Raw genomic sequence first — 115,343 nt, forward strand, 5'->3', positions numbered from 1 at the left:
GCATACGAGAAAGCGTATCATTGGCTCGCCGAAATCGTACCGATTAACGATTCGCGTTTCGTACTGACAAAAGTTCGTTTTAAGCGAAGACGTGGAAATGCCGAATCCGCCTACGATGTGCTTCGTGATCACGGCTATGAAGGTCCGGCAATTGCCTGGTACTTCAAGAAGGAAAGAGACCTTTGGAGTGAAGCAGGAGACGAGGCTCTTCGCCGATTAGGGCATGCGAGATGGTTTCTTCGCCAAGCTCAACTGCCGGTACAGTTTTGATAAAACCTTGCTGATCATTATTGATCGTCATCCACAAAGAGTTTCACCGTGAGTCGTTTTCAAGTTTTTGTTATCCCGTTGCTGTTGGCGATTGTCGTTCAACGAACTTTCGCTGATGAACAACAAACTGTCGGTAGTGAGATTGAGCGTTGGGACCGTGTTGTCGCCATTCGATCGCCCGACGAAAAAGACGGTTCGTCAAGCAAGTTGTGCAGCGCGATCTTGGTTGAGGCAGCGGACCAGCTATTCGTTGTCACTGCGGGACATGCAGCCGAAGAGACTCATCGAAAGAGCAAGCTGATCTATCGTGATGCCGATGGTAAATCGCAATGGGTGCTTCTCTCGTTGTTGCTTTCGGAGAACGGGGATCCGTGGAGCCACGACAAGGTGTCAGACTTTGCGATCGCGAAAGTCGCATCAAACGAGAAAGCTTCTCCATATGTCGATCAATTGAAGAAACTCTCTATTTCCATCGATCAATTGAGCTTAACCGCGCCGGGGCGGACGACACGTCTTGAGATTGTTGGTTTCCCCTTGGCTCTCGGAGCGACGCCGCCGGTTTCGCCACTTGTGGTGGTTAGTTACGTCGCTTCAAAAGAGATCGAGAGTTCAAATAAGTGGGGGAAGGAGCCGATTCTCTACACCGCTCCGCCGATAGCGCAAGGGTGCAGCGGTGGACCGGCAATGGTGATTGATGACGGTGCAAACACATTCCAAGTCGTCGGAATCGTCATCGGTATGATGGCGGATTCGACAGGCGCGAAACTCTCAAAAGTCGTTCCGGCACGCTTGATCCGGCAGTCAGTCGAACAAGCGATCCGGTAGTCGTGTCTCCTCGGGACCGGATTCTGGCAGGGCGATCTTCAAGCCATCTGGGCTACCACCAGGAATTGGCGTAAAACTGACGTGAAAGCTTGCCGTTTGCAGTATTCATGACATTCCGTAAAGCGAATCGTCGCATGGCCTCCGCAGCTTCTTTCCACACAATTGCAGATCAATCGATTATATTTCGGCACTGCAATTTGCCCCTCCCCTCCTCCCTCCAGGTCTCTCTTTTCGATGTCCGATCGTTCGACGCAGTCATCCGACGCCACACCAGTCGATTCCGGCGCAGGTGATGCAAAAGTACAAGCCAATCGACAGATTCTTTTGGATGCGCAAGCTTCCGGGAAACCTCTGGGGGCCTACATCAAGCTTTCCGGTCCTGGTTGGCTGCAGGCAGCGATCACACTGGGCGGCGGATCACTTGCCGGCGCACTGTTCCTCGGTGTGCTTGGCGGTACAAGTATGCTTTGGCTTCAGCTGATCGCGATCATCATGGGTGTGGTCATGCTTTCGGCGATCAGCTACGTCACATTGTCGACGGGGCGTCGTCCGTTCGAAGCCATCAATAGTGAAATCAACCCTGCGCTCGGCTGGGGCTGGGTGATTGCAACTGCAATGGCAAACATCATCTGGTGCATGCCGCAATTCAGTCTTTGTTATGACGCCGTCGATAAGAACTTAGCCACACTTGGTGGTGGTGGCGGCCTGGGTGATGGGCAAAGCACCAAAATCGTTTTCTCGATCATTCTGTTGCTGGCCGCCGGCTTCGTTGTTCTACTTAATACGAAGCAAGGCAAAGCAGCGAAGGCATTCGACATTGTGTTGAAGTCACTGGTCGGAATGGTCGTGATCTGCTTCTTTGGCGTCGTTATCATGCTGGCGATCAAGGGGCAATTGGATTTCGCGACCATCTTTACTGGCTTCATCCCCGATCTATCACAGTGGTCACATCCTGCCGGACAAATGCGTTCGGTTGTTGAGTCGCTGGATTCCACCGGAGCCGACTTTTGGACCGGCAAACTTGTCGATCAACAGCGCACGGTCATGATCGCAGCTGCGGCGACAGCGGTCGGAATCAATATGACGTTCCTGCTGCCCTATTCCATGCTGGCACGGGGCTGGGACAAGCCATTCCGTGGCCTGGCCCGGTTCGATCTATCGACCGGCATGGCAATCCCTTATGTCCTGGTGACAAGCTGCGTCGTCATCGCAGCGGCGGCATCGCTACACAATAAGATTGACGACCAGTTGGCCAGCTCCGAGTTGGCGACGATGCAAACCAGCCCTTACTACGGCGGTGTCGAAGGTTCGCTTATCGCACGAGTCGGTTACGACGCCAAGGAAGACGGCACCGATCTATCCCAAATTGCGTCAGTGTTAAATGATGCAAGAACCGCTCTGGGAGAATCGCTATCCGAATCAGAGGCGACAGCTTTGTCCGACGCGATCGCATCAACCGAAGCCACTGAAGATGCACCGAGTAGCCTTTCGGTGATTAGCAGTCTTGGAAAGATCGAACCGATCATCGATTATCCTGCGGTCAGTGCTTTGCCCGAAACCAAAGCGTTGCAACAGGTCGCTGAGATTTCCAATGATGAAAAGCGAGTTGCCTTGTCACTCGTTAAGCGTGATGCCTTTCAGCTCTCGACAACTCTTGAGCCTCTGCTGGGGGCATCGTTGGCCAACCTTGTTTTCGGACTTGGCGTGTTCGGGATGGGCTTTTCCACGATTGTGATTCTGATGCTGATCAACGGTTTTGCGTTCCGCGAAATGTTCAACCGTCCGGACGGCACAGCGCCGTTCGTGATCGGCTGTTTGGTCGCCGGAATCAGCGGTGCGATGTGGTGGAAGTTCTGGGCCGACGCGGATACAAAGTTTTGGCTTGCGATTTTTGCCAGTAACTTCGGGATGATGTTGTTGCCGATCGCTTACATCACATTCTTTTTGATGATGAATAACAAGCGGATCTTGGGCGACGAAAAGCCAACGGGCGGTCGCATGATTATTTGGAATGTCTTGATGATCGTCTCTGTTGCCGGTGCGATCGTGGCCGCGTCCTCAGCGATCTATAACAAGATTAACGACCCGGTCGCCTTCCCAGCCGTGATGGGGATGTTGGTGGTCTACGCGATCGCCTTGGTGATCGGATATTTCTACCGAAAGAATTCCCCTCCCAAGGCGGTATAGACAGTCAACCGGGAATCGTTGCGACTGATTCAATCGGATTATTTGTTTCGTGACTGCGAGGACGAGCCTCGCAGTCATTGCGGCAGGTGCTAGTGGCCGGAAAATGCGCTCCTAGGTTTTGGGGACTGCATCGCAAACCCGCTACCGGTAAACCATGTCTGCCCCGCCTATTCCTTGGAAGCACATCCGCAACGTTTTGGTGCTTTTCGCACCGATCTGGATCGGAGCCGTCTTGATTTTTGGTTTCCTTGGCGGCGTCTATGCGCTTTTGTCTGAGGACATCTTTGCTGCTCGACAGCCGCTGGTTGTGCGTGATGAGGCGACGCGTGCCGTAGACCGTTTAGGCCGATTTGCCAGCCAAACCGAACTAAAAGCTGCACAGGAAACCATTCTGGAGATGGCGCAGAACCGGGAAGTGGTCGCCGCAGCGCTCCGGCAAATCGGCCCTCCCGAAGGTGCAGACGAATCAACCTGGCCAACCATTTCTGATGTCGACGGTGCCATCAAAAAGTCCGTCAATATTTTGGCTCCCCAGGGTGCCGAATTTGGCAATACCGAAGTGGTTTACTTGGCCGTGAAAGCCGATTCGCCGGAGCGTGCGATCGGATTTTGCCGAGCCATGTTTGACAATCTAACCAAACACCTTCGTGATGTTCGTCGCGTTCGCGCTGACAGCGTGATTATCGAACTGAGCCATGCTCGTGACCTGGCGAAAGCCAATCTCGACCGAGTTGCGCAACAGATGCATGAAATCGAAGTCCAGTTTGGTGCCGATCTGGGCGAGTTGCGGAAGTTGAACGACACCTATGGTGGCGATAGTAACTTGCGCAGGATTCTGGAAAACACCAAAGAGCAACAAAGGATCGCGGATCTTGAACTGAAAAAGATGGAAGCGTTGTACGAGCTTCTGGTGGCTAGTTCGACCGATCCACAACGTCTGCTGATCAGTGGCGGAGACTTGCTGACAAGCCAGCCTTCGCTTTTGAGATTGAAAGACGGCTTGATCGATGCACAGCTTAAATCGAGTCAACTGTCAGGCATCTACACGATGCTCAACCCTAAGCGACGCGCCGCATTGGCAACCGAACGCGAAATTCGTGAGCGGATCGTTCAAGAAACGTTGTCGGTGATCGCTGCGATGGAACCGTCATTAAAGCTGCAAAAGGTAGAGCTCGAGAAGCTGAACACCAAGGTTGTCGACTTGTCGCGCAAGTTAGAAATGCTGGCAACCGCGCGAACGTCCTACGCGGAAATCGATGCAGAATTGAAACAGCGGACCGAGCAGCTGTCTGCCGCAGAACAACGTCTAGCGGACGCGCGTGCAAACCGTTCGGCGGCACTTGCGACCAATCTTGTCGCCGAACTCGGTCCTCCTCAGGTTTCTGAAAATCCGATCGGGCCAGGGACGGTGACCACAACCTTTGGTGCCATGATGGCAGGGCTGATCTTTGGCTTGGGAACGGTGTTCCTTGTCGCACCAGGCCCCGCGCAGTCACACGGGCGTCGTCGCTGGTCAGATCATGTGCAAACGCAAAACCGACGGGCGGGTGATCAAAGTCCGATGAATCGGCGAGCATCCGATCGCGGCCCAGAGCAGCAGTTGACTCGACGTGGCGACGATCCAAGCAATCAGGTCATCGTTGAACCGACGAAGGCACAGGCCGAGATCGCGATCAAAGATAATGGTGATCAATCGAAACCGTCATCTGGCTGGTCTTGATTGGAAGAAACGCAGCGATCAATTCGGAGACTCGCTATACAAGCGGGCCAACAATATAGTCGCGATCTGGCTTCGTGAATGTTGTCGGATACCACTGCTGAATCAGTTCAAACTGATCCGCCGTGAACCAGCGACGCGGGACCATCATCCGCAAATTTCCGTTCCGCAGACGGCATTCCAACCCCTTGCCATTTACGACGAAATGCTGCAGAGCGTGGTTCCGGTATCCGTAGCAGTTCTGGTAGCTGGCACGTGAAATGACTACCAAGTCGCTCGTGACCAGAACGTGAAATTCGCCCAGTTCGGCATTCAGGATCGAGTAAAAACAGGCGAAAATCAGCAGGACTCCGATTCCATAAACGACCAACCAGGTCGCCGGATACGCTAGCCAAGAATACGCGCCGTTGGGATTGACGAATCCGATGGGCATGAATTGGCTGAAGATTAGAAGCGCCCAGATCAACTGGAAAAACGCGACCGCAGTCCACCGCTTGAGCTGTCGTTGCCGGTCATGCAAATCGTTATCAAACAGTTGTCCTGTAACTTCGATTGTTTGCGAGTTCCCCAGCAACGACTTCATCAGTTCTATGGGGACTTCAGATTGCTGCAATTCCTCTTCGGTGAGTGGCCGCTGGATGTCACTGCGACTCAGCCGCGTTGATTCGGTTGCGAACGGTAACAGCACTTTGATCATGCCGTTGATCGGATGAATCTTGACCTGCGACTGGTTCATCATCGCAGTCAGAACGCAGTTTTCAGATCGAACCGCAATAGAATGTCGCGTTAGGCGGCCTTCGACGCGAGTTGCAAATCCGGGATACCGACCCCAGAACCGTCTGTCATCAAAGATTCCAACATTGGCAATCCAAGTGACGGCGATCGCGAATGCAGCCGGTAGCACCACGACGAACAGAGACGGTAAATAGAGAGTCGCCATTGCGGCCGCGATGCACGCGATGATCATCAAACCGACGAAGTACTTCTGTCGTGAATCGAGCTGATTGCGCGAAGCCAACCCGTCTCGTGACCAATCACTCACGAACCAGATCCCTTGTTCAAGCTGGTCGACAGCCTCCTCGGCAACAACGGAACCCGATTCGGAGACCACCTGAGGCGGAGCTTGAAATGGATTGATCGATTCAGACATGTTTGGGTGAATCCGATCTGCGACGTTTGGTGCAATGTTGAGTTGCCGATCGGCATCCTGAAGACTTCACGTTTGCCCCCAAGCAAAGCTGCATCGAAATTCTCGATTAACCTCCGGCGATCACATAGTAGAACGCGACCAGCGTCAACGCTACTGCGACAAAGTGCTGGAACGTCGAAGTTGTCAGACGCTTACTGGCAATCACTCCCAACTGAATGCCGATCATCGCTGCAGGGGCTACCACTGCGGCTTGCGTTAGGGCGTTCATGTCAACCAGTTGCCGCACCAACAGTCCGCCAAATTTGTAGACCGAAACGACAAATAAGAATTGGTTCATGAACGCTTTGAATTGCCGTTGATCCCAAGGCTGCGACAACGCGAATGCCGCCACGGGAGGCCCCGCGATAGAAACGGCACCGGCGAGAAATCCACCTATTCCGCCGGCAATCAACGCGGAACCGTCGCCAGATTTGATGCCAGTTCTTGCTTTCGCGCGGTTGCGTAGGTTCAGCCCGACCATTAGCAAGATGGCAACACCGGTGCCACGAACCAGCCAGTCTGCCGTGACAACTTCAAACGCATACAAACCGATCGGCAATGCAATCGCCGCCCCGATAAGGGCTCGCAATAGATGCCGAAATTCTGCACCGTTGCGGTAATTCCAAACCGCCGCCAGCATCACGGGAACACTTGCTGTGGAGATGACAATCTGGGCTTGTTTGACGTCGATCGCCCATGGCAACAGTGTTACCGCGACGATTCCGAAACCGAACCCAACCGCACTGTGAACGAAGCCTGCGATCAACGCAAACGCCAGGATAGCAACCAAGGTAGCTGGATCGCTCATGTGGATTCGACTAAATCACGATTCTTTGTTTCCGGCAGCGTCAACATGACAGCGATCCCAATCAGGAAGATCAGCGACAACCATGTCACAGCGGACTCCAATTGCATGCCTTCACGTGCTTTCAGCCAGCCCGAAAACAGCAAGACCGGCACGGCCAACATTCGACCGCCATTGAAACAAAAACTGGCACCTGTGGCTCGAATGTGCGTCGGAAAGAGTTCGGGAAAATAGATGGCATACCCAGAGTGCATTCCCAAGGTCAGGAAACCGAAAACCGGCAATAGAAAAAGCATCTGGTTGTAGGTCTGCGGAACGAAGCAGATCACTGGAACGATTAACATTCCGCAGATGTGAAAGAAAACAAAAGTTGGCTTTCGACCAAATCTGGCAGCCAGGGGGCCGAACGACAGTAACCCCAAACCACCGCCGATCGCTTGTACGATTGCATAAGCGAATTTACTTTTCTCGCTCGCGATTTGTGCATCGGCTCCATTGCGGATTAGCATTTCGCGGACCAAATCCTGTCCCGCGACGGTGACGGACCAGAATGTTCCTAGCCCGACTGCCGCCAATAGCATTCCACGTAGTGCAAGGCTGCCCCATCGAGGGTTCAGCAGCAATTCAGAAAAGCTGCCAGCCTTTTTGTTCATACCGCTGGATTGGCTCGCCTGCCAACGCTCCGGTTCTTTGACATAAATGCGCACGACAACGATTAACAGAGCCGGCAAGACACCAATCAAATAAGCATAGCGCCAGTGTGATCCGACGAGCATTCCGGATAGCCCTGCCAATAACGTTCCCAAGATGCTCGACGCATGAAAGATTCCAGTAGCATGGGCTCGAGCCCGCTTTGGAAAAACCTCTGCGACCAAACTTGCGGCGACGGCCCATTCACCACCGATACCGATGGCGACTAGCAGGCGAAGGCTTCCGACGACGTAGATGTCGTTCGCAAAGTATGTCAGTCCCGAGAACAGCGAGTACATCAGGATCGTTGCGATCATGATTGGACGACGCCCAAACTTATCGGCTAAAGACCCGAATAGTAATCCTCCGATCGTTCCACCAACGAGGAAGATTGCCAAAAAGTTATCGCCCCATTGCTTGATCTGTGATTCGTCTTGCAGAATCTCTTTCAACATGTCGTTGCGAGTGATGTTGAAGATCTGGCTCTCGTAGACGTCAAACACCCATCCTGCACACGCAATGACCAGGATCAACCACTGATAGCCGGTGACGCCTTGATACCATGGGCCCTGTGAGTGGTCCAAAATTGGCTTGCCAGATGCTGCGTCACTAAAGTCTTCGTTGCTTGAGTCTGTTTCTTGCATCGCGACTAGACTCCGGCACGACTGAATGACTGCGTTTGCATTTCGGCCAACGAAGCGACGACTTTGCGGGTCCCTTCGAAAGGACGGCGAGCGTGCATCGCAACGGTATTATCAAGCAGGACGATGTCACCTTTCTGCCATTGATGATCGTAAGCGTAGTGCTCAGCTAGTTCGATCGCGACTGCGACAGCATCACCATCAAGTTTGCTACCGTCGCCGTGGCGTATTGCGTCCGACGGATCGTTGCGTTCGTCTTTCCAGCCGCAGTAAGCGGCAATCAACTGATTGAAGAATGTCTTTCGCCCAGGGCCAACTTCCATGACAGCTGGCAACTGTGGCGTTGTCGCCTTGAGGCATCCGTCTTCCAGCCAGTCAAAGGAATACCCCAGTTCACCGAGTCGTGCTTCAGCCTGTTCCTTTGTTTCGACGCCGAGCGTACTTTGCCAGCTGCGTCCCATTCCTGAATTTGGGTCGTCGATCCCCGGCATCACGTTGGTGTATTGCAGCCCTACGTCTTCGCATTTTTGAGCAAATGCTGGGCAGCGTTTTTGCAGTTCGGCGTACAGGACGTCACTTCGGCACAACGGCGTGGCGCCACCTGATTGCGGTGCAATTTCACAGAAGAAAAGAATGTATCGCGGGTACAGTGGCGTTTGCGCCATCTCATGGTGAAAGAAGATCTTTACGTCAGGTGGCGCCTCATTTGCCGAAAAGACGCGGGGAGTGCGGTTGATCCGAACGGCATTGGAAAGAGATTTCTTGTACGGAAAGTTCTCGACACCCAATGATTGGATTACCTGATCAAAGTCATCAACTTCCGGTGTTGCAAACCCGCGGAATGCGATCGCACCATGTTCGGTCGCTTGTTGCAGCAGCACGTCGCGGTTTTGCGATACCCAATCCAGGAACTCAGGTAACTGTAACTTGGAATCCGCGGCCCCGTAGGCAAACGGAAAGACACTGCCGCCGTCTTGGCGTTGGCCTTCGACTGCGACTTGGACGATGGATGGGTGGGGAGTCATCGATGGATGGATCGCGGATTGGAGGAGGGAACGGGGCGAAGTTGATGGAGAATTCATTGACGACGAACAAGTCACCACAATGCGTCGCATCGTTGTCTCAATTCGTGGCGGTAAATCGATACTTCGCCAATCGATCAGGGATTGCGACTCTCGATGGCAAGTTATCGGATAACCGGCTCGCAAACAGCTTAACGAAAGTCTGCACCCCCGTGTGTGCCGATAGTGTTAGACTATGCCTTCGTCGTCGTCACGGCGGCAGATTTAAAAACGGTGACACTCTCTCCCCAAGAGCCGCGATGTCCAAATCACAAAACCGACGTGTCTTTATCGCACGGTGTGCGGCGACAGCGACAGCATCAACCCTTGCTTATAACAGCGGTGCTTTCGGCGCCGCGAAAAACGATAGACCGATCCTGGGCCTTATTGGTGCTGGCTACCAACCGGAGACGAAACGGCGCGGACGCGGCATTGCGATCGGCTTAGCTGCGGCGAAGCTGGGCGACATTTCGATGCTATGCGAAGTCGACTCGGTCGCTGCCTCATATGCAAACGAAAATGTTTGTGGTGGAAAGGCCAAAATCGTTGACGACTACAAGCGAGTCTTGGATGAACCTTCTATCGAAGCAGTTTTGATAGGAACGCCAGATCACTGGCACGCGAAGATCGCAATCGAGGCGATGAAAGCTGGTAAAGATGTTTATTGTGAAAAGCCCGTTGCGGTAACAATCGAAGAAGGGAAGTGGCTGCGTGATGTCGCAGCCGAAACCGGCAGAGTATTTCAAGTCGGGACTCAACAACGGACCGAATACAACCAACGTTTTTTGAAGGCGATCGCCATGGTCCGTGGCGGCCGACTTGGCAAGATCGACAACATACGGATCGGCCTAAACGAAGGCTGGAAAGGTGGCCCGTTTGAATCGGCCGCCGCGCCGCCGTCACTGAATTGGGAACGATGGCTCGGACCGGCACCAATGACTGAATACATCCCACAACGTACGCATCGAACTTTCCGTTGGTGGTTCGAATACGCTGGTGGCCAGCTTTGCGATTGGGGAGCGCACCATGTGGATATTGCACAGTGGGCGATCGGGCAGCACCACAGTGGCCCAACGACGATTGAAACCAGCGCCGAATTGAACCAGCCGTACTCCGATGGGATGCCGACGCGCAAAGACAGCTACAATACGCCGGTTAAATTCACGGCAAAATGCGGTTTCGACAACGACATTACGATGCTGATCGATTCGTCACGCAACGGTATCACATTCGAGGGGAGCCGCGGTCGGATCTTTGTCAATCGCGGAACTCTGGAAGGTAAGCCTGTCGATGAACTTGCCGATAACCCGTTGCCGGCAAACGCGATTGAAGATGTTTATGGCAGTACACCGGCCAGTTCGCATATGCAGAACTTTGTCGACTGCTTGCGTTCACGCAAACAGCCGATTTCCGATATAGCGTCTCATCATCGGACACTGACGACCTGCCACCTTGCAAACATTTCAATTCGCGTCGGCAGGTCACTACGCTGGGATCCAAAAGCAGAACAGATTGTCGGCGATGATGTCGCAAATGCACTTCTTTCGCGAGAGTATCGCCATGGATACGAAATACAGCGTTGACCGTCATTGCGATAACGTGAACGCGACAATCTGACCAATGGTGTTTGGGGCAGCGTTCTAGCGGTAACGTTGCAAATCCGAAGACAGCAATTCAATCAGCGGCAACGCGAATTGTGCGACAACTACACATAACGATTTTTTAAGCGATGGAAAAGGTTCGATACGGTTTGGTTGGGTTTGGCGCATGGGGACAGCATCATGCCGACGCAATTGCAAAAGCTCCCAATGCGGAATTGATTGGCATCGCGGCTGCAAGTGAAAAGACAGCTGAAGCAGCAAGGTCGGCGTACCCAGACGCATTTGTAACGACCGATTTTCATCAACTGATTGGGAGGGATGACATCGAAGTTGTTGATGTCGTTGTTCCGAGTCACCTTCACCACGATGTCACCACTGCGGTGCTAGGCAGTGGCAAGCACTGTTTGCTTGAAAAGCCAATGGGCATTAACCTGCAAGAGTGCAACGATATGATCGAAGCGTCCCAAGCCGCGAATAAGCTGCTGTGTGTGGGGCACGAACTTCGTTTGTCGTCGATGTGGGGTAAGGCAAAGGAACTGGTTGACGAAGGTTTCATTGGCAAACCCCAGTACTGCCTGGTCGAACTGTCGAGGAATCCTTATCGACTCGGATCAGACGGCTGGCGATACGATATCAATCGTGTCGGAAATTGGATCTTGGAAGAGCCGATTCATTTTTTCGATCTCGCGCGATGGTACCTGGAATCCGCTGGTAACCCAACGACCATCTATGCGACGGCCAACAGTCGCGATGAGAGTCGTCCTGAACTGCAAGACAACTTCAGTGCAATCATGCATTTTGACGGTAAGGCGTACGCGGTTGTTTCGCAAACCTTGAGCGCTTTTGAGCATCACCAAACGATAAAAATCACCGGCAGCCGCGGCGCACTTTGGGCATCTTGGAGCGGCGCCATGGATCGCACACGGCATCCGTCATATCGTTTACGCGCTTTTGATGGCGAACAGATCACGGACATTCCGATTGAAAAGCCCACCGGTGAACTGTTTGAACTCGAAGACCAAATCATTCGTGTTGCAGACGCAGTGCGTGATGGAAAACCACTTCACTGCACAGCCGAAGACGGATGCTGGTCGGTTGCAATGTGTCTAGCTGCGACGGAGTCCGTTCAATCCGGGCGTCCACATCCAATTGTCACTCGAGCTTGAGTTTGAATCGATTGCCAAAGAAACGTTTCGATCTTGTTGGCATTGGCGTTTCGGTTTGGGACCGAATCTGTTTGGTGGCATCGCTACCTGCTCGCGGTTCCGTGGTCAGAGCACAGCGAGTCGTCGAAGGTATCGGTGGGGGAGTAACCGTTGCCGTCGCGATGGCCTCGAGGTTAGGCAGTCGAACCGCGATGATTGATCATCTCGGAGACGATTTTGCAGGACAACAGATCCTGCAGCGTCTCCGTGACGAAGGCGTTGATGTTGATGGAACGGAAATCCTGCATTCTGGTACGTCATCTGTCGCTTCGATTTGGTCAGAGATTGAGAGCGCCGAACGCACCATCGTTTTTTCACCGGGTACCGCTAGCGATCAATTTTCGGTGCCTTCAGACTTAGCTGACTACGTATCAAATGCCAAGCTTCTGCATCTAAATGGTCGCCACTTGCAGGTGTGTAACAAAGCGATCGAACTGGCCAAGCAAACTGGAACACTGGTTTCGTTCGATGGTGGTGCTTTTCGCTATCGCGATGAAGTGATACCACTGATGCGGGCTGCGGACCTTGTGATCGTGGCAAGACAATTCGCTGAATGTCATGCCGAAGCCAACGGATGCTCAATCGCGGCGGACATGACCGGGCTTGAACTAGCGGAAAGTCTTCAATGTGAACTGAAGTGCCGTCTTGTCGGTGTGACCAGCGGTGCTGGGGGAAGCTACTTCGTTACCCAGGACGGCCACAGTCATTTTCAACCGGCTATGGATGCAGAAAAAGCTATCGACACAACAGGTTGTGGTGACACGTTTCACGGTGCGTTTCTGCACCGATACCTGAGCAGCGAAGCCGTGGCAGAAAGCGCGGCGTTTGCCGCGTTCGTGGCCGGTAAGAATGCCCAAGACGTTGGCGGTCTGGTCTACCGTCCAGAAAGCTAGTGCTTCGTTCGATATGAACATACGGGTTCAGGTCATCAGCCGACGCGCGTTAGCCCCGGTTATTGCACTGGAACCGTGGCTAATCCTAAAATCGCGTTGGGACGAAGCACTAGAAGGTCAGATACTTTTACGCCATCTCGCGTGGTCTTAGCCTGACAGCTGCTTATCGAAACACACCTTCAGACTGTGAATTCAAGACTGTGAATTCAAGACGGTGAATTCAAGACGGTGAATTCAAGACGGTGAATTTCAGACAGCGAATGTAGAGATCTGGTGAATGTGGGCGACTACCAACCCATCACCATGTTGGATTCAATTACCTTTCGAGCCTGTTCCAAGTCGCTACCGGTTTCCATTCGATACAAGCGGATAGCGTTGACCTTATCGCCCGCGGAACGGTTCAGGCATTCCCTCGCGACCAAGCATGGATCGAGAGTGGTGTTTGTTAGTCCCAGCGCACCTTTGCTGATCACCCAGGTATCGCGTGGGCGTTTGGTCAATCGAACAACCGCATCATTGGGATATGCGTCAAAGACCACGTCTCGTGCCGCTTGTTCGTCTTCGGCCCAAGTAATGATGATGTGCGAACTGGTTTCGATTTCGAACAGAGGCATCGGATCACCTGCTGACTACTGGCAAGAATACGAAGGGATGCGGACACAGTTTTGGGAACAGAGCAACGACACCACACCAAGCACTTTAATCAGTCACAACTGACCAAGCGTGTTTGAAAGGCATGTTTTATGTACGTACCTAGTCGTGTTATCGGTTCACATTCGTGCCTTTCAGGCACAAAAAACCGAATGCGACGGCGGATCCCGCAACAATCCCCCAGTGAGTCGTATTCATTTGGCTAGCGTAGGAAGTCAGTTCGTTGCTAACGTCCCGGAACAGCGAACTTACAGATGCTACCAGCAGAGGGAGGCCAGACATTGGATGGTCAAATGGTTGGAGACGATGGCGTTCATCAGCGAAAGAATTTCTTGCGACAAAATGTAGGTTTGAAATTGAACCTCTCGAATCGAAATGCTGTCTTTCCCGGGGTTTCCCACTTCGTGTCCAATGAACGTGATCGACAAATCTCGCACAGCCGAAAAAATCTGTCGGGGAACATTCAAGAAACATTTACAATACGCCGAAGCTTGGTCTTGCAGCGGTATTCGTCAGCGATATAATCCCGCACCTACGAAGTTGAGAGCGGCATCTGTCCACCTCACACTTCGGCGCGGTAGCTCAATTGGTTAGAGCCCCGGACTGTCGATCCGGAGGTTGCGGGTTCGAGTCCCGTCCGCGTCGCTGGCTGATTAAAGCCCCAAACAAACTCTCGGGGCTTTTTTATTGCGCAGCTTTGCAGCGCAGGGTGTGATCACCCGAGGCGACTCAGTTTGCTGCGTAGCCTGAAAGAAACACAACTGAATACAAAGTTGAATCTGGAATCGGATTCATACTTTGGCGCGGTAGCTCAATTGGTTAGAGCCCCGGACTGTCGATCCGGAGGTTGCGGGTTCGAGTCCCGTCCGCGTCGCTCAAAAAGCCTTGGAATCTCCAAGGCTTTTTTTGTGCGCACATTCAACGCAGCGGCTAGAAGAGCGATGGTTATCCAACGTTGTCCGTCGCTCCGTGAAGGTAGCGTTCGGTTCTCCTTGGTTTGCAAGTGTCGCTCATCTGTCCGAAGCGATAGCCTTCCTTTCCCGTTGGTTTGCGAGTGTGGCCCGTCACTTCTTGGCGGTAGCGCTCTTTTCCACTGGTTTGACGCATCAAGGTTCCAATTCGCTCGACTACTGGCAACCACCGCTTCTTGAAGGCATAAAAAAAACGCCGGAGTTCGAATCGCTTCGATGACTCCGGCGTCCTTTACATACGCAGGTTTGTGCCAATTGGCATGATGAAGTCTTAGGTGTCGATCAAGTCATCGGGAGACAGGATCGGAGTTGCGTTTTCTTTGACTTCTTGCTTCTCTCGCCAAGGCTTTCCGGTCTTGTACTGATCGAGTTCTTCTTGCAGTTGATCAACCTGTTCGTGATCTTGCTCCTTGCCGGTTTCGACAGCTTTTGTACTCCACTCGATAGCTTTTTCAAATTCACCATTCTCGGCGTAAGCTGCCGCAAGAGTACTTAAGATGTGTGGCATGGAGCTGTCGGTCAGTTCGACGGCTTTGGTCGCAAGTTCAACGGCTTTAGCACCATTGCGGATGCTGTCTTCAGGGCTGGTTGCTAAGACCCACGCATAGTTATTGAGGATCCCTGGCAGCTCACGTGATTCCTTGCTGTCGCCCAAAATATCGATAGCGGTTTCGTAATCATCGATTGCCTTCTGATGCATTCCAGTATTCAGATAGGCGTCTGCACGTGTACGAAGTGCACCAATATTGTCGGGATCGCGTTCCAAGATCGCCGTCATCAGGTCGGCCGCCTGACGTGGTCGATCGTCTTGGATGTAAAGGCCAGCAAGTTGAAGTTGCCATGCGGTGTTTTCGGGATTTCGTTCGATCAATGTCTTCAGTTCATTGATCGCGTCACTCATACGTCCCTCTTCCATCGCGATCATGCAGCGAACGGCGATTGCCTGTTCGATCAAGGCGACTCGCGGATCGATACGCTCTGCTGCGCGAAGATCGTCTTTCGCACCCTGTAGGTTCTTGTTACCGATAGCGATTTCGGCGCGTTGTAGCAGCGAAATAGGATCGCGAGGTTGAATCGCGAGGGCTTTGTTTAGGTCCGCAAGTGCTTCGTCTTCTTTCGACTGCATGCGGTACAAGATGGCTCGCATGCGATAGAGTGCTTCGGAAGGGTTCGCTTCCAAAGCCTGGGTCAGCAATTTCAGCGCTTCATCAAGGCGATTCAATTCTGCAAGCTTTTGGACGACCGGTTCGACAAGCCGATTGTTCGGATCTTGCGCCATCACGCGTTCCATATCCTCAATCGCCCCCGCAACGTCTTCGTCCTGCAGCTTCAATGCAGCACGTGCTTGTAGCGCTTCCAAATTTTTGGGGTCGTCGTTGATTGCGGAATTGAGATCTTCCAATCGTTTTTCTTCGTTGCCTGGACCCCAATTGAGCGCCCTGAGGACATAAGCAGCGGAACGCTCGACGGGACGATCTTTCAAGATTTCGATCGCGCGAGTTGTCGACTCGGTCACAGCTTTTTTGTCACCGCCGGGAAGCAAGTTCAATTGAGCGATTAGCAGGTGGGCGTCGACCAGTTCCGGTTCGTTTTCGAGCGCCTCTTGCAGTGTTCGTAGCGCTTCGTCACGAAGCTGAATGATTTGAGTCCGCTGCTGAGCTGAACGCATCGCAACAAGCATCTGCTGAGCTTTCTTCAGCAATACTGAACCGAGCATCTTCTTCGCAAAAGAAGCATTCTCGCCCGTGAGGCCTTTTTTCATGGCCGACTGCAGTAGCAGTTCTACGCGCCGGAGTTCCGCCGGTTGCTTTGCATCGATCCCCAGGATCGCAGCTTCGTCCAGATCGTCTTGCCCGGCATCCGGCGTCGCTGCCTCGGTTGCGTTCTCGGAATCGCCTTCCGCAGAGTTGGCTGATTCACTGCCGGCTGCGGCAGCCGCAGTGTCGTCGGCGACTTCCTGCGCAGAAGCGGTTATCGGCGAAAGACTGGCAATCAGCAGGCTAGTGGTCAAAACGCTGGCCGAAATCGGCACGACCAACTGAGGGGCATTTTTTAGAAGTCGAAGCATCGGCGCTGGTCTCGTTCAAGGATATTCTCGGAACACCTTCATTATGACGCGCTGGCGAATCGGTGCGTAGACCGGTTTAGCACTTGCCGGGCTCGTTGCAGCAAAATGCGCAATTGTTGGCCCAATCGTCTGGAAAAGCGGCTGCCCAGCTGGAGGCTATCGCTGCCTCAGAACGTTTCGCAGCTGTATCGCCGCAGCATCGGCCTGGAAAAGACAAGCTCGCAATGAATCGCAACGACGGGCCCAACGTCAGTTAACGGCGTACAAAAGTCAGCGTTCGCAAGACAGAGCCCAGGGTGTGATCGATAAACGCGGCTGAGGCAGTTGCTGCTCAGTGAATGTGATTCCGGGTTTGCAATTCCGGATCAGGATCGAGTCCCAAAACACTGACCCGAACGATACCGACCGGAATGATTCAGTTATAGATACTGGTGATGAGGCACCCAGATGGTGGCGATTATTGAGCCGTCTCGGCTTCGACCGACTCTTCTTTGTGCTCTGTCGCTTGGTATCGTTCTAATAGCGATTCGAGTTCTTCGCAGCGTTTCTTTAACGCCATGTGAGTCTCATAGAAGCGATTGAAGTCCGCCGCAGTTTCGTGCCAAAAGTCGCCTGGACGAAAACGCAGTGTACTGGCGGTACCACCATCAGCCAGTTCGCTGAGGATGCCGCGCAGTCGCAACATGGGGCCTGCGAAACGATGACTTAGCTTGACCACATCCCACGCGTAGACAGGCATGAGGACGAATAGCAATGCCAACAGCGGCGCCTGTGCCGCGTAAGATTTCGAAATCGCTTCGGAGATAGAAACTGTTTCAGTTGCGTACATCATCTGGACCAACACGCCGATCGACATCAGTGCGAGGACGGCGAGACACCAGTGCATCAGCATTCGGCGGATGATGGCGAGCTGAACAGGTGGGTCGACTAGAAATCGGCGGCGATTTGGCATGATTTGATCAGTTTGACGAGCCTGAGACGCTTGATGTATCAACGATTGCCGCACAAGTCGGCGTGAAACGGTAGCTTTCAAGCGGATGTAGTGCCAAGCAATTCGAGGTTCATTCTTCACCCAACTGAGCCCGTAAGGCAGCAAACAATCGTCAAAGTCGCACTAAGCAGCATGACCGTGTTGTTTTTTCCGGTGACAACGCCTTTCCGCCCCCCACCGATTTGACCAGAAGCGACTGAAATGCCGATTTTACCGATCAGCGGCATCAGCCAGCCGAACGAGCCATTGCTTCAAGAGACGTGAAATGGACGCACGCCACAATTCAATGAAACTTCCAAGCCCAATGCACCCACTCCGGCGCGGTGATGTCGGACGTCTGGCAAAGCTCTTATTTGTCGGCTTTGTTTGCGTTTCAGGAAGTAGCGTCGTTGCGGACACGCCGGAAACGATTCAGCGAGTCGGACGGTTGATCGGAGTCGGCTGGGGCGACGGTTACCACACATGTCGTGACGGGGGATGCCGCCCTGGTGCTGACCTTCCACCGGCCTCATTCAACGCCCAATTCAATACGCCGCCGGCATGCCAGGCATCTAACCAGATTTATCCGTCGGGTACAGCGTTACCGAAGAAAGCAAATGTCTGCCAGGATTGCGATGATTGTTCGAGGGGCCAGTGTTCGAGGGGCCTGTGCAGGCCAGCGCCTCCCATGCCCTATAACGCTCGAACCCAGGTGGTCATGCCACCACCGTCGATCTTCGCCAACCTAAATGCTGGCGGCCAGCCAAGTGTGCAGCATCGTGCGTCAACGCATTATCACTACAGGCCATCGACAACGCACCAAACAGTGACAACTCACCAGTCACAGATGCCGGTTCCCCCGCCGGTGATGCAGTTGCCACAATCGGGGCACCCGGTTCACTCGGGTTCAACTGCGATTCAGTCCGCTCCACCTCAACAAAGTGCTGGACCGAAGCCGGGTGTGGAGCCTGAACCACACTTCGATGATCAGCCACTGATCTCGCCAAGTGATCTTGATACGCCAGAGACTTTGCCACCTACTCCAGGATCGCGAGTGCTGGAGTCGCCGCCCGAACGCGCCATCGAAAATCTTCCTGCTCCAAGTCAGCGAGAGGAAATTTTATTGGACGACAAAGCTTGGTTCGAAGACGTGCTAAATACGGATGAAGAAACGCTAGAGGGAGCCGAGGAACGTTCGTTGCTTCAACCGAATGAAGACAGTGTTTATCAACACGATCCTGGGAACCAGCAAATTGGCGTCCAAGTCAATCCGTACTTCGGCAACCGAGCACGGCATCAACAGGGTGTGAACCACTCGCTTGGGAAATCGGTCCTGCAAAATGCGACGCTCGAAGCTTCAAATACTGGTCATCCCGAACGCCTTCGTCCGACCCGCCTGGCGCATCGGCCGAAGTCTACCGATGACTGGAATCCGATCCGACAGCCGCAATAGGTCGTGGTTTCCCAGTTCATCCACCAAGGATCAATGAGGTTGGTGGATGATTCCGCTTTGCCGGTTTAGCAGTTAGTGCCGGTTGCCCATGCAAGAACCGCCGCTAACGCGGTGCGGCTGATAGGCTTTCGGATCAGCCGAATGGACGTTAGCCCCGGTTGTCCATGCGTGAACCGCCGCTAACGCGGTGCGGCTCATGGGACTGCAGTTTGATTTTCGGATTAGCCGAATGGGCGTTAGCCCCGGTTGTCCGCACGAGAACCGCCGCTAACGCGGCTCAGCCTTTGATGTCCGAAAATCCGCGAAGGTCATAGGGAATTCGCACGTAGTCGAGGACGCGGCAAAGTCCTCGAAGGGCAACGCCAAATCCGTCAGGACCGCTGAATCCGCCGAACTGCCCACCACCTTTGACATGTGGTTCGAGGTCAAGAAAGACTCCGTCGGCACCACGATCGGTCATTCGACGATGAAGCTCTGGCAGGAAGTCTTTCAGGTCCCGAAGGATCGCTTCGTGACCGCTGTCGCCACAGTCGGCTGGAACAAAGTTCGCCAAGCTGGCTTCATCAACATGCTCGATGCGTCCGGTTGGTGACGGATCGTGATAGTCTTTGATATGCAACCAGCCCATGCTGGGTTTCATCGCCAAGTACTGCGCGTACGTTTCGTCAGCGGTGAAGCCTTGAGTGACAATGTTCGCACCGTCAAAGATCGTGAGCATCGCCGGATGGTTCACCTTCTTTGCGATGGCCGCGAGGGTCTCACCTGTTTGCCCGACCAAATTGGCTTCGACTTCCAGGCCGAAGGTCAGCCCCCGTTTATCACACGCTTCGGCGATCTGGCCTAGTTGGTCTGCGACCTGATCGATGTGCTCGGTCGGGTCGCTGCCTTTGGGATGATAGAACGAAAAGCCGCGAATCAGTTTGGCACCAAAAGCCTCGGCTCGATCACACGCGGTTTTGACGTCTTCTGCCAAATACTGTTCGAACGGAATGAACTTATTCGAAGTTCCGTCATCGACGTCGCAGAGTTTTACTTTGCCGATCGGCGAACCAATGCTGCTAACTTTTAGTCCGTAATCGGACTGCATCTTTTTGACATGCTCGATCTCCGAATCGGAGAGCATCATGACGTTCTTGATGCCTTCACCGGCGTCGATAAACCGAATCGAGTAGTAGCGTAGTCCGAGTGCCGCGAAAGCGGAAAACTGCTGCACAGCCAATTTTTCGTTGGCGGCTTCATCTGCAAAGCCACTCAACAGGACAGGAATCTGGTCAGACATCTTAGGTGGGAATTAGGAGGCTTCGGGGGTGGGGTATTCAACGACGATGTTGCTGTGGAGACCACCGCGAGGGGTCCACTGGCTTTCCACTGTCGCAGTTTTCGGCTGTACAACGGCGAGAAAGTCGTCCATGATCCGGTTGGTGATGGCCTCGTAAAAGATCCCTTCATTTCGAAAGGCTTGGAGGTACATTTTTAGGCTTTTCAGCTCCACACAGACCTTGTCCGGAACGTAGGTGAAAATAATCTTGCCGTAGTCCGGTTGGCCGGTTTTCGGGCACACCGACGTGAATTCGGGGCAGTGGTGGACGATTTTAAAATCACGCGATTGGCTGGGGTTCTCGAACACCTCCAGGATTTCGCGAAAATTCTTTGACTCACTCAACGATCAAGATCTCCATTGGGTAAAACACAAGTGTCGCACGCCCCGGCTAACTCGACCAGGGGACGCCCAACTGGCGATGTCGATCCAAACGAGCACTCGACTGGATCGGTCTCAACCGGTCGGCAAAACCAACGTGCGCCACGGCTAAATGAGCAGAATCCGCTCGAAGACAACACGACGAAATCGTTGTTCGTCAGCGAGACTTTTTTTAGCCGTCAAGGGGAAGGAAAGCTTACCGGAACGCCAAGTTTTTTCATCCGCACCAGTGGGTGTAATCTTCGTTGCTGGTTCTGTGATACCCCCTATGCGTCTTGGAGCCCCAGCGGAGAAACGCAGTCCATCGGACAGATCCTCGAAGCGGCACATGCGAGTGGTGCCAAGCACGTCGTCTTGACTGGCGGGGAGCCTCTGCTGCCGTCGGCCATCGGAGACCTTTGCGATGCGCTGCAGCAGAGTGGATTTCACTTGACAATCGAAACCGCAGGAACCATCGATAAGCCGATCCGTTGCGACCTGCTTTCGTTAAGTCCTAAGCTGGCCAGCAGCACTCCGAATCCGGTCGATCATCCGCGTTGGAGCCAGTTGCACGAATCACGACGAATGCCGATCGGCGTCATGAAACGTTTGATTGAGGCGGCGAAAGACTATCAGCTGAAGTTCGTCGTCGCTTCGGCAGAACAGTTTGACGAAGTCGAAACGATCGTGTCGCAATTGTGCTCTCGTCCAAACCATGTCTACATCATGCCGCAAGGCGTAACGACAAAGGAAATGGACGACGCGCTCGAGTGGCTCAAACCGATCGCCGAATCGCATGGCTACGTTTATTGCGATCGCATGCAGATTCGATGGTTCGGAAACCGACGCGGCACCTAATGCAATGAAGGGTCGGAACACTATCAGCCGCACCGCACGAGCGGCAGTTCTTTTACAGTCAACCGGGGCTAACGCCCATTCGGCTGATCCAAAACCCTATGAGCCGCACCGCGTTAGCGGCGGTTCCCACGGGAACAACCGAGGCTAACGCCCAATCGGCTGATCTCAAAACCCTATCAGCCGAACCGCGTTAGCGGCGGTTCTCGCATGGACAACCGGGGCTAACGCCTCATCCGAAAATCAAGCTGAACCAAATCACTGGGCGGCTGTTTGGTCTGTCTATAGTCCAGATAGCTGAATCGTTTGGACCTCGGTGAATTTTCCGATTTCCATATTTGCCCCGCCGATCATCAACATCTGGTCCTTTGCGATTGGGATCATGCGGTGAAAAAATCGAGCCGGATCGGTCGTCGTCAGCGTTTCCCAGGCGTCGCCATCAGCACTGAGCATGTGCAGCCCACCATCCATTGATGTGACGAAAAGATGGCCCGAGCAAGCGAAAGAAGAACTGCCAAAGCCTGACATTCCGCCGCCGGGGATCGACGGCCCTTCGGACCACTTGTCGTTTGCAGCGTCATACACGGAGACTTCTGTGGTTGGTCCGCGTTCTGAACGCATGCCGCCAACCGCATAGATCTTTCCATCGAACGCAGCAACGCTGAGGGCACGACGCTGAAATGGCGGTTGTTGAAGTGCTTGCCACTGAGCATTCGAGTCGGACAGGTCCAAACTGTATGCCGACTGGTGCCACTGTTGGCCTTCTTCGGTGCCGTCAAGTTTCCATCCGCCGATGACATAGACCTTGTCTCCCATTACGGCGGCATCAAACGAAGACCGTGGCTCGGGAAGAGCCGGCAGATCGGACCATTTGCCCGAAGCCGGATCAAACTTGGCAACGCTGGTTTGCGAGACAAGCTTGTGCTCGTCTCCGGTTTTGTTCATTGCGGTGAAACCGCCGATTCGAATCAACGAGTCTTTGTAAGGAACCAACGCGAGGCCCTGCAAACGTGGACCGGAAGCAAGTTTGGTCCACTGAGCATCGTTGTCGGTTAGATCCAAGCTCCAGAGGCGATCGGATTGTTCATCGATCGAGTAAGAGTGGGCTTCTCCGGTGTGACCGCCGTAGACATAGATTTTGCCATCGCAATAGGCCGCTCCAAAACTGGTCAACTCTTCTGGCAAGTCAGCAAGCCCTGAAGACTTCAATTCCGCTTTCACGGAAGACTCTTCGGTAGGACGATCCATGACGCGTTCGGTTTTGGGGCCGGCGTCGGTGCCTTCGAAATAGAATGTCGATGTCAGATAGTCGGCAGTGCTTTGGTAACTCTCGCCATCGAGTTCACCTTCGATGTTTTTTGTGGTCACACCGACCAACACCGCATTGAGACCTTGTGTCATCTTATCGGCGCTGAACTTTACCTGGCCCTTGCCATCGGTATCCGCAGTCGCCTTCACTTCGCCGTGGGCGCCATAAAGGCTTACTTTTGTGTTTTCCAGTGGCTTACCATCTGCAAGCACCGTGACTGAAATTGAATCAGCAGTTTCACCACGAATCACCGTTTGCAACTTAGCGTCGTCGCGAACTACGGTCGGCCAGTCTGCAGGACTTGATTGCGGTAGATGTTCGACGTGATAGGTTAGCTTCATGCCATGATAAAGTCCGTAGGTTGCCGTCCCGAAATACTCGTCGGCCTTTCCAATCGCTTTATCGCTTTTCAAACCGTGCAGGTCATCTGTCTCAACCGTCGACATCGCGATTGGTGACGACGAACTGCTTTTTCGGATCGCGATCTTTGCAATTCGCTCGGGCAGATGGTACGTGCGGTCCTCGGTTGATTCGCCAAACCAAAAGATCACCTCGCCTTCGGGAGTCGAACCGAGCCACGCCATATGAGCATCGGCGGCGCGGCCGATCAGCAACGCGACGGTCAGAGCCATCAGCGAAGTCAGGCCGTATCGCGAGGAAAAACAACGTCGAATCATGTCACTACCAGTTTCTTAAGGCTCTAAAGAAAACTAACGTCAAACTCTAATGTATTGTCTTGGTCAGGAAGCAGCGTCCATTCGAGTTTGCTTTTCCCGTCGTACTCCGGTGCGATTACCGAGTCAGATGGGGGCAAACCGACTTGCTGTTCCTTTGGGATCGATCGCAAAATTCCCGCAGGAATCATCGAGATTCGAATCCGATATTTTCCACCGTGCAGCCCGTTGTCATCGGTCAAACGAAATGAACCGCCAAAGATTGGTGCCGAGGCGCTGGGGCCGGTGGTCGATCCCATCGGCTCGAAAGTCATGACGGCACCCGACAGAGGTTTACCGTCAACGGTGACAGTGCCACCGGCTTGAATGCCGACCGATAGCTCCTTGGTGCAACCAGCCAACGCAATGCAAAGGGATAGGCTGCACAGAGCGAAACTGGTCCGCAAAAAGTTGCCTTGATCACTGCGTCGAACTTTGAATGTTCGATCATTCATCACCAAGGGTCTCCATTTAGAACCTTGCCATCGTTGCGCGAAGCAAGATTGCCGAGTACCGTCGCATCAACAAATTCCGTCAGGAAGCGAACACTGCCGTCGGCCAAAACGAATTGGACACCGCCAGCGTGTTGACTGCGAAAGGATTCGTAGGAAGGGATGTCCAAGATGGAGATGTGATAGGCATTGAATTTGCCAAATACCGAAGCAGTCGAATGATACGGGTAGCTGACCGCCCACTGTCCGAAAGACTCTCCACCACCGCCTGGGTAAGGAAATGGCAGATTGCTGGTGTCACGGACCTGGCGGCCATACTCACCCGCCAGCAACGTCATTGAGGTCCCATCTGACGCGCTGATATCAGCGATATTGATCCAGTGCATCCAAGAACGATTCGGATCAATTCCCGCGTTCACACGTTCGCCTCGAAACACGTTCATCGCATCAACGATCGCACCGTTGTGCAGCTCGTTGCGGTACTTTTTCGTTCCGGTGGAAAGTGCGTAGCTGGAATAGCCTTCCAGCGCGCCGCTTCCATCGGGATAGGGGACTGAAGGACAGCGATAGACTTCGGGTGTCTTCTTTGCCGGTTCCGCATTGATCGGGTCCCATGCGCTGTACTCGAAATCGAACTCGTCATACAACGCTTGATTCTCGACATAAGGCAAAATCGAAACCCATCCCGTCAGCCCTGCCGCCTGTACCGGTTCACGTTCCGTCCCACCGATTCGCACACCAAGAGCACTCGGTGGCAATTTGCGATGCACGTCGTTGTAGTTATGCATTGCCAATCCGATTTGCTTCATGTTGTTCGAACAGGACATGCGTCGGGCCGCTTCACGAGCCGCCTGGACAGCTGGCATCAGTAGTCCGACTAGCATCCCGATGATCGCGATGACGACCAACAGTTCGACCAATGTGAATCCGTGCCGATGGTGGAATGTTTCAGCACGCTGCGAAGTTTTCAATCCGATCATTGCAGCCCCCGCGTGGGCAATGGAGTGAACGTGTTGCTGTAGAAATACGTGCGTTTAGCGATCGGCCGTTTTCCGGCGACGACGACGCAGGGTCAGTAGCCCACCGATCATGCCGATCGCGGCAAACGAACTGGGCTCAGGAATAGCGGTTGGCGAGACAAACGCAGTGTTCGATGTGAACGAATCGACGTGGAATTGATCCAGTGACACGTGGGGAGCCGGTGTCGCGAAATCGATTCGGTACTCTGCTTGGCTATCAGAAATGTCCCAAAGCGCCAGGTAGTCGACGCTCTCGCCAGAGAAGCCGCCACCGCCACCGACTCCACGCCCGGTTTCCTTCATCATGGTCGGTGCGATCGTGCCCGCAGTTCCAGTGCTGGCGGAAAGCAAAATCGAGTCATAGTCGAGTTCGCCAATCGAACGGAACTGCGCAACGATTCGTGTATTCGATCCGGCCGTTCCCGTTGGCACGATGCTGTAGAACGACAGTGCCGCGAAAGGTGAATAGATGTTTCCGCTTCCGGTCGCGATCGATCCGGGGCTAACCGTAAACGAAGCGACATCGCCGAATTGTCCAGGGGCATCGGGCGTGACGTCGGTGTATCCAGCAATTGGATCGTTCGGGCTCGTGTTGTTTTCAAAAAGATCCCAGCCGCTGTAGGTGCTGCCCGCGTCTCCACGCAGCCATCCGAAGACTTCGCTGCTGGTATCGGGAACCGAATCACCGGGTGCGTAAATGTCCGCTTTTACGGCGGTTGAAACCAAGAAGGCTCCGATCAAGCCAAGGATCGGACGTACAGATAGACGCAGGCTAAGGCCCATAGGGAGGTTCCCAGTTGAAAGTCGAGTGGTCAGTCGGCCAACCGCACTTGCGGTCGCCGCGCCTTTAACTCGCTTGCTGGGTTGGTGCCGGGCCATCAGCGGTTTCGCTGTGGCCGGTCTGCCTGCCTTGCTTGCTACACGTAAAAGCTAGTTGAGAATGATTCGCATTAAAATAATGGTGCGGGTTGTCAATGTCAATCACACTCGTGAAATCTTTCGCGAAGCAGATTTGGAACTGAAAACCCCTGTTTCCCACTGTTCGAACACTGATCGATCACAACTGGGACGTTTCGAAATCAGTGTTCGGCCTTGAGTATGCCTGCCGTGCTAGCCGGTGGTTCGTAAACCGCCGGCGATACCTTGAATTGACAAACGCAACAAGCTTGTCAGCTCCTCGCTGTCCTCTCCGGACCGCATCTGACTGAGCAGCTGAATTTGCGACAGGTTCAAAGGATCGACGTAAGGATTTCGCATTGAGACCGACGTCTGCAGCCACTCGATGTCCGTCAGCAGCTCGTGGTTTTCCTTGATCAACAAGATCGCACCTCGACTCTTTTCGAATTCCGAGGAAATCAGCTGCCAGATTTCGTTGCTCGATTCGTCACTGATCAGGGAGGCGTACGTTTTTGCGATTTGCATGTCCGCCTTGGCCAGCGCGAGTTCGGCATTGTCGATCAAGGCACGGAACATCGGCCACTTTGAAAACATCGATCGCAAAATGGACCAATCGGGGTCCTTACTGTCGACAAACTTCCGGACCGCGCTCCCGATACCAAACCACGCGGGCAGGATGTGCCGTGACTGAGTCCATGCGAACGTCCAAGGGATCGCTCTCAAGTCGGCGAGCGAGGTACGTTGACCACGCCGTGCCGGACGCGAACCGATCGGTAGGTTTTCGATTCCACTAATCGGGGTCGCACAATCGAAGTATTTAAGGAAGCCTGGATGTTCGACAAGTGATCGATAGATGCGAAGCGACTCGGCAGACAGAATTTCCATGCCCTCAACCCAGCTTGGCTCAGGTGCAACACTGGGTGTCGCGCTGACCAACAGGGTCGCGTTGATAATCTGCTCCAAATGCCGGTGCGCGATCACGGGATCATCGTACCTTTCCGACAGCACCTCTCCCTGTTCGGTTACACGCAATCGTCCGTCCACGGCTTCTTTGGGGAGCGATCGGATCGCACGGGCAGCGGGTCCGCCGCCTCGCCCCAGTGCCCCGCCTCGACCGTGAAAGACGGTCAGATCCACATGGTTCTCGCCGGCGACGGCAGCGAGCTTTTCCTGAGCCTGGTGCAATTCCCAGCAAGCGGTCAAATAGCCACCGTCTTTGGTGCTATCGGAGTATCCGACCATGACGATTTGGCTGGGCTGATCGAGCTTTGCCAAGTATCGCTTATAAGCTTTGTCCGCCAACAATCGATCCAGCATTCCTGACGCGTTGCGCAGGTCATCGATCGTTTCAAAGAGCGGCATAATCGGTAGGTGAGGCAATTCATCGACGCTTTCGTGACGCTGAATCCAAGCCGTTTTCCAAAGCGACAACACCGTCAGCACGTCTGCTTCGGAGTGGGTCATGCTGATGATGTAGCCACCGATAGGCTGCATTCCCCAACGTGTGTACTCGTCAACCAGCAAAAGAAACGTGTCGAACACCTCCTTGGATGTCGACGAAAGCTTTGAAACATCGATCGTGGTAGGTGCGTGATCGTCAGCTAGATAATCCAGCAGATCTTGGTCACTCGGCGGAGACTGCAGCCCAAGCTGCAGCGCAGTGACTTCTCGCAAACATTCACGGTGGACTTCGGAGTTTTGCCGGATGTCTAGCGATGCGTAGTGAAATCCGAATGTGTCGACGAGATCGATCCAAGGCTGCAAGTATTGGTCCACCACGCGGCGTCCACGATGGTCAAACATGCTTTGCCGAAGCATCTCCAAATCACCGCGAAATTCTGCAAGCGATTTGAATGCCGCTTCATCTTGGTTGCCGGCTTCGAGTGAATTGAGCGTATGCTCCAAGCGATATTGCAACATCCGCATGAAACGTCGATACGTTTCGGACTTCGAAACCGGTTCGATTCGTTCGCCAAGTTCCGGCATTTTTGCGATGCAACTTTCGATGCGTTCTTGCAGCTCGCCATCCGATGCGACTTGTTGATCCGACATCACGACTTGATTGTGCAAACGCTTGCACTCCGCCAAATGTCCTTCGAGTGCCGCGCGACGAAGACGGGCAAACGTATTGCGTGATACTTCAGCCGTCACGAAGGGGTGCCCATCGCGGTCGCCACCGATCCAAGTCCCGAAAGACATGAAACGGGGGATTTCGAAATGGTGATCCGGGTAGGTTTTCTGAAGCGCCGATCGGAGCTCGCGATAAGTCTTCGGCACGACATCCCAAAGCGTCGACGCGAAATAAACACCCCGACTTACTTCGCTCATCACTGGTGGTCGGTCAGGGCGAACCAAATCGCTTTGCCACAATACCGTTAGATTGGCAAGCAGCTCGGCCTCGGCGGATTCGGAGTTTTCCGCAGCGATTTGGGCCAACAGTTCTCGAACACGTCGCAGTAATTGTCGCGTGGTTCGGCGTTTGGCTTCCGAAGGGTGCGCGGTGAATACCGGTTCGATTTGCAATCGGTCAAGCCAACGCTGCATTTCCGAAGCTGGCATCCCCTGCTTCTTGATCGTATCAATCGCATGGGCGATTGACTCGCTCCGAGGAATGCCGTTGACTCGGGCCGCATCGTCGCGTTGTTTCAAGACTTCGATCCGCTGTTGTTCTTCGGCGACGTTTGCCAAGTCAAAGAACAGGCTTAGCCAGCGAATGACCGACCGCATTTCGATCGGCGTCAATCGCTTTAGCTCATCCACGAGGCGAGATTCGGCCTCCGGAAACCCGGCTCGGCGTTCGAAAGCGAGTCGTCGGATTCGATGCATCGTATCGGCCAGAGATTCGCCGACTTGTTCGCGCACAACTAAGTCAAGTTGCTCAACTAGATGATCGAGAGTTTCGTCGTTCGCTTTCGAATTCATTTCACGTTTACCAGAGGCTATCGAAATCAGTTTCTTGCTGAAGGCCAGTATTTGTACAGGTCAACCTGGGCGGCATATGAACCTACCTCAGACGTGCATTCAATCCGCCATGCAACGGATCAGGTCAGAATGTAAGTTGATCGTTGGTGAGACGTTGATGCACAGTTTTTCCCAGTCGGCTTTCAGTGCAATCCTAACGGAACCTTGGCTAATCAGCCTCCACGGTTTGGGGGGAGGCGGCCTAAGGCGATAGCGTTTCCCTTACCGCGACCTAATGAAGCATTCGTGGTGTGGAGGGGGCATACACGCGGCAACAGCTGAAACGCCAAGTCAAACCTTTCGCTGCCAAATTCGTGTCTGCGAAAAGGGTTTCAAGCCAGTTGCGTCGTTAGCACGTACGCCGGGTTGCAGGTGAGCAGGAGGTTTATGCGGGTTTTGCTACCCCGAGCAATTTGCATCTCGAAATTCGCCGATATACAGAATCAGACGCGCATTTTTCGACCAGGCATGGGGCTCTTTCCTGGTCCGTCTAGCTGGATGTCATGCGACGGGTTGGCCGCGATCACTTTTCAATTGACGGCGGCCAGTCATTTTTGATATTCCGGCGCTTTGAAATTCGATCCTCCTGCATTCGATCAGGGACCAGTCTGATGAAACCTTGTGTACGGTTCGGCTTTGCCGCGGTTCTGTGCCTTTCCACCATCCAAACAGCGATGGGACAGGCGAACAAGCAACGTGGTGTCGCGTTGGGTGGGCTTGCCGGCGCGATCGCAGGTGGCATCATTGGCGACCATAATGATGAAGCAGGTGCGGGAGCTGCCATCGGTGGTGTCGTCGGCGCGGTTGCCGGTGGCATCCTGGGAAACGCGGCTGACAAAGAAGCTCAGATCCAACAACAGCGTTCCGCCTACTACCACGCTCAGCAGCAACAAGCCGCGGCTCAGCAGCAGGCGATCGCAATGCAATCCGCGGTTACTCTGCAAGACGTCATCAGCATGAGCCGTTCAGGTCTAAGCGACCAAGTGATCATGAACCAAGTCCGCCAACGCGGCTTCATTGGCAAGATCAGCGTCAGTGACATCATCGCATTGCATCAACAAGGTGTCAGCGAGAACGTGATCACAGCATTGCAATCAGCGAACACGTCACCTGCGCCCGTTCAGGTTTCGCGTCCGGCTCCAGTGCAGCCATCGCCAGTTGTGATTGAGCGCCATTATCAACAGCCTTCGCCGGTCATCATCGAAGAGCACGTATTGCGGTCCTATCCTCGCCCACACTACTACCATCATCATCGTGGTGGTCGAGGTTCGTTCTACATCTATCACTGATCATCAATCAACTGACAGACAAACAGCGAAACGCTGCAGCCTCCATACTGAGGGTTGCAGCGTTTTTTTTATGGACTGATCCGTGGCTAAATATGATCCAATGGCCACTACGCATTGCCCATGCTGGACCATTCAATTGTCGGCCTGCGGGATTGATCGCTTACAAAGTGGCATTGGACGCCAAAGTGCCAGCGGGGAAGAATGCTGCATACAGGCAGTGTAGGGCAACAATCGAGAGACACAGCTGCTAGCCGTCTGATAGGCCTTTTCTTCCCCGCAGTCGAACCAGCATTGCTGCTGAGGCGGCTAGCACGAGGATTGCGCTGAAAACGAAGTAACCGATGACACCGCTAACGAAACCATCGTTTACAAGCTTGTTATCGGGGACAAGGTCTTCGTTCAATGGAAGCCAAAACAACGTCGAAAATGGACTCGTGACCCCAGTCCAGTCGATGTTCGTGATCGTTTCGTCCGGCATGTTCAGCATCCGAGTGACGATGGACAGGGATGGCGGGACAACGTACAGCAGTAACAAGACAGCATAAGTCGTCAACAATGCGATCGAAGTCTTGCGGGCGAACATTGAACATGTCAGCGCCACGACACAATTGACCAAACAAACCACTCCGACAATCAAGAACATCAGTCCGACCGAAATCAGGTTCGACCAAAACGCAGTGTTCAGTGCCGCGCCCAACAGCAGCGGCCAAAGCAGGAAACCTGTCAGAACAAGCGAGATACGGAATCGGACGATGAACTTGCCCCACAGAATCTGGACCGGCGACAACGGAGTGGTCAGAAGCAAATCCAGGGTCTGACGCTCTCGTTCGCTGGTAATACTACCGGCTAAAAACGACGGACCGACCAGCATGTTGAAAACGATGACGTAAACGCAAAACCAGGGTGCTTGATGCTGTTGGAAGAACAAGAAATAACCCATCATCGGGATCGCTAGCAGGATGCTGATCTGGATGACCAGACGCAACATCAACGTCCCTTGGCTAAAGATCTCGCTGTGGAGTTCCTTGTCGTAGACCGGGTTGGCACCATCGGCCATCATCTCGTCTTTCTTTGGCGGCGCAAACAAACGATCGGGAAATTGGTCAGGCTGAATCACAAGTCCGACTGCTTCTTCGGCCTCCTTCTCCAGGTCGATCACTTCTTTGCCTTCGCTGCCGACATCAGGTGGATAAAGCATCCGGCCTGCCGCAGCGGAACCCATCAAAATCACAGCGGTCAGTCCAAAAGCAGGGAAGACCACGGTGGCAATTCGAAGACGCAAGTATCCGTCGTCACCCAGGGATGCCCAAAACACACAGGCACCGATGACCAGCGGCAAAATTGCGAGATAGCTGACGACAAGGGCGCTACTTGTTCGAGGAAAGTAACTGCTGCACAACACGCCGATCGCTCCGAACAAGACCACCGAAACGATCAGGCCGAAGTAGGCCGCAAGCACCTCATACACGTGGACGCCACCCAAAGGCAGGCATAGCACAATGATCGGCAGCGACCCGATAATCAACATGCCCAGGTGGGTTAACGAAGCCACCATTTTCCCCAGCACAACGGCGCCCGGACGCAGGGGACTGGCAAGCAGCATCTCGTACGTTTTGCGTTCCTTCTCCCCCGCGATCGTTCCGGCAGCAAAGCTTGGCGCCATCAACGATGCGATCACATATTGGCCCAGAAAGAACAGGTTCACCAACTTGGTTGCCGAAGGCGGAGTACTGGTCAGGTCCAGACGCTGATCGTTGGGCCAAGCGGCGATCACGACCGTCGCGAGAAGCAATTGGTACAATCCCAATAACACAAAGGCTCGCTTGGTGCGAAGGTTGACAAGCAACTCTCGCTGCAGCACAGGATTCTCAAGGATGTACATCAGCCGCTACGATTATTTCCACTGGTTTCCCTACGGACAGCCGAGTAATCGACTGCTTCCGTCTTAGCATGACGCCATTGTAGCAATCTGCAACCGAGACACCGGCAGCCGTATCGTTGTTGAATAGACAAAATTACTTTAACGTAGCCACTACTTCGCCCCGACTTGGTGCCTACTCGCCTAGAATAACTTTTGCGATCGGGACGCATGCGTTGCCGATTGACCGAATGACTACTCGATTTACTCTTCGCGACTGATCTCTCGAATGCCGCGATTCGCGTTTTATCTCTACATCCTGCTGACCGTTCCCCTAATCGTTGGATGCGAGGGATGTCGCCAGGTTTCGACGTCCGGCGGACCGTCCGAAAACGACAAGGCACCTAAAGAGGCATATTCGGTCGGAGCGACACTCGGTTATCCGGCTGATCAGAATGCTACTTTTGGAGCTTTGAAGCCCGGGCACTGGATGAGCGCCGAACAATCGTTGCGCAGTAATCAAGGTGACCAACGTGGCGAGCTTCATACGCAAGCGACGGCTATCCTGCGTGACCGTGACTTAAATCAAATCGGCACCGTCAATTCGATCAAGACGGTGCGTCCGGTTGTGTTGCCCGAAGGCCAGATGCGAGGGTTCGATTTCCGCTTTCACGTTCCCTTACCGTCTTCTGAATCGTCACGCCGAATCAGCTTGTCAAGCCGTATGGTCCCGAGCAGTGGTGGGATCCTTGATACCGGTGGCCAACCCTTCGTCGCACTCGATGCAAGCGAATACTTCTTCGTCGTTTTGACAACTCGTCCCGATCGTTTCACCCGTTTTCAGACGGCAAACTGGGCCAGCTTTCAGTCCGGCAATGTCGATCGTGAAGTTCGCTACAACAATTACCGCGTCGTCGTTCCGAAAGTTGACGGGAGCATTCTGCCATTGCCCGACACGATGTTGGATATGAGCAGCTTCGCGGTGATTTTCTGGGACGACGTTTCCGCCGACGCGTTGACCCCGATGCAACAGTCTGCGATCGCTGATTGGGTTCGGTTTGGCGGCCGTTTTATTATCAACGGTGCCGATGGCAGCGACGCGGTGGCAAACACATCGCTGCTGGAACTGATGCCGCTCGAACCGACCAGCAATATTGAGTTGGATGGAAAATCCGCAGCCGAGATGATGGAGAACCACTCTGTCGAATCTGACCGCTCCCTGGCCAAGCAAAGAAACTTGGTGCTTTCTGAATCGAGCCGCATCGCAGTCGATGGGCGTCTGAACTCTGGTGCTGAACCCCTCGAAGGCACGGCATCACTGGTTCTGAGAAAGCCGTTCGGCAGAGGCGCCGTCATTCAGCCACGATTTGATCTACTCGACAGCTGGATTCAAGATTGGGAATCCTATGACAGCTTCGTCAACAATGTCATCCTGAACCGGCCGGCTCGAAACTTTGTTGTTTCGCAGTCCGCACCATCGTTCTCTGACGGTGTTGGTAGCTTGGACGAAAATGAAGTCTTTCCGGAGGATCTGGAACTGACATTCACCGGAACGCGAATCGGTTCTGACGCCGCGGCAAACACACAGTTTCGCTTGTCCAGTCGAGACGCGATCCTTTCGCAGCTTGACAATCAACAGGGTGAATCAAAAGAAGCGGGAAGCATCTTCGACCGGACATATCGAGTTGACGGGGTCGGGGGCCTGGCAAGCTGGAACGATAACAGCGATATCATGCAACAAATGACGGACACATTGACCAGTGAAGCGGGGATCGAGATTCCTGATTCGGCGTTGGTTATTCGATCATTGTTGATCTACTTGATTGTCTTGGTGCCGATCAACTACATCGTTTTTCGACTGATGAATCGACTCGAATACGCCTGGTTTGCAGTGCCGGTCATCGCGGTGATTGGTGCGGCTTTGGCAGCCCGACAAGCGCGATTGGATATCGGGTTTGCACGCAGTAATACCGAAATCGCATTTGCCGAGGTTTACGCCGGATATCCAAGAGCCCACCTGACTCGATTGATGGGGATCTATAATTCGTTGAGCAGTCGATACGAGTTGCAATTCCCAACGGCTGACGGGATAGCGATGCCCTTGATTGATGAAGTTGATCCAGGTACTGGCATTCAACCTGCGTTTCATGTTTCCTTCGCCGAGGGTCCCGCACTTGTCGATTTTGCCGTCGCCAGTAACCGAATGCGTTTTGTGCACTGCGAAGAGATGGTTGATTTGGGTGGCAAGGTCACGTTCAGCAATGATGAACTGGTCAACGATTCCGATCACGAACTGATGGACGGAGTCGTCGTGCGACGCGGACCTGACGGACGCACCGAGGCTGCGGTGATCGGATCACTTTCGCAAGGTGAATCAACTGCCGTCAACTACGTGCCGATTAATCAGATCAGCCCGACGGTCGATTTGCCCTTGAAAATCGACGCATTGATGCAGCGGTTGATCGCAAAGGACTCTCTTCCGTTGGATTCGACACGATTGGTTTGCCGAATCGAAGGTCGCATTGATGGGCTAAATATCAGTCCCAGTGCTAGCCAAAGCATCACGCAAACAGTCATGCTGGTTCATTTGGAACAGCCCCCGTTCCCCACGCTCGAAACCGATCGCAACCTCGCTTCATCTTTCGCCAGATCGGTTAAAGCCAAAGACGTTGCCGAAACGCCATCCGGCACTGACGACACGAAAAACTAGCCACGACGATAATCGATGATCACACTGACCGGATTCGGAAAAGACTACGGCGATTTCACCGCGGTTCAGTCACTTGATCTGCACATCGATGCAGGCGAAACGTTTGGCTTCATCGGTCCCAACGGAGCCGGAAAGAGCACAACGATTCGATTTCTGGCGACCTTGTTGCGGGCAACGCGTGGATGCGGCGAAGTCGCTGGCTGCGACGTGATGGCGGATCCAGTTGGCGTCCGTCAGGCGGTTGGGTACATGCCGGATAACTTCGGCGTTTATGACGGAATGCGGGTTTGGGAGTTTCTCGATTTCTTTGCCGTGGCCTATCGCATCGGTCGAAAGGATCGCAAACAAATCATCGACAATGTTTTGGAATTGCTGGACCTGACACATAAGCGTGATGACTTTGTCAACGGTTTATCACGTGGTATGAAACAACGCCTTTGTCTGGCCAAAACGCTTGTTCATGACCCGCCGGTTTTGATTCTTGACGAACCGGCTAGCGGTCTCGATCCACGTGCCCGCGTCGAAGTCAAAGAGCTGCTCAAAGAACTGCGGCGAATGGGAAAAACGATCCTAATCAGCAGCCACATCCTGACGGAGTTGGCAGACTGCTGCACCTCGATCGGAATCATCGAGCGCGGTCAGCTGTTGATGCACGGGCCGATCGATCAGGTCTACCGTCAAATTCGCCGGAATCGCCACGTCGAGATTCAATTTGTAAAAGGCAAAGAGGCTGGGCTGTCGATCTTGCGAAGTTCACCACACTTGCGTTCGATCGAGGAAGCGCCAAGCTATGTGTTGGCAGAGTTGGAAACCGATGACGAAGGCTTAGCTGAACTGATGGAGGCGATGATCGCCGAAGGGGTCCGGATGCGAAGCTTCAATGATCGGGCTCCAACTTTGGAAGATGTGTTTATGACGGTAACCAAAGGTCTTGTGACGTGAAGCCCCGGATCTCGGGAATCCAGATCGCGGGAGTTGCGTTCGTTGTTGGGGTTATCCTGGCAACGGTTTCTCCGCTTCTGTCCGGCAAGCGAATCGCGTTTCGCGATTCCAGTCATTTCTACCTGCCGCTCTATGAGTACGTCGCAAAACGGACGCAGCATGAATGGATGCCGCTTTGGAATCCCCTAGATCAAACAGGGATCCCATTAATCGGCGAGTCCTCCACTGCAGTTCTATACCCGGTACGACATTTGGCATATTCGCTGCCAATTTCGCCGGAAGCAGCTCTGAATGCGTACCTGATCTTTCATCTATTGTTGGCAAGTGCCGGCGCCGGATGGCTGGCCCGCAGATGGTCGATGACGTCCCTCGGGGTTGCGGCTGCAAGCTTGGTTTACCCCTTGTCTGGAAGCGTACTCGGGTTGATGTCTAACCCGCCATTCTTGGTCGGGGCCGCGTACCTGCCGTGGGCATTGTCATGGTTGCTGGGGCCGGCACCTTGCTCTCAGATGCAAAAACGAAAACGCACGGCAGCTTGGTTGCGGAGCATTTGCTTTGGCGGGGCTTCGCTGGCGATGATGGTACTTGGCGGAGACCCACAAACCGCATTACATGTTGTCCTGGTATGTGGCTTCCTGTCGTTTGTGCAGAGTTTCAAAAAGCAGTGCCGCAAAACGATATCGGATGATGCCAACAGTCAGGCTATTACTAAGCAATCAAAGGGCGGCTATTGGCAACGGCTTTTTCGGCAACAAACGCAGTTAGTTTCTGCATGTTGTTTGGCTGCCCTGATAGCCGCACCGCAGATCGCCGCGTCATGGCATTGGAGCCGCCAAAGTGATCGAGCGAGTTCGGCAACTGAACGAGTCGATTTGTATGACTTTTCGGTACCACCGTGGCACTTGGCGGAACTCATTTCACCACGTCCATTTGGACATCCATTTCCAATCAACCTGCGAATTTCGAAGCTGATTCCTGGTGACGGAAGGATGTGGACCCCCAGCCTATACGCCGGGTTCATCGTCGGCTTCGCTTTGATCTGTCGCCTGCTGTTTCGCCGGTCCGAAGCGACGGACCCGTTTGCGATGTTGGCGGTCATCGCGATGCTGTTGTCGTTTGGACATTTCGGACTCGTTTGGCTGTTGCAACAACTGCCTGGAACGCTACAGGATACAAACAGCGCTGCCGGAGGTCTCTACTGGGCGCTCTGTCAAATCGTGCCGGGCTACGAGAGCTTTCGATATCCGGCAAAGTGGTTGCCTGTGTTTGCGATCGCGGCATCGATGGTAACGGGACGATGGTTGTCAACTTTCCAAATGAGCCACTTTAGAATCAAACGTGAACGGTCATTGTTGCTAGCTCTGGCAGGCCTATTACTAGTTTCCGTTGGTGCGATTCAATTCGCCAGCTGGTATTGGACTCAGCAAGCTCTAGCACACAAAGTTCCTGTTCCACGTGACGAGTACTGGGGGCCGCTCAACATTGCGTTGGCAATTCAACTCATTCGCACATCATTGCTTTGGTCGCTGTTGATGCTTCTTGGCGTTCTGTGGCTTACAAAACCAAAGTCCGCAACGAGCCAAAGTGGTTCAAGCCGTGCCCGTCCATATTTTGTATCGGCGGCTTGGTTGACTTTGATCGCAGTCGATTGCGCCTTTAGCGGCTACAACTTAATTCCCATGGTGTCGATCGAGCGTGAAAGGCAAGTTGCCAATCAAATTACGCCACCAAAGGTGCCATCAACTCGAGCGTTACGGACTCAAAAGGACAATGACGCAGGCGTTTGGCCTGAGGGTTGGCGCGGTTCAGATTCGCCAAATCGTGCACTTCAAGTTGCCGCAAGTGAACGCGTCGCGTGGTTCGGACGGTGGCATCTTGCGGACAACCAAGCGGTGCTAAACAGCATGGTTTCGATCAAGAGCAAACACTGGTCGGACTTTTGGAAAGAGGCCAATGAGGTGTTGCCCGCGTTAACTGCAAGCGAACGTGATCGATTTTGGCGATCGCTACAGCAATGGCTTGCCGTCGATGCGATATCCCAAGTGGATGGTCGAAAGTCGATGGCAGCGGACGGTTTGGCATATGTCTTCGTCACGCGACGCAAAATCAACAGTCAACCAATGGCACGATTGGCAACGAATTGGCAACAGGCCACAACGATGAACGCTCTGGTTCACGATTTGGCTCTCGGCGATGTCACGACCGTACCTAGGCTGAACGATCCAGCTCCTGAGCCTGAAAAGCGATCGGCGGGAAATGGGCAGCTTCAAGGTGGCAATGTTAACTCACAGTCGGACGGCGAACCCGATCGCCCAAAGGATTGTCAACTGACGCAGATCAACAATCACCATTTCCGCGTCACCAACGATGTTACGTGTTTGCTGGTGCGAAGCATATTCCAAGACGGAAACTGGACGGCCACAATTAGGTCGCTGGGTGGATCCGAAGCTGAGGACAGGGGTGAAGAACGCTTTGTTGAAGTCCTGCAAAGTAGCTTTCTAAACCAGGCCGTCCAGGTTCCACCGGGAGATTGGGAAGTCGAATTCACTTACCGGCCTTTTTGGAAAGGACCTTCGTTGGTAGCCAGCTGTCTAGGCGTGGCAATTTTCTCGATCGGGATGCTTAGCTCCGTTGCCATCTCGCGATCGGCCAAAAAAATGTCGCCTTAGCGAGTCATCGAAGGTTCGCTGGACGGTGCGTCGTAAAAATTCGGCGGATTGTCGCGCGAATTGTGGCGTTGGGAGAAGGTCTTTTCCGAATGCTGAAAACTCGGTGATTGTTGATTTTGCCGATGCCCGTTACGCTACGGCAATTGAATCGCGAACTCAATTTCGACCAACTCAAGGAATTTTTGATGACTGCTCGGCGTGGATCTGATTTTGCCGGCCTGTCCGTCGCCATTGTGACGCCGTTTAAAGATGGTGAAGTCGACTACGATCGATTGAAAGAGCAGATCGAATTCCAAATCGATGCCGGCACGCGGTGCTTGGTCCCCGTTGGGACGACTGGGGAATCCCCCACGCTAACACACGACGAACACGAACGCGTGATCGCCGAAACGATTCAGTGTGCCGCTGGGCGAGTGAAGGTGATGGCGGGCACGGGCAGCAACAGCACTGCCGAAGCACTGCGTTTGACTCAGCGAGCTGCGAAAGAAGGTGCAGACGCGACATTGCAGGTCGCACCTTACTACAACAAGCCGACACAAGAAGGTTTTTATCAGCACTTCAAAGCTGTAGCTGAAGCGGTCGACATCCCAGTTTGTGTCTACAACATTCCAGGTCGGACCGGAAAGGAAATTGACGTTTCCACAATCCAGCGACTGAGCGAACTGCCTGGTATCACGATGGTCAAAGAGGCCACAGGCAAGTTGGATCAGTGCTCGGCAATTGTCGGGACAACGGACCTAACCGTCTTGAGTGGCGACGATTCATTGACGCTGCCGATGATGAGTGTCGGTGCTGAAGGCATCATCTCCGTCGCTGGCAACTTGGTTCCTTCGGACATGATCAAATTGGTCAATGCTGCCGCAGCTGGGGATCTGCCAACCGCTCAGGCGATGCACCATAAACTGTTCGGCCTCTGTTCGAACATGCTTGGATTGGCAACGAACCCAATCCCTGTCAAAGCCGCAATGCGGATGGTCGGTCGCGACAGTGGTGACCTGCGTTTGCCGATGACGCCTCTTGATGAGGCCTCGGAAGTCAAACTTCAAGAAACACTGTTGGCTTATGGCTTGGCCAGCGCAGCGGGCGTTTGAGATCCAAACGGCGCTCGAGTGGTAGCCGCCCACAGAACTCATGAAGTCAATGTAGAATGCAGGGTAACTCATCGGCCCTGCTTTTCGAATTTCATGACCTAGGTTCCAGCGATGACGTCTCCAATGAATGCCGAATCTGAATCAGGGGACGCTGATTCAGGGGGCATCGAACGCCTGATCGAACTGGCGCGCCAAGGTGACAGTCGCTCGCTTGGTGAGCTGTTGACCTTCTATCGAAAATACCTCGTCTTCTTGGCAAGGACTCAAGTCCACGAGCATCTTCAGGTCAAAGCCGACCCTTCCGACCTTGCTCAAGAAGTCTGCTTGGCGGCCCACGGAAGCATCGGCGAATTTCGCGGTCAATCGGCGGAAGAATTCGCCGGATGGCTACGTGGAATTCTTTCCAACGTGCTCGCAATGCATGTCCGTCGGTACTTAGGCACTCAGAAACGAGATGCCCGTTTGGAGCAGAGCCTGAATCAGAGCTTAACGGGTGCGTCTCGCTTTCTGCATTCGCAAATCGCAGCCGACATGACTTCACCAAGCGGCAAATTTGCACGTGAAGAAAGCTTTTTGGAATTGGCAGCCGCAATTGAAAACCTACCGGAGGACTACCGACAGGTCATCGTTCTTCGTCACGTCGAAGCATTGCCCTTTGCTGACGTCGCCAAAGAAATGGGCCGGACGGTTAACAGCGTTGAAAAACTTTGGGTTCGAGCGCTCGCTAAACTTCGCGTTTCGGTTGGTGACCAATGAACGCGTTCGACGAAACTGACGCAGAAGACCCTCTTGTCGCAGCAGTCAAATCTTTCACCGCTGCGATGGAAGCCGGTCAGCAGGTATCGATCGATTCATTCGTCGGTCGGCATCCAGAGATCGCAGACGAACTGCGACCTGCACTTGAAGGCTTGCTGCTGCTACAGGGGGCCGGTGCGACTGTTTCGCCACAGCCGGAATCGAACGACCAAGAATTTATCGGCAAGCCGGTCGGTGATTTTCAAATCGTTTCCGAACTCGGTCGTGGAGGCATGGGAATTGTTTACGAGGCGACGCAGCTTTCTTTAGGACGCCGAGTCGCGTTAAAAGTTCTGCCGTTTGCCAGTGGGTTGGACGAAGTCCGTTTGCAGCGTTTTCGTAACGAAGCGCATGCCGCTGCGGCGCTGCACCACACTAACATCGTTCCGGTCTATGCCGTCGGAAGCGATCGCGGGGTTCACTACTATGCGATGCAATTGATCGACGGCGAGACGCTTGCAGAAGTCATAAGAATGCTTCGGCTTGATCGAACATCCAAGACCGATTCGACGGACGATTCTCGGCCGACACGCTCGACAACCCAAACAGCCTTTTCCACCGGGCACCATCGTCGCTCCCATTATCGACGTGTGGTCAAAATGGTCGTCGAGGCGGCGATCGCAATTGAACATGCCCATACCTACGGCGTCATCCATCGTGATATCAAGCCCGGGAACTTGATACGCGACCACGTTGGGAAAATTTGGGTAACGGATTTTGGCTTGGCGCAGGTCGAAAGCGATGCGTCTCACTTGACACGTACCGGTGACCCGATGGGGACATTGCGGTACATGAGCCCGGAACAAGCATCCGGCAACCGCATGTCGTTGGATCATCGAACGGATATCTATTCTCTAGGAACAACGCTCTACGAATTGTTGGTGTTGCAACCGGCTTTTCAAAGTGAAAACTATCGGACGCTGCTCAATGCAGTTGTCGAAAAAGAGCCACCAGCTCTTTCGACGATCGACGATCACATTCCCGAGGAATTGAGTACGATCGTTCGAAAAGCGATGGCCAAGCTGCCAGCCGAACGCTACCAAACTGCGACTGCTTTTGCGGAAGATCTGCAGCTATGGCTCGACGACAAGCCCATCAATGCGAAACCGCCAACGATCATTGAACGGGCAAACAAGTGGCGCCGCCGCAATAGCGGTTTGGTCACTGCCGCCGGTATCGTCTGGCTTGTAAGTACGATCGTGCTTGCGGGTACAACCGGCTTCATCTGGCGACAGCAGAGAATCACCAAGATGGCGTTAGACGCTCAGACAAGCGAGCGTCTTCGTGCCGAAGCGAACTTTGCACAGGCTCGTGCGGTTGTTGACACGTTTAGCGAGCTAAGCGAACAGGAGCTTGCCTATCGGCCTGACACACAGGACTTGCGGAGGCAGTTTTTGGAAACTTCGCTTGGCTTTTACCAGGAGCTGTTAGCACAAAGTTCCTCGGATACGGATCTTTCGAAAAAAATCGAACTGACCGCCGCTAAGGTAGAACGACTCGTCGACGAATTGACCGTCCTAGAAAACATCCAGCCGATGTTGATGTTGGCCGACCCTCACGTCGATCACGCACTGGGACTCTCGGACGAATCGACCGATCGATTGGTGGCAGCGGTCGATGAATTCCGACTGCAACGGGAGCAACTTGCCAATCAGCATGTCGGCGGATTGCTTTCAGACAACCCTGCAATTTCATCGATGTTGCGCGACTTTGACCAACAGGTTCGTTCCTATCTCGATGAGAGCCAGCTTCGTCGATTAAGGCAAATCCACCGACAACGTTGGCTGCCATTCACTTTTAAAACTCGGGAAGTAGTTCAGACGCTTGGCATCACTCGCGAACAGGTGGTGCAGATCAATCGAATCATCGAAGAGACACGTCCCAGTCGGACGCGGGGCAGTCGAAACCCATTCCGACCGGAGCTTCCATTCATGCCTCCAGGTGGCGGAGGCGAACCGCCGGAACCACCAAATCGCAACCGCCGCAACCCAGATCGTGGTTCACAGGAATCTTCAGGGGGACCATCGCTTCGACCCTCGCAAGGACCACCAGCGGGCACCGAAATCACCGTCCGCGAGATCAAAAAGATTTTGACGGATGAGCAGCGAAAGATTTGGAATGAACTTGTTGGGGAACCCTTCGATTTTGGCCGAACGCCGACTCCTGCGATCCCTCGATCGTAAGTCCGGTACGTATCTTTTGAGACTCTTCATAGGGGCAGTCTGCGTCAATCCAGAAGTTTTTCCGACGCATTGGAACGATGCCTGCAACAGTTGATGAAGGTCAATGCTCTTTAAAGTTTGACCTTTAAAACTAAGCAAATTCGTTCACTTCTGGATCCACATTCATGACTCGACGCTGGAATTTTGATCGCTCACGGCGGATTATTGTTCTCCTCGGCTTCGCCACACTACTGCCTTCTGTTGCTCGGTCTCACGAAAAATCGCCCTCGAAAATTTCGTCGCAGACGAAACAAAAAGAGCTAGTCGACAAGGGCCTGCAATATCTCGCTGGCGAAGGGCAAGACGACAACGGCATGTTTTCGTCTCGCGTTGGTCCTGGGGTTACTGCACTCGCGGTGACTGCGGCGCTGCGCAACGGTCGCGACCGAGATGACGCGTTGGTTGCAAGTGGCTTGAAGGCTTTAGAAAGTTTCGTCCATCCCGATGGCGGGATCTATGGCAACGGTCGTTTGAAAAACTACGAGACATGCGTCGCCATGGTCGCGTTTTCAGAAGCGAATAGCGACGGCAAGTACAACGACCTTTTGATGAAAGCGAAGGAGTTCGTCACGGGAGTTCAATACGGTAAAGCTGATCGTGACGCGTCCGATCCATGGTACGGAGGCTCCAGCTACGGCGGCAGCGGACGCCCCGACCTATCGAACACGGGGTACTTGATCGAAGCGTTGCATAGCATGGAAACGAGTTCCAACGATCCGGCGATCCAAGCAGCGCTCGCTTTCGTCTCTCGATCACAGAATTTGAATTCTAAGTTCAATGACACACAGTTCGCTGACAAAGTGGATGACGGCGGATTCTACTACGAGATACCGACTGAAAAAATTGATCCGAGCACTTCCGAAGAACGATACACCGCCAACGGTGGACTTCGCAGCTACGGATCGATGTCTTACACCGGCCTTAAGAGCATGATCTATGCAGGCCTGACCGACAAAGATCCTCGCGTGAAAGCCGCCGTTCAATGGGTTAGCGATCATTACGATGTGACCAGCAATCCGGGAATGGGTTCCGCCGGTCTGTACTACTACTATCACACGTTCGCCGCAGGATTAGATGCGGCGGGACTTTCCGAAGTCACAGATGCTGACGGTGTTAAACACGACTGGCGAGCTGATTTGGTCAACGAATTGGCTAAGCGACAAAACGACGATGGTAGCTGGAGCAATGAAAACCGTCGGTGGTTCGAAAACGATAAGAACCTAGCAACAGCGTTTGCTCTGCTCGCACTCTCACACGCAAAGTCCGAGTAGGCAGTTGAGGCTGGCATGAATAGAGCAGCAAATCCTAAACTTGAACGAACGCCGAGCAAGAATTGCTACGCAAGATTGCTCTGGTCAATCTCGTTTGGGATGTTGCTGCTTTTCATCGTCTGGTTGCTGGCAGATCCGTATGCTGAACCAACGATCGTGATCGTTCGCAACGGAATAGGGGCGGCAAACGTCCACGCAACACTCGGGCAGTTGCTTATCGAAGTAGGCCGTTTACGCGTTTGGTGCATCGGAATCGCCGCGGGTCTACTTATTGCGTTGTCGTCGCTATGCACCACACTAGTGGTTGTCAGGCAACGCTATTCACTTCGGCAGTTGTTGACTGGGACCGCGTTGATTGGAGCCTGGTGCGCGGCGATCGTCGGAGCACAGCAAATCACATGGACCGGAAAACGGTTTCGAGCCGCTTCTCGACTGAATTCTCTTGATCGACTTGCGGAATCCCTTGAAAGTGATTGGCCTAAATCGGACGGCGAAATCGAAGGCTTGGGACCCTTCAATGCCTATCCCGCGGTTCGCCCATCCGTCCTTCTTTTGCTGACGCCCTATCCATTGCCCGGGACGCAGACCGTTGTCGCGGCGATCGAACGGTCTCCGAACGGGATTTTGCGATTCCAACTCGGCGGAGAGGACGGTGGTGATTGGATCGAGTGGCACGGAGGGGCGAGTCGTCCTCGCAGCTTTACCGGCGGGCTTCAAGAGGACTATCAGCTGCAACAATTTAGCCCCATTGCGCCGGATTGGTATTTGGTTCGCTACAGCGATCCCAGCCATCATCCAGGTTGACCCCTGCCGGAGGCGGATTAGTCTTTAGCTCTGGATGATGCTAAGCAACCCGCCCAATCCTGTTGGTCAACCGCCCCGATGAATGCACTACCGGATGGGATCCGAGCGTGTCGACTTTTCGAGAAGCTACCGGTTAGGCCGCTCCGTAGGCAACGCGAACGTGCTAACGCAGTGCTTCCTAAAACGGTGCGGCGAAAGCTGTGTGCCGAGAAGCTCGGATCACGAATACTACTCGCAGCCGATTTCCGGCATAACTTCTTTCAGCCCGAGGACGTCAACGACGACGGGAAGGTTTCGCCGAGCGACGCATTGGCAGTCATCAATGCGATGTCGGGTGTCCAGTTCTCCGCAAGCACGATGTACACGGACGTAGATAACAACGGCGAAGAATCCCCACTCGACGCCTTGATGGTCATCAATCGTTTGGCGCTCGATAGCGAATTGGCCACCGGCAACGATGCCAGCGATCTAATCGATCAAATGCCCAGCCTTGGATTCAGTTTTCGCACCTACGACGGCTCCGACAACAACGCCACCAACCCTCTGTGGGGATCTGCCGGGACTGAGTTTAGACGAAACGTTGACGCCGCCTACGCGGACTCGATCGGATCACCAACCGGGACATCGAGACCAAGCCCGCGCGAGATCAGCAATACGCTGTCTGCCGAGTTCGAATCGGGCACGCCGAGCCGTCGGTCGCTTTCGCCTTTCGTTTATGTCTGGGGACAGTTTTTAGATCACGACATAACTTTATCGGGTGAACCCGGACCAGAAGACTTTCACGAGTCGTTTGATATTAAGATTCCAACTGACGATGTTTGGTTCAACCCGATGGGCCGAACTGATGTCACGATGCCGTTTACGCGCAGTGCAGCAGCTCCAGGAAGCGGAACATCTTCAGAAAAACCAAGGCAGCAAATCAATGAGATCACCAGTTTCATTGATGGATCACAAATCTATGGCAGCAACAAAGCCGTCGCCGATTCACTTCGGGAGTTTGTCGGAGGCCGGCTACTGATTCGTGAAAACGGATTGTTGCCTGTCGACGAGATGAATCAAATTATGGCAGGCGATAAGCGTGCCGCAGAAAACATCGGTTTGACGGCGATGCACACACTGTTTGTTCGCGAACACAACCGCATTGCAAAGCAGTTGGCCGAAGAAAACCCTAGCCTTGATGACGAAGAACTCTATCAATGTGCTCGGGCTATCGTGACGGCGGAGCTGCAATCGATTACGTACAACGAATTTCTCCCCGCATTGTTGGGGACTCGTGGGATCAAGCCCTACTTGGGCTACTCGCCGGAAGTCGATCCGACGATTACAAATGAATTCGCAACCGCGGCGTTTCGGTTTGGACATAGTGCAATCAATCGGCAGATACGGTTTATCGGCAACGATGGACACTCCACTGCGGAAGCGGTTTCGCTGACCGATGCGTTTTTCAATCCGTCCATTCTTGATGAAGCCGGTATCGACGAAATCTTGAAGTTCGATGCGTCAACCGTGTCGATGGAAATTGACCTGGAAGTGATCGATCCCCTTCGCAATTTCCTTTTCGGACCACCTGGTGCAGGCGGTCTCGATTTGGTCTCGCTAAACATTCAGCGCGGGCGTGATCATGGGATTGCCGACTACAACCAGCTTCGAGTGGCCTATGGATTACCTGCCGTCACGGGCTTCGCAGAGATAACCTCGGACGTAGAACTGCAAGTGAAGTTAGAGAGCTTGTACCACAGCGTCGATGATATCGATGCATGGGTGGGGATCATGGCTGAAGACCATCGGTACGGAGCTTCCGTTGGCGAACTAGCAAGCCGGATCATCGCCGATCAGTTTCGGCGTCTTCGTGAAGGCGACCGAAGTTACTACGAAAACGTCTTCTCGCGTTCTGATATCAGGATGATCGAACGCACCACGTTGGCAGACATTATCGAACGAAATACCGATGTCACCGGTCTACAAACAAACGTCTTTTTCTTTCGCAGTGAGCTGAGCGGCACTGTCAGTTCGCAATCTGATAGCCTACGAGAAGGCCTCCAGGTCATACTGCTGGATTCTCAAGGTGAGTTCATTGCCGATGTTCAAACAGACGCCAGCGGCGTCTACCGTTTCGATAGCTTTCCGAGTACCGGCAGCTACAAAGTCATCCTATCGGCAACCGACACGGCACACGAAGTAAATATCAGCACTGGCAATTTGCGATTTCAGGGACTCGATTTCGAAATCGCCTAGCAGCCTCTTCAATTTCAATCGTTGCCTCTCGATCCGTGACGGTATCGATCTGGCCTGCCATTTGATTGTCGATGACGATCCCCGTGTGGGCTCCTTTGATCTGCAATACAATGGAGTCGTGGCGGACGGGGCTCTGATCGGGGCACCGTTGTTCGCCGGGTAGGTCAATTTCTCGATCGGTGTAATCGAATGGCTGACGAGAACCAATCGACGAACGTGGGCTCTCCGACGAAAAAACTCGTGTCCCGTCTGATGGGACTGGAGACTGAGTATGCGACCTTAATCGCTAACCGGGCGGAATTGTCCAGCGTGGATCTTCCTGCAAGCGAAAGAGTTTTTTCTTTAATTTGCGAGGCGATTCGCGAGGACCAACCGACTGTTCGCGGCTATTTCGATGAGTCGCAGATTTTTTTGGCAAGCGGCGGTGCTGTTACCTTTGAATCACACCCCTCCCTGCATGCGATTCCCGGTGGTCTAGTCGAAATCGCAACCCCGGAGGTCACCAGCCCAGATGAGTTGCTTGCCTGTCAAAGATCGATTGATCAACTTGTCGCCGACGCCGCTTGCAAAGCCAAAACGCGCTTCGATATCCGTATCTTAAAGAACAGCTCCGACGCACTCGGGCATATCTACGGATGCCAGGAGAATTATGAAACGGTCGTTGCGGACGGGTTGTTCTTGGGGCTTTACCGAATAAGCATTGCGATACTTTGGGCGGCACAAGTTTTGAGCCTCGTGCTGACCCTTCCAGTTATCGCCCTGACAGTTTCATTGGTGTTCTTGATCCGCGTGCGCCAGCGTCAGTTTGGGGCAACCGCACCGACTTCCGAAGATGCGGTGGAACAAATCCAGTCACCACAGTCGGCTGGTGAACTTTTCGAAACGCTACCCGAGTGGGTTAAAAAAAGCCTGACAAAACTGCTTCGGCTGATCCATTGGCCGACGGTGATTATGCTCCGGGTCGTCGGGCGGCATATCGCATTTCGCAAGCAACGCCGCTTTCTAACTCCGCTGCTCGTGTCGCGTGTGGCTCTCTGCGGAACAGGAGATTTAGACCATGACGGACGATTCAGACTGAGTGCCAAAGCGATGGCGATTGACTCAATTGCCGATATGGGAAGCTACGACGGAGAACGTCCGATCTACGTTTACGGGCATTGGCTGGGGCAATTCTGCGCCCGATCGTTTTTGTCGCTTCGGTCAACAGCAGCGATGTTCAAGCGACGGCAACGTTTGCAAATCGGTCTTTCCGATTCGAATCTTTCAGAGCTTGCCGAATATGTCAAAGTCGGCCAGGTTTCTTTAGTCTTGGACATGATCGAAGCCGGACAAACTGACGGGTTGCTGCAGATGCCACGAGTTGTCGATTCATTGCACCAGATTACAAAGGACTGGCATTTGATCCGACGTGTACCGACCAATCGAGGCGCGATGAATGCTCTGGAAATGCAGCGTTCCTATCTGAAGGCTGCAAAGCATTTCGTGGAAAGTCATCCGGAAAGCGAACGCGGCGAAGCGAAACTGGTTTTGGAGCGTTGGGGCGACTTGATGGAAGCAGTGATGGCGTTCCGACGGGATGCACGAAATGTGACACCATCGCTTGGGCGAGTCGATTGGCTGTCGAAACGTTGGATGATCGATCAGCTGGGACCGAGTGCTCAATGGATAGCGAAAAAGAAAGCTGACTTGCGATATCACGAGCTATCCGCAGAGGGCTACTATCAAAAGCTCGCTGCGGCAAACCCTTCGTTGGAACTGATTCCGGCAGAAAGGATCGAACAGCGACGACGGACTCCACCGGCAAACTCGCCTGCAACGAAGCGTGGATGGCTGATCCGCGAATTCGGTTCGGGCGAAGACAGCATCGCTGCAGAGTGGGGATATGCAATGCTGGGTGAGGGGCGCGATCGAAAACGTATCGACTTTAAATAGTCTTGTTCGATGCGTCTGGTTTGGATTCAGACCCTCACGAACGCCTTGAATGTTCTGTTGCACTCGCCGCCACAAAGCTTCATTCAGGGCGCCTGATTAAGGATCTCAAAATCATGCGTGTGCCTATCTTTTGGGCACATCCTTGTGCTGTAGGGAGTGCCCCCACAAGTTCTCGGCAATGGTAGCTAGCAGCGCATTTGCTAGTTCGAAGGTTGACTCGAACCACTCTGGTTTTTCTGTCTGAACATCGTCCCAAATTCGCGCTTCTTAATGCCCCAAAGGGCATCTGAGCAAAGAGCGAATGTCGAAAGCTCATTTGTGCATGACGGCTGCCCGTCTCGCAGATGCTTGCAAACCCTTAACGGGGGTTAACCCCACTTTGCTCTGCGGCGAATGGAGCGGGTGAACCGCCTTTAATTAACCGTTGAAAGTCCGGTATCTTGTTCGCGTTTCACAGACGATAAGCAAGCCTATCGAGCGGACGATTTGAAGAGGGGCGTTATTTACGCGAAAAACAGACGTTCGATGGGATTTGCACAGTTTGCATGCGTTCACGCATCGACGTTGGGCAGAATTCAATCAATGCGATGTGAAGACACGATAACGAAGTGAATCCCTCAGAAGCCTTATGGTGCGAGATTTCACCGAAGCGATTCTTGAGGTGCGATCAAAAAGCCTGGCGACACATTGCCAATGCAACTTGTTTTCACTGGCACGTCATTCGCGATTGGCCCGTTCGAACAACAACCCCATTTGAATTTCGATTTTTAGGAGTTAACCATGCTTGGAGCAACTTTCATCTTCTTTGCGATTGCGTCCATTACTGGAATCATGGGCCTGACCGCCGTGTCGATGGTTGCGACGATTGTTGCCAACGTTTTGCTCGCTGTTTTCCTCATGCAGTTCGCGACCGAACGTCTAGTCGATCGCTTCAAACCTGAAGCGAAACACTCGGACCGTTAAGCACCAATCGAATCAGCGATCCGAATTAGTCAAACAACAGATTTCGAGATCGCTTCGTGGTTCCGTGTCGGTCCTACCTAGAGGATTCAGTGCCCAAGCAGGCGACTGTTTTCATCAATCCAAGTCTCTAACGATCGATAGACTTGGTTGAAAGATTCAACGGTGATCCGTCTGTCGACGGCCCCCTGTTGCTGATGCGATGACGGTAACGTGATCCGGATCGAAGGACCCGACGGCGGTTGGGGCTCGATACGAATTCGACCACCAAGGTGGTGTGCTATTAAGAACGAACTGAGCAAGTCCATGTCCATCCCGATCGGCCATTGTCGAATCGGCGCGATGGCGGAGAAGAAAGAGGCAAGTTGGTCGCTGTCGAGTGACCGGAACATTCCTTTGACTTCTACACAGACGTCGGATTCACGCTTTGAAATGCTGATCGTCAGCTTTGTAGGCTGCTCTTGAACATCGGCCAATCGCCGAATCAGCAGCTCGACCAATTTTCTTAGCATGCCACTGTCGGAATCGATTTCGATCGGTTCGTTCGCAACCACAACAAGATCCAAATCATCGTCAAGCATCTCGCGGGCGCTTCGTTCAGCCACGCTTTTGGCTAGGGCAACCAAGTCGACGGTGGACCTGCCATTTGAAGTGTTTTCGATCGTCTCGGAAAGCAATTGGTCGATCGTTGTCACCATCTGTAAAGCTTCTTTCTTTGCAACGGCAGCTACGTTCAGTTCAGCCAGATCATCCATTTGAACTTTCAGTCGATGTTCGATCGGCGATTGCTGCATATAGCTTTCCAGCGCGCCCCAGCAATCGTGTAGTTGATGACCAAATGCTGCAATCGCAGTGGCCAGCCCTCGAACACGATCCATCACGATCAGGCGGTGAAATACGCTCAGCTTTTCATCGAGAAGTCTCTCTCGCTGAACCATCAACTCGTGGAACTCAACGGCTCGTTTCAAGGTTCCAACCATCTCGCCTTCGTCGATTGGCTTCGTCAGGTAGCGGAACGCGCCACCTTCATTGACCGCTTCGACGGCGTAGTCGAGTTGCGTGTACGCTGTGACAAGGATTCGCACGATATGTGGGTACCGATGCCGAACACGTTCCATCAAGTCGACGCCGCTGACCTCGCCCATGCGCTGATCAGTCACAAGGACTGCAATTCGATTCGCATTCTGCTGGATGTAGTCCCAACCTGCCTCGCCATTGGCTGCAGTCGCGATAGGAAAGTCATCTCCGAAAAGCTGCTCAAAGTATTTCAGTGCAGTCGTTTCATCATCGACATATAGGACGACTTTGTCTTCGTTCGGCGACGGGCGATTCATAACGTGTTGCGAATTGACGAAGTGTAAATGAAAAGCGGAAACCGAAAGTGTATTCGGATTCCTTCAAGGGCGTTACCGTGTTATGGAAGCCAAGTCAAAATGCCCTGACCTACCAACAGAATATTGACCTCGCATCCAATCTAGCGCGGTCGCGTATGGCGGATACTTAAGAACCTGAGGAAGAGGGGGTTGGTTCGATTGCCGCTGCAGATTGGATTTCCGAGCGGAAGGTTGCTGAAGGTTTGTTCGACTTACCAGCGGCCGGCAAATCAAATCTTACCGCTGTCCCAACACCTGGGGTACTGTCGATCTGGATGGCCCCACCGTGGGCCTGCACGATCGTATCGCAGATTCCTAGGCCCAGCCCTAAACCCTCACCCTCGTGTGTGGTGAAATAGGGCTGCGTCGCTTGCTCGATTTGATCTTCAGACATACCTATCCCGTCATCGGAAACGGTGATGAAAACCCTGTCTCCCGTACAATCAGCTGCGACGTGAATTTGCCGACGTCGATCGGAACTCGGTTCTGCTAACAAACCTGCCGGGCCTTTTGCCAGTTGATCGCGGATCGCCCTTTCGCCGTTATGAATTAGATTCAGTAGCACTTGGACAATTTGGCTTTGGGCACCACACACCGAAACATTCACAGAATCTCGGTCCACCTGAACCCGACCGTCCGGCAGTTCATGTGTCAAAAATCGGATCGCGGTATCAATCGCGTCTGCGAGTACAAAGTCAGTTTTAACAGCCAGTTGTTCCGGATGAGCGAACGAGCGGAGGTCGGTGACAATATGGCTGATGCGTGTGACACCTTCTTCAATATCCGCAATGATCTCTTCCGGATCGTTGCCCTTCGCTAACTTCTTTTTTAATACCTTGATCGCCATCAGCGAGTAGTTAACGGGATTGTTAATCTCATGTAGCAAGCCAGCAGCAACGCCAGCGATCGCACGCATCTTTTCACTATGAACGAGTTGTTGCTCAGTGTCGCGAAGCCGCAGAATCGATTCCCTGCGTTGCCGTTCTTTTTCGATCAAATCTTGATTGAGACAAAAGGCTTCGAACCGATTTTTGCGATAGGTATAGCAAACCGTCACGCAGGCGGCTGAGCTTACGGCAAGGAAAAAGAGACCTTCAATGGCGACGTCACTGCCAAAGATCGACAGCCCCGCCGAGGCGATCAAAGTACCTAGATAGACCGCGATCAAACTGGCGCAGCATGCCATCGCTTCAATTGCGCTAAATCCCAACATTTGGACAATGATCATCAGCAAGATCAAGCCAAAGTAATACCGCGATTGTCCGGCATTGGTTGCATACATCATCCAGCACATGAAGGCGCCAGGGATGAAGACCAAAAGCAAGCTCACCGGCGATAACAGACGTCCTGCAGACCAATAGCGCCGGCTAACAAATCCGACGACAAGTAGCATCGTCGCGAACATCCGCCCGAGAAACAGATTCAGAAAAACGTCTGGGTAGAGAAACCAGTCTAAGATCGCACCAGCTGGCATCAGGATCGCTCCCAGAGCCAAGCCGATGTCGGCCCAGTAACAGCGGTTGAGACGCTCTGTTTGGACGAAAGCCGCGTTCTCACTCGGCTTGCCATAGTCGCGAAACGCCGCGGTGCTACTCATTCGATTGGCTTCCGAATCTCTAAAAAGACATTGACCCCGGTCGAATCGACATAGGAATGCTGGACTCCCAAGTCTGGTGCCAAATCTCGCATGTCTTGCTGGTCGCGTAGTTCAAGATTCCAGTCCAACACCATTCCCATCATCGCGACGGATGAATGGTTGGGAGTGACGTTGGTCACTAAGACCACACCTCCTGGATTAACCCATTCATAGAACAGTTCGATCAAAAAGCCGCATGTCGCATCCCGGAGATAATCAAACAGCCCAGCACAGTAAACAAGGTCATACTTCTGATCGAAGGCGTTTTCATGACCTTCCTCTTGCGCCATTTTCAAGATCTCGTGCACGCTTCGCTGCTCGGTGACGAGATTCATTTCTGGACGAAAATGTTTCGCTTCAGGCAGAAGTGTTGATTCGACGTGATTGAGCGTCTCACGATTGAAGTCCACCAATCGAACGTCCACGTTGGAAGCTGTCGATTCTGAACGAACAAAACGGCTGATCTCTTCGGCAGGCCCGCACCCGATATTCAAAATCTGAACTCGGCGATGTGCCCCGTTGGAACTGGTTCTTGGGGCGTAGCCATTGGAACCGTTGAACTGGGCTGATAGCGAGCGCAGAGTCTCTCGGGTAATCGCTCGCTGAAGAAGATCGATCCGATTCCGGTGTGCGGCAGGGGCATCGTGCCGTAAAGCCGACGCGTTGACCAATTTCGCGTAGGTGTTGGTACCTTCCCAGGGCTCGTTGATCATCATTCGAACCATTTCGAAATCACCGGCATAGCCTAGCGGTTTGTTGAAGGCTCTGTTCATGAATGGTGAAACCATCAACAGCGGATGCAACTCACGCTGCGCAAGTGCGCGGTGGAAAGGTACGTCTTTCCGCGGAACTTCCCGCGTCGCGTCCTCGAATTCGCCATTCAAATCGGCAAAGCGAGGATAGATTTCGCGATCGACATCGCGAACAAAGTCCAAGACGCGGTGCGAGTTGTTTTCGCGATCGATGTCGGCTTCCATTTCCCAATGTTCAAGCCAACGTCGCAATTCTTGAAGATAGCTACGAAGGTTTGAAACGGAGCTTCGAAAGCGATCGCCGACTCGAATATTCGCTTCATCCCAGTCGCTTACAAAATCTCTAACAAACGAACGGAGCGTTTCGCCAGGATGCAGGTTCTTGAGGTCGGACCATGGATCAACCAATGAAGCCGACACAATCAAAATCAGACCGGTGTTTAGCAAACCTGTGATGACAGCACGCCCAGCGTATGTGGCGCGATTGCCTTGATGAATCTTCAACTCATTAAGGACTTCGGAAAGTTGGACAATCGAATACGGATCGTAAACTTCGAAGACAACGTTCTGACGTGATAACCGAACCAACGTTCCGTCTGCCGCGACTCCTTGCGAGTTCTTGAAACTCACATGCGAGGAGATAGTCGAATTTCTGATAGCCACAAAGACCCCACAATGGCTGATAACTCTTGTCACACCGAACTAAAGCTTCCGCACTGCCTCCGCAGCGATGCTTCTAATCGGTCCATCGTCACCCATTCGGATATAAGACGACGTTGTTCGAACAAGGCGTCCATTTTGGTCAACACCTTCAACGATTACTTTTTCAGCTGAGATCGTAATCTGATGAATGATTAGGTGTTTTAAGTCTTCTTTGTTTCCATCCGGATCACCTGAAATCGATTGGATCCGTTTTCGCTGATCCAGGGCGTTGGTTAAAGCCCCGAGATTTGAACGAGTCTCAACCCACCCATCGAAGGTGGTTTGATGACCCAATGTCGATGTAAATCCAAGCGGGCGAGCCGGAACGCCTCGATCGACAAGCGAATCGCTATGCCCATCGCAACTTTGTGCCTCAACATCGCCGGTCAAAATCGCTGCCGCATGCCGCACAATCGAAACAACGGTCGATGATTCGCCGGACTGACGAATGGCTTGGCCGATGACTTGCTGAAAAGTCTCCGAGCCGTCCGTATTTTCAACTCCCGCTAAACCATCGATTCGGTAGCGACCTTCACGGTGATCGAAACTGATCTCGACGCCCAACTCCTTCAGGAAAGCGATGTCGCGATAGAAAGTCCGGCGGTTGACGTTCAGCTTCGACGTAATCGCATGCGGGTCTGCGGCAACCCCCGATTGTACTAGTCGGAGGATCTCTAAAGCCCTATCGAGTCGGTGCCTCATCTTGACCTAACTTCGCTATCGAACAACACGGACGGGGCGTGGCGGTGAATGGAGTGGCAATTCGATGGCGGCCAACTGCCAGGTTGCTGGTTAGCCGCCAACGGAGTCCCTCAGATTGTTGCCTAAGTGTCCACAAACAAAAGGGGCGGGGAGTCAAATCACCCGAGAACATACAAAAGAATCAATAATGTACTCGACGACTGCCTTCCATCCTTGTATCCTCATCACCGGTGACAATTGTTGTCACTGCAGCGTTCAGGAGGTTTTGCCCCAACTTCCTGGACGCGTTTTTTATGCGCCGAAAGGGCAAAGCTCGGTCGCTAGCTTAGTCAAGATACCGGGGTTTCGCTACGCCGGTCTCATTCGGATGCCGCATCGGTGACTGAAGGGTCTGCAGAACTCCGTGTATCAGGCTTTAAGCCGGATTGGAACCAAGAAATCCGGGCTTCTTTCTTACCTGCACCGACCAAATTTTCGAATAGAAAATTCGCCGCATCACGCCGCAAACGGGTGCGATCTCTCAGTTCTTCAAACGCGACGGGTTTGGTTTGTTGATCATGAACAAGAACCAGATGCATCCCCAGCGAACTACGCACCGGATATGTCACTTTGCCGGATGATGTTCGGCGAACTGCCTGCATCACGTTCTCGGGAAGGTCACCTGACTCGGAAACCCAGCCAATCTTTCCACCTTGTGACGCGGTTGAGCCATCACTGAACTCGATTGCCATTTGTGAAAATCGGTCCGCCAGTAGCGATGGCGAATCTTGCACTTTGCTGAGTTCGCTGTACGCATTTTGAACGATTTTGACAGCCTTGGAACTCGATTGGCTGTCCTTGGGATCGATGGCGACAAACAGATGTGAAAGGTCCCAACTGGTCGGCGCATAGGATTCGATATTTCCAGCATAGAATCGGGCCAAATTGGCGTCCGTCATTTTGCTACGCAGGTACTCTCGCCAACTCGTTTCCCATGCGATGTTGTCACGCAAGTCCCCTTCACTGCAGCCAAATCGTCGACATAGCGATTGAGTCGATTCACCGTTTCCGGCCAAGCCGTTGATAAAGTTATCCCATGATCGGTCGATCATGCTCTGCAGTTTTTCACCACCTTGTTTTCGGAGTTCCGATAGAGCGAGATGCTGATTTAGTAACGTCCCGACCGCTGCACGTCGGACTTCAAGTGGTGCGGAATTCGGCTGATCGATCTTTAGCTTCGACTTTAACAGCAGGTTTAAAGCCCCATTTGAAATAGGGGCCCCATCAACCGCAACAATCGGTTCACTTGGCTGACCGGACGTTGATTGGGCGATGCCGATGATCGGGTGTTGAATCGATATTAACAGCGCAATAAATGTTGCGACCAACAATTGAGTTTTCGTTGCGAACTTCTTCATTGCGTGCTGCCTGCGGAATGAATGGTGCAAATGTCAAACGCTGCGATTCTCGCCGCGTATGGATTATGGCAGGGCAATGTCGTGGACGATGAAGTCGACGCTATTGCGAATCACGGAGGTCGGCGATTGATAGACCAACTTCGCATCTTCCAGGCTTTCAATTTCGAAAAGATACCCCAATCCAACGCCCGACTCGGATCGCCGGTAAAGCTCGTATCCCAAGTTTTCGGATCGGTTTCCATTGGCATCAATCACATACACTCGGTTCTGAAAAAGCCATTGTCGGTGGCTATCCATCGCTTCGTTTGCGTCTTCGACTTCGACTGAAAACCGAACCTCGTAAATTCCACCATTGGGTTGAACACGTTCGAGCTTGACCGTCATCGAATCGACCGTTTGTGCTTGCCCAATGTCATTCAATGGCAATTCGAAGTCATGGACTTTTCCAGGTAGTAGAGACTCGATCGTTCCTGACAAGGTTTCGATCTTGTTCGGGTTCCCCGCTGGCAATTCAAACGGCAAATAAAATTCACTGAACTTGATTTCACGATTGGCAGGAATATCGATCGTTCGCTGCGTCGTCTGCGGCTTCAGAGTTTGCCCGTCATCCAATTTTCCCGATAGTTGGTCTACCGGGATCGTAATTCCAATGGGTGTCATTCCCGGCTGCCACGATAACTCCATCGAGAGATTTAGGCCGCTCTGTTGACCGTCGTTGAAAACGCGACGCGCCGATGCGGACATCGGCTCAATTCGATAAACGCCTGAGTATCCTGCCGAATCCACTCGCGAACGACGACTTTCGTCACGAGGAACCAACGCGATTGTGTCATCGGTTCCGCCGTAATGGTTGACATCTAGATTTGCCTGATCAAGCACGATATCGACCGCATTCCAAAACGAAAGTGGTGCCGCGGTCGCTTGAATCGGAGCGGACTCATCAGTGGAATGTTCGAACTCGACACTGGTTTCACGACTGATCGCTTCCAATGCGTCACCAAGCGTTTTTACGTTTCCAAGTTTGATGCGGATTGCTTTCGCCTGGACCTTTGTCTTTCGAGCCATAAGTGCGGCTCGAACTCTGGCAAGCCTCTCGGTCGCCTCAATTGAAAAATCTGGACGAGCTTCGGGGAGGAACCTTAACGCATCGGGGCCGGCCTCGATCAATGCCCGTTCGGCACCTCTCCTGTCACTTGCCCTGCGGCCATCCAACTGGTCTACCCAGCGCAAAACGTCATCCTTGGATACCTCGCCAGCATCGTTTTCGGAAGAAACGTCCTGGCCTTGAGATCGGGCATCTGTAGACAAGCACAAGACCACAAGAACCAATGCAGTGCTGCGGAGTGCGGCTCGAACAGTCCAACGCTTGCTTGCAGCCGTGCTTAAAAATGAAGGCCGCTTCGTTGGTGAGAAACACTCAACCTGCGAGTTCGATTTGCTCGTCATAATCGAAACAATCGTCCGATTCATTTTCGTACCACAGTGAGTCATTGAACAGATGTCGGGGGGATGTGAGCTAGGTTCATTTTACTGAACAACCACGAACCGTTCACGATGCACCACGAACGTCCCCACCGCCTCATCATAACCTTATGCGTTTTGCAATGTTCGCTCGCCCCACATGCGCACGGGTCAGATTGACGACCTTCTTCGTCTTCGCAGCTCTTGTAGGAAACCATCCGATCGCGGCCGTCTCGCCGACCATGGTTGAATTTCCCCAAGGTTCGTCGCAAGGTCAAGGAATTCCGATTATGGACTTCAGCGATGAAATCATCATTCTGGGACGTGATGGGCAGCTTCATACCGTTCGAAGTCCCGACAAAGATCGCATTCGAAATATCGATGCCGTCTACGAACCCGCAACAATCATGGAGATGCGTTCGGAGTTGCAGAAGGAGTTTGGTCGCGATTTCGAGGTTTTGACGACGCAACATTTTCTGATCGTTCAACCGCGCGGTCGTGGCACCCGCTGGCCAGAAATGTTCGAGCAATCGCATCGTTCATTCGTCAACTACATGTCACGTCGCAATATCAAGATTCGTCGCGGACGTTTTCCCATGGTCGCAGTCGTGATGCCTGATGAAACAGCCATGTACGCTGAAATGCGAAAGATGGACATCAATGCCAAACGGGTCGCGGGAATCTATGCTCGTGAAAGCAACCGTGTATTGACGCATGACGGAGGACACCTTCGATACATCGGAGCCACTGTCCGCCACGAAGCTGCGCATCAATCGGCTTACAACTACAACGTGCATAGCCGGATCGTGATCACACCTCGCTGGGTCACCGAGGGCATCGGACAAATGTTCGAACCCGAATCGATGGTCAGTGGAAAAGCGGGTTTGAAGATTCGAGACCGGCTGAACCTGGATAGCATGACGGTGCTGCACAGGGAATACGGCAAAGACTTCGGTTCAGGGTTCTCTGACGCAGTTCGTGACTTGGTCGGTACCAACGAGATGTTTAACAATCCTCAGACCACCGACAAAGCCTACGCGGTTGCCTGGGCGATGATGTTCTACATGGCCGAGCGGGAGCCGGAAGCTTTCGCCAAAGTGCTGGCGGGAACCAATGCTCGCGGCACCTACCAGCCCTACGACCGGTTCACACGCCTAAGCGACTTTGAACGCTGGGTCGGCACCGATATCGACCAATTCGCATCGAAAGTATCTTGGTTCTTACGCTCGATGTGATTTCAAACGTCGCGGAATCGATAGCTTTGGAGCATCAGATATCGCAATTGACCGAGGCTAGAGATAACGCCAGAGGCAGATGCTTCTGCCTCGGGCGGTTTTCGAATCGGTGATTTGCTAGATGATGCTTGTCAGAATTATTAACAAATCCCTAGTTCTTGGACCGGCGTCGAACTACACATCCAGCCAATCCAATCAGTCCAAAAATCGCGAAAGATGACGGTTCTGGAACGGTAGGTGGCGGAGGAGAACCAGAACCTTCGAAGGCAACAATCGTGAGACGTCCGCGCTGGATTGCTGCAGTACTGCCCCTACTCCAAGGTTGATGTTAGGCGTCCAGGCAAATTCAACCCCAGGGACACCAATGGTTCGCGGATTGTTTAGGATTGTGTCGCTTGAACCACAAACCGGACGTGGTCTTGGATCCCAAGATCTGCATCTCAGCGCCCAAAACTGCTAGCCAAGAACGCTGACAGTGGCCAAAACGGTCGGTTTAATAGATAACTAATCTGAGAGATTTGTCATCGAATATGGACAGAGACAGAGCAAGATCGTGGCGTAAACATTTCGAGTTTCTACCGCCAAAATTGAAATGTTCTGTGCATTCTCCGCCATTGCAGGCAGTTTAGGCGGATTCCCGACCCACTAGCCAAATCCAGCTCCTTTGGGGGTATGGCGTCCGTTGACAAATCCCCACTGCTGTCAAATAATCAACACCCGTTCGGCCAGCCCGGCCCCCTCCACCGGGACTGGTCCTGTCAGTGTCAGCCAAAATGGGGAACTCCGGTATTTCCCAGACCCGAATTCAGTGACGTATTCGAGGATGTTGGTAGCGTGTTCAGGTTTAGTTTACTTTGTCTGTGTTTGGCAGGATCCATCTATGCTGGATCCTGCAACGCTGGACTAATTTGTTCGATCAGGCAGTCATCCGCGTTAAAAACATTAGCGACACCGTCAATCGGCCCACTTCATCACTCGATAGTGCCTGACGAAGATTTTGCTGATATAGCCGCGGAACTGGCCGGTCTAGTAGTCTTCGGTGGCAGTTCATCAAACGAGTTTCTCCAAGTGCTTGGCATTCAACCACCTTTCCAATTCGATCGGTTGGTTCAAACGATGCAAGCTAGCGACTGGTTGGGCTCTCTGCCACTCTTTTGCGAGAAGGTATTCAAAGTCCCCATCACTGCATAAGTCTTGAAATGGATTATCTCTATCACCACAAACGACCAATAGACTTATGCTTCAAAAAACTTTACTTGCTCCAATCGCAATTGTTCTTCTTTCCTTGCTGTCCACTTCGGTACACGCTGGCAATATCGTGACGTGGACTGGCGGCTCTGATTTTGACACGGATTCGATAGCTTTTGCAGGCTTCACCGCGGACTCGTTGGTCAATATCACTGGTCCAGCCATCTACCACGAACACACTTTTTCCAACTCAGACACTGCGTCTCTCGCAATTCGACTCGATGGAGTTTGGACTACCATTTATTCGGATACAATCACGAATACAACAGTAAACCTATCCGATATTCCAACTCCTATTTCATTCACTCAGGGGTTCGTCACGGGGTTGCGACTAAGCGGTTCCCCTGGAAGTAACCAAACCTTCCACGGACTATCTAGTTTAACGACTTTTGAATTCGACAGTCTGAGCGTTGCTTCGGTACCGGAACCGAGCTCGCTTGCCATTCTTGCCATCGGCGGTGTTGTCGTGGCAGGTCGGCGTTCAAGTCGACGCCGGTAGTTAATGTGACTCGCTAGTCAGACTAGATTCATCCGCAGCCGCAATCATGAAAGTGATTGTGGCTGTTTTTGGTTGCTGATCACCGCATCGAAATTGCTGATGCTTGATCAGGTTTGCCGTTCAACGAGGTCAGGCGTTTACGGTTCAAACAGACTCATGTGTTGAGCAAGTTGTCTTCTTCAGTCACTAGCCATCTTTTCCGAAGTCGCACCGAGCTAGCTTGCGAGGTAAACTGACACGTTTCAGGCCATCCCTTGTTTTGTGCAATTGACGTGTCTCGCCCAAACATCATTCTCATCATCACGGACCAGCAACGCTACGACACGATCGCGGCGCTGGGGTTCCCGCACGTCGACACTCCCAATCTTGATCGTCTCGTTCGTGAAGGCGTCTCGCTGGAGCAGTGTCATGTTTCTGCCGCATCGTGCGCTGCGGCTCGCGCCAGCATGTTCAAAGGCTTCTACCCACATACGACCGGCATTCTGAAGAACGCCGATCGTTGGCGGCGTAGCTGGATTGAACATCTCAACGACGCCGGTTACTACTGCGTCAACATCGGAAAGATGCACACGTGGCCGTACGTGACAGAACTTGGATTTCACGAACGTTTTGTCGTCGAAAACAAGGATCGTTATTTGGAAGGCCGGTATTTCTTTGACGAATGGGACAAGGCGCTGCGTTTCCGTGGTCTGGTAAAGCAACAGCGCGAGCTTTATCGAAAACTCCCCGACTACGATCAAAGACTGGGGGCGTTTGAATGGGAGCTCCCAGAGGACACTCATCCTGATTTCTTCGTCGGAGACATGGCAAAATGGTGGATCGAGTCGACACCGAAGAAAGACCCTTTGTTTCTGCAAATCGGCTTTCCCGGTCCACACCCACCCTATGATCCCATCGCTCGATACGCCGAACCGTACCTTTCCAAACCGCTTCCACTAACTCCGGTGACTGAAGCAGAACTTGATAGACAACCGCCAGCGTTTAAAGAGCTGCGAATTCATAACTCCGAAATCGATCATGATTCGGTGATCATGCCACTGGACGTTTCCGACCAGCAACGCCAGCGCCAGCGAGCCTACTACCTCGCGAACGTCACGATGATCGATCAAAAGGTGGGGGAGATAATGGAGACGCTTCAGCGAAATGAATATGGCGACAACACGATCGTGATCTTTACCAGCGACCACGGTGATTGCCTGACCGATCATGGGCAGAGCCAAAAGTGGACGATGTATGAGCAGATCACACGTGTTCCGATGATCGTTTGGTGTCCAGAACGTTTTCAAGGTGGCGAGGTCTTACGCGGTCTGGTGCAACAGATGGACATCGGCCCAACGATCCTACAGTGGGCTGGCGTTGACGTTCCAGGTGAACTGGAAGCCGTTTCAATTGCGGACGGAATTGACAACCCAGCTAGCTTTACCGGACGTCCCTATGTGTACTGCGAACAAGTCAAAGATGGCGTGCTGACCGGTTGCGAGTTCATGACGATGGTTCGCAATCAGACTCACAAGCTAGTGCATTTCTTGGACGAACCGTATGGTCAGCTTTTTGATCTGGTTAACGATCCGGAAGAACTAACCAACCTCTGGGATTCCCCCGACTCGAATTTGGTCAAGCAACAATTGCTGGACGAACTACGCGAATGGCGAATTCGCAGCGGCGTGCATACCAAGGACTGGTGCGCTGACAGCCGCTGAGTTCGGCCGGATGTAGGATTGCCAACCAAAGGGTGTCACACAGCGGTTCCCAAGCTTGCAATTCATCGGTTTGCTGCTGGGGGAGTGAGACCGAGTACGCTAGCCGGGCTCGACAAGACTTGCATAGAATGAAGACGTCATCCTTGGTCGTTTTCAACCCTACGAACTATGCAAAACGTGATGCGTTTGAACCTCAAGAACTGCGGCGTTGCTCTCGTCGCCGCCTCGACAATGGTGCCATTTCAGATGGCGCGAGCAGCAGAGCCTGCGGCCGCCAAGTCGCAGGCCAAAGCTACCGAAAAGATCTCCGGAATTGACAAGTCACTGTTCAGCGATAGCGTCGGTGCGGGAGAAAACTTCTACCTGTACGCCAATGAAAAATGGCTCGAGGAAACCGAGATTCCCGCAGACAAATCGAACTACGGAATCTTCACAGTTCTCGATGACGAGACCCGCGAACAAGTCCGCACGTTGATTGAAGAAGCGGCGAAGACTGCGGCGAAAGCGGGAACGCCCAGTCAAAAGGTCGGTGATCTTTACCAAAGCGTTCTCGATTTGGACGCACGAAACGCAGCTGGACTTAAACCGATTCAACCTTTGTTGGATGCGATTTCGTCCATCGAAGACCAAACTGACTTGGCAGACACGTTCGGAATGTTGCGACGGGCCGGTGTTGGCGGCCCAATCGTCCCCTACGTCTCTGTCGATGCCAAGAAAAGTGACCAATACACCGTCTACCTGACCCAATCTGGTCTGTCGCTTCCGGACCGCGACTACTACCTCGAAGACGAAGAACGCTACGTCGAGTTACGCGAAGAACTGAAGAAGTACATTGCGGACTTACTCGCTAAAGTTGACCATCCACAACCTACTGAAGCCGCCGAAACGATCTATCAGATCGAATCTCGGATCGCAAAAATCCATTGGACCAAAACAGAAAACCGAGATCCGGTTGCGACTTACAACCCCAAGACTCCGGCAGAGCTGGACACGATGTTGGGGGACTTGAAATGGTTCGACTACGCCGAAGCTGCGAAAATTGCATCGATCGAAAACATCGTTGTTCGTCAGCCAACGTATGTGCAAGGCTTGGCAGAATTGTTTGCCGACGTCTCCATCGATCAATGGAAGGACTACTTCACATTTCACACGATCGACGGATTTGCGACCGGGCTAAGTGAAGAACTCGAGCGCCGCCACTTCGATTTCCACGATACCGCAATCAGTGGAATCACCGAGCAACAGCCGATGTGGAAGCGAGGCGTCAATGTCACGGGCAGCGTCTTAGGCGAGTTGGTTGGTCAAATCTATGTTGAGAAACATTTTAAACCGATCGCCAAGAAACGTATGAACGAGTTGGTGGCCAATCTGATTCGGGCATTCGAAGATCGCATCAATAGCCGCGACTGGATGGGAGAAGGCACGAAGAAACAAGCCTTGGAAAAGCTGTCGAAGTTCACCACCAAGATTGGATATCCAGACAAGTGGAAAGACTACAGCGATCTCGAAATCACATCGGGAGTGCTGGGAGATCATCTACTCGCGTCGGCTCGGTTTGAATACGACCGAGACATCAACAAGTTGGGTGGACCGATCGATCGCGATGAGTGGCACATGACTCCGCAGACGATCAATGCTTACTACAACCCCACCATGAACGAGATCGTTTTTCCGGCCGCGATTCTGCAGCCACCATTCTTCAATCTGGCGGCCGACGATGCTGTGAATTACGGCGGTATTGGTGCGGTCATCGGCCACGAACTCAGTCACGGCTTCGACGACAAGGGCAGCAAGTTTGACGGAGACGGCAATCTACGAATGTGGTGGACCGAGGAAGATCGCCAAGAGTTTGAACGGAGAGCCCAGGGCTTGGTCGATCAATACAACGCATACGTTCCGATCGCTGGCCGAACCGTCAATGGCGAATTGACATTGGGCGAGAACATCGGTGACTTGGGTGGATTAAGCGTCGCATACGCTGCGTACAAACTTTCTTTGGAAGGCAAGGAAGCACCTGTGATCGATGGTCTAACCGGTGATCAACGATTCTTTCTCGGTTGGTCGCAAATCTGGCGTCGCAAATATCGTGACGCAGAAATGGTTCGGCGACTCAGTGTCGACCCACACAGCCCAAGTGAGTTCCGAGTCATCGGAGTCGTGCGAAACATGGATGCGTGGTACGACGCGTTCAACATCACTGACAAAGATAAACTCTACCTGGCTCCGGAAAAGCGAGTCCGAATCTGGTAGACCTACTTCGGCTCTCTTAAAGAACCAAAAAAGCCCCGGCGGATTGTCTTGTCCGACGGGGCTTTTTGTCTATCAGATCGATCGAAAAGAAGTCGACTTGCAGGATCCAGATTGGCATCCCGCCCTGCTGCTTTGAAGACGTTTTGTGGGAGCACTATTTTGATGGCTGGAAGACCAGCTGGGCAAAGTGAAACAAGTTATTTCGCCAGTGCGTCGGGTCATGTCCGTGTGAATCGACATTCCAATGGTGCGGAATATCGTTGTCCGCCAGAAAACGCTGCATCCGCTGGCTGATACGAATGAGTCCGTCTTTATCGCCGCACGACAGGTACATCAGTTTCAGCTGCTTTTTCGCTTGGTCCACATCCGGGATCAACTCTTTCGGCGATTTCGCATTCGGCGCAGAAGAAAAGCCACCGATCCAAGCGAACTGATCCAGATTCGAAAGCCCAAAGTTCAGTGACTGGCCTCCGCCCATCGACAAGCCCGCGATCGCGCGATGCTCGCGATCCGCCTTCACCGAATAGCGGGACTCGATAGCAGGGATTACATCATCGAGTAGATCGCGTTCGAAGACTGCGAATGCCGGAGCACTCGCCATGATGTTTCCTTCGGCACGGTCATTTTTCTGCGCCCGTCCGTTGGGCATAACGATGATCATCGGGACCGCTTTTTCATCAGCAATCAGGTTGTCCATCAATTCATTGGGACTTGCAAAACGCTCCCACTCGGTTTCATCACCGCCGATGCCGTGAAGCAGATAGAGCACTGGGTAGGTGTTTTCACTAGAGTAGCCAGGCGGCGTGTAGACGTTCATTTTGCGAGTCGTCCCCACCGTTTTCGAGTCGTAGGAGATCATTTCCAACCGACCGTGCGGGATCCCATCGCGATGCTCGACGATACTATCGGTTGGTTCCGCGAACGTCTGTTTGTCGTCCGGCCCCAATTCTATTGGTCCGCCAAAACGCGATGGTTCACGGTTGCGTTGCGGACGCTCGCTTGGCGGCGAATTATCTTGGCCTGACGTCGTCCCGTATTGCATGACCAATAGCGAAAGAATCACAAATAGCTTTTTCATCGATGACCTCATTAATGGGGAAAAGTTCAAACGCAGAAGAGAAGGTTACATGCGATGCCTCGTGGCCTGGGAACGTCAGCCGAGCCCAAAGGTGGGTTCAAAACCGAAAACGCTTTTGAGTCCAGTTCGGACAGACTAGAGTATTTTTGCACCAGCCCAGAGATATTTCACAATCCAAGAGACACCACAAATCCACATACCGTGCGTACACGCATCAACCCCGGCATCTGGCATCAGGGCCGGATTTTCGAAGTTGAATTGCAATAAAATCGAGTTCACCACATAGTTTTGAATCCCACCAGACGCCGTGCGCGAGATCCAATGCGGATTCAGACGTCAAAGGAATGCATTTACAGTGAACACAGCCTCCGCACATTTTTGCGGCCATCCGAGAATCGCTGTCATCGGATTTGTTTCAGTCCACCGCCGTCACTGTTGGAAACAGTTCGTCCAGTTTGCGTGCCAGATTCGTTAACTCGGGCCTACGTACGACTTGTCTTCTGGTGTAAACTAATCTGACACAGAGACATTTTACGGCCAATTTCAGTGCCGTTATCCATCTGAGCCTGCCGGTTTGAGCGAAATGCGTTCGCACCGTTCGGCGGTGGCGTTCGGAGTTTCTGTCCAACCAAAATCAATCCCACCTATCCCTCCATCTACTTTCGCCCGCATAACGAGAGACTTTCCATGACCAAATCGCATCGCCTGAATCGACGTGGTTTTCTCCAAACGACTGCAGCGGCAGGTGTGTTTGCCGGAACAGCTGGCTTTTCACGCGCCCAAGACTCGCCCAACGAACGTCCAGTATTCGCCACCATCGGTCTACGTAACCAGGGATGGACGATCACCAACAAGTCCACCAAGTTCGCCGACTTTGCCGCATTTGCTGACGTCGATTCCAACGTCTTGGGCGACATCAATGGACGTCTCAAAAACAAGACCGGAAAGGCAGCCGAGGGGTATAGCGACTACCGCAAAGTGCTCGAGCGAGACGACATTGACGCGGTCATGATTGCCACACCGGATCATTGGCACACCAAGATCTCGATCGAAGCGATGCTCGCCGGAAAAGACGTCTATTGCGAAAAGCCGCTGACCCTGACGATCGCCGAAGGGAAGCTGATCGAAAAGGTTGTCAAGCAAACCGGTCGAGTGTTCCAGGTCGGAACGATGCAGCGGACCGAGAATGACCACCGATTCTTGACCGCCATCGCGCTGATTCGAGCCGGTCGAATTGGGAAGATCCGCAAGGTGACTTGTGGAATCAACGGTGCATCCGGTTCGCCTGTGATTCCAGCGATCGATGTCCCCAAAGGTCTCGACTGGGACATGTGGTTGGGACCAGCAGCCCAAGCTGACTACCGGGCTTTGCCAGAGATGCGTCAAGGCTACGGAGGCGGCGTTCCTCTCTACACCAACTGTCACTACGCGTGGCGAAACTGGTACGAGTATTCCGGTGGCCAAATGAATGACTGGGGAGCCCACCATGTTGATATCGCAACTTGGGCACTAGGCGCCAGCGAAACCGGACCGAATAAGATCACTCCGGTCAGCTACTCGCTTCCGGTCGATTATAAGAACGGCTACCCAACGGTGAACGACCAATACAATTCGCCGACGAAGTTCGAAATCCATGCGAACATGCCCGGTGACATCCCGATGGTGATCACCAGCGAAGGCGACAACGGCATCTTGTTCGAAGGAACAAAGGGCCGGTTCTTCGTTAACCGTGGCAAGCTTGCCGGAAAGCCAATCGAAGACTTGGAAAGCAATCCTTTGCCGGAAGGTGCGGTTGAAGAAGTCTATGGTGGACCGGTGAGCGAGAACCACACCGCAAACTTCATTGCCGCGATGCAGTCACGTACGCAACCGATTTCGGACGTTTGGACTCACAACCGAATGTTGGAAACCTGCCACTTGGCAAACATTGCCATTCGCTTGGGTCGCGAGTTGAATTGGGACCCTGCAAAACGCGAAATCGTCGGTGATGCCGAAGCAAACGCATTCCTATCGCGTGAGAGTCGCAAAGGCTACGAAATCGACATGTAATTCGATTCTTCTTGCGAGCGTTAAACCATCCCGTCACGCTCCGCCGTGACGCGAGACGGATTAACCAGCCTGCATCACAGGGACTGTGATGGGTACTTAAAGACAACTTCGCGTCATCAAAGTACCCGTCACGCTCCGCCGTGACGCCAAGCGGTTTAACCAGCGAGCACCATAGTGACTGTGATGGGTACTTAAAGACAACCTCGCGTCATCAAAGTACCCGTCACGCTCCGCCGTGACGCCAGACGGATTAGCCAGCGTGCATCACAGGGACTGTGATGGGGACTTAAAGACAACCTCGCGTCACAAAAGTACCCGTCACGCTCCGCCGTGACGCCAACCCTCACCTCCTAAGCAACAGGAATCGGTTCGTCCGCTGGCGCTTCAAGCTTATTGCTGACCATCTTTGCGAACTCGTCATCAACGGCTGCGAACTGCTGAAGCATCTTGTCTCGAATCCGCTCGGGACTATCACCCATCGAGTTCGCTATAGCGGTACACAGCCTTTCACGCCCGCCCTCGTCCAGCACTTCCTTCCAAAACAAACGCGGCTGTCCATAGTAGTCATCCGCATCGCACGCGAATTCATCGTAGCGATTGCCATCGCCGTGCACCGGCATCGGTGGTTCGTATCGGTGCCCCGTCTCCTTTGGCCCATTCATCTTATTGGGTTCATAGTCAACACTTCCGCCACCATTACCATCAACTCGCATTTGGCCATCGCGATGGTAGGTCGCATAGGGGCAGCGTGGAGCGTTGACGGGAATCTGATGGTAGTTGACACCCAGGCGATAGCGGTGTGCATCGGGGTAGCTCAGGACCCGGTTTTGCAACATGCGGTCGGGTGACAACCCAATCCCGTCGACCAGGTTTCCAGGTTCGAAGGCCGCCTGTTCAACGTCTTGGAAATAGTTATCCGGGTTGCGATTAAGTTCCAAGACGCCGACTTCGATCAAGGGGTAATCCGCGTGTGGCCAGACTTTGGTCAAGTCAAAAGGATGCCACTGGTATTTTTCGGCGTCTGACTCTGGCATCAACTGCACATGCAACTTCCAACGTGGAAAGTCACCCGACTCGATCGCTTGGAAAAGGTCTCGAGTTGAGTAGTCAGGAGCTTCACCAGCCATTTTGATCGCTTCGTCATCGCTGAAGTTCTCGATGCCTTGTTCCGTCTTAAAATGGAACTTCACCCAGTGACGTACTCCTTCGCGATTGTAAACGCTAAAGGTGTGGCTTCCATAACCGTTCATAAACCTCGCACTCTTCGGGGTGCCACGGTCGCCGTAAAGAAACATCACTTGATGCAGTGCCTCAGGAACTTCACCCCAAAAGTCCCAGCGACGCCAGTGGGGCTTTAGGTGGCTTTGAGGTTCACGCTTCTGCGTGTGGATGAAGTCACTGAACTTCAAAGGATCGCGGATGAAGAAGATTGGCGTGTTGTTTCCGACCAAGTCCCACACACCTTGATCGGTATAAAACTTGACCGCGAATCCGCGAGGATCACGTGCCGAATCGGCCGATCCAGATTCGCCGCCAACAGTCGAAAACCTAGCGAAGGTCGGCGTCTCCTTTCCGACGGAGCTAAAAAGGTCCGCCATGCAGTACTCTGAGATGTCGTTGGTCACTGTGAACTTACCAAAGGCGCCGTAACCTTTGGCATGGACGACTCGTTCAGGGATGCGTTCGCGATTGAAGTGGGCCATCTTCTCGACCAGATGCACGTCCTGCATCAGGACGGGACCGCGTGGTCCTGCCGTTTGCGAATGCTGATTGTCGTCGACAGGGCGGCCGAACTGTTGGGTTTGAAAAGGGCACTTGGATTCTCCGTTGGACATCGTTGCTCTCGACAGCAGGTTTGGATTTTCAAAATCTTGAAACGCGTTGTCCGCGACAGTGCAAGTCCGATGCCCAATGACCCCGGAGGCGTACACTCTAGCTTGCCGCCAGCAATGATATGTCTCGCATTTCGACACCGAATTCCGGAGACACGACGAGGTTGGAGCGTTTGGGAGAGTTCACTCCGAAGATCGATTTGCTTTGCTTAAACAGGGTTTGGTCGATGATCTTTCAGGCTGCATGAACATCATCCTGCCCCTATGGCGTTGAAACGCTTCGACGGAGTCGCGCATTGCCTCGCCCCAGACGTTCTGATTCGACGCGTCTCGGTATCGCACACCCACTTTGGAATCGCCCGATTCTCAGCTACGATTTGGGGAACCCTTACCTTTCAAAATCCCTTCTTTGCTTACCGCACAGCAGTAGATATGACCGAAGTACGCCGAAAACCCGTGGTCTTGATTGTTCGAGATGGTTGGGGACAGAACCCTTTTCCAGAGTGGGACAAGGCCAATGCGGTGATTCAAGCGGAAACGCCGATCGCCGACGCTTTGATGAAGCAGTACCCAAATGTTCTGATCAAGACATCAGGCGAAGACGTCGGGCTGCCTGCCGGCGTGATGGGAAATAGCGAAGTCGGTCACCAAAATATCGGCGCCGGACGAATCGTCGACCAAGAAGTCATGCGAATCACCCGCGCGATTCGTGAAGGGCGTTTCTTCAAAAATGAAGTTTTGCTGGGGGCGCTTGAACACGTCAAAAGCACCGGTGGCAAACTCCATATTCTCGGACTGATGAGCGATGGTCGCGTTCATAGCGATCTCGACCACGCCCTCGCTGTGGTTGACCTGTATAAAGACTTCGGATTGCCCGGTGACCGCTTGGTCGTGCATGCAATCACCGATGGTCGCGACACATCGCCGACAGGCGGTTTGGCGTACGTTGGCAAAATCGAAAGTAAGTTGTCCGAAGCTGGCGTCGGAAAAATTGGCACCGTGGTCGGACGATTCTATGCAATGGACCGTGACTTGCGTTGGGAAAGAGTTCAAACCGCATACGATGCATTGACGAAGGGGGCATCTCGCACCGCGAAATCCGCAACCGAAGCGATTCAAGCTTATTACGACAACCCGACCGAACCGAGTCGGAGCGGTGACGAATTCATCGAGGCGACAACGATCGTCGCTGACGGCGCAGAGCCAGCGTTGGTCGCAGACGGTGACGCGGTTGTCTTTATCAATTATCGCGGCGACCGCACGCGTGAAATCACCAAGGCGTTTGTTTACGACAACGATGCATGGGGCAAGATTGATGGCGGCGGTTTTGATCGCGGTGAAAAGATTGACAATCTCTACTACGCCACAATGACGGGCTACGAGACTGGCCTTCCAGTGAAAGTCATCTTTGAAAAGCCACCAAAGATGCCGAACATTCTAGGGCAATTCATCAGTGAAAACGGACTGAAGCAGTTTCGTTGTGCCGAAACCGAGAAGTATCCACACGTCACGTTCTTCTTCAACGACTACCGCGACGATCCTTTCGAAGGCCAAACGCAAGAGATGGCTCAGTCACCTCGCGACGTTTCGACCTACGATCAGAAACCGGAAATGTCTGCTGCGGAAGTGTGCGACTACGTTCTCAAAGAAATCGAATCGGGACGTAGCGAAGTTCTAATTGTCAACTTTGCCAACGGCGACATGGTTGGTCACACGGGAGTCTTGGAAGCCGCCGTCAAGGCGGTGCAAACCGTGGACTCCTGCGTCGGAAAAATCGTCGACGCAACCTTGGAAGCTGGCGGCTCGTTGGTCATCACCGCTGATCACGGAAACTGCGAACAAATGACCAACCCAGAGACGGGTGGACCGCATACTGCGCACACCACCTATGATGTCCCATTGATTGTCGTCGAGCCTGGGCTGGAAGGAAAGTCCCTTCGTGAAGGCGGACGATTGGCCGACATCGCGCCGACCGTCATCGCTTTGTTGGGACTTGAAAAGCCAGCAGAAATGACCGGCGAAAGCCTGATCGAAGTCTAGAAGCCTGAATCACTCAGGTGACCCGCTGTCGATCTGGATCAGTTGATGCACCACACGTGTGGGTGAAAGAGACACGTTGGCATCAGTCAAAGCAAACGGTCATCGGTCCCGATCGGGAATAAATTCTTATGCGAAAGGGAACGCCTCATCGACAGGCGTTCCCTCTCTTTTTGCGCACAAATGCCGGATCTCAAAGGGGTTAGTCCCGGTGACAATTCTTTGGCATGCTGCTACGTTTGAGCCAGTGACTGGCCCATAACTTTTATCCTGCCATCAGCGGTCATCGATATGTCTGACGAAGCATCCAGTATTGTTTACACCTTCACCGATGAAGCGCCAGCGTTGGCGACTTTCTCTTGGCTCCCGATCGTGCAGGCGTTCACAAACGCCGCCGGTGTCACAGTCACCACGAAAGACATCTCTCTTGCCGGACGCATCTTGGCGAACTTTCCGGAATCCTTGGAAAGCTCGCAGCAAGTTGAAGACGCACTGGCAATTCTTGGTGAAATGGCCAAGACACCCGATGCGAACATAATCAAGCTTCCCAATATCAGCGCCTCGATTCCTCAGCTAACCGCCGCGATCAAAGAGCTGCAAGACGCAGGCTTTAAAGTCCCAGACTATCCTGCTGATCCGCAAACCGACGAACAGAAAGGCATTCGTGATCGCTACGCCAAAGTGCTTGGCAGCGCAGTCAATCCTGTTCTCCGCGAAGGGAATAGTGATCGTCGAGTTGCAGCGGCCGTTAAAAACTATGCCAAAGCAAACCCGCACTCGATGGGGGCATGGACCAGTGACTCCCCTTCACACGTTGCCAGCATGTCGGATGGTGACTTCTATGGCAGTGAAAAATCGGCCGTCATCGAGTCCGCTGGCAGTCTGACTATCGATCATGTTGCCGCTGACGGGACCAAAACGGCGCTGCGAAAACCGGTTCCGGTCGACGCTGGCGAAGTCGTTGACGCATCCGTGATGAGCATCGCTGCACTGCGAGAGTTCTATAAGACCGAAATTGCCGACGCGAAGAAGTCTGGCATCCTGCTCTCGTTGCATCTCAAAGCGACGATGATGAAGGTCTCCGATCCGATCCTATTTGGACATGCTGTCGAAGTCTATTTTGCGGATGTCCTCGACAAGCACGCTGAGACATTGAAGAAAGCCGGCTTCAGCTCCCGTAACGGGATGGCATCACTCGATAAAGTGCTTGAAAGCCTGCCTGCCGAATCCGCTGCAGAGATTAAATCGGATATTGCGAGCGCCTACGAATCTGGCCCAGACCTGGCAATGGTCGATTCGGACCGCGGCATCACCAACCTGCATGTGCCAAGCGACGTGATCATCGATGCATCAATGCCCGCTGCGATCCGATCGTCAGGAATGATGTGGGGACCGGACGGAAAACTGCACCCGACAAAAGCGATGATCCCCGATCGCTCCTACGCAGGCGTGTATCAAACCGTCATTGACTTTTGCAAAGCAAATGGCGCGTTCGATGTCACGACCATGGGTAGCGTCAGCAACGTCGGGTTGATGGCGAAGAAGGCCGAAGAATATGGCTCGCACGACAAGACATTTGAAATCCCAGCCGACGGAACGGTGGTCGTCAGCGACGCTGATGGCAACACCATATTCGAACATGCAGTCAAAGCAGGCGACATTTGGCGTATGTGCCAAACCAAAGACGTCGCCATTCGGGATTGGGTCCGCTTGGGCGTTGAACGAGCTCGATTGACCGGTGCAACCGCAGTGTTCTGGTTGGACAGCAACCGAGCCCACGACAGCAATCTTATCGCGAAGACCCGCGAGTATTTGAAAGATCACGATACCGATGGTTTGGACATCCAAATCATGGACACGATCGATGCGACACAACTGGCCTGTGAGCGAGCCAAAGATGGTAAAGATACGATCGCGGTCACTGGCAATGTGCTTCGGGATTACCTCACCGACCTGTTCCCGATTTTGGAACTCGGTACCAGTGCGAAGATGCTCTCCATCGTTCCACTGCTAGCCGGTGGCGGGCTGTTCGAAACAGGCGCTGGCGGATCAGCTCCCAAGCACGTTCAACAGTTTGTCTCCGAAGGCCACCTTCGTTGGGACTCGCTAGGCGAATTCCTTGCTTTGGCGGTATCGCTGGAGGACTTGGCACGGAAAACTGACAATGGCAAAGCCGGCGTCTTGGCCGCGGCGCTGGATCGAGGTACCGAGACGTTCCTTCAAGAGGACAAATCACCTAAACGAAAAGTCGGTGAACTAGATACCCGTGGCAGCCACTACTACATGGCGTTGTACTGGGCCGAGTCCTTGGCCTCGCAGACTGATGACCCAGAATTGGCAAGCAAGTTCACTGATATCGCGACCGCACTTCGCGACAACGAAGAAAAAATCGTTGGCGAACTAAGCAACGCCCAAGGGGCTGCGGTTGACCTAGGAGGCTACTTCCTTACCGATTGTAAGAAAGCGTCTGACGCGATGCGACCAAGCGAAACGCTGAACGGGATCGTCGCGAATCTGACGCAATAGTTCTTGCCTAAGGGCTTTTAACGCAGCTACGCTAGACGCCTTCAAGCATGCCCCGCATTGCTGATTAGTCGGCAAATTCAACTTGGACCCGAACGATCTCGGATGCACCGCGGAAGAATGCATCCAGGACTTTCGGGTCAAAATGGCTCCCGCGACCGTCCTCCAAAATACGGAAGCACTTTTCACGGGGCATCGCTTTTTTGTAGGGCCGTTCTGAAGAAAGCGCGTCGTAGACATCAGCGACAGCTGTAATCCGGCCTTCGATCGGAATATCATCGCCCGCGAGGCCGATCGGATATCCTGAACCGTCATATTTTTCGTGGTGCGTTTGCGCGATACTGGCCGCAAGCCGCATCAACGAATTTTCATCCGACAGGATTTCCGCGCCCGCTTGGACGTGGTTGCGCATCGTTTCGGCTTCTCGACCGATGTAGGGCTGAATGATCTGGCGACCATGCTTGACGTGCCGTTGGATAACCTCATATTCCTCCGGTTCCAGCTTTCCTGGCTTCAGCAGAATCGAATCGGGAATCGCTATCTTGCCGACGTCGTGCAATTGTGCGGCCAGTTCCAAATCCGCAATGTAGTCCTCAGGAAGCTCCAATTGCCGTGCAATGATGCCAGCATATCGGCCCACACGGATCACGTGATTGCCGGTATCGTTGTCGCGAAGTTCCGCAGCACGGGCAAGGCAATGGATCGCATCGCGCCGAGTATCCTCAAGCTGCTTCGTACGCTTACGCACGATGTTTTCGAGGTTCTGGGTGTACTTGATCAAGGTGTCACGATACTGCTTGCTTTGAAGCGCATTGCGAACCCGCGGAGCCAACTCCATCGGGTCGATTGGCTTCAGCAAAAAGTCGGTCGCGCCGAGTTCCAAGCAGCGTAGCTTGATCTCACTGTGACTGTTTGCGGTAAGAATCAAAACGGGCAGTTGTCGGAACTTTGGAACGCTACGGATTTGCGACAGAATGGAAATTCCATCGATCTGCGGCATGTTGATATCCAGTAGCACCACGTCGGGTTCGCTGGTGTGCAGCATGTTGATCGCAAGCGTCGAATCGGTCGTCGTCACAAAGTCTTCGTGACCTGCCTGGGCGAGCAACCGCTTGGCGACTTCGACGTTGGTTCGTTCGTCGTCGACAATCATGATTCGGCCCGGAGGCACGTTGTCAGAGCGTCCGACCTGCGTCTGAGGATCCAGCACAAGTGGGGCGTTCACCTTGGGAACAGGGATCCCTTGGGCAGACTGAAAAGTAGGGGGGGCTGGAGACTGCACCGTGTTGATCATTGTCAATCTGAAATGAAGGGGAAATTTCAAAAAGTTTGCGTCTGCCTTAGTGGTCAGCGACGGGAATTGGCACCGCGGCACAACGCAATGCAGGTTTGCCCTCTTGGCCTAGTAACGATCAGACGGAAATTACCAATCGAAGCAGCGCCCATCCCCCGGCGCAAAATCGCCGAATTCAACCTGTGACCGATTGGACACATTCAATGTCTGATGGGGGTTTGGCAAGCCTTCCTCCGTCGTTTACTGGAACGTTCTGTGCTATCTTCGCGGCCTGTTTCCCCAAAAGCATTTCAGGAGAATCGTCGCGGTGAAGAAACGCCCATTAGGAAAGACCGGACTGGAACTATCTGCACTCGGATTCGGTGCCTCATCGATTGGCGCTGAGTTCCGCGCGATTGATGTCGATGAAGCCTTACGCTGTGTCAACGTCGCTCTCGAACGCGGCATGAACTACATCGATACGGCAGCCTACTACGGTCGCGGGATGAGCGAAATCATGTTGGGTCGTGTCTTGCCCCACATCGACCGGGATTCCTATGTACTGAGCACCAAACTGGGACGCTACGCTCCGGCGCACTTCGATTTTTCAGCACGCCGCGTCGCTGAGAGTATCGATATCTCGCTAGAACGTATGCGCCTGGATCATCTCGACATCGTCTTCTGCCATGACATCGAGTTCGTTGACCTTGATCCGATCGTCAACGAAACCATTCCTGCCTTGTTGAAAGAAGTTCAAAAAGGAAAGGTGCGATACATCGGGGTCAGCGGCTATCCCATGAAAATTTTTCTCGAGATGATCGAGCGATCCGACTTGGATGTCGTGCTTACCTACAACCACTATACGCTTCAAAACGACATGGCACTGGCGCTCGTCGAGCCGTGTCGTGAGGCCGGTGTTGGCTTGATCAATGCGGCTCCATTTTCGGCGAGATTGCTGACCGATGCTCCGCTACCTGAATGGCACAAGTCGACCGAAGAAGTTCGTCAAGTCGCAGCGAAAGCAGTCAAGCACTGTCAGGACAAAGGCACCAGTATTGCGAAACTTGCCCTCCAATACTCTGCCGCCAGCGACGACTTCGCAAGTTGCGTTGTCGGATCGGCAAATCCCGATCGCGTTTCCCAATGGTGCGATTGGCTAGACGAGCCACTGGACACCGAATTGGTTGACGAAGTCAAAGAGATTCTTAAGCCGATCCACAATTGGGTTTATGTCGAAGGCAAGCCTGAAAACAACGACCAGTAAATCAATAAACGCTTTCGATTCACCGCAGCCTTATCTAACCATCTTGGTTTAATCTCAGCATTGATTGATGCTGAACTTGGAGTTCAATATGAAGTCTTGTATTACCATCTCCCTGGTCGAAGAGGCTCGGGGTGGACCTTTCGTGCTTTGGGACGGTCTTGAAGATTCGATCCGTTTTGCTGGGGACCTCGGTTTTGATGCCGTCGAAATTTTTGCCCCCTCGATCCAAGCGTTAAAGCTTGATTCACTGGGCAACTGGCTGGATTCGGCAGGCGTCAAGTTGGCCACCCTGGGAACCGGAGCCGGTTGGGTAAAGCACCGCCTTCAGCTGGCCGATGCTGACGCTTCGAAACGCCAAGAGGCTCAGGCGTTTGTGAGAAGTATCATTGACGCAGCGGGGCCATTGGGAGCAATGGCAATTATCGGTTCGATGCAGGGACGCAGCGACGATAAAGTCGATTCAGAAACCGCATTGAAGTACCTAGCCGAGGCCTTGGAAGACGGCGGTGAACACGCGCGACAATATGGTGTCCCGCTAATCTATGAACCGCTAAATCGGTACGAAACGAATCAGTGCTGTACCGTCGAATCCGGGGTGAAGCTGCTTCAGTCGCTTCAAACGGATAACGTTCGGCTACTATGCGATTTGTTTCACATGAATATCGAAGAGTCCGATGTCGCGCAAGGAATTTTGATTGGCGACAAGTTGATCGGACACGTGCACTTCGTCGACAGCAACCGCCGACCGGTTGGCTACGGACACATGCAATACGTGACGATCATCGACGCCTTGCGAGAGATTGGCTACGACGGGTATCTGTGTGCCGAAGCGTTTCCTTGGCCCGATCCCCACGAAGCGGCACGTCAGACGATGCGGGCGTATCAGTACTGGACCGCCCGACGATAGCTGGACCAACGAGATCGCTCTGCATAGAAAAAAACTAACGGCGTTGCCTTCAATGAAGACAACGCCGTTTTGTTTACCATCTCGATGCCTCCGCAAGGAAAGTTCCCTGGCTTGTTAAGCACTGCTTGCTAGGCACTTCAAACTGAATCAGTTCTTGCTTTGCGAATAGATCGCGTGGGCTTGATTACCACCCGCACGCAGATAGGCGACCAAGTCGGCGATCTCTTCATCGGAGAAAGTCTCGAGCAATCCAGATGGCATCATGCTGGTTTTGCTCGGGCGAGTCTCTTCGACGGTGTCGCGATTGACATCTGTCAAAGATGATGGATCAAGCATGTTCGTCATCACCCGCAAACGGTTACCGCTCATGTTGACAACTCGCCCGACGATGATCTTGCCTTCGTCAGTCAAGAATTGAGTCGCACCGTATTGGTCACTGATCACCTGGTCTGGTTGAATGATCGAGGTGAGCAGATCCTTTGGTGAGAACCGGCCGCCCGCTCCCGTCAAATCTGGTCCAAGGATCCCACCTTGAATCCCCATTCGGTGGCACTTGTAACATTGTGCCGCGGCGAAGACCTTCTCGCCATTTGAAAAGTCAGCTTTGCGAGCTTCTTCAACTGCAGGAAGCAACTCATCGACGGTCCATTTTTTGACAAACGCTCGTTGCTCGCTGGCCGTTTCTTCGACCTTGGGTGGATTGATCACTTCATCAAGTGACTCTTTCAACTTCGGATCCAAGTGTTCCAGAGAAGCATTCTTGATGTTGTTGATGAAACCACCAAACGACATTCCGCCTCGCGCGTTTTGCAGTTCGCGAAACCATGCGAAATAATCGCGAGCTTCTTCTTCGGTCCAGTCCGCGGCGGAATCACGTAGAGTGAGTGCGTAGAAGATCTGATTCTCTTGGCTAGGTGCCGTCGCCATCGCATCGATCACGTGGCGGTCAGCTCCCGGTGCATTCACATAGATCAGCATTTGGGCTAATTCACGATCAAGGTTGTCATCACCGGAGGGAAATTGACTATCGATCTTGGTGGCAACCGCGTTTTGCTGTTCCTCGTTGAATGCGCCCAATCGAATAGCAACCAAACCGTAGGCTCGCAACAAATCGATTTTGCCTTGGACGGTCAATCCGCCCCAGTCGCAACGATCCAGTGCTTCCATTGCCAACGATTGGTCGGCCTCCTTACCCGTTCGAGCAAGTGCGACGACCGCTAGAATTCTCGCGTGATCATTTTCGATCTTCGCAATTCGACCTTTCCATTGGTTCGGCTTTTGGTGTTCCAAAGCGATACGTGCGGCAAAACGCACGCCGCGATCTTTTGAAGCCAGATTCTTGATGGCCATTCCGATGGCCTTCTTATCAGCATCACCGACATGGTAGGCTTCCAACTTGTGACGCAGCTCGGTCAAGCGAGCTTGTTGTTTTGTCAACTTCGCTGGTTCTGTCACCGCATCGGTGGGCTCACTACCGGTGTATACAATTCGGTACAGACCACTTTGCGTTTTTCGACCGCCGACTGCAAAGTACAGGGCACCGTCTTGTGGGCGAACAACCATGTCTGTCACTGGCAAAGGTGCAGCGGTTGCGAATGTTTCGTATGTTCCTGTGTAGGAGCTGCCGTCGGCTGACAATTCGACCGCGTGGATGTTTCCATAGCTCCAGTCAGCAATGAACAACGCGTTTTGGTACTTCGCGGGAAACTTTGCACCATAACCGAAACAGATTCCCGTTGGCGAACCGGGGCCAATATTGACCGCTTCACCAAACGAATCGGGATAGTAGGCCGGCCACTTCCCTGTACCGTTTCGCCATCCAAACTCGCCACCACTGATCACATGATTGATTCGAGTCGGACGATACCATGGCGTGCCGACATCCCATTCCATATCGGCATCATAGGTGAATAGATCGCCGGCGCGATTGAGTGCGATGTCGTACTCGTTGCGGAAACCGGTCGCGATCAATTCAAAATCACTGCCGTCTGGTGCGAACGATCCGATCCAACCGCCGGGTGCCATGCGATCGCTCGCGTGACCTCGCGCGTCAGGCATGCGACCGAGCAGGTGATCTTCGTCCCAAACTTGCGGAACACGGCTGCGGGCGATGTTCTCAGGCAACTTGGTCATGTTGCCGCCGCAGGTAATGATTCGCTTTCCATCCTGCGTCAGGATTAAAGCGTGGGGCCCATGCTCACCGCCACCGTTAAGTGGCAAGATGTGTTCGACCTTGTCAAAGTTGTCGTCGCCGTTGGTATCGTGAAGACGGTAAACACCATTTTTAGATTGGTCGCGGCCGTTGACGTTGACATACAGCGAGTCGAACGCGAATAGCAAACCCTGAGCGGATTGAATGTCCGCATCCATCTTTTTGATCTCCGGTTGATCACCAGAAACATCAATTCGATAGAGTGCACCGTCTTGGTCACACGCGACCAATCGGCCTTGCGGATCGACCGTCAAGCTAACCCATGATCCCTGCTCTCTTCCGGGGACATCATAGATCAGTTCCACTTTGAATCCCTCTGGAACACTGAACTGTTCCGGAGGTGTCACACCTAGCTTCGCATAGGCTTGCCGGTCACCACATGCGACCATGCTGATCGCAACGATTGCAATCAAGAACTTCAAGATTTCTAAGGGCCGTCTCGGCATTCGATCTAACTCTCATTCGAGGCGAATTCAAAACTGTGTTAAGTTCCGCTGGCATCGATCGTATTGACCGAGCACGCGGTTTGCCAACGGTGTTACCGAGCCATCCATCTGAATCTGATCCAGACGACCCTACAGCGTCGCTACCGTCAGATTAAATCACGACGTCGGACACCCTGGGATGTCATTCGGCGACACGATTTTTGAAAGATTTTTTAGAGGTGGGCAAACTCGCACGCAGGGGGCACGAAGACCGAGCGAGGCGGGATGATTCCCATCATAGCCGCATAATGGCCCACTGGGCAACGCTAGCTATTGCATCTAGGGTCCGCCTCAAAAGACTCGCGATCCCGCCCGTTAGACGGTGCCCGGTTAGTCCGGCAAACAATCGATGCTAGTCTGTTATCCTGACCAACAGAATCTGCTAGCAGGGACTCCTAGCAGACCCTCCATGGTTTCTAACTCCAACCCGCCGAACATCTATGTCGCTGATCCGCGAAAACCTGTCGCTGCACCGAGAACCAAAAGATTTACAGCGTTCGCTGGGATGGTACCGTTCGGGAACGACCTGCCCCGTGGAACAGGAAAACCTGAAGACCTACCTGGAGCTGCAACTTGCCTCGGCTGGGATTTTGACATCGAACGCCGAAGACGCGACATCGATGACGGAGTTTTCCAGCGGTATTCTGAACAGTATTCGCGAGAAGGCCCGCCTGCTTGCCTCTCACCGTGCTCCGGTCGACCAACGCATCGAGTCGTTTCTGAACCAGTATTTTTCAGACGATATCGGTGACAAAAAGTTGCGTGTTCCCGACGGAACATTGGTCCTAGACCGACACGGCATGGCCCGGGAATTGAGCCTTCCGATTGGTGGCGATGAATTTGTCAACGAGCTCGTCAGCTCTTATCGCTGCGCAAACGGCATCCTGAACAATCCACGCGCCGATCGCCGAACTACGGCAGGCACTTTCCACGTCGTTCAAGGCGGTTTGCCAATCCCCGGCGACAAACGCGCTGTCCCAATGAACGCGTTCGTCAACCTGTACCGTGCGGCACTTTCCCCACCAGATGACTTGATGGTGTTGCCGTACACGAGCGCTTCAGAATCGCCCGCCCACACGTGGGTATCGCTGCTACTAAGGCCTCTCGTCTGCCCAGCGGTTCCCGGTTTTACAGAAGCGAAACGGATGGAAGTTCGCTTTTTCGCGCCCGGTAGCTTGGTCAGCAACTTGGACTTCGTCGAATCCATCTTCGGAAATGGTGGCGACCCATTGATCCCCGAGAATGACGCTGGGCTCGACGTGCACGGTTGGACCGGACACACCGGTTGCGTCATCCTTGCACCACACTTGACCAAGCTGACCAAGAAAGAACTCGGATTGCCGCCGATCAGTGAAGCGACGGACCGTCAGAAGGCTGACAGGATGTGCTGGGAAGACGAGTCCGAGTTGTACAACGATGGCGGCGCGTTCAAGCTGACCTGCCGTGACCGAAGCGGTGTGGTTGTCACATTGATTGCCGACAACTACTACGGCTATTGCAAGAAAGAAGTCAAAACTCAGATCAGCTACGCTTGCAACTTGATGGGGCGATCCGAAGAAGAACACGCTGGTGGTGCACTCGCCTTCGCTTCGTACTCGCTCGGTGAAGAATTCCAGGTCAACAGTCAGCGCTACAACGGTCGCACGTTCGCCGATGTCGCACTAGACTATGCTGAATTCATTGACGTACAACCAGAAGGCTACGGCGTCGATAAAAACGATGCATCGATTATCTATATCCCAGAGAATGCAAAGGCGACTCTGGCCGAACGTTGTATCAAGTGGAATCGCAACGGCGAAGAACATCGTATTCGCCTGAGTCCCGATCAGATCTATATCGCGCCAAGTGGATACAAGATCCGCCTGGAAAAGCACCCCAACGCACCTTCATGGCGATTGGTCGGTACCGTCGGTGAAGGCATCTTCTGCCACAAGCCTTGTACGGTCAGCGGCGGGGGCAAAAGCGAAATCAGCAAAAGCCTCCGTGACTACATGTTGTACGGTCCGATCTTCATCGGCGACCGCGACGAAGATTTCGCAAAGCTAGACGAGATTTTTGAGCGTAACTATTCCGACCGCTGGAGCGAATCTTACACCGGTCGAACGGACTACACCGATGGGCCGAGTCGCAGCGTTTTGGACCCCAAACGCAGCCTCGGTAGCGTTATCAAGCTATTGACGCCATCGCCAGAATACAACGCGAAGTACAACGAATGGCTTGCGACGATTCCACCACGCGTCTATTCGATGGCCTTGATTATCAAACGGTTCACCGGTGAATCGCATGACGAAAATTGGCGAGACCGTTTCGGTGTCGATATCGTTAACGGTGTCCCCGGTCACGAATTGAAAATCGGCGAGCGTCCCTTGGTCGGTACCTACCTGCGTGTGGGCCTGGACGATTCGCGATGGCGAACATTTAAGCTGCGTCAAGACTTCATCGCGGCCGCAAAGGTTCAACGTGAAGATGACATCAGTGCAAGTACTGTTGTCCCGGCCAACGTGCTGGATAATGTCGGTGCGAACCTTGACGACAACTTCAGCTACAAGTTCGTAGAGAACTGCGAATACCGCTTGTTCCAACGCCCCGACGATGCGATCCATCGCGGCTTGGATAAGCAAACTGAAATCGACTTGTCGCTGACAGGTAACTTCATCAGCAACTTCCATCCGCTGACCACGGAAGAGGTGCGTGAAATTGTTGATGACACGATTGAGTTTGACAAATTCACAGAGCCGGTTCAGACACTGCTGGAAAACGCTGCCGAACGTGGTGACAGCTACGTCGTCAGTACGTCGCATCCGCGGATCGTCGATGGCAAGCCGACAAAGAACCCACGTTATCTGCAGGATCGACCTGACTTGGTCAATGAACGCGATACCTATGTCGCGCGACGAGGGGTTCAGTTCCATCGCGGTCTTAAAGCTGACGAGCCGATCCATATTCCAGTCGGTGCGGTCCTCGGCGGACGTCGTAACAACCCACCGGACAAAGAAACCGGAATCCGGTCGCTTGCCGTGTACTCGCCCCTGCACTACCAGGAGCTTCCCGAGTTGGTGATGGACTACCTGTGTTCATTGACCGGCAAAAGCCCCAGTACGACCGGTGCCGGTAGCGAAGGTGCGTTGACGAAAGGTCCGTTCAACGCGCTCATGCCAGCAACCGACCTGAACAACATGATCGTTGCGATGATCCTGACGGAACTCGGCGGGTTCAGCACCGCTGCCGGACACGTCGGACCTCGATATGAGGTCGGCCACGACATCTCGCTGCTGATTCCTGAGATCTGGTGCCGACTGACGCCGGAAGAGCGTCGGCCGGAAACGATGATCAATGAAGGTATGCTCGAAAAAATTGAAGATTTCGAGCACGAAGGCGAGCAAATCCCAGCGAGCCGTTTGGGTTACCGAATCACGAACCGCTTTGTTCGAAAATACATGGCGCGGGTCTTTGACAACCCAAGCAAGGTCTTTAGCGAGGAGATCCTGAAACCTGAATTGCAGGATATGGAATCGTTTGCCGATGGAATTCTGCACATCGCTGAAGCTCAGCAACGTGTCGCGAAGCGATACTTTGAAGACGGTGGCTACGAACTTGCTTGCCCGCCACTGCGAGCGATCTTGAGCATCTTGGTTCACGGAACTTACGAAGGCAAAACGATTGCCGATCCGGAAGTCCGTGAACTGTTCACGCTCGACAACATGCTCAACAGCGATTGGTACAAGCGACGGCTTGTCGAACAACGTGATCGTGATGTGCAACACTGGAAAGACTTCATCGATCGAATCGAAGAGCACACCGAAGCCCGAGGTGAGCACACCCCGTTGCCTCAGTTAAGTCTGGAAGCACGTTTGAAGTACGCCAAGGAACAACTTGCGGACGCAGAATCGGACGACTACCTGGATCGACTTCGCGGCACCCTGGGTGCAGACCCCATGCGTGTCGCTGCCGATGATCCGATCCTCGCCGACCGTTTGGCAAGCGTGTAGGCGACATGTGCTATCAGCCGCAACGCGTTAGCGGCGGTTTTCGCACGGACAACCGTGGCTAACGCCATTCGGCTAATGCGAGAATCCAGTTGTAGCCAATCAGCCGCAACGCGCTAGCGTGCGGTTCCCACACAGACAACCGCGGCTAACGCCAATCGGCCAATGCGAAAATCCAGTTGTAGCCAATCAGCCGCAACGCGTTAGCGTCGGTTTTCGCAAGGACAACCATGGCTAACGCCAATCGGCTAATACGAGAATCGAGTTGCAGCACTATCAGCCGCACGGCGTTAGCCGCGGTTATTGCTCAGGCAACCGGGGCAAACGCCCAGTCGGCTAATCCGAGAACTTACAGGCCGCGCGGCTGACTTAAACTCGCTACTTCTTTGCTTGGACCTTCAAGTAGTCCAAACCAAACATATAGGCTTTCGCCGCATCGGGATTTGCACCAACGATCTGAACCTTCAACTGGTGCTTTCCACCCGCTTGAAAGTCGCCCAAGTGGATTTCACCACTGGTCACCACATTCGGTTCGTATAGGTCGATCGGTTGTCCAAGCGGTTTATCGTCGACATAGAATTGCACAATGCCGTAGTCACGAGCGCAAGTCAGCGAGGCGAAAAGGCTGCAATCTCCCTGTGTTTCTGGCAGCGATATTGTCAATGTCTCACCTCGTTGTCCGCCACGCCAGAATAACTGTGAATCACCGCTCCATCGGTCACCGCCAAATCCCGACATGGATTGTGGGGCAGCGGAGCCCTTGGAAACTTGAACCTTCAACGACTCGCCTTCAATCGCGTCCGCAACATTCGATTGATCGCCATTTCGTGCCACCTTCTCACCTCGCAAGCGCTTCGCCGAATCGACCGTCGGCAGCGTAGGCCCGTCGTATCGCTTTGGTTGTGCGAGTTTCCATTCTGACTCCGATACCGAAGCGGTCTTATGCACCAACACGTGGGCTCCTTTCATGCCTCCCACCACGATATCAGGCCGGTCATCACCATTCAGATCGGCGATGGTGATCTGCCGTCCGATGCCAGGATCTGCAGCAGCTTGGTATGGCAGCCACTCAATGGAGTCGCCACTTCGATCCAGTTTGAACCAGTAAACGACTGCCCCCGCGTCCCACATCGGACTCTGTTTGTGGTGCGACCAATAGGTTTTTCCAGTCACAATATCTTTCAGTCCGTCGCCATCAATATCGGATAACGCGACCGAATGAAGTTCACTGAATACGACACCGTGGCTGTTTTCTGAAGGGTGGGACCCCATGATCATGTGACGTTTAAACGTGACCGCTTCGCCATCGCGGGTCTGTTCGTACCACGACAGTCCAAAATCATGGGCCGCCTCGCTGGTAATCACATCATTGTCACCGTCCCCATCGACGTCATACGCGTACATCTCAGCACCACCATAGGCCGTGCTAAACCTCGCTTGATGCGATTTCCAACGCGATGTCAACGCTTCCAGCTTTGGCTGTTCGTACCAACCGCCAGAATGAATGATGTCAGTCCGCCCATCGCCGTTGATATCACCCGCGCCAAGGCCATGACCAAAACGCGTCGCAGTGACTTGGCCAGAGATTGGGTGAAAAGTCCATGCCGGAAAATCACCTTCCCATTCGATTGTCGCGAAGCCAAACATCCCATCGCGCGTGCAGACAAGTTCCGGCTTTGAATCGCCGACCACATCAATCAGTTGAGGTGATTCATTGGACACCCAATCAATCACTTGGTGTTTGTTCCAGTGCGTCGCCTGTCCCAGTCCGTTGCCAGGATTCTCATAGACATAGGCCGGTGTTCCAGGGAAACCGACAACAAACACATCTTCATGCCCGTCCGAATTGAAATCGCGGACCCAGGCAAAGAAGTGGTCTGCATAGCGATTTTTATCCTGCGGCACAGGTTCATAGATCGGGTACTTTTGTTTGAAATCCGGGCCGGCAAACCAATACGGCCCATAAACAACGTCCACAACACCGTCGCCGTTGATGTCCCCAGCACCAGCACCTTCAGAGAAGTAGGTATCGCTCAATTGTTGAGTTTCGAATCGGTGCAGCTCGTAGTCTTCTGCGCTCACCGGCTTGGAAACAATCGCAGTCGAGGATACTCCGGCTACGGATAGTGCGAGCAGCAATCGAGAAAGTCGCTTCACGGTGAAATACCTGGTTCGAGGCGGGACCGTCCGTGATCAGGCGGACGGCGGCGGGAAATGGGATGCGAGCAACACGATCTTATCCGCCACGCCCGACCGCGTGTCGGGCAAGCAACAAAACAGCAACTTGACTCCATACCGGACAGTCGGTATCCTACGCATACCAACTAGTCGGTACAGAGATAGAAATGGTTGAATCTGCGAGAGAAAATTTGATGCTAGCCGTTCGAGATTTGATTCTCGAACGTGGCTACGGCGGAACTTCCGTTGACGCAATTTGCACCCGAGCCGAGGTCTCCAAAGGAAGCTTCTTTCACCACTTCAAATCGAAGGAAGATGCCGCGTGCGCGACTTTGGATGAATGGATGAACATGATGCGTGACCGTTCGATCAAGTCTGGCTACATGGATCAACCAACGGCAAAGCAGAAACTCGTTGGCTACTTAAATTTTTTCGCCACAGTTGTTGAATCCAGCGATTCGCCCAACGGATGCTTCCTTGGGGTTCTGGCACTTGAACTTTCAGATACGCACCCCCAGGTGCGCGAGCGTGCTGCCGCCTACTTCGATGCCTGGAACGAGAGCATCGCGACCCTGATCAATGATGCCTTTGTCAACACAAACGCAACGCATGCAAAGTCACTAGCGGACCTCTGCATCGCGTCACTCGAAGGCGCGTTACTTCTGGCTAAAGCTCGCAAGGATCCATCCATCGTCCGCGACTGCGTCCATCACACCCGCGACTACATCGTTTCTCTTTTGCCTGATGAATAGCATTTTCAGATTTTGAAACGATCTGCAAACCAACTTCCCTTTGTTGATCCTCTCCCCTTGGAGTTTCCGATGTCGACTGTTGACTACATCCGCCGAAGCCTTGAAACCAGCCGCATGATTACGCTGGCGTTGATCGATGATTTGAAGGAGACACCGTTTCAGCCGCCAACGTCCAACGGCGGCAATACACCGATGTGGATCCTTGGGCACCTGACCTATGCCGAGGCAAACATTGTCGAGCATATTATTAAAGGAAACGACAACCCACTGATTGACTGGAAACCAGTCTTCGGTGCTCGCCAGGATCCGCCAACTGATGAAAGCGTCTATCCATCGTGGGACGAAGTAAGAACCAAGTTTGATGCCGTTCGCACGCAGACGTTGGCGTTACTGGAAGGGCTCAGCGATTCCGACTTAGATTCGCCGACAAAAAACTGCCCCGAAGGACGCGAAATGATGTTTGGAACGATCGGCGGCTGCTGCATGATGATGACAATGCATCCGCTCATGCATTACGGACAGCTGGCCGATTCACGTCGTATGCTTGGACGGCAACCGCTGCAAGCGTAAGCAACGCATCAGCAATCGATCCACGTCAATCGATCCACGTCAATCGATCCACGTCAATCGATCCACGTCAATCGAGCCGGTCAGTGCCGACGGGCGTTAGCCCCGGTTATTGGACTGAAACCGTGGTTAACGCCAATCGGCTAATACGAGAATCCAGTTGCAGCCACATCAGCCGCAACGCGCTAGCGTGCGGTTCCCACACAGACAACCGTGGCTAACGCCAATCGGCTAATTCGAGGATCTAGTTGCAGCCTATCAGCCGCACGGCGTTAGCCGCGGTTCTCACACGAGCAACCGGGGCTAATGCCCAATCGGCTATTCCTAAAACCGAGTTGGAACGAAGCATTAGTTATTCGATTTGCTTAGGACCGGGGAGGCATGCAGGTAGCCAGCCCAAAAGAACGGTTCGTTACCTGTTAGCGTGCTCCGCTCCAGGTCGCTCTTGCTGAGTGTTGGTTCCGCATTGGGGTCCAACTCGCTTCGACGAAGCACGTCCTTTGCTCGCGTGAAAGACTCGCCGGGAGAAAGAAATCCAAGCTCCTGCGCATACTCTCGCAGCAAGATGGATGTTGAACCGCCGCCAACTGCCCAGCGGCTAAGCGTGACATCCTGGACACCACTGTATTGCAAAGCCATTAACGTCATCCCGATTTCGTTTCCCGAAACCTGTTGTGGCGTTTCCAAATTAGATCGGAATCCGGATAGGAATACGCTCGAAGGAGTCGGTGCCGCCGTGCGCAGCCAATCACCCAGGCGTCCTTGTGGCATTGACATTTCATAGGTTGCCAATGGGGAATCCAAAGTAGATTTCGGATTCGGAACGGTCGTGTCAGCGACGACCAAATGCGAAGCAACGAGTCCACAGCGACTGGTCGGCGAAGCAAACTCAGCTGGCAATCCTACAGCGCCAGCCGTTGCCGCGTCAGCGATCGACTGCACCATCTGCGCGTTTACGTCCGCGTCACGCGGTGAAAGAATCTTACCGGCGGCTAACGCGATGGTGCCTTTTGTCGATGGAGGTGCTGTTGGGAAAATCGCCAGTGATGGTGATGGGGCGTAGGTGACGGTGATCGCATCGCCCAGCAATTGCGATTCTGGATCTTCGGTCGGCAGCAACTCAAATGGCAGGTACCAAAGCAAGCCATCGGGAACAACGACCAGATGTTTAATCCCGTTGAGACGATCTTCTAATAGCGGTGCCACACTGGACGGAATCAATCGGTCACGAAAATCTGCCGCGTCTTTCCGCCAATTATCGTTCTCTGGCAATCGAGCCCCACGTGATTGGGACGCACCGATACCGCGAGTGATCTTTGCGATGTCATTACCAAGTCGCGGCCCACCTTTAATCGACCAATAACTTGCCTTTTGCTTGGTGCAAAGGACAACATGGTAAACCCCATTATCTTGGTAAAACGCCAGAATCGCGACGTCGGAACTTAGTGGTTCGATCGGCTTTTTATCATCGAGAACGTGCGGGACGACGCGTGGAAAGACATATCGATCGAGCGCGATCTGCCAAGCATCGGTTTCGACTGCGGCAAGATTCTGATCAACCATCCCGGGGTCTGCAACGTTGCCATCGGCGATGGCCTTCGTCGCCGCCCGAAGGTCCCGGACAGCTTTGGGTGCGGTGTTTCGAAATTCAACGACCTGCTTTTCAAGCATGTCGTCCGGAAGCCTGGAAAGCGATCGGACTTGATGGATTCGCCCACCGATCGCAAGTTGGTTGTCCAGACGACCGCATAACAGTTCGTCCATTCTTAGCAGAACGTCTTGTGCACTTTCACGTGACGCCGCTGTGCGGAGCCGAGCTAATCGCAAAGCTTCAGCATTTCCAATGTGACCAGCAATCGCATTGACCGGGTCACGATACCAGACATCGATAGTCGGATCGCTTGAGTATAGACGCAGCAGACCTTCTAACGATTGCGTATCCATGTTGCCACCGAGTAGCATTCGGACACGCTGTAGCTGATACAGTCGCGGCATCGTGATTAAATTGCGGCGGCGCAGTCGACTATTGGTGACAAAGTTGACCAACTGCGAATACGGTTCCTCCCACGGTTTGGCAGTGCCGCGAGCATCGCTAACGATCGCTTGGCGCGTTGCGATTCTTGCTGCAATGTATGCCCCATAAGCATCTAAACGGGGCTGAGCCACATCTCGTCGTACCGCGATCGTTCTCGCTTCCCCCAGCCGAGCAGTTGCCGATTGCAAGTCACCAGCAGTAACGGCTGCGTCTGCAGCGGCCAGCAAGATATGAAGCGTGGCCAATCGAGACTTCCGCAACAAGCCAGCTGCCGCGACTTGCGCCGCATTCTGGATCATCGCGGCGCTCTGTGCGTTTGCGCAGCCTGCTCCCAGTTGAAATGCTTCACCAACTAATTCGTAATACCCGAGAGCAGCAGCCTGGTTGGCAACTTGCAAACAAATCGGGACAGCGGCTTCCGGCTTGTCAGTTCCGGCGATAGCAGATGCAGCGCACAAGCCGACAACAGGCGCCATCGAATGAACGCGTCCCATGTCCACCGAGACTTTCGCGGCATCTTCGATCGCTCGGTCATCTTGCTTGGCACCGAACCGCTCCGCAGCTCGCATGCACCCGATTAAATTGATTGCGATCGGAACATTCAATCCCCGAGGATACTTGGTGCTTTCGATCAGTTCAGTCGCCAACGGGTCGTTCTCCGCAAGCGGACCAAGGATGATTCGCCTCCGGTAGGAAGCCAAAGCCAAGCCACGCATCACTTCGACCAAATCGATCGTTTTGATGTTTAATTCTTCGATCGTCCCAGGTGTTTGAAACGTCTGTTCGGTCAGCTGTTCACCGGAGTAATACTTGACCGACTTAGAAATGGGCGCCAGCGAAATCGCTTGTGCCTCGGGCCAGAGAAACTGCTTCGATGCTTGGACTGCTGAAGTCTGCAATACTTCAGTCCACACCGGTCGTGCAAGCCATTGTTGCCGTCGATGGCGAATCGCGATCTTAAGCGCCATGTCGTAGCTTTGCATAGCTGATTCAAGGTCACCCAAAAAATATTGAGCTTCTCCCATCATCGCATAGACAGGGATCGCGTCGATCCAGTGCCCATTGATATCGCGACGCGTCCGGCCGATAGCGATGTCAAAAGCGTCCAATGCAGACTCGAGATCACCTGACCGGTAGACCTCTAGCGCCATGTAATATTGCTGCGAGGGGTAAGACAGCCCGCCAGTCCCAAGCAGTGGATTAATTTGGGCAAAACACACCGATTGAAGTGTGAGTGTGAACCAACAAGCGACGATCCCGATCCAAGTCCTTTGCTTCATCCCAATCAATCGGGTTCTGTTGCGCGCCTTCATATTTGTTCTGCTACTGGAGGATTGAATTGGGACGCTTGCGGGGCGTGGTTGCAATGATGCAGTCGTGAAACGGGTTCAGAGCTTTCGACGCAAAACTTTCTACGCTAAGCACACTTGGTGCCCTATCACTAGCGACTTCAAAAAATCGATACCGATGGAATACTTGTCACAATGAACAACCGGGTGGGTTGTAGGTTCAACCAAGAACAACTGTCACCAAAAAACGTCCATCCGAGGCCGTTGCCGAAGTAGGGGCGATTCAGGTGTCGTCAATTGCTATCCCGCAAATGACGCTAAACAATTGAATAGGAGATCCGCGGTTAGGCCAAATTCGAGTCGATTAGAAAAGGTACATCCAATTTCAAAACATGACCGAATCCGTTCACATCGACCGTAGTTTTGTGACAAGCCAACTGCCCGCGCGAGGCAACGCGGTGAGAAGGGTCCCAGTTTAGGGTATCGTTAGCCATTTGGCAAAAATACATTCCACTAATTCGCAGCGTTTTTGCGTAGCATGACGCGACGACTGGTCTTCTTCGTATCGCCGATTCAGCAATTCAGTTTGTCTCGCGACCATGACTCTTCTTCGAAAAAGCTGATCTTTCCGCTTGCGATGTCATAAACTGCAGCGACCACTCGGACTCTGCCCTCCACCACTGCTGCGGAAATCGCATCACTACGATGCAGAATTTGATCGGCGGTCAAGAGCACGTTCCGCCGGACGACCTCATCGACAAACGCGACCTTTTCATTTTCAGGTAAAGCGTTTGCGATACGACACTCCTCTTCGCTAACACAGGCTGCGACTTCGTCAACGATCGCACCAAGATGAGAACATCCGGTGACTTCGCCAACATCGTCTCCGCGGCCGACCAGTTCAACGCTACTCGTCACGGCACCACAACGGGTATGTCCCAGCACGAGAACTAATTTCACTCCGCTTACGGCTACGGCATACTCAAGACTGGCCAGCGTTTTGGTGCCGATAATATTTCCGGCGACACGAATGCTGAAGACGTCACCAATTCCTTGGTCCAAAATCAATTCCACGGGCACTCGGGAGTCGATGCAACTGAGCACCGCAGCGAAGGGGTTTTGGCCCATACTTGTCGCGTTGATTTGACGCCCCAAATCCCGAGTCAAACGTTGACCGGTATGGAACCTCGCGTTGCCTTCACGAAGCATCATCAGAACCTGTTCTGGTGTGATGCGCTCTTTCAATTCGCGAGTCGCGTAGTCGGCAAACAAAACCTCGTCTTGCAGTTTGTACTTTTCACGAAAGCCGCGTAGAGAGACTTTGATCCCACGCGCAGGTGCTGTACGGTCTTTAAACTCACGAATCATGCTAAGCACATCGGGATCGATGTAATCAGAATGGGTCGCATCGATCAGCAAGTTTGTTTTCGGCTTTGCCTCCGAAAACAGCTTGTCCAACGCGCCGCGATTCAAAAAGCTAACCTGGGGCGCAAGTTCCACATAAGTAACTTCACCGTCCAAGTGTGATTCGATGACCCGACGAAGCGGCTGACGAAGGTTGCTATTCAAAATAAACAACGCACTGGTTGTCAGACCGATCAGGATTCCAATCAGCAAATCGGAAAAAACAATCGCAACGAGCGTGATGATAAATGGCAAGAACTGATAGCGTCCTTCTCGCCACATCTGTTTGAACAGAGTCGGACTGGCAAGCTTGAATCCGGTGACCAACAGAATGGCCGCTAACGCAGAAAGCGGAATCATATTCAAGTACTGCGGAATCAACATCACGCTTCCGACCAAGAGCAGCCCGTGAAAGACCGCACTGACTTTTGTTTTTGCCCCAATGTTGACATTGACGCTGCCCCGAACAATCACGCTCGTCACCGGCAAACCGCCCAATAGCCCCGAAACAATATTCCCCGCCCCTTGAGCAACCAATTCCCGGTTGGGCGGCGAACTTCTTCGTAGCGGATCTAGCTTGTCGACAGCTTCAAGGTTAAGCAGCGTTTCCAGTGACGCTACGATCGCAATTGTGATCGCCGCACCGTAAACCGCTGGATTCATCAATGAACCAAAGCTCGGAAACTTCAGTGAGCTACCAAGTTCTTGAAATGATCCGGCAACAGGAATTTGCACAAGGTGATCGGTGCCAATCGCCCACGGGCCGCCGAGTGAAATGAAAAACAGATGAAGCGCCACACCAAACAGAACCGCTGCCAATGGTCCCGGAACCAGGGACTCTCGCAAGGGCTTCGATTTCTGCCAAATGATCAGTAGTCCGACGGAAAGCAAACCGACTGCGGCAGCACCAAGATGAAAGTCCTCCAACATCGAAGCGAGTTCGGTGAAAGTGTTCTGTTTGTCCGGTTGTTCAAACGACATCTCACCCTCGGGATCACTATCATGCCCGACGACGTGTGGGATCTGCTTGAGAATCAGGATTACACCGATCGCGGCCAATAGCCCCTTAATCACGCTTGTTGGAAAGAACGCCGAGAGGGCGCCGGCTTTGAAAATCCCCATCACGATCTGCAAGATTCCGGCGATGACGACGGCTAACAAGAAGGCTTCGACAGATCCACAGTTTTCAACCTGTGCGATGACAATGGCAGTCAGGCCCGCTGCCGGACCGCTAACACTGGTGTGTGAGCCACTAATCATTCCGACGACGATTCCGCCAACGATCCCTGCGATCAGACCGCTCATCAAAGGCAGCGCGTCGGGGTCCCCGGTCGCTCCAGAGGCCAAGGCAATCCCTAAACACAATGGCAAAGCGACAAGGAAGACGACCAGTCCTCCGCGAATATCCGCAACGAGGGTTCCCGGGCCGAAGGGGCGAGGGTTCGCGTTGTTGGACGGATCATTTTCCGATGAACCACTCGCCAACGCTAAATTGGGATTCGTCGCTGCCATCATCATTCGCTGCGTCTGGGGTAGTTGAACCCTTTAATCTTACAGCGAATTGCCGATGCCGAGGCAGCAGGGATGCAGTTTCCTCGCGAGAAAACAGCACCGATTCATCGGGAATTTCCCTTCTGATCACTCGGTCGGAATCGTTGCGGTGCCATAAACCGAAGCGACTATCGATAGGACTCGCAATACCAAGCCGTTGTAAAGAGACCATTGGAGCGACAATCGCAATGGCAAGGACACGCCAAAGCGGGCTATGCCTGACCTTCGGATGGCTAGATGAGGTGACGTGGATCAGAAACATTGCAGACGCGTCGGTGAACGATTGGCGTCAATACCGAAACGATAACAGTAGCCATCGCCGTAACGGCTAACACGCAAACACCTATTCCGATAAAGATCGATGTTAACAAATCGGTTCCTTGAATTGTGTTCGCGATGACTGCCATTGCGATTCCCAAACCAATTGCAACAACCAACGCAGCGATTAAAGAGTGTCTCGATGCGATAAATCGATCCAGCGCGTTTGCGCCATTCCCGTGACGCTTGTAGTAATCGGTAAGTTTTTCATTCGTGTCGGCCCAGCGATACTCGTCTACCGCATACATGCTTTTACAAGCGTTACAATACGTTTGCTCAACGCCTGACAATGGACTGGCGACGGCGGCAAATGACTCCTTCGCGACAATCGTCGGTTGTTCGCAGCGGTCATGAATGTAGGTGCGTGATGTCGGAGGAGGTTGTTTATCAGACATCGGAATCCTTCTTCGTTTTTATTGTATTCGTCAAATAGCAAGGCAACAGCTACAGCTCATGAATGAAACTGCCAGTATCTCACACCAAGACTACTTAACCGAAGATGTTACCAATGTCCCCTTCGGCGTGCTTCTAAAGATGGTCAAATCCCAGATCTTCTTTCCATTAGCGTTGATTGCAGTGATCGCGATCAAAGTGGTGAGCAAATTCAAAGGCCGAACGGATGCGATAAACGCGGTTTGTAAAAATGCGGAACCGGTAACGCTCGAAGAAATGCCCGCCCAAGCACGGATTGCGTTTGAAGGGCTCGCGAATCAACTGAAAGGCTTTCGCTGGGTGAGTTTTCAACGGCGCCCATGTCTCGGTTTACGGCAGCAGTACGAAGCAGTGGCCCTACACGAAGATGGTTTCATGATTGCCCTTTGTGAATGGCAACATCAGATGGTCGTCGTTACAGCAGTTAAAGGCGAAGACCCTGTCAAATCGACGGAAGCAGTCACGACCGAGTTTTTATCGTTTGAAGGCGACCGCAGCACGATTATCACCACGTACATGCCACGCGAGCACATGGCAGCGCTCTCTTTGTACGATGGCGGATTAGGAGAAGTCGAAGCGGTCGTGAATGATCAGCGAATGGAAGTCGCGATCGAGAAACACGTCGAGCGCATAAAGGGTGTCGCCACGAATACGATGAACGAAGAGGGTGCATGCCAGCAGGCGAAAAAACACAGCGATAAAGTGGTGAACCATTTCATGAAGTTAGGGCTGATTCGAACGCTACTCCCACAAGAAGTTCCCGCGCTTTTGAAATACAGGGAGAAGCATTCCGACGATTTCGAACCGTACACTTACCGCTAGCAAGAAATCGGCGGACAACATTGACCTGCCTACTTATCCCGATCAACGTCCACCGGTACACTAGGGGGGTGCCAGTGCAGCCTCTGAGGTAGTGAAGATGCTTTGGATGATCAACGTTTTCGCATTATTCGCGGCAGTGTTTGTTGTATTTAGCGTGTTACCACCTGAAGTTTGGTCATCAATTCGGTCTAACTGCTGCGACTCAAAGGGTCGGATAAGACTTTCCTACCTCGCTCGTGAAACGAGAGCGATATCCAGCCTGTTCGCCGATCTGCTGATTTTTAGTCTCGTCATCGTTGCCATCGGAACAGTACCGCTGTACGCAATCAATCGCGTCATTCCCTTGCCTTTGGCTGTCGATGCCGCATCGCATGCGAGCTTGGACGCCCAACAGTGGAAACGGGAACTGACAAGAAAGCCAAGAAGCATACGCAGGCAATTCGAAACGTATCACTTAAAAGAAGGCGGTACCAAAGAGTCGGCCTTGCGAACAATGAAAACGCTGTGGGCTGTTGCCCCTGCCGCGATCGCAATTTGCTTTATCTGTTTGGTGCTCACCCTGAAGGTGTTCTCGACCGCTTTCAACAGCGCAGTGCAACGCTTCGCGAACAAAACATTTGAATGCGAAACGCGGCGGATTCGGCGCCGGTATCTTCGCGACAGTGCGAGTCATTCATCATTCGAAGTGCGTCTGTAGAAAAGCAGTCCACCGAAGTGGACTTGATGCTTCCGAGACGCAGGTGGCTGGCAATCTGATTGAAGTCAATCAGTCAAGGCAATCGCCGAGGGTATTGGCAGAGCAAAGCACTCGATTGTCAGACGCGGATGCCTTACCGGATTCCAACTGGATCGCGATGGAGAGTCGCCAACGCCTTGACTGCTTGTGTCAAGATTCGTACCTGACTGCGTAGCTCGACGACTTCGCGATGTAATTCGTCGTGCTCCATTTGAACAACCGCAGGTTCCGCGATTCGATCTTCAATGGCTGGAGCAACAAATACAACCGAACGTTCGTGCTCGTGGTTATGACGAATCCACTTCAGACGCAACTGACGTTCGGTTGGGTGTTTGGAAATGGCATCGGTTACATCACTAGGGATTTCGATGTCGAAGTCATCGATCTCAACAATTTTGTCGCCGGGCACCAAACCTGCCAACGCAGCCGCACTGCCATCGACTACAGAGACGACTTCGACACCAAGCGGAGAATCTTCCAAGACCGCGCCAAGCACCGGACGACCGTTGATGGTGCTCGCCTGCACCGGCTCTCGTTCAAGCCGCTCCAGATCCTTTTCGATTTTTGTGAGCGCGACGACGATATCCTCCGACGACCGGACCACCACCGCAGTTTCGGTCTGGGCCGAGGCGGGAGCCGCTACCAACAAGAACGCTGGAAGAAATGTGAAACGAAGGCAGGTGGATAAAGCGGATCGTGTTGGATTTCGATGATGCATTGCTCGGTACCTTACTGACAGGGCTTTTGAATATGGTTTCTAGAGATCGGTCAAGCAAAACCTATGCCGAACCGAATTCCAGAGCTTCAAACAGTCAGCAAGTAGTCGTGACACCCGTGTTCGCGTCAAAAGCAACGCCGCAATCATGCCAATTGATCGCTCTTCAACCAGTGTGGTCCAACCAACGCAAGTTTGAACCGACACGTGATGTTCACATACTTTCACCAACGTCGATCTCCTCGCATAAGAGTTTCGACGAATCAGCTAGTTTAGTACGTTGCGCCCGCCCCACTCGCGGACACTGGCTCCGAAAGCAAACCAAGATCAGAGCACCGGGCCGACGGTCCATGGGACGAATTCTTGGTCGCCAAAGCCGTTGCGTTCACTTGCAGTAGAGGCTCCGCTGGCGACCTTCAACGCGAACTCGAAGAACTGCTCACCAAGCTCCTCAATCGATGTTCCCGAAACCGCTTCACCTGCGTTCAAATCCATATCGTCCGGCATTCGCTGGAACAGTTCACTATTCGAAGCGATCTTGATGACCGGCGTGGGTTTACACCCGAAACAGCTACCGCGCCCTGTTGAAAACAAAATCAAGTTCGCACCACCGGCAACCTTCCCTGTGACGCTTGCCGGATCGAAACCGGGCGAGTCCATGACGACAAGCCCCTTGCTCGAAACCTTCTCGGCGTAGTCATAAACCGCCTCCAAGGCCGTTCGACCACTTTTGGATACCGCCCCCAGTGACTTTTCGGTGATCGTGGTCAACCCACCAGCCTTGTTCCCGATCGAGGGATTGTTATCAAGTTGTCCACCATAGAAGGCGACGTAATCCTGCCACCAACGAATCAAATCGATTAGTTTTTGGCCGACCGCTGGGGTGCGACTTCGCTGGCAGAGCAAGTGTTCGGCGCCATACAGCTCGGTCGTCTCGGAAATGATTGATGTCCCGCCACATGCGACCACGCGGTCGCTGACCGCTCCAATGGCTGGATTTGCGGTGATACCCGAATACCCATCGCTACCTCCACATTCGACACCGATCGTCAAATAAGATGCATCAACGGTGGTTCGCTCAAACTGATTGGCTTGATCAAGTAACTGTTCAACCAATTTCTCGGCGCGATCGATCGTCACCGCAGAGCCACCTTCGGTTTGCATCGTCAATACCGGGACCCGATGATCCGCGGTGAGCCGAGTCCCATCGGGGGCGTGCAACGGAATGACCCCATGATGCTCCGCCAAATAGCCTGGGGTATTCTGTTCGCATCCCAAACCAATCATCAGTCGAGCACCGACGTTGGGATGGTTGGCATAGCCCGCCATCGTGCGACCAATCATCTGATGCTTTCGGCTACCTAAAGCCAACGCGCAACCCGTGGTGTGTGTTGCCGCAAAGACTCCATCGACATTTGGCCAACGACGCAGTCGATCGGCATCGAAGCGTTGGACGACTTTATGACAAACGGTCGCACTGCAGTTGACCGTCGAAAGTACAGCGACATAGTTCCGCGTCCCAACGCGCCCGTCTGGACGGACGTAACCTTGGAATGTTCGCCGGATCGCTGCCGGGCGTTCTGGAGGATCGGTAGAAAGTACCTTTTCGGCGACGTCGTGGTGATCGATCAAGTTGTGGCTGTGCACGTGCGATCCGGCCGGGATCAATTCCGTCGCTTTCCCAATCGGTTGCCCATATTTCAGCACCAATGTTTGCGGCTGAATATCGGTAACGGCGACTTTATGCCCACGCGGAATGGCGTTCTTCGTTTCGCATCGATGCGGCCCAATTTCGAATGAGGTTTTGGCCGACAGATCGGCAACTGCGATTGCGACGTTATCGTCATCGTTCAACAGAATCACAGTTGGGCGGTTCATCTGAGCCATTTGGACGAGAATTCGCTGCAAGGTGGGTTCTGGCGAGTGTTCCTATGGTTCCGATCGTCACTCGCCAAGCGTATATTCCCGCAAATGGTACCTTCATGCCAGGGCACCACAGACAAGAGTTCAAACTCACAGCGACCCACATACGCGATCGGACGACCGATGAAAATCCACGAATTCCAGGGCAAGGAACTATTTCGAAAAGCCGGGGTGCCGGTATTGGAGGGGATCGTCGCGAAGACGCCCGACGAAGCAGCCCAGGCCTACCACAAGCTCGGCGGCAAAATTGCCGTGGTAAAATCTCAAATTCATGCCGGTGGCCGAGGAAAGGGCACCGTCATCGATAACCCAAAACAACACGGCGTCGTCCTTTGCAAAAGCGCTGACGAAGCTCGTGCTGCGGCTGAAGGCCTGCTTGGGAACAAATTGGTCACGATTCAAACCGGACCCGAAGGCCAAACGGTCAATCAAGTTTTCGTCGAAGCCGGTTGCGATATTGCTCGTGAATTGTACCTGGGTATCGTTCTCGACCGCGCCGCAAAGAAACCTGTCTTGATGGTCAGCACCGAAGGCGGGATGGAAATCGAAACGGTTGCCGAAGAAACCCCTGAACTGATCTTCAAAGAGCATTTCGACCCACACGTCGGATTGGAAGGCTACCAAGTCCGTAAGCTTTGTAAGAAGCTCGGCATCTCCGGCGCAGCAGCAAAGGCAGCAGCCCGTTTCATGCCTGCGATGTGCCGATTCTATGTCGACTACGATTGCGAACTGGCCGAGATCAACCCACTGGTCATCACCGGCGACGACAAGATGATCGCCCTTGATGCCAAGATCAACTTTGACAACAACGCGTTGTACCGTCATCCCGAATTGGCAGACTTCCGCGACCTCAGCGAAGAAGAGCCGAGCGAAGTTCGTGCGACCGATGCCGGACTTAGCTATGTCAAACTGGAAGGCAACATCGGCTGCTTGGTCAATGGTGCCGGCTTGGCGATGTCGACGATGGACATCATCAAATACCACGGCGGACAGCCAGCCAACTTCCTGGACGTCGGCGGTAGCGCGAACGAAGAGCAAGTCACCGAAGCGTTCCGGATTCTGCTATCGGATCCCAACGTCAAAGGCGTGCTGGTCAATATCTTTGGCGGTATCGCACGCTGCACCACGATCGCTGCTGCGGTTATCGCCGCCAGTAAAACCGTTGGCTTTGAAGTCCCATTGGTTGTCCGTCTGGAAGGCACCGAAGTCGAAGAAGGGCGAAAGATGCTTGCCGAAAGTGACGTCGACATCATTACCGCGAGCGACATCACCGATGCCGCTAAGAAAATTGTGGAAGCCACCGGAGTCTGATCGCCCAGCAATCCTCTGGTTCATGACAACGACAATAAACACTTCGCTAAACGCATAAGATTCAATGAGTATCCTAATCAACTCTGACACCAAAGTGATTTGCCAAGGGATTACCGGAAAGGCCGGTACGTTCCACAGCCTCGGCTGTCGCGATTACGGCACACAGATGGTCGGTGGAGTCACTCCCGGAAAGGGCGGCCAAGACGTCGAAGGCATCCCTGTTTTTGACACCGTCGAAGAAGCGGTCAACGAAACCGGCGCCGACGCGACCATGATCTTCGTGCCACCTCCATTCACGGCCGACGCGATCATGGAAGCCCTCGATGCCGGTATCAAGGTCATCGCGGCAATCACCGAAGGCGTCCCCGTCATCGACATGGTCCGCGTCTACGAAAAAGTTCGCGCCAGCGATGCGGTCTTGATCGGACCGAACTGCCCTGGCTTGATCACTCCAGGTGAATGCAAAATCGGCATCATGCCCGGCTATATCCACCAACCCGGTAAGGTCGGTGTGATGAGCCGAAGTGGTACGCTGACCTATGAAGCGGTCTGGCAGACTTCGTCGCTGAAGCTCGGCCAAAGCACCTGCGTCGGTCTTGGTGGCGACCCGATCGTCGGAACCAGCTACATCGATCTGCTAAAGCTGTACCAGGCAGACGATCAAACCGAAGCCATCTTGATGATCGGCGAAATCGGTGGATCGGCCGAAGAAGAGGCCGCTGCTTTCGTCAAGGAACATGTGACGAAACCCGTCGCAGCGTTCATCGCGGGACGTACAGCGCCTCCCGGAAAACGAATGGGCCACGCCGGTGCGATCATCAGCGGCGGTAAAGGAACCGCAACTGAGAAAGTGAAAGCGCTCGAAGCTGCCGGAATCGTTGTCGCACCGACGCCTGCCGATATGGGCAAAGCCGTTGTCGAAGCGATGGGCAAATAGACCCAACTGACAAGCTGCGGGAGATTACTCTCTCCCGCAGTCCGGAACGAAAGAGCCAATGCTGTTCATCTCGGCAACGGATTCCTTTCAGACAAGATCCGCAGCAAGCGGGCCCCTTTCTTTTTAGGCCCGCACGCGTCAACTCTTAAGCCGCAGGGTCGGATTGCCCGATCCGTTCGACCGAACGATGCGACGCCCGCTTCCAGATGAATCCATCTAGCACGTAGTGCGTGATCTGTGGAACGGCCAGCAGGGGCACCAACATCGGCTCCAGCGAATCAAGATTCCAAGGCGTTCCAAAAAGCCACGTCCGTTCGTGCCAAATCCCGCGGTCCCAAATCAATTCTTCCATATAGGCCAGGATCCAGACGAGGCCCACGAACCGCGACAAGCGAAGTGCGACTGGCGAAACGCGATGATCGGAGGTCTCTTCACGCCCATTTGATTGCTGAAACCAGTAGACCAGCACCAAATATGGGATTCCGTGGATGACAACGTTGGTAACCGTAAATGCATAATCGGAGTTGAATGAGATAATTCCGACGTACCAACAAACGGCCGTCGTGATTACGACCAAGTCTTTGCCTGGATTCCATTTTTGCTGAAACCATCCGCGAAAAATCGATCGGCCGGCATACAGCAACAGACTTGTCCAATAGATCGGTCGCAACCATGCAGACCAATCAAACGCCAGCGCCGTGAAGTCGCCCGATTGAAACCACCAGAATTGGCGCGGCAGATGACAGTGCCAGTACACGAGCGGATAGATCGTCGCCAAGTAAATCGCAGAGCTGTCGATCCATTTCCCTACGCTCGAAAAATCACTCGCTTTTCTGCGATAGAGCGCAACCCAGCCGTACTGTTGTCGGACGAAATGAAACACAGCCAGATATGCGAGACAGCGCCAAAACATTGTCGAGCTTTCGCTGTAAATTGCCCAACTGACCGCGAACGCCAGCAACGGTGTCAGCCCATAAAGCCAAGGGCGTTTGGAAAGTTCTGAGCGGTCGAAATAAACGCGAAAACCAGTCGCATAGACATGCGCCACGTCGATGAGCAGGATGGCGATCACCCAAGTCCAATCGGGTGTGTCTTGGTGAAGAATGCCTAGCATGCCTCCGGCACCAAGAGCCAGAAGAGCCAACAAGAAACTTCCGCCAAAGGTCAGCAGGTCTGTCCACGGACCGAATAGCCAAGGCAGTCTTGAAACCCGTTCTCCGATAGCGGTCTGGCGACTCATTTCCTTGGACTGTCTGACTCTTAGCTTTTAGCCAAATGCGATTTGTTCAAGCGGCAATCGCTAGGTCGATGGCTGAACCGCGGTTGTTTCATCTTGCTTTGTTTCAGCCTGATCTTCCCGCATTCCGGTTTCCAATGCGGCTTCGATTTCATCGGCGGGGATAAAATCGATGGCTGGCATTTCATAGCAGATAACCTGTCGATCGTTCCGCACAAGAATATACCGGCCGCTGACACAGGGGATATTCCACGTCTTTGAGCTTAACGCTTCAAGACGAAGAAGTTCCACATAGTCGTTGACAGCGGCACTGACAAAGACCAAGTCACCCTCTTCGTCCTGTACCACCAGCACGTCATCGACAAGCACGGCGTGCCCTTCGCCGCTGCGATTCCTCCGCGGCTGCGTCCAATAAACGTCGGGTTCTTCCAAGCTGACCGCCTGTAATGAACCGTTGCTAATTCCATATCCGATAATCCCGTCGACACAGGTGTGGTTGAACTTTGTCTTCAAAACTCGGCTGGATCGCCATTGGTCTTCCGTCGTCCAGCCGTCACCTTCACGTTCTATTTTGACGAGTGCACTGCCTCCACTGTAGCCCTTGCCGACCAGGACTTGATCGTCAGCGACATAAACAGCGGCCGCGCATGTCGCGCCAGTGTTGGTTGATCCGGGCCAATCGAATTCCCAAAGCTGGCGACCGGTTTCGACGTCGTGACCCGTGACTGTCTTTTCATTGACCGAGACAACTTGTTCCAAACCGTCAAATGTCATCAGCATCGGTGAAGCGTAACTGAGCTGATCTGAACCGGCTTTCCAAAGCATTTCGCCATCGACTCGGTTAAATGCGACCAAAGATGCTCCTTGGTCGTTGCTGAAACTTCCATTGACGACGGGGCCGCCCAAGGGAACGATACAGAGGTTGCCAACAACAAGAGGCGATGGTGCATAGCCCCACGGTGCGGCAGCTTCGAATTCAACTTGTGTCCAACCGGCGAGTTCAAATAGGTCTGTTGACCAATCGATCGAACCATCTGCCAAGCCGACACAGCAAAGCCATCCGGTCGCCGTCGTCGCATAAACCTTTCCATCAACAATGGTTGGCGTTGAGCGTGGCCCTGTCCCACCCAATGTATTGTGATGGTAGCCCTCATGCTCGACTATCCAAATCAGTTTTCCGTCGCCTAAGTCGTAGCAGCTGAGACATTCTTTGTCGCCTCGCTGCTCCAGCGTGACCGCATATTCGCCCTCGACCGCAAACGCAGACCAGCCTTGCCCGATTCCGTGGCTCCACGAAATCTTCACGTCTTTGGGATCCGATGGGATATCGAAAACCCGCCGTGGGTAGACACCGTTACGTGCCGGCCCCAGAAACTGAGGTGAATCGAAAGCAGGCGATATCGATTCATTTTCGCCATTTGCAGACGGTGCGATCTCTGAATCAACGAGCGATTCGAGTTCATATTGATTTCCATCCGCGAATCGCCAGCTGAACAACGGAAACATGGTCCCGCTAAAGCCTTCAAAACGGAAAAGCACTACCGAAATCACAAGGATCGATGCCAAAAACAACGGTATCCGCTTCTGATTGCCAGCACGAAAGTCAATTCGGTAAACGACAAATAGCAAGTACAAGACTGCTAGTGCGATCGCCCCCATTCCGATCAAGTTGGCATTCTGCTGATCAAAATCTGGCACCGCCCACTGCGTCCCGATCGCAACCGCTACCGCCGCAAGTAAAAGCATGAATGCACGAAACAGACTTCTTCGCGGACTGGGAAGGCCATCTGCCTCGGACTTTCGACCTGGGCTTTGCACGTCGTCTTTGGACGCTGAATATGGTTGTGAATCGTGTTTTGGCATAAGGCTACTATTGACGATGTTACTTCGTTGGCATCTCCACACGCTGATCTCCAAGCACTGATCTCAGCGAAAGGGGGGGATGCCCGAATGGGCGGGATTTCGGCTTTTTACGATGGGTTCCGCGTCGGCCTGGACGTGAGTTAATATGTCTGGCTGTTCATTCGCCGTTTCCTTCCCAATCTTGTTTTACAAACGATGGAGCAAGCTTACGAGACCGCTCGCCGACTGCGTGAAAATATGGAGTCGGTGATGCTGGGTAAAAGTGAAGCAATTCGCTCGATCGTTTTGACCTTATTGGCCGGCGAGCATTTATTGCTCGAGGATGTGCCAGGGGTTGGCAAAACGCTTGCCGCGAAAGCACTTGCCGGAAGTATTGATACCGAATTCAGTCGGATTCAATTCACACCGGACTTGTTGCCAAGCGACATTACCGGAAGTTCGATCTATCGCAGCGACGAACAAGATTTCCAATTCACGCGTGGGCCGATTTTTGCCAACGTCGTACTCGCTGACGAAATCAACCGAGCTCCTCCCCGTACCCAATCAGCGCTTCTGGAGGCGATGAGCGACGGGCAAGTCAGCGTCGACGGGAAAACATACGATCTGCCTCGCCCATTTATCGTCGTGGCGACTCAAAACCCCTACGAATTCGAGGGGACGTACATCCTTCCGGAAAGTCAAATGGATCGCTTTTTGATGCGAACCAGCATCGGCTACCCGGCTCCGGAAAGCGAACGTCGTGTCTTGCAGTCACACCGTGACGGTGAACCCGTCGATTCAATCCATAGCGTCGTGTCGGCTGATGAGGTGCTAAATGCGCAAGCAGCGGTCCGCAGCGTTCGATTCGATGAGTCACTCGAGGAGTACTTGTTGAAAATCGTTCATGCCACGAGAACCGATGGCGGTTTTCGGTTGGGGGTTAGTACTCGAGCAGCGCTCAGCTTTTATCGTGGTTGCCAGGCGCGAGCGGTCACCGAACAAAGAGACTTCGTCATCCCGGACGACATCAAGGCGCTGGCCGTCAGTACGTTATCACACCGGGTACTGGTCGATGATTTTGCCAGTCAGGCGTCTCGTCATGTGGTCGAAGACTTGATCGGTGACCTCCTAAAATCCATCCCGGTCCCGGTTTGATCGCACAATACGAGTGGCGCACGCGGCTCAAGTTCCTCCCGTTCGCCTTCGGGGAGAAGCCAACGCATGTTCGATTCGACTCGCCCAATAGCCTGCTAACAATTTACTTTTTCATAGGATGAAAGTCTCGGATGACTCGCTTCGGAATCATCGGCACCGGCAGGATCACACGTCGGCTCGTTGCCGACATCCAGTCAACAGAATCCGTCTCCGTTACGGCGATCGCAAGTCGACAAAAGGAACGCGCCGACTGGTTCGCATCTCAATATGGTATTGCGAACGCCATTGACGGCTACGAAGAACTGCTTCAGCGAGATGACGTCGATGCCGTCTATCTATCGCTTCCGCCGTCACTTCATGCCCAGTGGTGTATTAAAGCGGCCGAAGCGGGAAAGATGATCCTGTGCGAAAAACCATTTGCCACGAAGTATTCCGACGCCCAGGAAGTCGATGAAGCTTGTCGAAAGCATCAAGTCCGTTGGCTGGATGCCACTGCCTATTTGCATCATGAACGCACAAAGGAAATGCGTGCCGTCGCTGGGCGTGGCGACTTGGGTAAACTCGGTCACGTCTCCGTCGCTGTTTCGTTTTATCGCCCGTTTCAGGATGGCGAGCATCGGCTGGACAAAAGCCTAGGCGGCGGGTGCCTGCTCGACCTTGGCTGGTATGCCGTTAGCCTTGCCTGCTTCATGACCGGTCAAGCACCGGTGCGCGTCTTCGCTGATCATACGGTCTGTGAAAATGGGGTTCCCATTAGAACCTGCGGAACGCTCTGGTTTTCGAGCGACATCACCGCAACGTTCTCAGTCGGATACGACACATCGACCCGAAAGTGGTTTGAAGTCGCTGGAAGTGACGCGTCCTTGATCTGCGATGATTTTACGCGGCCTTGGTTAGAACGTCCCACACGTTTCTGGATACACGATGCCAAGGGAAGCGTCCAAACGAAAGAGATCTCCGATCGACAAGAGATTCGCATGATCGAGACGCTCATTGGGTCCGAACCATTGGATACCTACAACCAACTCTCGCTGACCACACAAAACGTGCTCGATCACCTCGATCGCTCGGCAGAAAGCGGCCAATCGGTTACGATGGAGTAGCGCCTTTCAATAAGGCCATTTGCGGTGCAGTGTCTTTGGACACCCGCTTCCACCCCAAAATAACCAGCCGTCATCCAATGCGTGTCGTCGTCGCTATTATCCAGCCTACGAAGTTATCGAGTGTTCGTGATGCCCTGCGCGAGCTGGACGTTGAAGACCTAACTATCTGCGATGCGATGGGCTATGGTCGCCAACACGGGCAAAGCGCATTGTTCCGAGGCAACGAATACAAAGTCGATCTGCTGCGAAAAGTCGTGATCGAGATCATGGTTCACGAAGATCAGCTGGAACAAGTGATCGAGGCGATCACGCGGAAAGCCTTGACGGGATCTGCGGGTCAGATTGGTGACGGAAAGATTTTCGTGTTACCCATCGCCGACGTCATCGATATGTCCGAGGACCAGCCGCACTTTGATGCGGTTTAGAGGTTTGCGCAGCGAATCGGGAAAGCCGAATGCTGACATCACAGGGACTGTGATGGGTACCTTCGGCTCAAAGCACCCGGCTCGCACCGCCGTGCCGACTTCCATCACAAACACTGTCCCAGCAAACCAACGCCGGCATTACAGGGACTGTGATGGATACCTTCGCCCCAAAGTACCCGGCACGCTCCGCCGTGCCGACTCCCATCACAACACTGCCCCAGCAAACCAACGCCAGCATCACAGGGACTGTGATGGGTACGATCGGCTTAAAGTACCCGGCACGCTCCGCCGTGCCGACTTCCATCACAAACACTGTCCCAGCAAACCAACGCCCGGCATCACAGGGACTGTGATGGGTACAATAAACTCACACTTCTTTCTTAAGCTCTAGCAACTGCTTCCGCTCAGGAAGATCTTTGTAAAACCGATCCAGTGGATAACAACCACTGATCAGTCCTTTTCGAGGAGCCGTCGTACAGTCACTAAACGTGCGGCAAATCTTTTTGCGTTGTTGCACATTCCCTTCCAAAACATCAGCAGGAAGATCCGGGTAAGAAAGAACCATACGACCAAGCCCCACGGAATCGACCAAGCCATTTCGGACGACAGCTTGAGCGACACCTGGCAACCAATCTTGCAAATACGTGTATCCGGATCCGACCACAAACATTTCGGGGAACTGTTTTTTTAGTTCCGCCGTCGCCATGATTTGACGATCGACGCCGATAAGTGGTTCTTCCGGAGGATCATAACCATCACTTGGTGGGAAGAATGCTGGTCGTTGGATGTGCGGAGTGTAGTAAGGGCTTCCCGCGGTCGTGCAGACCAATCTGATTCCCAAAGACTGCATCAACTCGATGAATTTCATTGGCTCATCCAAGTCGATCCCATCCGCCTGTGCATTCGCACCGAAGACCAAACGAGGATCTCCAGCCGGATCTGGCTCACCGACATTCTCTTGCCCTTTGCGGTACGGCAATAAATCATAGATGCTCAGACGCACTCCGATCTCAAGTCCTGGTGCCTCCGCGTTGATGCCTTGGACGATCGATTTCAAAAACCGCGTTCGGTTTTCAAAGCTACCGCCGAACTCACCTGCCCGGTCAACGCCACTGAGAAGTTCATGACCGAGGTAGCCATGGCAGTGTTTAACATCGACAAAGTCAAAGCCGACCGACTGAGCCATCTTTGCGGCACGGATGAAATCATCGATCAGCGATTTCAATTCGTCATCGGTGATCAGTCCCTCGTCCGAGTCAATATTGACGCGCGGATCAAGTACCGGATTGCGCTGCGCGGCACGCGGCTCAGGTTCCGATTTGACATTCGGCCGTGCGTAACGTCCGGAATGAGTTAGCTGTAATCCCACAACCAAACCGTCTGTCGAGCCGAAACGCTCTTCGTGCGAATTTACCAGCAGCTCTCGTAGTCCAGCAATTTCACCGAGCGAGTGATCGCCGAGACAAAGTTGGTTTGGGTTGGCGCGACCGTCGTGACGCACCGCGACGGCTTCGCCGCCCCACATCAGTTTCGCCCCACTGATGCCAAAATTCTTCCAGCGACGACGTGTCAGATCGGTTGGTCGTCCATCCGCGGTACCATCCCAACCTTCCATCGGCAAAATACAGTAGCGGTTGCCGACAAGCAGAGAACCGACTTGCGAGGACTTTGCGAGCGGACTTTCGTCCCCACTCAACACATTTTCCTCGCGTGGCATCTGTAAGCCAAGCTCTTCAAGCCGCGAATCAAATTCTTGAAAACTCTTCAGGCTCGCGATGCGTGGATAGGTCGCCATAAACGTTGACTGGAGTGTGCTGGAAAAGGAATTAACGTGATACTGAAATCAGATGATGCCTGGCCAATCAAATGCCGCTCGAACGCACCACGAGGATCAGTTTGGAAGAAAGATGTTTAAGTCATCGATGACCTGTTGAAGCACATCGATGTCCGATTGGGGGCGTTCCGGGGACCCGGGGTACGTCAAATCTGTTTCGATCTGATTACGTCGCTTTAAAAACATTGCCGCATCATGTTTGTAAGCGGGGACCGGACGTCGAAATGCGAATGTCCCCAAATATTGCAACAGATCGTTCAGTTCAAAGAATCGCTCGTCGCCTGATTCCCACATCTTGTCACGAACCGCAAAGGCATCCGGCGCGAAGGTGCTTAACCCCAATAGATAGTCGCTGCCGTAGATCACCATATCGATCGCCAGATCATTTCCGGTGAGCACCTTGAAGTCAGGTCTGACTCGATCACGCAAAAGTAGACGCTGCCATTCCAACTGACGGCTGAGCGATGAATGCTTTGCCCCTAAGCATGCATCAATCGCCATCAGCTGTTCGTACACATCCAAAGAGTAGATGTTTCCGAAGGGTGCGAACATGTTCCCAAGCTCAAATGCATAGAACTGATCGGCATAGCTTGCGATCACTTGATAGTTATCAATGATCGCCGCATCGGATTGATGAGCGAGCCCGTAGGATTGAAAGATAATCGGCGTTCCCGAAAAACTTTGAATCTGCTCGATCGACCGGCAATAGGCGTCTTTGGCAAACGACGCCCCTTCACAATCAGCGACGAAAGCTCCAGCAACATAGTTTCGCCCTGACGCGATGGCTTGTGTCCGACGCAGAGTTTCACTGCGGGTCTGATCGTCGATCAGGTTTCCGTAGCCGGTATCCATGTTGATTGCCGGAACCAATCCGGCGTCAAACGTTCGCTTTACATGGGAGTCAAAACCATCCCAGTCCACAGTCGTATCGCTCACCAACGGAAGCAAAATTGCGGACATACCGGATATCTTGCGTTTCGTCTTGATCATCGAAACCGGATCGATCGGCTCCACCGCCATGATGCTTTGCTCTTGATTGCGTTTTGGGCACTACCTTGCTTGCTGATCGGTGAAAGTTACCAGCCAAGCAGGCCTGAGTCTTGGTAAACTGCCACATTCTTTTTTGCAAATCGGGCAAAATGCAAAGTCGTGGGCTTAAGAGCTGGCTCAAATTCGCACAGAATGGAGTGGTAACGCACTGAGTGCCACTAGCAGCGACGCCACCCCGCGACGTTGCAGCGTGATAAGCCTTTGTCCCATACCGCTCGCCGATCAAAGCCCGCTGTCCAGTCGCAACCAACTAACCGATCGCCCGCTGGACGAAGACTTGCCGTCTTGGGGTGTCCTGGTCCTCGAAAGCCATCACTCGCCGCAATTCACGATGGATTGGCGTGAGCACGATTTTCTTAAATTGCTGTTCGTGCTCCGCGGTCGCGGCGTCATTGAGTTTCCTGATCGCGTCACCCATTTTCAACATGGCGAACTGGTGATTGTGCCGCCGGGGACACCCAACCGCATTGCTGATGCTCCGGATGCGGCAAGCAGTTTGTATATCTGCTGCATCAGTTCACGGCACCTACAGTTTGACCCTGTCATTCTTGAGTCGTTTAAGCCGGGGTTGGTTGCCACGAGTGGTTACGTCGCCGGAAGAGTTGCCAACCAACTTCGCCGGATGAGGCACCTTCAACTCAGCCATCAAAAGTCAAAGCGCGTCGCAATGATCGCAGCTGCTTATCGGTTGATCGAATGGATACTTGATGCCATCGAATCAATTGAAAAGCAGCCACATCTGCATCAGAGCAATGACCGTGAAGCGATGGAGGACTACGTCAGGCGACTTCGAACGGAGTTCTATGAGGCCACTACGATCGACGATGCTTCAAAGTCGCTCGGGATGTCTCGGCGAACATTCACGCGTTTGTTTCAAGACCTTACTGGCGAATCCTGGTTGACCCATGTGAGACGTTTAGCCGTGAACCACGCAAAGCACCAGTTGGCACAAACGGGCCTCTCCATCGCATCGATCGCCTTCGAATGCGGTTTCAACGACCTGTCAACCTTTTATCGGCAGTTCAAAACTCAGACTGGTTTGTCTCCAAAAGCCTACCGTCAGGATGTCCTTTCATCAGAGAAACCCTCCTTCTGAGGTAGCGAAAAAAAGCAAACGGTCGCCCGCCCCATCCCGGCAGCGACACCACCCCAGTCCCGTGGCGGGGACGCTTTGAATTGCTTTCGTTAATTATCGATGAACCCCGCAGAGTCTGCTTGTTCAGCATCATCGAGTCGAGTTGAATGAACGGAGATTCACACCTCTGGAGTTGCCATGAATTTCCTTTGCAAAATCGCTGTAGGCCTCTTCGTCGTCGCTTTGAGTCTCCCAGTTTCCGCTGGGACGATTCTCTTTGACCTCCGTGCTCCATCGATCGAAGCGTTGGACGAAGCGCCGTCGCTGACGCTTACCCATTCTGGGCTGACTGCGATCGTGTCAGCAAATTTAGGCGACCTGAATCTCACTTCGAGTGGCTTCGGAATCAACCATCCGCTTTCAGGAGATGACACGGACCGCATTGACGACCTGAATGGTACTGAAGCTGTCTCAGTAATCTTTAACAAAGACGTCTGGCTGAATTCGATCACCCTGTCAGCTCTAAGCAGTGGTGAAAACGCACTGCTTGAAGTCGCTTCGTTTGCGCCACTCACGTTGACAGATACGGGCGCGGGAACGGACGTCTTCTTTTTCTCCACCAACAACTTTATCGCCGCCGGCGAAACATTGGTCCTATCGCACGAAGATGGCAACGGATTCAGTTTTGACTCGTTCAGCGTTTCTGTCGTACCAGAGCCAACCAGCCTGATATGCGTCTTCGGTGGACTGCTTGTCGGCACAATCCGGCGCAGAAAACGATAGGGTTCGATTGCCTTCACGTTCCTGAGCCAGTCGCGAGTTATTTCGCAAAGCGTTCGTTGCTCAGTACCGAACTAGCGGAGATACACGCTACGCGATGATGTCGTGCACCACGTTGCCATGAATATCGGTCAAGCGGAAATCGCGTCCCGCATACCGATAGGTTAGCTTTTCGTGATCAAATCCAAGCAGGTGTAGAATCGTTGCTTGAAGGTCATGCACGTGGACCCGGTCTTCGACGGCTTGGAAACCAAATTCGTCGGTCGCACCGTGGATATGCCCGCCTTTTACGCCGCCGCCTGCCATCCACATCGTAAACCCATAATGATTGTGGTCTCGGCCGCTATTCGTTCCGGCATTTGCACCTGGTTTGGGTAATTCGACAGTGGGAGTTCGTCCGAATTCGCCGCCCCAAACGACCAGCGTCTCATCAAGCAACGAACGTTGCTTTAGATCCTTCAATAGTGCGCCGATCGCCTGAGAGCACTCACCCGCCAACCGAGCATGATTCTCCTCGATCTTGTCGTGGCTGTCCCATGGCTGGCCGGCACCATGCCACAGTTGGATGTAGCGAACACCGCGTTCGACTAAACGGCGAGCAATCAAGATCTGCCTCGCTTGAACACTGTCCCCATACATTTCGCGAATGTGTTTTGGCTCCTTGCTGATATCAAACGCATCTGTCGCTTCCATCTGCATTCGATACGCGAGTTCGAAACTCTGCACACGCGACTCTAGTTCTGCATCCTGCTGACGCTGTTCTTGGTGCGCATGATTCATCTGCTGCAACAAGTCGAGCTGCCGACGCTGATCATCACGTCCCAAACCGGATGCATTCCGAATATTGGCAATCAAGCGCTCGATGTCTTTGTGCTTGCTGTTGATATACGTCCCCTGATACGCGCCGGGTAGAAAACCGGCTTGCCAGTTTTCGGCACCTTTGATCGGGTAACCGTTGGGGCACATCGCGATAAAGCCCGGTAGGTTTTGATTTTCGCTCCCCAGTCCGTATGTGACCCATGATCCGACGGAAGGGCGGACAAACTGGGCATGGCCACAGTTCATCAACATCAACGAAGGTTCATGATTCGGCACATCAGCATGCATGGAGCGGATCACGCAAACGTCGTCGATCGACTCTCCGACATGTGAGAACAGTTCGCTGACTTCGATACCGCTTTCGCCATACTTTTTGAACTTGAATGGGGAGCGATACGCGGCACCGGTTTCACGTTCCGTTCGCAGTTCCAGTGGTATCGATTTACCGTGGAATTTGTCGAGCGCCGGCTTCGGATCAAACGTGTCGACTTGTGACGGACCGCCGTTCAAGAAAAGGTGGATGACGGCCTTCGCCTTTCCCGGAAATTGTGGCGATTTGGGCGCCATCGGATTCAAACTTTCCGATGCAAACAGCTGCTTTGTGTCATCGGACATCACACCTGCGAGTCCCAAAGAACCGAGCCCGATTCCGCTACGACGCAAAAAATCTCGCCTCGTTGATGGAGTCGAGCCGACATGGTTTTGTGGGTTGAACATGGAGAAACCTGGTTGGGTGGTGGTCGGGTGTGATATCCGAGACGGCTGGTTGATCAACAAATGAAATGCTTTCAGCCTCGTCGGAGCTTTGTCTTTATGATCGAGTGTTTTGGTCAAACTTGATTTTCGGATTTGCCAATTGGGCGTTAGTCCCGGTAGTTATTGCGGGAACCGCCGCTAACGCGGTGCGGCTAAAAGGGCTGCAGCGTGATTTTTCGATTAGCCGATTGGCGTTAGCCACGGTTGTCCGCACCAAAACCGCCGCTAACGCGGTGCGGCTCATAGGACTGCAGCGTAATTCTCCGATCAGCCGATTGGCGCTAGCCACGGTTTCCCGCACCAGAACCGCCGCTAACGCGGTGCGGCTCATAGGGCTGCAGCGTGATTCTCCAATTAGCCGACTGGCGTTAGCCACGGTTGTCCGCACGAGAACCGCCGCTAGCGTGGTGCGGCTCATAGGGCTCCAAACCCAGCTCTTTTGTTGGAACATATCACTAATCAACGAACGCGAATTCATTCGATAACAGCAGGACTTGCGCCAGCTGTGACCATGGATCGAGTGAATTTTTACCGCCGGTATCGCCTTCAACTGGTTCGGGCGATTGCGATAGAAACTGCATTGCTGCCGCTAACTCGGATTCATTCGGATTGCGAGCCAAGGTGTATCGGTACATTCGCCGGACACGTTCCGCGTTTTTATCGGATTCAAGAGCCGGATCGTTACTTCGCGATGCCAACGCTTTGGCTTGGTCAATTACAAAGCCCGAATTCAGGAGATACAAGGCTTGTTGTGGAACCGTCGTGTTGGTCCGCTGAGCTCGACTCGCGTCGGGACTTGGGACATCAAATGCGGCCAGCAATCCTGGCAGATCTTCCCGATCGATATACGCATAAAGCCCTCGACGTTTCGCGTCTTCATGGATCATCACTGATCGGCCACCGACCGAATCGTCCAGCTGCCCCGAGGCGACGAGCAAACGATCTCGCAACGGTTCAAACTCAAGTCGAGTTCGTGGCATGTGCCACAGCAAACGATTTTCTGGATCTTGAGTGATGGCGGCTTCACGATGCGTGCTCGTTTGTTGCCAAGTTTTCGACAACATGATGCGTCGCTGCAAACCCTTGATCGACCAGCCATCAGCCATAAATTCCGAAGCTAAGTGGTCGAGCAATTCCGGATGCGTGGGGCGTTCACCACGAGTCCCAAAATCACTTGGCGTTCGCACTAGACCGTCACCAAAATGGTGTTGCCAAATTCGATTCACAATCACACGCGCGGTCAGCGGGTTGGCCGGATTCACAATCGCTTTTGCTAGCTCCAACCGGCCACTTCCGTTCGTAAAAGGCTGCCCTTGGTCGACCTGCTCAAGTGCTTGCAGGAATCTTCGAGGGACACGGTCCCCGCGATTACTCGGCACACCGCGGCGAAAGATCACGGGCTCAACTGGTTTTGGCTTATCCACCAGAACCATCCCGCGCGGTGGGGCTCCGGGATGAGTCACCTCGACACCGTTGACGCCGTTCATTTTTTGGTTGTACTCGTTGCGTTCCCCCTGATCCAAATGCCGAATCATCTGTTCGCGATCAAGCGAGGTAGGATTGCTTGGGGAAAACAGCACCTGGCGAATCTGTTCATCAGCGACATCCGCAAGAGCTTCGAGCGGTGGGTCCGCCTTTTTGGCTTCGCCCCAACTGGCGAAAACAGACTCGAAAACATCACCGATAACCTGAGCTGTCTCTTCGACTGTCTTCGGTTGCGATTCTTCCAACTTGGAAATCAGTTTCTGAATCCCCGCCTGATGTTCGGCCGCGAATTCTTGGCTACCAAAGGTCTTCAGTTGCTCAGGCAATTTGGCCGCAAACTCATCTGCCTTAA

General features: G+C 53.3%; 82 protein-coding genes and 2 tRNA genes (2 of these 84 only partly in view). 44 read left to right on the forward strand and 40 right to left on the reverse strand.

Annotated features, from left to right (window positions below; translation table 11 throughout):
- The 4 genes from LOC67_RS23995 to LOC67_RS24010 form a co-directional block, all read left to right on the forward strand.
- Positions 1–270, forward strand: partial view of a hypothetical protein gene (locus tag LOC67_RS23995; protein ID WP_230265380.1) — the 3' end only. Its footprint begins 2,385 nt before the window's first position; only the last 270 of its 2,655 coding nucleotides appear in the window; the start codon falls outside the window, past its left edge; its stop codon occupies positions 268–270.
- Between the two features lie 48 nt (positions 271–318).
- On the forward strand, positions 319–1,095 hold the full coding sequence (locus LOC67_RS24000) for a trypsin-like serine protease (protein WP_230265381.1): 777 nt from the start codon (positions 319–321) through the stop codon (positions 1,093–1,095).
- Between the two features lie 234 nt (positions 1,096–1,329).
- The gene (locus LOC67_RS24005) at positions 1,330–3,282 is read left to right on the forward strand and encodes a divalent metal cation transporter (RefSeq protein WP_230265382.1); all 1,953 of its coding nucleotides are present in this window, start codon (positions 1,330–1,332) and stop codon (positions 3,280–3,282) included.
- A gap of 154 nt (positions 3,283–3,436) precedes the next feature.
- On the forward strand, positions 3,437–5,002 hold the full coding sequence (locus LOC67_RS24010) for a hypothetical protein (protein ID WP_230265383.1): 1,566 nt from the start codon (positions 3,437–3,439) through the stop codon (positions 5,000–5,002).
- A gap of 34 nt (positions 5,003–5,036) precedes the next feature.
- Here the strand turns inward: LOC67_RS24010 and LOC67_RS24015 are convergent, their stop codons facing one another.
- The 4 genes from LOC67_RS24015 to LOC67_RS24030 all read right to left on the reverse strand — a co-directional run bounded on the left by LOC67_RS24015 (position 5,037) and on the right by LOC67_RS24030 (position 9,349).
- A complete protein-coding gene (locus tag LOC67_RS24015) occupies positions 5,037–6,149 on the reverse strand; it encodes a hypothetical protein (protein ID WP_230265384.1) in 1,113 nt (370 codons plus the stop codon).
- Between the two features lie 106 nt (positions 6,150–6,255).
- Positions 6,256–6,996 (reverse strand): sulfite exporter TauE/SafE family protein, encoded by a 741-nt coding sequence (locus LOC67_RS24020; RefSeq protein ID WP_230265385.1) that lies wholly within the window; start codon positions 6,994–6,996, stop codon positions 6,256–6,258.
- A complete protein-coding gene (locus LOC67_RS24025; RefSeq protein WP_230265386.1) occupies positions 6,993–8,327 on the reverse strand; it encodes an MFS transporter in 1,335 nt (444 codons plus the stop codon). The genes LOC67_RS24020 and LOC67_RS24025 overlap by 4 nt, the downstream gene beginning before the upstream one ends.
- 5 nt (positions 8,328–8,332) lie before the next feature.
- Positions 8,333–9,349, reverse strand: a complete 1,017-nt coding sequence (locus LOC67_RS24030) for a TauD/TfdA family dioxygenase (RefSeq protein ID WP_230265387.1) — start codon at positions 9,347–9,349, stop codon at positions 8,333–8,335.
- 296 nt (positions 9,350–9,645) lie between these two features.
- Between LOC67_RS24030 and LOC67_RS24035 the strand changes: the two genes are divergently transcribed.
- The 3 genes from LOC67_RS24035 to LOC67_RS24045 all read left to right on the forward strand — a co-directional run bounded on the left by LOC67_RS24035 (position 9,646) and on the right by LOC67_RS24045 (position 13,084).
- Positions 9,646–10,968 (forward strand): Gfo/Idh/MocA family protein, encoded by a 1,323-nt coding sequence (locus tag LOC67_RS24035; RefSeq protein ID WP_230265388.1) that lies wholly within the window; start codon positions 9,646–9,648, stop codon positions 10,966–10,968.
- Between the two features lie 146 nt (positions 10,969–11,114).
- Positions 11,115–12,152 carry a Gfo/Idh/MocA family protein gene (locus LOC67_RS24040; protein WP_230265389.1) on the forward strand — a complete coding sequence of 346 codons (1,038 nt, stop codon included), beginning with the start codon at positions 11,115–11,117 and terminating at the stop codon, positions 12,150–12,152.
- A 2-nt stretch (positions 12,153–12,154) separates the two neighbouring features.
- On the forward strand, positions 12,155–13,084 hold the full coding sequence (locus LOC67_RS24045) for a carbohydrate kinase family protein (protein ID WP_230265390.1): 930 nt from the start codon (positions 12,155–12,157) through the stop codon (positions 13,082–13,084).
- 287 nt (positions 13,085–13,371) lie between these two features.
- On the opposite strand, the gene LOC67_RS24050 is transcribed toward LOC67_RS24045, so the two are convergent.
- Positions 13,372–13,698 (reverse strand): DUF6793 family protein, encoded by a 327-nt coding sequence (locus LOC67_RS24050; protein ID WP_230265391.1) that lies wholly within the window; start codon positions 13,696–13,698, stop codon positions 13,372–13,374.
- Between the two features lie 608 nt (positions 13,699–14,306).
- Between LOC67_RS24050 and LOC67_RS24055 the strand changes: the two genes are divergently transcribed.
- Together LOC67_RS24055 and LOC67_RS24060 are read left to right on the forward strand one after the other, a co-directional pair.
- A tRNA-Asp gene (locus LOC67_RS24055) sits at positions 14,307–14,380 on the forward strand.
- Positions 14,381–14,535: 155 nt separating this feature from the next.
- A tRNA-Asp gene (locus LOC67_RS24060) sits at positions 14,536–14,609 on the forward strand.
- A 71-nt stretch (positions 14,610–14,680) separates the two neighbouring features.
- On the opposite strand, the gene LOC67_RS24065 is transcribed toward LOC67_RS24060, so the two are convergent.
- The 3 genes from LOC67_RS24065 to LOC67_RS24075 form a co-directional block, all read right to left on the reverse strand.
- On the reverse strand, positions 14,681–14,842 hold the full coding sequence (locus LOC67_RS24065) for a hypothetical protein (protein WP_230265392.1): 162 nt from the start codon (positions 14,840–14,842) through the stop codon (positions 14,681–14,683).
- Between the two features lie 135 nt (positions 14,843–14,977).
- Complete coding sequence (locus LOC67_RS24070; protein WP_230265393.1) at positions 14,978–16,774, reverse strand: tetratricopeptide repeat protein; 1,797 nt, start codon at positions 16,772–16,774, stop codon at positions 14,978–14,980.
- A 457-nt stretch (positions 16,775–17,231) separates the two neighbouring features.
- A complete protein-coding gene (locus LOC67_RS24075; RefSeq protein WP_230265394.1) occupies positions 17,232–17,726 on the reverse strand; it encodes a hypothetical protein in 495 nt (164 codons plus the stop codon).
- Between the two features lie 706 nt (positions 17,727–18,432).
- Here LOC67_RS24075 and LOC67_RS24080 point away from each other — a divergent pair.
- A complete protein-coding gene (locus tag LOC67_RS24080; protein ID WP_230265395.1) occupies positions 18,433–19,197 on the forward strand; it encodes a hypothetical protein in 765 nt (254 codons plus the stop codon).
- A 277-nt stretch (positions 19,198–19,474) separates the two neighbouring features.
- On the opposite strand, the gene LOC67_RS24085 is transcribed toward LOC67_RS24080, so the two are convergent.
- The gene (locus tag LOC67_RS24085) at positions 19,475–20,476 is read right to left on the reverse strand and encodes a sugar phosphate isomerase/epimerase family protein (RefSeq protein WP_230265396.1); all 1,002 of its coding nucleotides are present in this window, start codon (positions 20,474–20,476) and stop codon (positions 19,475–19,477) included.
- A gap of 12 nt (positions 20,477–20,488) precedes the next feature.
- A complete protein-coding gene (gene queF, locus LOC67_RS24090; protein WP_230265397.1) occupies positions 20,489–20,860 on the reverse strand; it encodes a preQ(1) synthase in 372 nt (123 codons plus the stop codon).
- A 15-nt stretch (positions 20,861–20,875) separates the two neighbouring features.
- Between queF and LOC67_RS24095 the strand changes: the two genes are divergently transcribed.
- On the forward strand, positions 20,876–21,733 hold the full coding sequence (locus LOC67_RS24095) for a 7-carboxy-7-deazaguanine synthase QueE (RefSeq protein ID WP_230265398.1): 858 nt from the start codon (positions 20,876–20,878) through the stop codon (positions 21,731–21,733).
- A gap of 279 nt (positions 21,734–22,012) precedes the next feature.
- Here LOC67_RS24095 and LOC67_RS24100 read toward each other — a convergent pair whose 3' ends face one another.
- The 5 genes from LOC67_RS24100 to ppc all read right to left on the reverse strand — a co-directional run bounded on the left by LOC67_RS24100 (position 22,013) and on the right by ppc (position 29,042).
- Complete coding sequence (locus tag LOC67_RS24100; RefSeq protein ID WP_230265399.1) at positions 22,013–23,716, reverse strand: Kelch repeat-containing protein; 1,704 nt, start codon at positions 23,714–23,716, stop codon at positions 22,013–22,015.
- Between the two features lie 23 nt (positions 23,717–23,739).
- Complete coding sequence (locus LOC67_RS24105; RefSeq protein ID WP_230265400.1) at positions 23,740–24,207, reverse strand: hypothetical protein; 468 nt, start codon at positions 24,205–24,207, stop codon at positions 23,740–23,742.
- Complete coding sequence (locus LOC67_RS24110; RefSeq protein ID WP_230265401.1) at positions 24,207–25,184, reverse strand: DUF1559 domain-containing protein; 978 nt, start codon at positions 25,182–25,184, stop codon at positions 24,207–24,209. The genes LOC67_RS24105 and LOC67_RS24110 overlap by 1 nt, the downstream gene beginning before the upstream one ends.
- A gap of 54 nt (positions 25,185–25,238) precedes the next feature.
- On the reverse strand, positions 25,239–26,102 hold the full coding sequence (locus tag LOC67_RS24115) for a PEP-CTERM sorting domain-containing protein (protein ID WP_230265402.1): 864 nt from the start codon (positions 26,100–26,102) through the stop codon (positions 25,239–25,241).
- Between the two features lie 231 nt (positions 26,103–26,333).
- Positions 26,334–29,042 (reverse strand): phosphoenolpyruvate carboxylase, encoded by a 2,709-nt coding sequence (gene ppc, locus LOC67_RS24120; RefSeq protein ID WP_230265403.1) that lies wholly within the window; start codon positions 29,040–29,042, stop codon positions 26,334–26,336.
- A 650-nt stretch (positions 29,043–29,692) separates the two neighbouring features.
- Here ppc and LOC67_RS24125 point away from each other — a divergent pair.
- The gene (locus LOC67_RS24125) at positions 29,693–30,370 is read left to right on the forward strand and encodes a glycine zipper domain-containing protein (RefSeq protein WP_230265404.1); all 678 of its coding nucleotides are present in this window, start codon (positions 29,693–29,695) and stop codon (positions 30,368–30,370) included.
- A gap of 247 nt (positions 30,371–30,617) precedes the next feature.
- On the opposite strand, the gene LOC67_RS24130 is transcribed toward LOC67_RS24125, so the two are convergent.
- A complete protein-coding gene (locus LOC67_RS24130; RefSeq protein WP_230265405.1) occupies positions 30,618–32,252 on the reverse strand; it encodes an ABC transporter permease subunit in 1,635 nt (544 codons plus the stop codon).
- A gap of 265 nt (positions 32,253–32,517) precedes the next feature.
- Between LOC67_RS24130 and LOC67_RS24135 the strand changes: the two genes are divergently transcribed.
- The 11 genes from LOC67_RS24135 to LOC67_RS24185 all read left to right on the forward strand — a co-directional run bounded on the left by LOC67_RS24135 (position 32,518) and on the right by LOC67_RS24185 (position 49,862).
- A complete protein-coding gene (locus LOC67_RS24135; RefSeq protein WP_230265406.1) occupies positions 32,518–34,938 on the forward strand; it encodes a hypothetical protein in 2,421 nt (806 codons plus the stop codon).
- Positions 34,939–34,953: 15 nt separating this feature from the next.
- Positions 34,954–35,880 carry an ABC transporter ATP-binding protein gene (locus LOC67_RS24140; protein ID WP_230265407.1) on the forward strand — a complete coding sequence of 309 codons (927 nt, stop codon included), beginning with the start codon at positions 34,954–34,956 and terminating at the stop codon, positions 35,878–35,880.
- The gene (locus LOC67_RS24145) at positions 35,877–38,549 is read left to right on the forward strand and encodes a hypothetical protein (RefSeq protein ID WP_230265408.1); all 2,673 of its coding nucleotides are present in this window, start codon (positions 35,877–35,879) and stop codon (positions 38,547–38,549) included. Before LOC67_RS24140 ends, LOC67_RS24145 begins: the two co-directional genes overlap by 4 nt.
- Before the next feature lie 185 nt (positions 38,550–38,734).
- Entirely contained in the window at positions 38,735–39,640 is a 906-nt protein-coding gene (gene dapA, locus LOC67_RS24150; RefSeq protein ID WP_230265409.1) for a 4-hydroxy-tetrahydrodipicolinate synthase, read from the forward strand.
- A 123-nt stretch (positions 39,641–39,763) separates the two neighbouring features.
- Positions 39,764–40,396: a sigma-70 family RNA polymerase sigma factor gene (locus LOC67_RS24155; RefSeq protein ID WP_230265410.1), complete on the forward strand. Its 633-nt coding sequence runs from the start codon at positions 39,764–39,766 to the stop codon at positions 40,394–40,396.
- On the forward strand, positions 40,393–42,618 hold the full coding sequence (locus LOC67_RS24160; RefSeq protein WP_230265411.1) for a serine/threonine protein kinase: 2,226 nt from the start codon (positions 40,393–40,395) through the stop codon (positions 42,616–42,618). The genes LOC67_RS24155 and LOC67_RS24160 overlap by 4 nt, the downstream gene beginning before the upstream one ends.
- Positions 42,619–42,782: 164 nt before the next feature.
- Positions 42,783–43,928 (forward strand): prenyltransferase/squalene oxidase repeat-containing protein, encoded by a 1,146-nt coding sequence (locus LOC67_RS24165; protein ID WP_230265412.1) that lies wholly within the window; start codon positions 42,783–42,785, stop codon positions 43,926–43,928.
- Between the two features lie 15 nt (positions 43,929–43,943).
- Entirely contained in the window at positions 43,944–44,732 is a 789-nt protein-coding gene (locus tag LOC67_RS24170; protein WP_230265413.1) for a hypothetical protein, read from the forward strand.
- A gap of 78 nt (positions 44,733–44,810) precedes the next feature.
- Positions 44,811–46,967, forward strand: a complete 2,157-nt coding sequence (locus LOC67_RS24175) for a peroxidase family protein (RefSeq protein ID WP_230265414.1) — start codon at positions 44,811–44,813, stop codon at positions 46,965–46,967.
- Positions 46,968–47,156: 189 nt separating this feature from the next.
- The gene (locus LOC67_RS24180; protein WP_230265415.1) at positions 47,157–48,899 is read left to right on the forward strand and encodes a proteasome accessory factor PafA2 family protein; all 1,743 of its coding nucleotides are present in this window, start codon (positions 47,157–47,159) and stop codon (positions 48,897–48,899) included.
- Positions 48,900–49,679: 780 nt separating this feature from the next.
- Positions 49,680–49,862 carry a hypothetical protein gene (locus LOC67_RS24185; protein ID WP_230265416.1) on the forward strand — a complete coding sequence of 61 codons (183 nt, stop codon included), beginning with the start codon at positions 49,680–49,682 and terminating at the stop codon, positions 49,860–49,862.
- A gap of 86 nt (positions 49,863–49,948) precedes the next feature.
- Here the strand turns inward: LOC67_RS24185 and LOC67_RS24190 are convergent, their stop codons facing one another.
- From LOC67_RS24190 to LOC67_RS24215, 6 genes are all read right to left on the reverse strand, one after another.
- Positions 49,949–51,193 carry a response regulator gene (locus LOC67_RS24190; protein ID WP_230265417.1) on the reverse strand — a complete coding sequence of 415 codons (1,245 nt, stop codon included), beginning with the start codon at positions 51,191–51,193 and terminating at the stop codon, positions 49,949–49,951.
- Between the two features lie 166 nt (positions 51,194–51,359).
- Entirely contained in the window at positions 51,360–52,829 is a 1,470-nt protein-coding gene (locus LOC67_RS24195; RefSeq protein WP_230265418.1) for a sensor histidine kinase, read from the reverse strand.
- On the reverse strand, positions 52,826–54,250 hold the full coding sequence (locus LOC67_RS24200; protein WP_230265419.1) for a class I SAM-dependent methyltransferase: 1,425 nt from the start codon (positions 54,248–54,250) through the stop codon (positions 52,826–52,828). Before LOC67_RS24200 ends, LOC67_RS24195 begins: the two co-directional genes overlap by 4 nt.
- 72 nt (positions 54,251–54,322) lie before the next feature.
- Positions 54,323–55,024, reverse strand: coding sequence for an HTH domain-containing protein (locus LOC67_RS24205; RefSeq protein ID WP_230265420.1), 702 nt, complete (start codon positions 55,022–55,024; stop codon positions 54,323–54,325).
- Between the two features lie 359 nt (positions 55,025–55,383).
- Positions 55,384–56,421 (reverse strand): peptidylprolyl isomerase, encoded by a 1,038-nt coding sequence (locus LOC67_RS24210; RefSeq protein ID WP_230265421.1) that lies wholly within the window; start codon positions 56,419–56,421, stop codon positions 55,384–55,386.
- Between the two features lie 63 nt (positions 56,422–56,484).
- A complete protein-coding gene (locus LOC67_RS24215) occupies positions 56,485–57,486 on the reverse strand; it encodes a hypothetical protein (protein WP_230265422.1) in 1,002 nt (333 codons plus the stop codon).
- Positions 57,487–58,172: 686 nt separating this feature from the next.
- Between LOC67_RS24215 and LOC67_RS24220 the strand changes: the two genes are divergently transcribed.
- On the forward strand, positions 58,173–59,117 hold the full coding sequence (locus LOC67_RS24220) for a DUF1570 domain-containing protein (RefSeq protein WP_230265423.1): 945 nt from the start codon (positions 58,173–58,175) through the stop codon (positions 59,115–59,117).
- Positions 59,118–59,268: 151 nt separating this feature from the next.
- Here LOC67_RS24220 and LOC67_RS27815 read toward each other — a convergent pair whose 3' ends face one another.
- The gene (locus LOC67_RS27815; RefSeq protein WP_410001174.1) at positions 59,269–59,412 is read right to left on the reverse strand and encodes a PEP-CTERM sorting domain-containing protein; all 144 of its coding nucleotides are present in this window, start codon (positions 59,410–59,412) and stop codon (positions 59,269–59,271) included.
- A gap of 942 nt (positions 59,413–60,354) precedes the next feature.
- Here LOC67_RS27815 and LOC67_RS27820 point away from each other — a divergent pair.
- The 3 genes from LOC67_RS27820 (at position 60,355) to LOC67_RS24230 (ending at position 64,814) form a co-directional block, all read left to right on the forward strand.
- A complete protein-coding gene (locus tag LOC67_RS27820) occupies positions 60,355–60,864 on the forward strand; it encodes a PEP-CTERM sorting domain-containing protein (protein WP_410001172.1) in 510 nt (169 codons plus the stop codon).
- Between the two features lie 272 nt (positions 60,865–61,136).
- Positions 61,137–62,564, forward strand: coding sequence for a sulfatase (locus LOC67_RS24225; protein WP_230265424.1), 1,428 nt, complete (start codon positions 61,137–61,139; stop codon positions 62,562–62,564).
- A gap of 180 nt (positions 62,565–62,744) precedes the next feature.
- The gene (locus LOC67_RS24230; RefSeq protein ID WP_230265425.1) at positions 62,745–64,814 is read left to right on the forward strand and encodes a M13 family metallopeptidase; all 2,070 of its coding nucleotides are present in this window, start codon (positions 62,745–62,747) and stop codon (positions 64,812–64,814) included.
- A 154-nt stretch (positions 64,815–64,968) separates the two neighbouring features.
- Here LOC67_RS24230 and LOC67_RS24235 read toward each other — a convergent pair whose 3' ends face one another.
- Complete coding sequence (locus tag LOC67_RS24235; protein WP_230265426.1) at positions 64,969–65,892, reverse strand: alpha/beta hydrolase; 924 nt, start codon at positions 65,890–65,892, stop codon at positions 64,969–64,971.
- A 687-nt stretch (positions 65,893–66,579) separates the two neighbouring features.
- Between LOC67_RS24235 and LOC67_RS24240 the strand changes: the two genes are divergently transcribed.
- Positions 66,580–67,941 carry a Gfo/Idh/MocA family protein gene (locus LOC67_RS24240; protein ID WP_230265427.1) on the forward strand — a complete coding sequence of 454 codons (1,362 nt, stop codon included), beginning with the start codon at positions 66,580–66,582 and terminating at the stop codon, positions 67,939–67,941.
- A gap of 350 nt (positions 67,942–68,291) precedes the next feature.
- On the opposite strand, the gene LOC67_RS24245 is transcribed toward LOC67_RS24240, so the two are convergent.
- The gene (locus tag LOC67_RS24245; protein ID WP_230265428.1) at positions 68,292–69,776 is read right to left on the reverse strand and encodes a catalase; all 1,485 of its coding nucleotides are present in this window, start codon (positions 69,774–69,776) and stop codon (positions 68,292–68,294) included.
- A 429-nt stretch (positions 69,777–70,205) separates the two neighbouring features.
- On the opposite strand from LOC67_RS24245, the gene gpmI reads away from it, so the two are divergent.
- Positions 70,206–71,813, forward strand: a complete 1,608-nt coding sequence (gene gpmI / locus LOC67_RS24250) for a 2,3-bisphosphoglycerate-independent phosphoglycerate mutase (RefSeq protein WP_230265429.1) — start codon at positions 70,206–70,208, stop codon at positions 71,811–71,813.
- 288 nt (positions 71,814–72,101) lie between these two features.
- Complete coding sequence (locus LOC67_RS24255; RefSeq protein ID WP_230265430.1) at positions 72,102–74,336, forward strand: NADP-dependent isocitrate dehydrogenase; 2,235 nt, start codon at positions 72,102–72,104, stop codon at positions 74,334–74,336.
- 64 nt (positions 74,337–74,400) lie between these two features.
- Here the strand turns inward: LOC67_RS24255 and LOC67_RS24260 are convergent, their stop codons facing one another.
- Positions 74,401–75,558 carry an HD domain-containing phosphohydrolase gene (locus LOC67_RS24260; protein WP_230265431.1) on the reverse strand — a complete coding sequence of 386 codons (1,158 nt, stop codon included), beginning with the start codon at positions 75,556–75,558 and terminating at the stop codon, positions 74,401–74,403.
- A gap of 376 nt (positions 75,559–75,934) precedes the next feature.
- Between LOC67_RS24260 and LOC67_RS24265 the strand changes: the two genes are divergently transcribed.
- Together LOC67_RS24265 and LOC67_RS24270 are read left to right on the forward strand one after the other, a co-directional pair.
- Positions 75,935–76,870 (forward strand): aldo/keto reductase, encoded by a 936-nt coding sequence (locus tag LOC67_RS24265; protein WP_230265432.1) that lies wholly within the window; start codon positions 75,935–75,937, stop codon positions 76,868–76,870.
- 88 nt (positions 76,871–76,958) lie between these two features.
- Positions 76,959–77,777 carry a sugar phosphate isomerase/epimerase family protein gene (locus tag LOC67_RS24270; protein WP_230265433.1) on the forward strand — a complete coding sequence of 273 codons (819 nt, stop codon included), beginning with the start codon at positions 76,959–76,961 and terminating at the stop codon, positions 77,775–77,777.
- 147 nt (positions 77,778–77,924) lie between these two features.
- Here LOC67_RS24270 and LOC67_RS24275 read toward each other — a convergent pair whose 3' ends face one another.
- Positions 77,925–80,435: a c-type cytochrome gene (locus LOC67_RS24275; RefSeq protein WP_315861085.1), complete on the reverse strand. Its 2,511-nt coding sequence runs from the start codon at positions 80,433–80,435 to the stop codon at positions 77,925–77,927.
- Between the two features lie 479 nt (positions 80,436–80,914).
- On the opposite strand from LOC67_RS24275, the gene LOC67_RS24280 reads away from it, so the two are divergent.
- A complete protein-coding gene (locus tag LOC67_RS24280) occupies positions 80,915–84,463 on the forward strand; it encodes a hypothetical protein (protein WP_230265434.1) in 3,549 nt (1,182 codons plus the stop codon).
- A gap of 375 nt (positions 84,464–84,838) precedes the next feature.
- On the opposite strand, the gene LOC67_RS24285 is transcribed toward LOC67_RS24280, so the two are convergent.
- Positions 84,839–86,617 carry an FG-GAP repeat domain-containing protein gene (locus LOC67_RS24285; protein ID WP_230265435.1) on the reverse strand — a complete coding sequence of 593 codons (1,779 nt, stop codon included), beginning with the start codon at positions 86,615–86,617 and terminating at the stop codon, positions 84,839–84,841.
- A 215-nt stretch (positions 86,618–86,832) separates the two neighbouring features.
- Between LOC67_RS24285 and LOC67_RS24290 the strand changes: the two genes are divergently transcribed.
- Positions 86,833–87,390: a TetR/AcrR family transcriptional regulator gene (locus LOC67_RS24290; RefSeq protein WP_230265436.1), complete on the forward strand. Its 558-nt coding sequence runs from the start codon at positions 86,833–86,835 to the stop codon at positions 87,388–87,390.
- A 69-nt stretch (positions 87,391–87,459) separates the two neighbouring features.
- Positions 87,460–87,960 carry a DinB family protein gene (locus tag LOC67_RS24295; RefSeq protein WP_230265437.1) on the forward strand — a complete coding sequence of 167 codons (501 nt, stop codon included), beginning with the start codon at positions 87,460–87,462 and terminating at the stop codon, positions 87,958–87,960.
- A 345-nt stretch (positions 87,961–88,305) separates the two neighbouring features.
- Here LOC67_RS24295 and LOC67_RS24300 read toward each other — a convergent pair whose 3' ends face one another.
- From LOC67_RS24300 to LOC67_RS24310, 3 genes are all read right to left on the reverse strand, one after another.
- Positions 88,306–91,272, reverse strand: coding sequence for a CHAT domain-containing protein (locus tag LOC67_RS24300; protein WP_230265438.1), 2,967 nt, complete (start codon positions 91,270–91,272; stop codon positions 88,306–88,308).
- A 582-nt stretch (positions 91,273–91,854) separates the two neighbouring features.
- A complete protein-coding gene (locus LOC67_RS24305; RefSeq protein ID WP_230265439.1) occupies positions 91,855–94,197 on the reverse strand; it encodes a SulP family inorganic anion transporter in 2,343 nt (780 codons plus the stop codon).
- 272 nt (positions 94,198–94,469) lie between these two features.
- Positions 94,470–94,949 (reverse strand): hypothetical protein, encoded by a 480-nt coding sequence (locus LOC67_RS24310; protein WP_230265440.1) that lies wholly within the window; start codon positions 94,947–94,949, stop codon positions 94,470–94,472.
- A 58-nt stretch (positions 94,950–95,007) separates the two neighbouring features.
- On the opposite strand from LOC67_RS24310, the gene LOC67_RS24315 reads away from it, so the two are divergent.
- Both LOC67_RS24315 and LOC67_RS24320 read left to right on the forward strand, forming a co-directional pair.
- Complete coding sequence (locus LOC67_RS24315; RefSeq protein WP_230265441.1) at positions 95,008–95,808, forward strand: hypothetical protein; 801 nt, start codon at positions 95,008–95,010, stop codon at positions 95,806–95,808.
- 106 nt (positions 95,809–95,914) lie between these two features.
- Positions 95,915–96,505 (forward strand): hypothetical protein, encoded by a 591-nt coding sequence (locus tag LOC67_RS24320; RefSeq protein WP_230265442.1) that lies wholly within the window; start codon positions 95,915–95,917, stop codon positions 96,503–96,505.
- Between the two features lie 133 nt (positions 96,506–96,638).
- Here LOC67_RS24320 and LOC67_RS24325 read toward each other — a convergent pair whose 3' ends face one another.
- Positions 96,639–97,262 carry a PDZ domain-containing protein gene (locus tag LOC67_RS24325; protein WP_230265443.1) on the reverse strand — a complete coding sequence of 208 codons (624 nt, stop codon included), beginning with the start codon at positions 97,260–97,262 and terminating at the stop codon, positions 96,639–96,641.
- A 324-nt stretch (positions 97,263–97,586) separates the two neighbouring features.
- Positions 97,587–99,137 carry a UxaA family hydrolase gene (locus LOC67_RS24330; protein ID WP_230265444.1) on the reverse strand — a complete coding sequence of 517 codons (1,551 nt, stop codon included), beginning with the start codon at positions 99,135–99,137 and terminating at the stop codon, positions 97,587–97,589.
- A gap of 168 nt (positions 99,138–99,305) precedes the next feature.
- Here LOC67_RS24330 and sucC point away from each other — a divergent pair, with 168 nt between their 5' ends.
- Complete coding sequence (gene sucC / locus LOC67_RS24335; protein WP_230265445.1) at positions 99,306–100,493, forward strand: ADP-forming succinate--CoA ligase subunit beta; 1,188 nt, start codon at positions 99,306–99,308, stop codon at positions 100,491–100,493.
- 64 nt (positions 100,494–100,557) lie between these two features.
- Positions 100,558–101,430: a succinate--CoA ligase subunit alpha gene (gene sucD / locus LOC67_RS24340; RefSeq protein ID WP_230265446.1), complete on the forward strand. Its 873-nt coding sequence runs from the start codon at positions 100,558–100,560 to the stop codon at positions 101,428–101,430.
- 145 nt (positions 101,431–101,575) lie between these two features.
- On the opposite strand, the gene LOC67_RS24345 is transcribed toward sucD, so the two are convergent.
- Positions 101,576–102,670 carry a hypothetical protein gene (locus LOC67_RS24345; RefSeq protein WP_230265447.1) on the reverse strand — a complete coding sequence of 365 codons (1,095 nt, stop codon included), beginning with the start codon at positions 102,668–102,670 and terminating at the stop codon, positions 101,576–101,578.
- Positions 102,671–102,730: 60 nt separating this feature from the next.
- A complete protein-coding gene (locus tag LOC67_RS24350; protein ID WP_230265448.1) occupies positions 102,731–104,530 on the reverse strand; it encodes a PQQ-binding-like beta-propeller repeat protein in 1,800 nt (599 codons plus the stop codon).
- A gap of 237 nt (positions 104,531–104,767) precedes the next feature.
- On the opposite strand from LOC67_RS24350, the gene LOC67_RS24355 reads away from it, so the two are divergent.
- The 3 genes from LOC67_RS24355 to LOC67_RS24365 all read left to right on the forward strand — a co-directional run bounded on the left by LOC67_RS24355 (position 104,768) and on the right by LOC67_RS24365 (position 107,192).
- Complete coding sequence (locus LOC67_RS24355; protein WP_410001175.1) at positions 104,768–105,664, forward strand: AAA family ATPase; 897 nt, start codon at positions 104,768–104,770, stop codon at positions 105,662–105,664.
- 131 nt (positions 105,665–105,795) lie between these two features.
- Positions 105,796–106,767, forward strand: a complete 972-nt coding sequence (locus LOC67_RS24360) for a Gfo/Idh/MocA family protein (RefSeq protein ID WP_230265450.1) — start codon at positions 105,796–105,798, stop codon at positions 106,765–106,767.
- 77 nt (positions 106,768–106,844) lie between these two features.
- Entirely contained in the window at positions 106,845–107,192 is a 348-nt protein-coding gene (locus LOC67_RS24365) for a P-II family nitrogen regulator (protein WP_230265451.1), read from the forward strand.
- A 67-nt stretch (positions 107,193–107,259) separates the two neighbouring features.
- Here LOC67_RS24365 and LOC67_RS24370 read toward each other — a convergent pair whose 3' ends face one another.
- The 3 genes from LOC67_RS24370 to LOC67_RS24380 form a co-directional block, all read right to left on the reverse strand.
- Entirely contained in the window at positions 107,260–107,496 is a 237-nt protein-coding gene (locus LOC67_RS24370) for a hypothetical protein (protein ID WP_230265452.1), read from the reverse strand.
- A 63-nt stretch (positions 107,497–107,559) separates the two neighbouring features.
- Positions 107,560–108,987 carry an NADH:flavin oxidoreductase gene (locus tag LOC67_RS24375; RefSeq protein WP_230265453.1) on the reverse strand — a complete coding sequence of 476 codons (1,428 nt, stop codon included), beginning with the start codon at positions 108,985–108,987 and terminating at the stop codon, positions 107,560–107,562.
- Between the two features lie 96 nt (positions 108,988–109,083).
- Positions 109,084–110,016, reverse strand: coding sequence for a dihydrodipicolinate synthase family protein (locus LOC67_RS24380; protein WP_230265454.1), 933 nt, complete (start codon positions 110,014–110,016; stop codon positions 109,084–109,086).
- Positions 110,017–110,266: 250 nt separating this feature from the next.
- Between LOC67_RS24380 and LOC67_RS24385 the strand changes: the two genes are divergently transcribed.
- Positions 110,267–111,172 (forward strand): helix-turn-helix domain-containing protein, encoded by a 906-nt coding sequence (locus LOC67_RS24385; RefSeq protein WP_230265455.1) that lies wholly within the window; start codon positions 110,267–110,269, stop codon positions 111,170–111,172.
- A 177-nt stretch (positions 111,173–111,349) separates the two neighbouring features.
- Positions 111,350–111,934, forward strand: a complete 585-nt coding sequence (locus LOC67_RS24390) for a PEP-CTERM sorting domain-containing protein (RefSeq protein ID WP_230265456.1) — start codon at positions 111,350–111,352, stop codon at positions 111,932–111,934.
- Positions 111,935–112,021: 87 nt separating this feature from the next.
- On the opposite strand, the gene LOC67_RS24395 is transcribed toward LOC67_RS24390, so the two are convergent.
- The gene (locus LOC67_RS24395) at positions 112,022–113,467 is read right to left on the reverse strand and encodes a DUF1501 domain-containing protein (protein WP_230265457.1); all 1,446 of its coding nucleotides are present in this window, start codon (positions 113,465–113,467) and stop codon (positions 112,022–112,024) included.
- Between the two features lie 494 nt (positions 113,468–113,961).
- Positions 113,962–115,343, reverse strand: the 3' end of a protein-coding gene (locus tag LOC67_RS24400) for a PSD1 and planctomycete cytochrome C domain-containing protein (RefSeq protein ID WP_230265458.1). Its footprint extends 1,546 nt past the window's final position; 1,382 of the gene's 2,928 nt are visible here — the last part of the coding sequence; its start codon lies off the right edge, out of view; the stop codon is at positions 113,962–113,964.

It is taken from the genome of Stieleria sp. JC731, assembly GCF_020966635.1.
Taxonomy (GTDB): domain Bacteria; phylum Planctomycetota; class Planctomycetia; order Pirellulales; family Pirellulaceae; genus Stieleria.

Coding starts and splice junctions, on each gene's coding strand:
- LOC67_RS24205 (WP_230265420.1), bottom strand. CDS start 55,024: ATGAGGCACCGACTCGATAGGGCTTTAGAGATCCTCCGACTAGTACAA.
- LOC67_RS24240 (WP_230265427.1), top strand. CDS start 66,580: ATGACCAAATCGCATCGCCTGAATCGACGTGGTTTTCTCCAAACGACT.
- LOC67_RS24370 (WP_230265452.1), bottom strand. CDS start 107,496: ATGGAAGTCGGCACGGCGGAGCGTGCCGGGTACTTTAAGCCGATCGTA.
- LOC67_RS24030 (WP_230265387.1), bottom strand. CDS start 9,349: ATGACTCCCCACCCATCCATCGTCCAAGTCGCAGTCGAAGGCCAACGC.
- LOC67_RS24020 (WP_230265385.1), bottom strand. CDS start 6,996: ATGAGCGATCCAGCTACCTTGGTTGCTATCCTGGCGTTTGCGTTGATC.
- LOC67_RS24305 (WP_230265439.1), bottom strand. CDS start 94,197: ATGGCAGCGACGAATCCCAATTTAGCGTTGGCGAGTGGTTCATCGGAA.
- LOC67_RS24130 (WP_230265405.1), bottom strand. CDS start 32,252: ATGTACATCCTTGAGAATCCTGTGCTGCAGCGAGAGTTGCTTGTCAAC.
- LOC67_RS24100 (WP_230265399.1), bottom strand. CDS start 23,716: ATGATTCGACGTTGTTTTTCCTCGCGATACGGCCTGACTTCGCTGATG.
- LOC67_RS24350 (WP_230265448.1), bottom strand. CDS start 104,530: ATGCCAAAACACGATTCACAACCATATTCAGCGTCCAAAGACGACGTG.
- LOC67_RS24230 (WP_230265425.1), top strand. CDS start 62,745: ATGCGTTTGAACCTCAAGAACTGCGGCGTTGCTCTCGTCGCCGCCTCG.
- LOC67_RS24210 (WP_230265421.1), bottom strand. CDS start 56,421: ATGAAGAAGTTCGCAACGAAAACTCAATTGTTGGTCGCAACATTTATT.
- dapA (WP_230265409.1), top strand. CDS start 38,735: ATGACTGCTCGGCGTGGATCTGATTTTGCCGGCCTGTCCGTCGCCATT.
- LOC67_RS24325 (WP_230265443.1), bottom strand. CDS start 97,262: ATGCATCATCGAAATCCAACACGATCCGCTTTATCCACCTGCCTTCGT.
- LOC67_RS24190 (WP_230265417.1), bottom strand. CDS start 51,193: ATGAATCGCCCGTCGCCGAACGAAGACAAAGTCGTCCTATATGTCGAT.
- LOC67_RS24330 (WP_230265444.1), bottom strand. CDS start 99,137: ATGAACCGCCCAACTGTGATTCTGTTGAACGATGACGATAACGTCGCA.
- LOC67_RS24295 (WP_230265437.1), top strand. CDS start 87,460: ATGTCGACTGTTGACTACATCCGCCGAAGCCTTGAAACCAGCCGCATG.
- LOC67_RS24220 (WP_230265423.1), top strand. CDS start 58,173: ATGGACTTCAGCGATGAAATCATCATTCTGGGACGTGATGGGCAGCTT.
- LOC67_RS24290 (WP_230265436.1), top strand. CDS start 86,833: ATGCTAGCCGTTCGAGATTTGATTCTCGAACGTGGCTACGGCGGAACT.
- LOC67_RS24050 (WP_230265391.1), bottom strand. CDS start 13,698: ATGCCTCTGTTCGAAATCGAAACCAGTTCGCACATCATCATTACTTGG.
- LOC67_RS24355 (WP_410001175.1), top strand. CDS start 104,768: ATGGAGTCGGTGATGCTGGGTAAAAGTGAAGCAATTCGCTCGATCGTT.
- LOC67_RS24375 (WP_230265453.1), bottom strand. CDS start 108,987: ATGGCGACCTATCCACGCATCGCGAGCCTGAAGAGTTTTCAAGAATTT.
- LOC67_RS24365 (WP_230265451.1), top strand. CDS start 106,845: ATGCGTGTCGTCGTCGCTATTATCCAGCCTACGAAGTTATCGAGTGTT.
- gpmI (WP_230265429.1), top strand. CDS start 70,206: ATGACCGAAGTACGCCGAAAACCCGTGGTCTTGATTGTTCGAGATGGT.
- LOC67_RS24125 (WP_230265404.1), top strand. CDS start 29,693: ATGAAACCTTGTGTACGGTTCGGCTTTGCCGCGGTTCTGTGCCTTTCC.
- LOC67_RS24255 (WP_230265430.1), top strand. CDS start 72,102: ATGTCTGACGAAGCATCCAGTATTGTTTACACCTTCACCGATGAAGCG.
- LOC67_RS24080 (WP_230265395.1), top strand. CDS start 18,433: ATGCCCTATAACGCTCGAACCCAGGTGGTCATGCCACCACCGTCGATC.
- LOC67_RS24395 (WP_230265457.1), bottom strand. CDS start 113,467: ATGTTCAACCCACAAAACCATGTCGGCTCGACTCCATCAACGAGGCGA.
- LOC67_RS24275 (WP_315861085.1), bottom strand. CDS start 80,435: ATGCCGAGACGGCCCTTAGAAATCTTGAAGTTCTTGATTGCAATCGTT.
- LOC67_RS24075 (WP_230265394.1), bottom strand. CDS start 17,726: ATGCCAAATCGCCGCCGATTTCTAGTCGACCCACCTGTTCAGCTCGCC.
- LOC67_RS24140 (WP_230265407.1), top strand. CDS start 34,954: ATGATCACACTGACCGGATTCGGAAAAGACTACGGCGATTTCACCGCG.
- sucC (WP_230265445.1), top strand. CDS start 99,306: ATGAAAATCCACGAATTCCAGGGCAAGGAACTATTTCGAAAAGCCGGG.
- LOC67_RS24105 (WP_230265400.1), bottom strand. CDS start 24,207: ATGAATGATCGAACATTCAAAGTTCGACGCAGTGATCAAGGCAACTTT.
- LOC67_RS24165 (WP_230265412.1), top strand. CDS start 42,783: ATGACTCGACGCTGGAATTTTGATCGCTCACGGCGGATTATTGTTCTC.
- LOC67_RS24175 (WP_230265414.1), top strand. CDS start 44,811: ATGAATGCACTACCGGATGGGATCCGAGCGTGTCGACTTTTCGAGAAG.
- sucD (WP_230265446.1), top strand. CDS start 100,558: ATGAGTATCCTAATCAACTCTGACACCAAAGTGATTTGCCAAGGGATT.
- LOC67_RS24160 (WP_230265411.1), top strand. CDS start 40,393: ATGAACGCGTTCGACGAAACTGACGCAGAAGACCCTCTTGTCGCAGCA.
- LOC67_RS24380 (WP_230265454.1), bottom strand. CDS start 110,016: ATGATCAAGACGAAACGCAAGATATCCGGTATGTCCGCAATTTTGCTT.
- LOC67_RS24345 (WP_230265447.1), bottom strand. CDS start 102,670: ATGAGTCGCCAGACCGCTATCGGAGAACGGGTTTCAAGACTGCCTTGG.
- LOC67_RS27820 (WP_410001172.1), top strand. CDS start 60,355: ATGCTTCAAAAAACTTTACTTGCTCCAATCGCAATTGTTCTTCTTTCC.
- LOC67_RS24235 (WP_230265426.1), bottom strand. CDS start 65,892: ATGAAAAAGCTATTTGTGATTCTTTCGCTATTGGTCATGCAATACGGG.
- LOC67_RS24270 (WP_230265433.1), top strand. CDS start 76,959: ATGAAGTCTTGTATTACCATCTCCCTGGTCGAAGAGGCTCGGGGTGGA.
- LOC67_RS24315 (WP_230265441.1), top strand. CDS start 95,008: ATGAATGAAACTGCCAGTATCTCACACCAAGACTACTTAACCGAAGAT.
- LOC67_RS24115 (WP_230265402.1), bottom strand. CDS start 26,102: ATGGCCCGGCACCAACCCAGCAAGCGAGTTAAAGGCGCGGCGACCGCA.
- LOC67_RS24155 (WP_230265410.1), top strand. CDS start 39,764: ATGAATGCCGAATCTGAATCAGGGGACGCTGATTCAGGGGGCATCGAA.
- LOC67_RS24085 (WP_230265396.1), bottom strand. CDS start 20,476: ATGTCTGACCAGATTCCTGTCCTGTTGAGTGGCTTTGCAGATGAAGCC.
- LOC67_RS24245 (WP_230265428.1), bottom strand. CDS start 69,776: ATGTCCAACGGAGAATCCAAGTGCCCTTTTCAAACCCAACAGTTCGGC.
- LOC67_RS24185 (WP_230265416.1), top strand. CDS start 49,680: ATGCTTGGAGCAACTTTCATCTTCTTTGCGATTGCGTCCATTACTGGA.
- LOC67_RS24065 (WP_230265392.1), bottom strand. CDS start 14,842: ATGCGTCAAACCAGTGGAAAAGAGCGCTACCGCCAAGAAGTGACGGGC.
- LOC67_RS24195 (WP_230265418.1), bottom strand. CDS start 52,829: ATGAGTAGCACCGCGGCGTTTCGCGACTATGGCAAGCCGAGTGAGAAC.
- LOC67_RS24005 (WP_230265382.1), top strand. CDS start 1,330: ATGTCCGATCGTTCGACGCAGTCATCCGACGCCACACCAGTCGATTCC.
- LOC67_RS24135 (WP_230265406.1), top strand. CDS start 32,518: ATGCCGCGATTCGCGTTTTATCTCTACATCCTGCTGACCGTTCCCCTA.
- LOC67_RS24035 (WP_230265388.1), top strand. CDS start 9,646: ATGTCCAAATCACAAAACCGACGTGTCTTTATCGCACGGTGTGCGGCG.
- LOC67_RS24320 (WP_230265442.1), top strand. CDS start 95,915: ATGATCAACGTTTTCGCATTATTCGCGGCAGTGTTTGTTGTATTTAGC.
- LOC67_RS24015 (WP_230265384.1), bottom strand. CDS start 6,149: ATGTCTGAATCGATCAATCCATTTCAAGCTCCGCCTCAGGTGGTCTCC.
- LOC67_RS24170 (WP_230265413.1), top strand. CDS start 43,944: ATGAATAGAGCAGCAAATCCTAAACTTGAACGAACGCCGAGCAAGAAT.
- LOC67_RS24360 (WP_230265450.1), top strand. CDS start 105,796: ATGACTCGCTTCGGAATCATCGGCACCGGCAGGATCACACGTCGGCTC.
- LOC67_RS24215 (WP_230265422.1), bottom strand. CDS start 57,486: ATGGCTCGAAAGACAAAGGTCCAGGCGAAAGCAATCCGCATCAAACTT.
- LOC67_RS24280 (WP_230265434.1), top strand. CDS start 80,915: ATGTCGCTGATCCGCGAAAACCTGTCGCTGCACCGAGAACCAAAAGAT.
- LOC67_RS24110 (WP_230265401.1), bottom strand. CDS start 25,184: ATGATCGGATTGAAAACTTCGCAGCGTGCTGAAACATTCCACCATCGG.
- LOC67_RS24390 (WP_230265456.1), top strand. CDS start 111,350: ATGAATTTCCTTTGCAAAATCGCTGTAGGCCTCTTCGTCGTCGCTTTG.
- LOC67_RS24070 (WP_230265393.1), bottom strand. CDS start 16,774: ATGCTTCGACTTCTAAAAAATGCCCCTCAGTTGGTCGTGCCGATTTCG.
- LOC67_RS24025 (WP_230265386.1), bottom strand. CDS start 8,327: ATGCAAGAAACAGACTCAAGCAACGAAGACTTTAGTGACGCAGCATCT.
- LOC67_RS24300 (WP_230265438.1), bottom strand. CDS start 91,272: ATGAAGCAAAGGACTTGGATCGGGATCGTCGCTTGTTGGTTCACACTC.
- LOC67_RS24040 (WP_230265389.1), top strand. CDS start 11,115: ATGGAAAAGGTTCGATACGGTTTGGTTGGGTTTGGCGCATGGGGACAG.
- LOC67_RS24010 (WP_230265383.1), top strand. CDS start 3,437: ATGTCTGCCCCGCCTATTCCTTGGAAGCACATCCGCAACGTTTTGGTG.
- ppc (WP_230265403.1), bottom strand. CDS start 29,042: ATGAATTCGAAAGCGAACGACGAAACTCTCGATCATCTAGTTGAGCAA.
- LOC67_RS24310 (WP_230265440.1), bottom strand. CDS start 94,949: ATGTCTGATAAACAACCTCCTCCGACATCACGCACCTACATTCATGAC.
- LOC67_RS24180 (WP_230265415.1), top strand. CDS start 47,157: ATGGCTGACGAGAACCAATCGACGAACGTGGGCTCTCCGACGAAAAAA.